We start from the raw sequence: 112,081 nt of genomic DNA, 5'->3' as shown, positions 1-112,081 counted from the left end.
TCGGCGAGGCTGGCGCGGACCCGCTGGTCGAGGCGGTCGTGCTCGCGTCGGCCGCGGGCCGTGAGGTAGGCGCGGATCCGCCGGCGGTCGATCGGATCGATCCGGCGGAAGACGAGGTTACGGTCGACAAGCTGGTCGACAAGCTTGGTGAGGGTGCCGGGAGGCAGTGACGCCTCGGCGGAAACCTCTGTCATCGGGTGGCCCTGGCCGTCGGCGAGCAGGCAGAGCACCCGCCACGCCTCGATGGTCAGCGCGTCGTCGGCCAGGACGGCGCCCAGTCGGCGGGAGAGCAGCCGCTCGGCGCGGGTGAGCGAGCGCAGCAGGTCCGCTGGCGCCCCGGGCACGTCTGACATGAAACTCCCTGGTCCGGTGGCCCTGTCATGCTACCGAGTCGTCCCGGTCCGTGGTGAGCTCTGGCCTTCCGTCGTGGACCGGGCAATCATGTGCACATGTCCGCGCCGGCACCGCCGTGGCTGACCGTCGACCGTGCCGTGGTCAGCATCGCCCTGGTCTATCCGATGCGCGGGCCGGCCGGCATGTTCGGCCCCACCTGCGAGCTGTGTGCGCAACTCGCGGTCGAGGAGATCAACAGGTGTGGCGGGGTGCTGGGTCGGGAAGTGCGGCTGGTGTTCGTCGACGGTGGCGCACCGCCGGCCGAGGTGGCTGCCGAGGTCGAGGCGTTGGTGTCGGTGGGGGCCGTGCAGGGGGTGACGGGGTGGCACATCTCCTCGGTGCGCCAGGCGTTGGCACCGCGCGTCGCGCACCGGGTGCCGTACGTCTACACCGCACTCTACGAGGGCGGTGAGCGTACCGAAGGGGTCTTCCTGACCAGCGAGACGCCGGACGCCCAGCTGTGGCCCGCGATGCGGCTGCTCGCCGGCGAGCAGGGGGCGCGTCGCTGGTTCGTGGTCGGCAACGACTACGTGTGGCCGCGGCGTACCGCGCGCGCCGCCCAGTCGTACGCGCTGCGCAGCGGTGGACAGGTGGTGGGCCAGCACTTCCTGCCGTTGGACGCGCACCGGTTCGACGAGGTGCTGCGCCGCATCGAGCACAGCGACGCCGACGCGGTGCTGATGCTGCTCGTGGGTGCGGACGCGGTGCGGTTCAACCGGGCGTTCGCCCGCTCCGGGCTGGACCAGCGCTGTCTGCGGCTGAGCACCCTGATGGACGAGAACATGCTGCTGGCCAGCGGTGCCGGCGCGACCCGCCGGCTGTACAGCACCGCGGGTTTCTTCGCCGGGCTGGTGACCCAGGAGAACCTCGACTTCCACGGCGAGTTCGCCCGTCGGTTCGGGATCGAGGCGCCGCCGCTGGGCAGCCTGGGGGAGTCCTGTTACGAGGGTGTGATGCTGCTGGCCGCGCTGATCGGCCAGGCCCGCACCCTCGACGTGCGCGCCATCGAGACGGCCGCCGACACCGTCGCGTACCACGGGCCGCGCGGGCGGTTGCGGTTGCGCCGGCGGCACGTGCGTCAGCGCATCTACCTCGCCGAGGCCGACGGGCTCGACTTCACGGTGCTCGCCCAGCTCTGACCGGCGGCCGGGTCGACGCAACCCTTGACAGCCGTACCCGACGCGGCCCTAAGATACTTCCTGCGTGAAGGATCTGCCCTCTGCGGGCAGCTGCCACCAATGTGTGTCCACGATCGGCGACATCATTCGCCGACCATTGTGCTGGCAATTTTCCCGAGCATTCCAGCGGCCGACACCGTCTTTCCCCGACGGTGTCGGCCATCTTTTTGGCGACCGTGCCGCGCGGTTGGCGGGAAACACTCAATTAAGGGCCGGGAAACACGATCGCAATGATGCCGGTCGACGCTTTCCCTGCCCGCATCCGCTGCGGTGCCCCGGTGACGTCCACCCGTCGACCCCGGCATCGCCCACCTGAGATCCACCGGACCGCACCGACCGTCCATTCGCCACGTGAGTGCACCGCAGGGGAGAATTGATGTCATTATTCCGGGGCCGCCGCATCCTGGCGGGTGCCATGACCCTGGTCGCCGCGGCAGCGTTGACCGCGTGCGGCAGCAAGACCACCGACAAGACAAGTGCGGCAGGCGTCGCCGCCGACGTCTCCGGCGACACCGTCAAGGTCGGCCTGCTCAACTCGCTCTCCGGCACCATGGCGATCAGCGAGGTCACCGTCCGCGACTCCATCATGCTCGCCGTCGAGGAGATCAACGCGGCCGGCGGCGTCCTCGGTAAGAAGATCCAGCCCGTCGGCGAGGACGGCGCCTCGGACTGGCCCACCTTCGCCGAGAAGGCGGAGAAGCTCATCTCCGAGGACCGGGTCGCGGCCGTCTTCGGCTGCTGGACGTCGGCCAGCCGCAAGGCGGTCAAGCCGGTGTTCGAGAAGAACAAGGCGCTGCTGTTCTATCCCGTGCAGTACGAGGGTCTGGAACAGTCGCCCTACATCTTCTACACCGGTGCGACGACAAACCAGCAGATCGTTCCCGGGCTCGACTATCTCAAGGCGCAGGGCGCGAAATCGGTCTATCTGGTCGGCAGTGACTACGTCTTTCCCCGTACCGCCAACAAAATCATCAAGGCCTACGCGGCCGCCAACGGGATGACCGTGTCCGGCGAGGACTACGCGCCGCTCGGGTCCACCGAGTTCGGCACGATCGTCAACAAGGTCAAGTCGGCCGGGGCCGACGCCGTGTTCAACACCCTCAACGGTGACAGCAATGTGGCCTTCTTCAAGGAGTACAAGTCGGCCGGGCTGACCGCCGCGGCGATGCCCGTGGTGTCGGTGTCGATCGCCGAGGAGGAGGTCAAGGGGATCGGCACCCAGTACCTGGAGGGCCAGCTGACCGCCTGGAACTACTACCAGACCACCCCGGGGGCGGCGAACTCGAAGTTCGTGGCCGCGTACAAGGCCAAGTTCGGGGCGGACAAGCCGACGAGCGACCCGATGGAGGCCGCGTACGTGGCGGTGCACCTGTGGAAGGCGATGGTCGAGAAGGCCGGCGCCTTCGACGTGGAGAAGGTCCGCACCGCATCCGGGGGGATCACCCTCGACGCGCCGGAGGGCATGGTCACTGTCGACGGCCCGACCCAGCACATCGCCAAGACCGCCCGAATCGGCAAGATCGGCGCGGACGGCCTGATCAGCGAGGTGTGGAACTCCGGCAAGCCGGTGCAGCCGGACCCGTACCTCAAGACCTACCCCTGGGCGAGTGGCCTGAGCTGACGATGCCGGCCCGGGCGGAGCGCGTTGCCGCGCGGTCTGCCCGGGCCCCCCGACCAGCAGTACGGAGTACCCACCGTGACAGTCCTCTTCGGTCAACTCTTCACCGGCATCAGCATCGGCGCGGTGCTGCTGCTCATCGCTCTCGGCCTCGCGCTGACCTTCGGCCAGATGAACGTGATCAACATGGCGCACGGTGAGTTCATCATGGCCGGCGCGTACACCACATACGTCCTGCAACAGAGCATCACCGGGGCCGGCCTGTCACTTGTGGTCGCGCTGCCGGTGGCGTTCGTGGTCGCCGGCACGATGGGCGTCCTGCTGGAGATGCTGCTCATCCGCCGGCTCTACGCCCGACCGTTGGACACCCTGCTGGTCACCTGGGGGGTGTCGCTGATGCTGCAACAGTTGGCCCGCGACGTGTTCGGCAGCCCGAACGTGCAGACCCGCGCCCCGGAACTGTTGACCGGCAACGTGGCGCTGCCCGGCGGGCTGACCATCGCCAACAACCGGCTGTTCATCCTGGCCCTGGCGTTGGCCGCCGTCGCGGCGCTCACCCTGGCGCTGCGGCTCACCCCGCTGGGGCGCCGGATCCGCGCGGTGGTGCAGAACCGCGACCTCGCCGCGGTGTCCGGCATCCCGACCGCCCGGGTCGACCGGACCACCTTCTTCGTCGGCTCCGGCCTGGCCGGGTTGGCCGGGGTGGCGCTGACCCTGCTCGGCCCGATCGGCCCGACCATGGGCACCAACCTGATCATCGACGCCTTCCTGGTCGTCGTGGTCGGCGGGATCGGCCAGCTCAAGGGCAGCGTGATCGTCGCCTTCGCCCTCGGCGTGCTCCAGGCCACCGGGGAGTACCTGACCACCCTCAGCGTCGCCAAGGTGATCGTGTTCGTGGCGATCGTCGCGTTCCTTCAGTGGCGGCCACAGGGCCTGTTCACCCTGCGGACCAGGAGCCTCGCATGACCGCCGTCACCCCCGCGCCCCCCGGCGCCGCCACCGGACCGGCGCCCACCAGCCCCGCACCTCCGGCCCGCACCGGCGGTCGTACCCGGCTCCGGACCGCCGCCGGCTTCGCGTTCGGCGCGGCACTGCTGTTCGCCGTGGCGCCGCTGGCGCTGTCGGACTTCCGGCTGGCGCTGCTCGCCAAGTATCTCTGCGTCGCCATGGTGGCGGTCGGCATCGGGATCGCCTGGGGCCGGGGCGGGATGCTGACCCTCGGCCAGGGCGTCTTCTTCGGCCTCGGCGGCTACGCGATGGCCATGCACCTCAAGCTCGCCGACGCGGGTCCCGGTGGGATGCCCGACTTCATGCAGCTGTACGGGCAGCTCGACGAACTGCCACTGTGGTGGCGGCCGTTCGCCAGCCCGTGGTTCGCGCTGCCCGCGACGGTGCTGCTGCCGATGGCTGTCGCCTTCGGGCTCGGCTCGCTGGTGTTCCGTCGCCGCGTCCGGGGCGCGTACTTCGCCATCCTCAGCCAGGCGCTCGCGGCGGCCATGGTGATCCTGCTGATCGGGCAGCAGGGCACCACCGGAGGCACCAACGGGCTGACCGACATCAAGGGCTTCTTCGGCTACGACCTGGACGACCCGGTCAACCAGCGGATGGTCTACTTCATCATCGCCGCCACGCTGCTGGCGTTGCTCGCGCTGACCCGCCAACTCATCCAGAGCCGCTACGGGGAGCTGCTGGTGGCGGTCCGCGACGGCGAGGAGCGGGTCCGCTTCCTCGGCTACGACCCGGCATCGGTCAAGCTCGTCGCGTACGTCGTGGCGGCGGGCATGGCGGGGCTGGCCGGGGCGCTGTTCGTGCCGGCGGTGGGCATCATCTCGCCCGCGTTGATCGGCATCGTCCCGTCGATCGAGTTCGTCATCGGGGTCGCGGTGGGCGGCCGGGCCACCCTGCTCGGTCCGGTGCTCGGCGCGGTGGCGGTGGCCTGGGCGCGTACCGCCCTGTCGGAGCGTTTTCCCGGCACCTGGACGTACCTGCAGGGTCTGCTCTTCGTGGTGGTGGTGGCGTTCCTTCCCGGTGGCCTGGCGTCGCTGTGGGCGCTGGCCCGCCGCCGGGAGGACGGCGTGGCAGCGCGTCGACGTCTGTGGTTACCAACGACTCGGCGACGCGCCGAGCGGGCGGAGGTGCCGGCGGCATGAGCGAGGAGCGGCTGGACGGGTTGTCCGTCCGTGACGTGCGGGTCAGCTTCGACGGGTTCACCGCCGTCGACGGTGTCTCGTTGGAGGTGCCCGCCGGTGACATCCGGTTCCTGATCGGGCCGAACGGTGCCGGCAAGACCACACTCGTCGACGCGATCACCGGCCTGGTCCGGGCCACCGGTTCGGTCCGCTTCGGCGAGCACGAGCTGCTGGGCCGCCCGGTGCACCGGATCAGCCGGTTGGGCATCGGGCGCACGTTCCAGACCTCGACGGTCTTCGAGGAGCTGTCGGTGTTGCAGAACCTCGACATCGCGGCGGGCGCCCGCCGCGGCTGGGCGACCCTGGCCCGTCGTCGGCGCTTCATTCCCGACGAGGTGGCCGCGGCCCTGGAGACCATCGGGCTGACCGGGCGCGCCGGGCACCTCGCCGGGACGCTCGCGCACGGCCAGAAACAGTGGCTGGAGATCGGCATGCTGCTGGTGCAGGACGTCCGGCTGCTGCTGCTCGACGAGCCGGTCGCCGGGATGAGCCACGAGGAACGCGACGCCACCGGCGCCCTGCTGGAGACGGTGAGCCGGGACCGCACGGTGGTGGTGATCGAGCACGACATGGACTTCCTGCGCCGGTTCGCGCGCACCGTCACCGTGTTGCACGCCGGTCGGGTGCTCAGCGAGGGCACCGTGGCGCAGGTCCAGGCGGACCCGCGCGTCCAGGAGGTCTACCTTGGCCACCCGGTCGACGCCGGGGCAGGCTCCACAGTTCGGGAGGCATGATGCTGACGCTGCGTGGGGTGCACGCCGGGTACGGGCGCTCGCGGGTGCTGCACGGGGTGGACCTCGCCGTCCCGCCCGACGGGGTGGCCGCCGTGCTCGGGCACAACGGCGCCGGCAAGAGCACCCTGCTGCGGGTCGCGGCCGGGCTGCTGCGCCCGAGCGCCGGCACCGTCGAGTTGGACGGCGAGAACGTCACCCGTCTCGGGCCGCACGAGCGGGTGGCGCGGGGCATGGCGTACGTCCCACAGGGCCAGCAGAGCTTTCCGCACCTGACCGCCGCGGAGAATCTGCGGCTCGTCGCCGACGGCCGCCGCGACGGCGCGGTGGCCACCGCCGAGGTGCTGGACCTCTTCCCGGCGTTGCGCCCGTTGCTGCGGCGGTGCGCCGGGTTGCTCTCCGGCGGTCAGCGCCAGCAACTGGCCATCGCCCGGGCGTTGATCACCCGGCCGCGGTTGCTGATGCTCGACGAGCCGACCGAGGGCATCCAGCCGTCGGTGGTCGCCGAGATCCAGGAACGGATCGTCGAGTTGACCCGGCAGTCCGGGTTCAGCGTGCTGCTCGTCGAGCAGCACCTGGGCTTCGCGTTGCGGGTGGCGAATCGCTATCACGTGCTGGAGTCCGGCCGGGTCACCTCGCACGGCGACGGGGGTGTCACGGCGGAACGGGAGGTCCGGGCGGCCCTGGCGGTCTGAGCCTCGCGCGCGCTCCGCCGACCTGGCCCGGCGAGTGCCCTCCGGTTCGTAGAATCCGTGCCATGCCGGAGATCATCGAGTTGCTGGCCTCGCCCGTGCACCGCTTCCTGGGCCGGCCCGCCGACGGCCCGGCGCCGGCCCCACCCGGTGAGCTTGTCGACGCCGTCCGGATCCGGGCCCACCTCGGCATCGTCGGCGACCGCTACTTCGGCCAGCAGGCGCACCGCGACGCCAGCGTCACGGTCATCGCCCAGGAGTCACTGCCGGTCGGCATCGGCCTGGCCGAGGTGCGGCGCAACATCCTCACCACCGGGATCGCGGTGGACGAGCTGATCGGCAGGGTGCTGGTCCTGGATTCCGGCGACGGCCCGGTCAGCCTGCGGGTCAACCGGGCGGCCCGGCCGTGTGCCTGGATGGACGTCACCGTCGGCCCGGGGGCCTGGAAGGCGTTACGCACCACCGGCGGCATCCGCTGCACGCCACTCACCGACGGGACCCTGCGCGTCGGGCCGATCGACGCCGTGGTGAGCTGACGGCACGGCTCGACCAGGCGCAGTCGCCCGCGCCAACTGCCGGGGCGGCTGCGCTCAACGACCTCGTGGTGGCGGCCAGGCTTGCCGATTCGGCGAGGTGACGTCGCCGTACGCCGATGCGTGGTAGAACCAACACGCGCACCGGTTCGCGGAGCTGAGGGCAGATCCGGGCCGACCGGACGGACCTGAGGCGAACAGAGGTGGTGGATTGATCCCCGAGCTGCGGCAGCTCATCGAGGAGCTGCGGGTGGACCTGGCCGACCAGCCGGCGAGCGTGGCGTTCGCCGAGTTCGGCGAGGGCGCCGCCATCGACGCCGTCCCGGTGGGTGTGCCGGACGACCTGCGGGACCTGCTGCTGGTCGCCGACGGGCTGCGCGCCGGTCGGGTCGAGCTGGCGTCCACGGCGACCCTCACGGGGATCCAGTACCACCTCGACTACGCGCCGGACTTCTCGTCGATCCCCGAGGACCGGGCGGGCTGGCTGGTGATCGGCACCCGCAGCGACGAGCCGATCTTCATGGACCGCGGCACGGGCGCCATCTGGTATTTCCCACCCAACGGCACCGAGTGGTTCATGGCCGACGCGTTCGAGGAACTCGCCCCCGACCTCGGCTCCTTCGTGGACTACTACCTGCTCGGCCCGGGTTACGCCGAGCTGACCCCCGGCGACGACAGGTGGTTCGCGTTCCTCGACGAGCAGGGCCTGCTCGACACCGACGACGACATTTGAGCCGGGTCAGACGGGGCTGATGTGTGCGGCGAGGACCCGCCAGCCGTGCGGGTCGTCGTGGACCCAGGTCCGGGTGTAGCGCAGGCGCGCCGCGAACGCCGCCCCCTCGTACACCCCGGCCACCCGGCCCAGGAAGAACGTCACCCCGGTCTTGCCGACGACGAGCAGGTCCAACTCCTCCTCGACCAACTCCTCCACCACCGAACGGCGGTCCCGGTGGGCGGCCAGGTCATCCTGCTTGGTGTGCGTCCGGCCGTCCGGGCCGATGGCGATGAGCTGGTCGACGAGCAGTTGGTCGAGGGCGGTCACGTCGCCGGCCCGCTGGGCGGCCTGCAGGGTCCGCTCGGCATCGAGCAGCTCTGCCTCGCGTGCGCTGTCCGGCATCGTGGCGTCCTCCCGATCGGTGTCGGCCCGGTGTCACCGTCGGCCCGGGCTGTCCGCATTGTGGCAGCCGGCGGGGCCCGCGGCGGGTGGATCGCCAGTGGCGGTCACAGGCTCAGGCGAATCCGTACGACTGTCTCGCCGGGGCTGGTGAGCACGGCGACCTCGTCGCAGATCTGCTCCACGATCGCCAGCCCTCGACCCCGTATCGCGTCGGCGGCCGGCATGCGCCGGCCCAACGCCCGGGTCGGCCCCCGGTCGACGACGTCGCAGAACAGCTGACCCGACTCGGCCCAGAGCCGGACCCAGCCGCCGCCGGTGGTGTGCTGCAACGTGTTGGTGGCCAGCTCGCTGACCGCGAGGGTCAGCAGCTCCACCCGATCGGGCGGCAGGCCCCGGGTCAGCGCCCCGACGCTGACGAACGCGCGCAGCGCTCGTACGTCCGTCGCGACCCGGTACGACATGGTGTCCGCGAGATGGGCGGGGACGCTCTGGTCGGCCACGGCCTCCGGTCGCTCGGCCGGCATCAGCCCGCCATCCGCGGGTTGCCGGCGAGCGTCACCACGACAGGCCCGGGTGTGGGGAACGTGCGAGCCGCGAAGTGCGCCATCGGGCAGCAGCAACCCTTCTCCTAGCGACAGCTGGTTGTCGCCACATCATGTCACCTGTTGGCCCGGTGGCTGTGCCACCCGTTCGGAGGCCGATCCGGCGACGCGCGGTCATGCCGGCCACACCTCCGTCCGGTGGCCGCGTCGGCCGGGGCCGGGTCGGTCAGGGAGGCCGCCTCGGTCGGTCGGGGGAGCCGGGTCGTTCAGGGGGCCGGGTCGAAGGCGATGGACTCGCTCAGCTCGCGCCAGCGCGCGTCGGACGCGGCCAGGGCCTCGGCGGCGGCCGAGGCGCCCGCCACGGCATCGGCGCCGAGCAGCAGCCGCAGGGGCGGGTCGTCGACCCGGGTGATCTGGATGATCGCCTGGGCGGCGCGGGCCGGGTCGCCCGGCTGGTTGCCGCTGGCCTGGCGCAGCCGCTGCACGGCCGGATCGATGACCAACCGGTACGGGTCGCTGATCGGCAGCATGCTCATCGACGAGCCGGCCCAGTCGGTCCGCAACGCGCCCGGCTCGACGCTTGTGACCCGGATCCCGAAACCCTCGACCTCCTTGGCGAGCACCCCGGAGAAGCCGCTGACCGCCCACTTGGCGGACTGGTACGCGCCCAGCCCGGTGCTGGCGACCCGGCTGCCGACGCTGGAGATCTGGAGGATGTGCCCGCGCCCCTGGGCGCGCATCGCCGGCAGGGCCGCGCGGGAGAGATTGACCACCCCGTAGAAGTTGGCCTCGATCTGGGCCCGGAGGTTGTCCTCCGGCATGTCCTCGATCGCGGCGACGTCGGCGTACCCGGCGTTGTTGACGAGGATGTCGAGGCTGCCGAACGTGTCCACGGTGGTGCGGGCGACGGTGTGCGCGGCGGCGGGGTCGGTGACGTCGAGAGCCACCGTCCGGACCCGCTCGCCGTACCTGTCGCTCAGGGCGTCGAGCTGGGCCGGGTTGCGGGCGGTGGCGACCAGGTGGTCGCCGTCGGCCAGCACGGCCTCGGCGAGCGCCCGACCGAGACCCCGGGAACAACCGGTGATGAGCCAGACTCGCGGCACGTGGTCTCCTCCGGGCGGGTGGGCGGCTGCTAGGGGCGGATGTCCAGCGCGCCGACCAGGTCGTCGCGCAGGGTGAACCGGTAGCGCAGGTCGATCGGACTGCCGGGGAAGTCGCCGGACACCCGGGTGCGGACCAGGTACGAATCGCCGGCCTGCGGGGTGACACCGACCGGCTCGGCCGTGTACGAGTAGGCATCCATCGTCTTCTGCCGCCAGGCGCGGATCGAGGCCCGACCGTCGTAGAGCCGGTCCTCGTCGGCGACGCTCGCGGTGTCCGCGAAGCAGGCGACGAAGGCATCGAGGTCCCGGTCGTTGACGGCCCGGAAGTACCTGTCGATCACGTCGGGCAGGTCCACCGCCATCTGCTCCTCCTGCGACACGGGCCGCCGTCGGGCAGCCGTCGGGTTCCCGGTCCGACCTCACCGTACGAGAAGCGGGCGGCGCCGCGCGGAGCAACGAACAGAACGGCCGGGCGCGCGACCGGAGCGTGCCCGTGGTGGCCGTCCGGGCCGGTGGGCGGGTTTGCTACCGGTGGGCCCGGGTAGGCACGCCTTTCCGGAGCGAAGGGCGGGGGCATGGCCGAGCTGAGGTTCGTCGACAAGGTCGCGGCGCGGGCGGGCATTCCGCCGGAGCAGGCGTACGCGCTGACCGAGGCTGTCCTGCGGACCCTCACCGAGCGCCTCAGCGGCGGTGAGGCGGGCGCGTTGGCCCCGCACCTGGCCGAGGAGTTGAGCCCGCTGCTGGTCAAGGCCGCGGAGCCGCCCGAGGCGTTCGGCTCCGACGAGTTCCTGCGCCGGGTGGCCGACCGCGCGGGGATCGACAGGCCCGCCGCCGAGCGGGGTACCCGCGCCGTCCTGCAGACGATGCACCGGGTGGTCGGGCACCGGGAGTTCGAGGATGCCCTGGCCCAACTCCCGTCGGAGCTGCGGGCGTTGGCGCAGCCACTGCCGCACGGCCCCTGACCGACGCGGGGGTACCGCCGGACGCCCAGGTATCGATGACCGTTCGGTCCCTGGCGTGCCGGGGGCGACGCCAGCTCTACTGTGCGTGACCAATCGAACGCGCAGTGGTGTTGCCCGGCCGCTTCCCACGCCGGTCATGCGCTGCTCCGATGCGAGGAGCGTCCCCTTGACGTCCGTGGTGTCCCCGCGTTCCCTGTTGACCATCGCGACGACGACAGTCGTCGCCCTGACCACCGTCGCCCCCGCTCCCGCCGCCGCCTCCCCGCGCACCTACCGGGTCGTCGACCTCGGCACCCTGAGCGGAGGCGACGGCGCCGCGACGGCGATGAACGACCGCGGCGACATCGTCGGCTGGAGCACCGTCGCGAGCGGCGCCCGGCACGCCGTGCTGTGGCGGCACGGCGTCATCACCGACCTCGGCGTCCTGCCGGGCGACACGGATTCCGAGGCCGTGGACGTCAACGAGTTCGGCGACGTGGCGATCACCTCGTTCGGCGCCGACTACCTGACCCGCGCCGTGCTCTGGCGCAACGGTCACCTCGTCGACCTGGGCACCCTGGGCGGGGAGAACAGCGTGGCGATCGGCGTCAACGACCGGGGACAGGTGCTCGGCACCAGTGATCCCGCAGCCGAGATGTCGCACCGGGTCCTGTGGCGGAACGGCTCCGTCACCGACCTGGGTCTGCAGTACTTCTACGAGTACACCGCCGACGTCAACAACGCCGGTGACGTGGTGGGCGGGTGGAACGTGCCGCCGCGGGACTCTCCGTGCACCTGCGTCGGCGGCTTGTTGCACAGGGGTGTGCTCACCCAGATCGGCAGCGAGGCGATCGGGATCAACAACCGGGGCCAGGTGGTGGGCGCGGCCAACGGGCGGGCCTTCCGCTGGCAGAACGGGACGCTCACCGACCTGGGTACGCTCGGCGGCGGTTGGAGCCGGGCCACCGCGATCAACGACCGGGGCGACGTGGTGGGCGAGAGCACCACCACCGCGCAGTGGCGGCCGTTCCTCTGGCGCGACGGGGTGCTGATCGACCTGACCACGCGGGGCGTGCTGGAGACCGACGTGATCGAGGACATCAACGTCCGGGGTCGGCTGGTCGGCGCCCGGGTGAACCGGCCGGTCCTGTTCCGCTGAGCGTCGGTCCGGTTCCGGGCGGGGGCGTCCGGGGCGTGACCCGACCCGTCGGTCGGGCCACGCCCTCGCCGAGGTCAGCCGGTTACCCCGCTACCGACGACCCACTTCTGGTGTGCGCCGCCCGAGTACGTGCCGAGCTGGATCTGGGTGCCGTTGGCGGTGCTGCCGCCGGCGGCCTCCAGGATCTTGCCCGACTGCGGATTGCGGATCGACCCGTCGGACTGCGGCTGCCAGACCTGCGCGCCGGTGCCGTTGCAGGTCCAGAGCTGGACCTTCGTTCCGTTCGCGGTGCCGGCGTTGTCCACGTCCAGGCACTTGCCGAGCACCCGGTACGTGTCGTCGACACGTGTCCAGGACTGCGCCGCGGTGCCGTTGCAGGTGTAGAGCTGGATCTTGGTGCCGTCGGCCAGGCCGGAGTTGTCGACGTCCAGGCACTTGCCGCCGGCGCCGGTGATGGTGCCGCCGGTCGGCGGCGGAGGACTACCCGGGATGGAGTTCAGCGTGTACCACGCCTCGGTGCTCCACAGTGACTGACCGCTGGTGGAGGTGAACGGGCGCGGCGAGCGCAGGTGCACCACCCGGCCGGCCTTGCGACCGGGCACCGTGAGGCTCACCTTCTTCCCGTCCGAGGAGAGGGTGGCCGAGGTGACGGTGAGCGTCTCCTCGTCGATCTTCGGCCCGCCGTAGTTCGACGTCGCCACGTACCGCCACTGCTTGATCTTGTAACGTGCGGCCAGCTCGGCGGCGGTCTCCGTCGAGACGGGCTGGGTGTACTCCACCTCGAAACCGGTGGTGGTGGCCCGCATGGCGAGCATCTCGAACGTGGTGGTGCTGGTCGGGGTGAGCTTCTGCAGGCCGTACGACAGCTTGCCGGTCTGCCCCCAGTTGCCGCCCGCGCCGAGCCCGCCGACGTAGATCGCGCCGTCCGGGCCGACGTTGACCTCCGAGACGCCCGCCTCCAGGCCCTGGGTGAGCCGGAACAGCGCGCCCTGGTACTCGCCGTTGACCTTCTCCACATTGGCCCGCTGAAGGCCGCCGTACGTCACGTCGCCGATGACGAACTGGCCCGCGTAGCGGCCGCTGGTCAGGTAGAACGGCGTGCTGGGCGAGTTGGCGATCTCGTTCTGCGGCATCCAGAGCACCGGAGACGTCACCTGGGCGGTGTCGAAGGGGCCGGCCGGGTTCGTGTAGTGGTTGAAGAATCGGCCCTGCTTGACGTGCAGCAGCTTCGACGAGGGCAGCCAGCCGCCCTGGTTGTCGGTGACGAAGATGCCGCCCTCCGGGCCCCACCCGATGCCGTGCGGCGTACGCAGGCCGCCGGCGACGTAGCTGACCGCGCCGGTGTCCTTGTTGACCTTGAGGGTGGTGCCCCGGTTGGCGGCGGGCTGCGGGTTCGTGGTGGCGCCGCCGGAGTTGATCGACACCGACAGGTTCAGGTAGAAGAACCCGTCCTGGTAGAGCAGCCCGAACGCGAACTCGTGGAAGTTGCCGCCGTACGGCCAGGTGGCGACGGTGTCCAGCCGCTCGGCCACCTCGTCGCCGCCGGTGTTGACCAGCCGGGTCAGCCGCTGCTTCTCCGAGACGTAGACCACCCCGTCGACGACCTTGAGCCCCTGCGGCTCCTTCAGCCCACTGGCGATCTTCTTGGTGGTGACGGCGCCCGGAGTGGTCGCGCCGCCGGTGTTGCCGAGGATCCAGACCTCACCGTCCTGGGAGGTGCCGGACTGGTCGGTGCCGCCCCAGGTCGAGATGACCAGCCGGCCGTCGGCCAGCCAGTCCATCCCGGTGACCTTCGGCTGGAAGCCGCTGGGCCGCAGGTTGGTGAGCGTGTAGCCGGGGTGCACGCCGGTCAGCGGCAGGCCGTCGCCGGGGGTGTCGGCGATGCCCTCGCACTCCTTGCGGCCCGGCGCGGTCACCCGGACCACGCCGGCGTCGGTGCTCAGGGCCGAGTTGGGTACGACCACGAAGGACGACGAGCCGGGTGTCTTCCATTCCAGGGTGATCTGCTGCCCGCCCCCACGCTCGAAGTGGTCGATGCGCAGCGGGTGCAGGCCGGCGGTGAGGGCGACGGTGCCCTCCTTCGGCGGGGTCGCGCCGTGCAGGCCGTCATGGTTGATCACGACCGTGTTGTCGATGGCCAGCTTGGATCCGTCGTCGCTGCTGAGCCGGAACGTGTAGCTGCCGGCCTGGGTGGTGGTGATGTTGCCGAGCACCTGCGAGACGAAGTTGTCCTCGAAGCCGAAGTCGGACGCCGAGGTCCAGTTGATCGTGGACATGAGCTTGTCCACGTTGGGGGTCTGCGCCGGCTTGAGGGTGCAGAGTTCGGAGAGCGGCACCTGCACGTCGAAGACGCGCAGCGTGACACCCGGTTCCTGTGCGGGGGCGGCGCTGGCCGGAGCGGCCCAGAGACCGGTGGTGAGGACGAGTGCGAGCGCACCCAGGACGGGATGGGGGAGTCGGCGTTGCGGGCGTGGGCCCATCGTTCCTCCAGGAGGCAGTGGAGTGTCCGACGGCCGGTGCGAGGCAGCGGTGAGGATGGCCGTCGGGCCCGGCTCCGTAACGTCCTCGACGCCGACGAGTGACAGTGCGGAAACACCGGGTTGATGGGTCGAGACATTAAGGTGCTTCGATAGAACTGTCCATGGCTTCGCGTCGATACATCAAAAGTTCCTCATGTCCGTGCGAAAGTTCGCGCTGCTACGCGACGAATGTCGGATCCGCCCGGGTGCCTGGGGCGGCGCCGGCGGGCGGGCCACCGGCCTTCGACAAGGCGGGCCGCCGGCCCACAGCCGGCCTGCCCCGCGCCCCAGACCGCCCGCCACTGGCCGGCTGGCCTATCGCCGTCCGCGTCGGGCCCGGCCGCCGGACCGATTGCCGGGTCCGCGGGTCGGGGTGGCGGGCTTGCGGGTCGGGGTGCCGCCCTTGCCGGCGGGCCGACGCCTCGGCGTGGTGGCACCGCGTGTGGCGGGTCGACGGCGGGCCGCCACCAGCACGAGCACGGCGACCGTGACGACGATCAGTGCGGGGACCAGCCAGGACGGGAACCCGCCGTCCCGTTGCTCGTCGGCGGCGCCGGCCGGATCGCTCGCCGGGGCGCCGGTCGCGTCCGCCGGGCCGCCGGTCGCCCCGGGGCTCGCCGACCCCTCGCCCTCGGCCTGGGCGAGCAGTGCCGCGTCCGGCCCCGCCGTGGGCGCCACCCAACCGGCCGGCGCCGGCGTACTGGGACCTTGGTAGTCGAAGGTGACGGTGCCGCGCACCGCCTCACCGTCCGAGGCGACGGACAGGTAGCTCGCGGTGTAGCGACCCTTCGCCGGCCAGTGCGCGACGCTCACCATGGCCGGGAAACCCTCGTGGTAGAGCCGGGGCTCGAACACACCGTTGACCATGAAGTATTCGGTGACCGGCTTGTCCAGTCGCTTGGGCTCGCCTAAGGACCAGCCATTGTCCACGCGCGAGCCGTTCGGCCCGCTGACGGCGAAGTGCGCGTTGGCGGCCGGCTTCTCGGTGAAGTACAGGGCCAACCGGGTAAGCGGCTCGCGCACGACGGTGCCGGTCAACGGGGTGGAGGTCGCCAACTGCCCGTGCGCGGACGCCGGAGCGGCGGGCAGCAGCAGCGACACCACAAGCACCGCGGCCAACGCCGCCGCCGTACGGCTCAGGGCGTTACGCGCAGTGACCAACCTCGATCGCATCCGTTCATCATGGTCATTTCCCCTCCGCCGAACAAGACGTAGAGTTCTCCTCCCCGACGATCACTCGACACCCGTCCCCTCGCGTCGTTCGGAGTCCGCCCGTGTTCCTCCGTACCCCCGCCACCCGCACCTCTGTCGCCCTCGCCGCAAGCGTCCTCACCGCCCTGCTCGCCGCTGGTTGTGGGCACGACGACGACCCCTCCGTGGCCACCCCCTCCGCGCCGGCCACGTCCGCCGCCCCGCCGAGCGCCGCCACCACCGCGCCGAGCCCGACGGCCAGCCCCACCCCCAGCGCACCGGCGGCGGACCGCGAGATCGTCGTGACGATCGCGAAGCGGCGGATCAGTCCGCCGACCGGACGGGTCACCGTGGCCAAGGGACAGCTGGTCCGGATCACCGTCACCTCGGACGTGTCGGACGAGCTACACGTGCACGGCTACGACCGGGGCGCTCGACTGCCGGCCGGCACGCCCGGATCGGTGGAGTTCCGGGCCGACAAGACCGGTCTGTTCGAGGTGGAGACGCACGAGACCGAGCTGGTGCTGTTCCAACTCGTCGTCCGCTGAACGAGATGACCACCCCCGCAACGGTGCTGGCGCACGGCGTCGGCGGCCGCCAGGACCTGCCGATCACACTGCCGCAGCTCGTCGTCGCCGCCGCCCTGACCCTCGTCGTCACGTTCCTCGCGCTGGGCCTGCTCTGGCGTGAACCCCGACTCGACCGGGACGCGGCAGGTGGACGCCCGCTGGCCCGCTGGCTCGCCCGGCTCGTCGACGCGCCCACGTTCCGGTGGACGCTGCGCGGGCTCGGCCTGCTCGCCGCCGCCTGGTTCTGCCTGGGTCTGCTGGGCGGGCCGGACACCCCGGACAACCCGACGGCCGGCGCGCTCTACGTGCTGCTCTGGGTGGGGCTGGCGCCCCTGTCACTGCTGCTCGGCCCGGTCTGGCGGGCGCTCAACCCGCTGCGTACCGTGCACCTCCTCGCCGCGCTGGCGTTGCGCCGCGACCCGGAGCGTGGGGTTCGTGAGCTGCCGTCGGGTGTGGGCCTGTGGCCGGCCGCCGCCACACTGTTCGGGTTCGTCTGGCTGGAGCTTGTCGCACCCGACCGGGCCACCCTGCCGGTCATCACCGCCTGGCTCGCCACGTACGCGGTGGTCATGCTGGTCGGGGCGGCGCTGTTCGGGGCCGGCTGGTTCGACCGCGCCGACCCGTTCGAGGCGTACAGCGCCCTGGTCGGTCAGCTCGCCCCGATCGGCCGTGCCGCGGACGGCGTGCTGGTCTGGCGCAACCCGCTCGACGGGATCGCCGGGCTGCGGCCCCGCCCCGGACTTGTCGCCGTGGTGGTCGTGCTGCTCGGCTCGACAATGTACGACAGCCTCTCCAACGCGCCGGGCTGGCTGCGCTTCGGCCAGGAGAACGGCCTGCACCCGGCGATCACCGGCACCGGTGGACTGGTCCTGGTCAGCGCCGCCGTCGCGGTGGCGTACCTGCTCGCCACCGCGGCCGCGGCCCGCGTCGGCCGGGCCGACCCGGCCGACGCCCGAGCGGTGCCGGGCGAGATCGCCCACTCGATCGTGCCGATCGCGGTGGGCTACGTGGTGGCGCACTACTACTCGCTGCTGATCCTGGAAGGCCAACGCACCGTCGCGCTGCTCTCCGATCCGCTGGGCACCGGCGCCAACTGGCTCGGCACCGCCGACTGGGAGCCGCACACCGGGCTGGTCACGCCCTCCGGGGTGGCCACCCTCCAGATCACCGTCATCATCCTGGGACACCTGGTCGGCACGCTGCTCGCCCACGACCGGGCCCTGTACCTGTTCCCCCGGGCTCGGGCGGTGGCCGGTCAACTCCCGCTGCTGGCGCTGATGGTCGCGTACACCATCGCCGGTCTGCTGCTGCTCTACGCGGGGTAGCCAGGCCCGGCGCCGACCCGTGCGTCATGATGGCCCGTGGACTCCGCTCTTCGGCACTACCTCGACGACCTGGTCGCCGCCGCCCGCGACGTGCTCGGGGCCGACCTGGTCGGCGCGTACGCGGCCGGCTCGGTGGGGCTCGGCGCGTACCAGGCCGGCCGCAGCGACGTGGACGTGGCGCTGGTCAGCGCCGGGCCGCTCACCGACGCCGCCAAACGGGCGCTTGTGGCCCGGCTGCGGCACGAGGCCCTGCCCTGCCCGGCGCGCGGGCTGGAACTGGTCGCCTACCGGCGTGCGGTGGCCGCCTCCGGGAACCCCGAGCCGGGCTTCGAGGTCGAGCTGAACACCGGCTCCGGCATGCCGTTCCGGTGCACCCTCGACCCCGCTGACCGGCCGGCCGCCGACGGCCGCTTCTGGTACGGGCTGGACCGCAGCATCCTGCACCAGAGCGGGCTGCCGCTGCTCGGCCCGCCGGCGCACGAGGTCTTCGCCGACCTCGCCCCCGCCGACCTGCGCCGCCTGCTCATCGACGCGCTGTCCTGGTGGCTGTCCCTGCCGACACCGCCGGACGACACGCCCGCACCCGGCACGGAGGACGCGGTCCTCGGTGCGTGCCGGTCTCTGGTGCGCCACCGCGACGGCGTCTGGCTGGCCAAGGTCGCGGCCGGCCAGCGGCTGATCGACGCCGACGACCCGGCCGAGGTGATCCGGCAGGCGATCACCGCCCGGCACGGCGGACCGCCACCCACCGGCGCGCAGGCCCGCGCCTTCCAACAACGGGTACGCGACGAGATCGCCGCCACGTAGGCACGGGCCGGCAGCGGTCAGCGGATCGGCTCCAGGCCGAGATCGAGGACCAGCAGGTCCATGGGCGGCCCCCACGGCAGGACCGACGTACCGACCTGCCGCCACCCGTTGCGCGCGTAGATCTCCCGTGCCCGGGAGCGGGAGTCGGAGGCGAGGGTGGCGTACCGCTCCGGTCGCCCGGTGAGAAGCCGGCGCATCAGCTCCGCGCCGACTCCCTCGCCACGGCGCAGCGGGTGGACGATCCACTCCATGACCGCCAGCTTCGACGCCGCACGGATCCGCGCGGGCGGTTCGGCGTCGGCTCGCGACCACCAGTTCCCGGCCGACATGGTCCATCCGTAGGTCGCGCCGACCAGGGAGGAGCCCTCGGTGACGGTGACGAGGGTGAAACCGGGCCGGACGGCCTCACCGGGCAGCCCGTCGCGGAAACGGGACACCTGGTCGGGGCCCTCCTCGTACGGCGGCTCGGCGTAGACGCACTCGTACAGGTCGACAAGCGGCCCGAAGAATCGGGTCGCGTCGTGGCCGTGGCTTGTCGCGTAGGTCGGGGCCATGCCCGGATGCTAGACGCGTACCCGCTCCATCAGTTCGCCGTACACCGGGCGGTGCCGCTCGGTGTCGGGGACGGCATCGGCAACCTGTCGTGCGACTGCCCGGACGATTTCGTTGTGCTGTTCGGCGGGTAGGTGGTCGAGCAGGTCCGCCGCGAGGCGCAGCCCGTCGGGGATGGACCCGCTGCGGCACAACGCCGCCGCCTGGTGCAGTTGCACCTGCGTGCGTAGCCGACGCTGCGACGGCGGGTACAGCTCCAGGGCGCGCTGCTGTGCGGCCGCAGCCGCTCGCTGCTCGCCGGCGTGGGTGTACACCCACGACTCGGTATGCCGCAGCCGGTGCTCCGGCCACCCCCACAGCGACTCCACCTCGGCGGTGACGGCGGCGGGCAGAGCGTCCACCTGCTCGGCGAGGGACCGCACGGAGGCCACCGCGTCCGCATGTCGACCAGCCAGCGAGAGTGCCTGCGCCCGGCCGGCGAGCAGCCCGCAGATGGCTGCCGAAGACCTGCCGTCGATCAGTGGTAGGACCTGATCGGCCAGCGCCACCACGCTGGCCGGCGTCCGACCGTCGTAACAACCGTTCACCACGTCCCAGGCCCGAGTGAGGACCCGGGTCTCCACGTCGCCGGACGCGTCGGCGAAGCGGTGCGCGCTCGTCCGCCACCTGCCGGCGAGCACGGCCTGCCCCGACGCGTTCAGGCGGAGCGCCACGATGACCGCCAGGCGGGCAGCGGCGCGGAGCAGCAGTGGCCGGCGGTGTCCACGATCGGCGGCGATCTGGTGCCGCAACACGGTCAGATCCCGGCCAAGTTGGGTCACAAGCTCGTCGTGCGGACGACGGTAGTAGCCGTGGCCGTAGTCTGCGACGATCTCAGTCCACTCATCGAAGTCGAGACCAGCGGCGGCGCCAAGCCCCTGCCGCAGTCTTTCCCAGTCGACGAGCCGATCCACGGCGGGCGCCGCAGCGAGCGCGCCCATCGCCTGGAGGATCGTCCTTCTGCCCATGTCCCGGTCGGCTGGCGGCCTCGTCGCGTATTCCTCTTCCAGCGCACCGCCAGCCGACAACGCGCGGTCGTAGGCGGCCACCACCACGGCGTTGGCGGGTCGGTCGCCGCGTTCGATCTGGCCAAGGTAGCCGAAGTCGTACGCCGTCAGCCCGGCGAACTTCCGTAGCGACCAGCCGGCAGCCTTGCGGCGCTGCCTGAGGGTGTCGCCGAAACCGTCCATGTCGCCCTCCGGCGTGTGTGCTGCAGTGTGGGCCCACTGCTCACGGCTGCCGCAACGCTCAGCGTAGCGGCCACGCTACCCAAGTCGGCCGATCTTCGGTCGGCACGAATGGGCGCGGCGGATCGCTGCCGGACGGGGCGTGATCTGTCGTAGCCGCTGGTTGTGGTGGCCGGCGGGGTGCTGTTCTTGTCGGCCACCGCGCAACCCTTGGGGTGGACGCATGTGCCGATCAAGCGAGGTTCCCGCCGGAACGAAGCTGTTCTTGCTGGCCGGAGAGTGGTTCCCCGAGCCCACCGCGCCCGCAAGGCGGGACGAGATGGTGACCGTCGTGGCCACTTGTCCGGACGAGATCAGCGGCCGGGTGTGGGTCCAGGGCCACGCGTGCGTGCGGCACGACCCACCTGACTGCGGCACCGGATCCTGCTTCGAGCACCAGGTGCTCGCCTCGGCCATCCGGGCGAACCTCGCCGGTCAACGGTGAGCGCTCGACCCGTACCCCCGTCCGGTCGGCAGGCCGATGGTCCGGCGGCGGACGGCGAAACGCCGCACACCCCGCTGCGCCCCCTGTGGTCTTGCCGGACAGACGGACAAAATTGGCCCTGCCGCGAGGCGCGGCTGCGGCTCACGACCGAGTTCGACGGCAACCCCTCGGGGTTGACTATCTATCTGGCCAGCATGTTCTGCGAGGCCGCCCAGGACATCCACCATCTGGGCCCGTCGAACGGACCCAGCCCGCGCGAGTTGTTCGACCGTTTCGTGGGCTGGGCGCGAAGGGGCGAGCCGCCGGATAGGTGAGCTGTGTGAGCCTTCGACGACGGGCGCGGCGCTCAGCGGACCGGGCGGGACTTGAGCGAGGCGAAGAGCAGGTTGAGACCCTCGGTCATGGTCGGGTGGGTGATGATCGCGTCGCGCAGGGCGGTCCACGGCATTCCGGCGAGCATGGCCAACTGCACCGAGGTGATCACCTCACCGGACTCGGCCCCGAGCAGCGCCGCGCCGAGGATCCGGTCGGTGGTGGTGTCGATGACCGCCTTCCACATGCCCTCGGTCTGGCGCAGGGTGCGTGCCCGGGGGATCGCGGCGACCGGCAGGCGGGCGACCTGGATGTCGTACCCGGCGCGGCGCGCCTCGGTCTCGGTGAGTCCGACCCGGGCCAGCTCCGGGGTGGTGAAGACGGTGTACGGGATCAGCCGGTCGGTGGTGCTGCGTTGCCCGCCCGCGAGGTTGGCGCGGATGATCCGGAAGTCGTCCAGCGAGACGTGGGTGAACTGCGGGCTGCCGGCGACGTCGCCGGCCGCCCAGGTCCGCTCGGCGCTGGTGAGCAGGTGCTCGTCGACACGCACGAAGCCCCGCTCGTTGAGGCGTACGCCGGCCACGTCCAGACCGAGCCCGTCGGTGACGGGTTCTCGGCCGGCCGCCACCAGCACGTCATCCCCGGTCACCAGGCTGCCGTCGTCGAGCGTCACCCGGAGCGTGCCGTCGACGTCCCGGTCGACCCGGGCGACGGCGATGCCGACGCGTACGTCGATGCCGTCGTCGAGGAACACGCGCAGCACCGCGTCGCTCATATCGGGATCCTCCCGGGGGAGCAGCCGCGGGCCGCCCTCGACGAGCGTCACCGCGCTGCCGAACGACGCGAACATCTGCGCGAACTCCACCCCGACGGTGCCGCCGCCGAGCACCACCAGCCGGGCCGGCAGCCGATCCAGGCGCAGCAGCTCGTCGCTTGTCAGCACCCCGGCCTCGGCCATCCCGGGCACCGAGGGCAGATGCGGACGCGTACCCGTGTTGATCACCACGTCGTCGCCGCGCAGCAGCCGCTCACCGCCGTCGGCGAGGGACACCCGTACGGTCCGGGGGCCGACGAAACGGGCCTCGCCGATCACCAGGTGCAGACCGGAGTCGAGGAACTGCTGGCGGTTGGCCGCCACCATCCCCTCGACGACGTCCTGCTTGTGCGCCCGCAACAGGTCCACGTCGACCCGGCCGCCCTCGACCGCCAGGCCGAGCGCGGACGCGTCCCGCAGGTGACGTGCCGCCCGTGCGCTTGTCACCAGGGCCTTCGTCGGGATGCACGCGACGTTAATGCAACTGCCGCCGATCATGCCGCGTTCGACCATGGCGACCCGTTGCCCGGAGCGGGCGACGTCCATGCTCAACGTCTTCCCGGCCTTGCCACCGCCCACGACGAGCAGGTCGAACTCCTCCGGTTGGTCGGTCACCGGGCGCTCCTCTCGGTCGCCGGGCGGGCCGGCGGCCACCGCTGGTGCGCGGCGGCCAGCCCAGCCTGCCAGTTCCGGGGAGGTCGGCGGCCCCGTTCCGCGCAGAACCGTCCCAGGTCAGCCCGTGCCGATGGGCAGGTCGACCCGACTTCGGGAAAGCGGAAGCCACGCCGGCCGCCATAGGGTGTCGCCCATGGGCCTGGTCGTGCGCACCGACGACAACTGCCGCCTGTGGGCCGAGCAGTCCGGCACCGGGCCGCCGCTTGTGCTCTGTCACGGTGGTCCGGGCCTGTGGGACTACCTCGGCCCGGTCGCCGGGCTGCTCGACGACCGTGCCCGCACCGTTCGATGGGACCAGCGCGGGTGTGGACGCTCGCAGCGACGCGGGCCCTACCGCGTCGGCCGCTTCGTGGCCGACCTCGACGCGGTACGCGACCAACTTGTCGGACCACGAATGGCCCTGCTCGGCCACTCGTGGGGAGCGCACCTGGCGCTGCGGTACGCCATCGCACATCCCGAACGGGTCAGCCATCTGATCTACGTGTCCGGGACCGGCATCGACCCCGATCGCGGCTGGCACCCGCACTACGAGCGGAACCTGAGGCTGCGGATCGGGCAGCATCTGGGCCGGTGGGAAACGCTCGGCGCCCGCAGCCGCACGCCTGCGGAGGAGCGCGAACGGGCGGTCCTGCAATGGTCGGCCGACTTCGCCGACCACGCCGACGCGCTGCGGCACGCCGAACGGATGGCCACCCCGTGGCTGGGCATCAACGACGACTGCAACCAGTCCATCAACGCGGAGGTCAAGCAGGAACTCCGCCACGACGGTCTGGTGGCGCGGTGCCGTGCGCTCGACCTGCCCGTGCTGATCATCGACGGCACCGAGGACATCCGTCCCCGCTGGGCAGTCGACTCGCTGCACCAGGCGTTTACCGACAGCCAACGCGTGAGCCTCGCCGGATCCGGTCACCTGCCCTGGGTCGAGAACCCTGACGGTTTCCGCGAGGCGGTGACCGCCTTCCTGGCGTACCGCGGTCGCCCGATCCCTGACGCCCCGGTGCGGTTCCGGGCACGGGTCCGCCACGAGCCGGACCGCTCCTACGCGGTGCTTGTCGAAGGACCCGAAGCAGAGGTGTACGTCGGCACCACGCGCAGCACGAGGGAGGTGCGCACGGTGGCCCGCGAGGGCGCGGCGCACCTGTTCGGCGTGCCGACGGATCGGATCGCCGAGCAGCACCTGGACGTGGAGATCCCGCAGCCGCCGTACGGGCGCGACGGGCAGTGGGTGCGGGTCGTCTCGACCGGTGGATCCATCGCCGCGGAGGACGTCGCCGATCTCGGCGCGGCCGGGCAGGCGCACTGGTTCGGCCGCGAGGGCGCCTGGTTCGTCACGGTGGCCGGCTCCGGCACCGCCGTCCACCCCAGCGAGCACCTCGACTTCACCCCCGTCCTCACCGCCGTGGAGGTCGCCGAGCTGCGGAGCTATCTGGCGCGGTCCGCCCAACCTCCCTCCTGAGGCGCGCGTCGGGGGTGCGGCTCAGCGGAGCACCAGCAGGTCCAGCGCATCGACGACCGGGCCGGACGGCGTCCGTGCGGCATCGTTCAACCGGGCGACGCCTGCCGCGTACGCCTCGTCGCTGATCAGTTGCAGAGGGGTGTGCGCTTCGCGGCGAAGTCCGGCGGCGGCGTCGGCGATCGAGGGGGCGGTCACCTGCGGAACCGGTTCGCAGCCCGTGACCGTGAACCCGGCGGTGGCGAACGCGGCCTCGACGTCGGCGATGCTCGGGTACCGGTCCAGCACGGCGACGGCCTCCGGGAACCAGTGGAACAGGCTGATCGCCTCGTGCCGACCGGCGAACGCGGACCGGATCAGCACCGGCGCGCCCGGTTTCAGCACCCGCCGGATCTCGCGGGCGGCCGCAGCGAGGTCGGCAACATGGTGAATCACCGTGGAGAGCCAGACCCCGTCGAGGCTCCCGTCCCGCAGCGGCATGTCGTCGGCGGCTCCCGGCACGACCGGCTGGAACACCGCACGCTCGCGCATGGCCGCCGAGGGGTCCACCGCCACGACACCGATCTCCGGCCACCAGGTGCGGAACGCGTGCGCCCAACTGCCGGTGCCGCAGCCGAGGTCGAGCAGGCGCATCCCGGGCCGGGCCTCGAAGTGCCGGCTGATCGCCGTACGCCAGGTCGCGAGATCGTCGTCCCGCAGGTGTCGGGTCGCGTGGAAGGCGGCCGCGTCCACGCTGTCGTAGGCGATCAGAGCCATGCGCCCATCCAACCCGGCAAACCGTGCGGTGGCCAAGAGGGCGAGGGCCGATTCACACGGGCGGTGACGTCCGGGTACGCGATCTGATCCGGTCGTCCCCGTCGTCCCGGGCCCGTGCGGGTGCGCCCCGGGCCCGGGACGACGGTGGTCGAGGTCAGTGCCGGGCGGCGCCGTTCTCGCTGACCGGCTGCCCGAAGGCGAGGAACGGCACGGGCGTCGGGGCGTCCGGCCGGGTGAAGATCCGCTCGGGCTCCTGGATGTGCCCGTCGGGGCCGGCCGCACGGTCGGCGGACGCGGCCACCGGCTCGTCCACTGTGGTCGGTCTGTCGGAGCGCTCACCCTCGGTCGGGTCGGCACCGGGCCGGTCGGCCGTCGACTGATCAGTAACGGACTGGTCGTCTGCGGGTTGGTCGCCCTCGGCCCGCCCGGCGCCGGCCCGCTCGACGTAGGGCCGGTCGACGCTCGGCCGGTCGAGGTGGGACCGGCTGCCCACCATCGGGTACTCGGCGGTCTCCGGACCACCGGCTGCCGCCGCCATGACCGCGGCGGCGGCGAGGTCGGCGACCCGCTTCGCCTCGCGCTGCACCCGGGCGCGTACCTCCTTGGCGTGCCGCTCGGCGGAGTCTCCGGCCCGCCGGGCCTCCTCCAGTCGGGCGTTCTCGGCGGTGAGGTCCCGGCGGACCTCGCCGAGCCGCTGCTGCATGCGCGACAGCTCGTTCTCCAGCGTCTCGCCCTCCTGCTGGATCTCGGCGAGCTGCTGGCGGGCGGTGTCCAGCTCGGTGTGCAGCTCCTCGGCCTCCTGCCGGCGCTCCGCGATCTCCTGCTGGAGGGCGGTGAGTTGCTCCTGGTGACTGGCCGCCTGCTCGTCGGCCCGGTTACGCAGCTCGGTCACGTGCTGCTGGGCCTCGGCCAGCAGGGCGGCGATCTGCTGCTCGGTCGCGTCGCGCTGCTCGGCGAGCTCCTGCTCGGCCGTGGCCTGCTGCTCGGCGATGTCCTGCTCGGCGGCGGTACGCCGCTCGTTGACCTCTCGCTCCACGTTGGCCTGCCACTGGGCCATCTCCTGCTGGTTCTTGGCGCGGGCCGACTGGAGTTCCTGCTGGATCTGGGTGCGGGCCGACTTCATCAGCGCGTCGGCGGCGACGCGGGTCTGGTTGAGCTGCTGGGCGCTCTGCTCGGTGATTCGCTTCGCCTCGTGCTGGGCGCGCTCGTGGGCGGCCTCCCCGTCGGCGCGTAACTGCTCGGCGTGCTCGCGGATCGCGGTCAACTCGGCCTCGGCCAGGGTGCGCCGCTCCTCGTGCGCCTGCTCCTGTTCGGAACGCCGGGTCGCCAACTCCTCGGACAGGTCCTGCCGTGCCTGCGCGGCCCGCTCCCGGGTGTCGGTGAGGATCCGCTCCGACTCGCTGCGCAGCTCGTTGGCCCGGTCGGTGGCCGACTCGATGATCATCGCGGCCTGCTTGTCGGCGAGGGTCATGATCTCGGCGACCATCGGGCCCAGGTCGTGGATCGAGGCGCGGTCCACCTGCACCGGTTGCTCCCGCATCTCGGCCAGTTCGGTGCGCAACCGCTGCACCTCGGCGGTCAGCTCCCGGACCCGGACCGCGGAGCGGCCGTGCTCGCCGCTGAGCATCGTGATCTGACCGTCGAGCTGCTCCAGGTGCCGGTCCACCTGGCGTTTGTCGTAGCCGCGCAGGGCGAGCTCGAAGCTCGGCCGTGAGGCCGCATCGTCGCGTGTTGCGTGCGGCTCAGCGCCGATGGACATGCGCCATCCTCCGTACGATCGGGGGCGTGAGGGTCGGCGGTCGCCTGCCCCGCGGGCCGTCAGTGTGGCGCAACGCTACCGCCGAGCCGACCGCATGCGAAGTCCCGCCCCACCACGTCTCACCCCGCCGCCCCGCCCCCGCCCCACTCCCGCGCCCCTCCCGCCCTCCTTCCGCGTCGACCATGGAGTTGTGGCGGCCGACATAGGTCGTGGACCACCATCATTCCGGCACCACAACTGCACGATCGACGGGGTTAGCGGCGGCGGGCCAGGAGGACCGCGTCGTGCAGGGTCAGGGGCTGGCCGTCCGGGTCGGTGGCGGGGCGGGGGCGGGCCTCGGCGGTCAGTAGCTCCCACTGGGACTGGTCCAGGGTGGCGGCCACGTCCTCCGCGGTGAACATCATGTCCGGCATGTGCATGCGGCGCGCCGACGTCCACAGATCCGACGGGTGGTGCCCGACGATCAGCAGGACGCCGCCGGGCGCCACCGCCTCGGCCAGCCGGGCGAACAACTCCCGCCGCTGCACCGGAGGCAGGTGCATGAACTGCGCGGACACCAGGTCGTACGCCTGCTCGGCGGGCGGCTTGTCGCGCAGGTCGGCGTGGGTGAACTCGATCCGGTCGCCGACGCCGACGGTGTCGGCGTGCGCGGCGGCCCGACTCAACGCGGTGGTGGAGATGTCCACAGCCGTCACCCGCCAGCCCCGCTCGGCCAGCCACACCGCGTCGGCGCCCTCACCGCTGCCCACGTCCAGCGCGCGCCCCGGGGCCAGGTCCGCGGCCTCGGCGACCAGTTGCGGGTTCGGTCGGCCGCTCCACACCGAGGGCCGGGACCGGTAGCGCTCCTCCCACGCCGGCTCCTCGAACGCCGTGGCCACCACCTGCCGGTACTCGGCCACCGCCACGCGGGTGTCCTCGTCGATGAGGTCGGCGTTGATGGCGGCTGCGGCGGTGAGGCCGGCCGCGGCGGACGTGATGACCTGACCACGGATGTCGGCCACGTTGCCGGCCACCCAGACGCCCGGGACGCTCGTCGCGCCGGTGGGGTCGGCCGGGACCTGGGCGCCGATCACGTGCTCACCCATCGTCACCTCTTCCGGGGCGAGGCCCAGCCCCACCAACAGGCCGGCACGGGGAGTCAGCCGCGTCGCGACCACCACCGCGTCCAGTGCCACCACCCGGCCGTCGGCCAGCCGTACGCCGGTCAGCGCGTCGTCGGTCACCTCCAGCTCGGCGACCGGACCCGGCACCACGGCGATGCTCCGGGCGGCGAGCCGCTCGGCGGCCTCCGCGTCCGGCGCCGGGACGTCGTGCAGCAGGAGCAGGACGCTGGGGCTCCACTGTCGCCACATCTCGGCCTGGTGCACGGCCAGCGGCCCGGTCGCCAGCACGCCGATGCGCCGGTCCCGGACCTCCCAGCCGTGGCAGTACGGGCAGTGCAGCACGTCGCGCCCCCACCGCTGGGCCAGGCCGGGCACGTCGGGCAGCTCGTCGGTCAGCCCGGTGGTCACCAGCAGCCGACGGGCCCGCACTGCGCTCCCGTCGTCGAGGTCGAGCCGGAACCCGTCGTCCTCGCGGATCGCGGCCTCCACCCGTCCGGCGCGGAACTGCCCGCCGTACCCGGAGACCTCGGCCCGCCCGACCGCGAGCAGCTCGCCCGGCGGCGTCCCCTCCCGTCCCAGGTAGTTGTGCACATGGCCGGCCGGCGCGTTGCGCGGCTCGCCGGCGTCGACCACCAGCACCGACCGTCGCGCCCGGCTCAGCGCCAGGGCTCCGCTGAGCCCCGCGGCGCCGCCGCCCACCACCACCACGTCGTATGTCTCGTCCACCGGTTCTCCCTCTTCCCTCGTCGGCTGAGCCCACCATCCGTCGTCACCGGAAGACCGGCAACTATTCTTGCCGTTATGGCAAACGAGGACACTGCCGCGCTGGCGGCCGTCGGCCCACGGCTGCGTGCCCTGCGCCACCAGCGCGGGACCACGCTGACCCAGCTCGCCGACCTGACCGGCATCTCCGTGAGCACCCTGTCCCGGCTGGAGTCCGGCAGTCGCCGGCCCACCCTGGAGCTGCTGCTCCCGCTGGCCCGTGCCTACCAGGTGGCGTTGGACGAGCTGGTGGACGCGCCGGCCACCGGCGACCCCCGGGTACGTCCCAAGCCGATCGTCATCCACGGCATCACGTTCCTGCCGCTGACCCGCCGGCCGGGTGGCCTGCGGGCGTTCAAACAGATCTTCCCTCCGGATCCGACGGCCGGGGAGCGGACCCCGCAGACCCACGAGGGGTACGAGTGGCTCTACGTGCTCTCCGGCCGGCTGCGCCTGCTGCTCGGCGACCGCGATCTGACCCTGCTCCCGGGCGAGGTGGCCGAGTTCGACACGCGGATCCCGCACCTCGTCCTCAACCCCGGGCCGGGCACCGCCGAGGCCCTCAGTCTCTTCGGGCCGCAGGGGGAGCGGCTGCACGTCCGGGCCCGACCCGCCTGATCAAGCGATGGTGGTGGTGACATGGCGCGAGGGCCGGACCGGTTCCCCTCCGGTCCGACCCTCGCGATCATTCCGCGCTAGGCGCGGGCCCTACGCTGCCGTACGACAAGCAGCAGAGTGGCGCCGAGGAGCACCGCCAGCACGCCGGCAGCCATCCAACCGCCCATCGGGAACGACGCGCCGGTCACCGGGAGCTTTCCCTTCACCGGGATGGTGATGGTGGACTCGGGGGAGAGCGGCGCCGGACCGTCCGGCGGGGTGCCGGTGGCCGTCGCGGTGTTGCGCAGCGAGCCGTGGTGGTAGTCGGCCTTGCTGACCGTGTACGTCGCCGTGCAGGTCACGGCAGCGCCGGCGGCCAGCGTTACGGAACCGTTCGGGGTCCGTTCCGGACCGCAGGTGATCGGCCCCAGGTTGGCCGCAGCGGCCGGGGCGGTCAGCGTGTCGGTGACCGTCACACCGGTCAGCGCCACCTGGCCGGTGTTCGTCACCACGAACCGGAACGGCACGTGCTGGCCCGGTCGGCTGATCTTGTCGGTGCTGCTCGACTTCACCACCGTGATCGCCGCACCCCGAGTGGCCGTCACCTCGGCGGTGGCCGGTCCGGAGCGTACCGGGGTCGGCGGTTGCTGACCGGGAATGGTCGGCGGCGTGCCGGCGGCGACGGCGGTGTTGGTGACCCTGCCGGCCTCGATGTCCGCCGCAGTCACGGTGTAGGTCGACGTGCAGGTGGTGCTTCCCCCGGCCGGCAGGGTGACGTCGCCGTTGGCCACCGGCGGCGTGCCGCAGGTGATCGTCCCGGGTGTGCCGGTGCCGGAGAACGCGGTCTCGTCGACCGTCACCGCGCTGAGCGAGGTGTTGCCGGTGTTGGTCACCACGAACTGGTACGTGACCGTGTCACCGGCCGCGGAGACCACCGTGGGCGTGACCGCCTTGGTGATGGCGATCTCCGGGTGCGGGATCGGAATGTCCAGCGACGACGGCGGGGAGACCGGCGGCGGTCCGGTCGGTGGTGTGCCGGTGGCCGTGGCGACGTTGACAAGCGCCGTGCCGGCGAAGTCCTCCGCGGTCACCGTGTAGGTCGCCCGGCACTGGATGTCGGCGCCCGGCGCCAGGGTCACCTCGCCGTTCGGGATGTTCTGCGGACCGCAGGTGATCGGCCCGAGCCCGTTGCCCACCGACGGCGGCAGCACGGTGTCGGTGACGCTCACGCCGGTGAGCGTGAGGCCACCGGTGTTGACCACCAGGAAGGTGAACGGCACCTGCTGCCCCGCCGCGGTGATCGCCGCAGTCGTCGACGACTTGATCACGTCGATGGCGGCGACGAGCCCCGCCTCGGGGATGGTCAGCGTCGAGGGCGGCGAGTTCACCGGCGTCCCGCCGGGCGGCGTCCCGTGTGCGGTGGCGGTGTCGGTGACGCCGCCGTTGTCGAGGTCGGCCTGCGTGACGGTGTACGTCGCGGTGCAGCCGGTGGCCTCACCCGGCGCGAGCGTGGTCGTCGCGCAGGTGATCGGCCCGAGGTTGGCGTTCGACGACGGTGGTGTCTGGACGTCGGTCACGTTGACGGTGGTCAGGGTGAGACCGCCGGTGTTGACCACGTGGAACCGGTAGGGCACCTGCTGCCCGACGGTGGTGATCGCGGTGGTTTCGGAGACCTTGATGACCGAGATCGCGGCGACCAGTCCGGTCTCCGGGATGGTCAGCGTGGACGGCGGCGAGTCGATGGGAGTGTCACTGCCCGGCGGGTTGCCGTGCGCGGTGGCGACGTCGACGACCGCGTTGTTGTCCAGGTCGGCCTGGGTGACGGTGTAGGTGGCGGTGCAGGCGGTCACCGCACCGGGCGCGAGCGTGGTCTGCGGGCAGGTGATCGGCCCGAGGTTCGCGTTCGACGAGGGTGGGGTCTGCGCGTCGGTGACGGTGACGTTCGTCAGCGTGACGCCGCCGTTGTTGATCGCGAGGAACTGGTAGGGCACCTGCTGCCCGACCGTCGTGATCGACGTGGTGGTGGACGACTTGACCACCGCGATCGACGGGGTGACGTCGGCCGCCGGAATGGTCAGCACCGACTGGTCCGAGTCGACCGGCTCCTCCGTGCCCGTCGGAGTGCCGTGCGCGGTGGCGATGTCGGTCACCTCGTCGTGGTCCAGGTCGGCCTGGGTCACGGTGTAGGTGGCGGTGCACGTCGTGGTCTGGCCGGGCCCGAGCGTGGTCTGCGGGCAGGTGATCGGCCCGAGGTTCGCGTTCGACGACGGGGGATCCTGCACGTCCGTGACGTTGACGCCGTTCAGGGTCAGGCCGCCGCTGTTCGCCACGAGGAACTGGTAGAGCACCTGTTGACCCACCGAGCTGATCGCCGCGGTGGTGGAGAACTTCACAAGCGCGATGGCCGGGGCCACCTCACCGTTCGGGATGATCAGCGTCGACGGCGGCGACTGCACGGGTGGGCCGCTGGGCGGGGTGCCGTGCGCGGTGGCGGTGTCGCGTACCGCGCCGAAGTCCAGGTCGGCCTGGGTGACCAGGTACGTGGCGGTGCACGCGGTCCGCGCGCCGGGGGCGAGGGTGGTGGCGGCGCAGGTGATCGGGCCGAGGTTCGCGTTGGACGACGGCGGCGTCTGCACGTCGGTGACGCCGACGTTGGTCAGGGTGAACCCGCCGGTGTTGACCACGTGGAACGAGTACGGCACCTGCTGCCCGATGGTGGTGATCGTGGTGGTGGTGGACGTCTTCAGCACCGCGATCGAGGCGACCAGGCCGGTCTCCGGCAGGGTGAGCGTCGAGGGCGGCGAGTCCACCGGCGTGCCGCCGCCGGGCGGGGTGCCATGGGCGGTGGCGGTGTTGGTGACCTGGTCGTTGTCGAGGTCGGCCTGCGTGACGGTGTAGGTGGCGGTGCACCCGGTCCGTGCGCCGGGCGCGAGGGTGGTGACGGGACAGGTGATCGGGCCGAGGTTGGCGTTCGACGACGGCGGCGCCTGTACGTCCGTGACGTTGATGTTGGTCAGGGTGAGACCGCCGGTGTTGACCACGTGGAACGAGTACGGCACCTGCTGTCCGACGGTGGTGATCGACGCGGTGGTGGAGGTCTTCGTCACCGTGATCGACGGGATGAGCCCCGACTGGGGAATGGTGAGTGTCGAGGGTGGTGAGGTGGCCGTCGGGCCGCTGGGCGGCGTACCCCGGGCGGTGGCGGTGTCGGTGACCCCGCCGTGGTCGAGGTCGGCCTGGGTGACCGTGTAGGTCGCGGTGCAGGTGGTGGTCTGGCCGGGAGTCAGGGTGGTGAGCGGGCAGGTGATCGGGCCGAGGTTGGCGTTCGACGACGGCGGTGCCTGCACGTCGGTGATGCCGACGTTGGTGAGGGTCACGCCGCCGGTGTTGAGGACCAGGTACCGGTAGGGCACCTGCTGCCCGACCGTGGTGATCGACGTGGTGGTGGACGACTTCACCACGGCGATGGAGACGGTGGCCGGCGCGGGCGCCGGGATGGTCAGGGTGTCCGGTTCGGAGACCACCGGGGGCCCACTGGGTGGGGTGCCCTGGGCGGTGGCGACGTTCGTGACACCGCCGTTGTCCAGGTCGGCCTGGGTGACGGTGTAGGTGGCGGTGCACGCGGTCCGCGCGCCGGGGGCGAGTGTGGTGGCGAGGCAGGTGATCGGCCCGAGGTTGGCGTTCGACGACGGCGGGGTCTGCGTGTCGGTGACCGAGATGGTGGTGAGCGGGACGCCGCCGGTGTTGACCACGTGGAACGAGTACGGGACCTGCTGACCGACGCTCGTGATCACCGTGGTGGTCGACGACTTGATCAGGTCGATGCCCGCCGGCGTGCCGCCCGCGCAGGAGAGCGTGGTGCTGAACGGGAAGTAGTGGATCTCGCCGCCGCGGTGCTCCAGCGTACGGGTGATGACGCTGCCCTCGGTGTTGCTGGCCGAGAGGTCGGTGAGGCTGGCGTTGGGGGCGTAGATGGTGCCCTCGACCGTGGCCGCACCCGGGGTGAGGGTGAGCGCGGTGGCGGTCGGGAAGTTGAACAGGATGTAGCGCGCCTGCGGGCCGCCGATGCCGGCGAAGTTCGGGGCGGTCCAGGCGAAGTCGTTGCCGACGCCGCTGGTGTCCACGTTAACCAGCAGCGGGGTGTCCGCGGTGGGCTGGCTGGCGAAGGTAAGCGTCTGGATGTTGTTCAGGTCGTTCGCGCTGAGGTTGAGCACGTTCGTCACGCCGGGGGTCAGGGTGACCACGGCGTTGCTGCCCGCCGGGATCGGCCGGGGCAGCACGTCACCGTTCGGTGTGCGCAGCACCACCGTGTTGTCGCAGGTGGCCAGCCCGGCGGTGGTGTCGCGGAAACTCGCGAAGGCGCCGACGAAGTTGATCGGGGAGGCGGGTCCGACGCTGGCGACCGGCTGCCGGGTGACCAACTCGACCCGCGGCGCGGCGTCGTAGTTGTCCGACGGCAGGATCCGGGTGTTGACCTGGGCGCCGTTGTTGTCGGTGTCGCGGACGAACGTGCCGGTCAGGTCGCCGACCTTCGCGTATCCGCTGCTGAGCACCTGGAGGCGGCTGCCGCCGACGCTGCCGGCGAAGTTCACCCGTCCACCCACGACGAGAGCGGTCGGGTTGGCGTCACCGGGTACGACGAACGACCCCGCGGTCGCGCCGGCCACCTGGTAGGTGCCGAAGGTGAGGTCGCCGCCGACGGCGAGGGTGCCCTCGTTCTCGTTGTCGAACACACCTGCGTTGCCCTCGGTCATCACCCCGAAGCTCAGCGCCTCGGCGACCGGGTTGACCGGCCCGATGGCCTCGGCCGCGACAAGTCGTTGGTTCGGCGGGGGTTCGGCCGGCGTCGGGGCCAGCAAACCGTTGACCGCGAGCACGCCCGCCACGGCGACCATGGCCGCCGCCTGTGACCTGCGGCTACCCCACCACGAAATCCTCATCACGCCCCCGTTGGTTCGAATGTGCCAGGGGAGCGTATAGGGGCAAAAGAGCATTTGATGGGCTTTTGTCCGCTTTGCGGGTCGAGCGGCCGCAGACGAGATCGGGCCGCGCGGGCCGGACCGGTTTCACCTCCGGTCCGGCCCGCACGCGTTTCACACCAGCCCAGGTGTCAGCCCTTGTGCTTCTCCTGGCACGGCACGCAGAAGCGGACATGCGGGAGGACTTCGAGGCGTTCGGCCGGGATGCCCTTGCGGCACCTCTCGCAGGCGCCGTAGGTACCATCCGCGATCCGGCCCAGCGCGCCGGTGATCTGCTCGAGGTGGCGGCGGGTGGCCACCAGCAGAGCGGCCTGGTTGTGGGCCTCGCCCGGGTCGCCGGTGTCCGCGTTGAGTTCGGTCAGTTCCCGTAGCCGAGCCGTCTGCGTCGCGAACTCGTCCGCCAGGGACGCTCGTAGATCAGCCAACCAGCCGTGCTCGACAGCGCGTTGATCGATGCTCATGGTCTGCCCTTCAGAAGAACGAGGAAAAAGAAAAAGGGCCGAAGCTTGAGTAGCTTCGCCCTGCGGTCGTTTCGGGATGCAACGATTCCGCGGGAGGGCCTCGGCCGGTGCGCGCCAGGCTCGACGCCCCGCGCGTGGGCACGATGTACAGGGCGCCGACGACCGGCACTCCCATGCAGGCCTTGCCGCGCGGAACTGTCACGACGCGGGCAGCACTGCCAGCCGTCACGTCAGTGACGGCTGGCGAGCGGAAGGTCACCCACGGCATGCCCCCACCATAGGGCGGCGGATGCCCTAAAGCCAACGTCCCTTGATCCATGATCGACGCATCGGGACAGGCGATGGCACCCCGGGCGGGATCGGACTTCTGAGCACGGTCGAGGCACGACACCGGTGACGCGTCACCAGCACGGCGAGCAGCGTCCTCGGCCGATCACCGGAGAACGTCGAACTGTGGACGCGGTACCTCCGTGTTTATGATCGACGACCCCGACCGGGGACGGCCGCGCTGTTCGGCCGGGAGTAAGAGGTGAGGTGCGCGACGGTGATCCGCGAGGCGTACGCCTGCTGGGTGCGCGAGCCCGGCACGGCGGAGATCCGGCCGGTGTCGCTCCCGACGCCAGGCCCCGACGAGGTGCTGGTCCGGGCCCGCTACTCCGGGGTCAGCCGGGGCACCGAGACGCTTGTCTTCGCCGGCCGGGTGCCCACCGACCAGTACGCGGCGATGCGCGCGCCCTTTCAGGAGGGTGACTTCCCCGGCCCGGTGAAGTACGGCTACCTCAGCGTCGGCGAGGTCGAGCACGGCCCGCCGGAACTGCTCGGCCGCACGGTGTTCTGCCTGCACCCGCACCAGAGCGCGTACGTCGTGCCGGCCACCGCGGTGGTGCCCGTACCGGACGGGGTGCCACCCGCCCGCGCGGTGCTCGCCGGCACGGTGGAGACCGCGATCAACGCGCTCTGGGACGCCGCGCCCCTGGTCGGCGACCGGGTCACCGTGATCGGCGCGGGCATGGTGGGCTGCTGCGTCGCCGCCCTGCTCGCCCGGTTTCCCGGTGTGCAGGTCGAACTCGTCGACACCGATGCCCGCCGGGCCGGGGTGGCCGGCGCGCTCGGCGTCGAGTTCGCCCAACCGGCCGACGCGAGCGGCGACCGGGACCTCGTCGTGCACGCCAGCGCCACCGGCGCCGGCCTGCAACAGGCCCTGGACCTGCTCGCGCCGGAGGGCACTGTCATCGAGCTGAGCTGGTACGGCGACCGCCCGGTGCAGGTGTCGCTGGGCGGGTCGTTCCACTCCGGTCGGCTCACCGTACGCAGCAGTCAGGTCGGCATGGTCGCTCCCGCCCGGCGGGGACGGCGCAGTTACGCCGACCGGCTGGCGCTCGCCCTGGACCTGCTCGACGATCCGGCCTTCGACGCGCTGATCACCGGCGCGTCCCGGTTCGCGGAGCTGCCCGACGTGCTCGCCAGCCTGAGCGCGGGCGACCTGCCCGCGCTCTGCCACCTCATCACCTACGACGACGGGGAGTGACCGTGTTCAGCGTGACCGTTCGGGATCACATGATGATCGCCCACAGTTTCCAGGGCGAGGTGTTCGGTCCCGCCCAACGCCTGCACGGGGCGACGTTCGTGGTGGACGCGACGTTCCGCCGCACCGACCTGGACGCCGACGGCATCGTGGTCGACATCGGCCTGGCCACCGAGCAGCTGCGGGCCGTACTCGGCGAGCTGACCTACCGCAACCTCGACGACGAGCCCGCCTTCGCGGGGGTGAACACCACCACCGAGGTGCTGGCCCGTACGGTCGCGGATCGGCTGGCCGAGCGGGTGCACGCCGGCCAACTGGGCGCCGGCGCCCGCGAGCTGGCGGGCATCACCGTCACCCTGCACGAGTCGCACGTCGCCTGGGCCAGCTACGAGCGGTCACTGTGACAGACGCGGGCCGGACGACGCCCGCCACCGGCTCGGGTAGCACCGGCCGTACGGTGCACGTCGTCCTGCCCGGCGACATCGACGACCCGGCCACACCCAGTGGCGGCAACACCTACGACAGGCGCGTCTGCGCGGGGCTCACCGACCGAGGCTGGGCGGTGCACGAGCACGCGGTGCCCGGGGCCTGGCCGAGCCCCGGGCCGGCCGACCGGGCGGCACTGGCCGCGGTGCTCACCGCCGCCCCGGACGACGCCGTGGTGCTGCTCGACGGTCTGGTCGCCTCGACCGTGCCGGACCTGCTCGCCCCGCACGCCGACCGGTTGCGCCTGGTCGTCCTCGTGCACATGCCGTTCGACGACGAGGCGGAGGGCCGGGCGCTGGCCGCCGCGCGGGCCGTCGTCACCACCAGCGAGTGGACCCGCCGCCGCCTGCTGCTGCGCCACCCGCTGCGCCGCGACCGGATCCGGGTCGTGCCACCGGGCGTCACGGCCGCTCCGCTGGCGCCCCCCGGCTCGACCGCCGGGGACCGGTTGCTCTGCGTGGCCCCGGTTACCCGGCACAAGGGCCACGACGTGCTTGTCGACGCGTTGACGGTGCTGGCCGAGGTGCCCTGGACGCTCGTCTGCGCCGGCGCGCTGACCCGGGAGCCCGATCTGGTGCGCCGGCTGCGCGACCAGCTCGCCGACGTGGGCCTCGCCGACCGGGTGCGGTTGGCCGGGCCGCTGACCGGGGCGGCACTCGACGCCGCGTACGCCGCGGCCGACCTGCTGGTGCTGCCCTCGCGGGGCGAGACGTACGGCATGGTCGTCACCGAGGCGCTGGCCCGGGGCCTGCCCGTGCTGACCACCCGCGTGGGTGGCCTGCCCGAGGCGCTCGGCCGGACCGCAGACGGTGACCTGCCGGGACTGCTGGTGCCCCCTGACGATCCGGCCGCCCTGGCCGGCGCGCTGAGCTGGTGGTTGGGCGACGACCTGCTGCGGGCCAAGCTGCGGTCGGCGGCTGTCGGCCGGCGGCACACCCTGACCGACTGGTCGGTGACGACCGCGTCGCTGGCCGCCGTGCTGGAGGAGGTGGCGGGATGACCGTCGAGGAGACCCTGCCGTTCGCCGACTGGTTGCGCCTGCGGGAACCGGCCGACGCGGCGGCGCGCGCCGAGGACCTGCTGGACGTCGTACGCCCCCGGCTGACGGGTGCCACGCCGACGGTGATCCACGACCTGGGCAGCGGCACCGGTTCGATGAGTCGCTGGCTGGCCACCCGGCTGCCCGGCCCGCAGCACTGGGTGCTGCACGACCGCGACGCCGACCTGCTGGCCCGCGCCGCCGAGGGCATGACCGGCGTGGTCGCCGCCGACGGCGCGCCGGTCACCGTACGCACCCGGTGCGGCGACCTCACCCGGCTCGGCGCCGCCGATCTGGCCGACGGTTCCCTGGTCACCGCGTCCGCACTGCTGGACATGCTGACCGCCGAGGAGATCGAACGCGTGGTGGCCGCCTGCGTCGGCCGACCCACCCTGTTCGCCGTCTCGGTGACCGGGCGGGTTCGACTCACCCCGGCCGACCCGCTGGACGCGGCGGTCGAGGCCGCGTTCAACGACCACCAACGACGTACCGTCGACGGCCGACGACTGCTCGGCCCGGACGCCGCCGCCGCCACCGCCGCCGCGTTCGCCCGACGCGGCGTCGACGTGCGGGAACGGCCCAGCCCGTGGCGGCTCGGCCCGGAGCAGGCCGACCTGGCCGCCGAGTGGTTCCGGGGTTGGCTGGCCGCGGCCCGCGCGCAGCGTCCCGACCTGGCCGGCCCGACCGAGGAGTACGCCCGGCGTCGGCTGGCCGACGCGGCGGCCGGCCGGCTCACCGTCCAGGTCGAACACACCGACCTCCTCGCGGGCGGATGAACCGTTCACACCCTGGGTACGTGGACTGGTACAGGTGAACGATCTTCAAGGGGAGGGCCGGCGTCGATGTTCTGGGCCTGGGCACGAGTGGTCGGCGGGGTGGGTCTGCTCGCCGTCCTGCTGTGGCAGGTGGGCAGCGGCCCGTTCCTCGCCGGGGTGCGGCTGATCGACGTGCCGGCGTTGGCCGCCGCGCTTGTCATCGGGGTGCTCACCACGGTCTGCGCGGCGTGGCGGTGGAGCCTGGTCGCCGGCGGATTGGGCGTACGGCTGCCGCTGGCGACCGCGGTGGCGCACTGCTACCGGGCGGTCTTCCTCAACGCCACCCTGCCCGGCGGGGTGCTCGGCGACGTGCACCGGGCGGTCCGCCACGGCCGGGACGCCGGTGACGTCAGCCGGGGCATCCGCGCGGTGGTCTGGGAACGTACCGCCGGGCAGGTGGTGCTCGTCGGCGTCGCGCTCGTGGTGCTCGCCGCCTTCCCGTCCCCGGTGCGGTCGTATCTGCCGGTCGCCGCCGCGCTGCTGGTCGCGGCCGGGCTGGTCGCCGTGCTGCTGGCTCGGACCGTGCCGAACGCCGGCCCCTCGCGCTGGGCGCGGGCGCTGCGCACCGCGGGGGCGGACGTGCGATCCGGGCTGCTGTCCCGGCGCACCTGGCTCGGCGTGCTGATCGCCTCCGCGGTGATGGTCGCCGGTCACCTGGCCACCTTCCTGGTGGCGGCCCGCACCGCCGGCTCCGACGCCCCGCTGTCGCGGCTGCTGCCGCTGACGCTGCTCGCCCTGCTCGCCATGGGCCTACCGCTGAACGTCGCCGGCTTCGGCCCCCGGGAGGGGGTGGCCGCCTGGGTGTTCGGCGCGGCCGGCCTCAGCGCGGCCGAGGGCGTCGCCACCGCCACCGTCTACGGTGCCCTGATCCTCGTCGCCAGCCTGCCCGGAGCAGCGGTGCTGCTGGTGCGACGGAACCGACACCCGGTCGCCGCCCGGGAAGCCGCCCCCGTCGGCGGCTGTTGAGTCGGTGGTGAGGAACACGCGTCGCCGCGCGTCGGTGGCGCCGGACAGAGGAGTCCCATGCCCGAATCATTGCCGGTCGCCACGATCCGTACGCAGGTCACGGTGCCGTTGACGTTTCCCGACGGCTACGCCACGACGGTCCGGGTGTTCTCGTTCAAGGGCCTGGTCGACGGCCGGGAGCACCTCGCGCTCGGCCTGGGTGACTGGGCGGGCGCGCTGGACCGGCTCGCCGCCGGGGGAGAGCCGCCGCTGGTCCGCCCGCACAGCGAGTGCCTGACCGGCGACGTGTTCGGCAGCCAACGCTGCGACTGCGGGCCGCAACTGCGCGAGGCGGTGCAGCGGATCGCCGAGGCCGGTGGTTTCCTGCTCTACCTGCGGCAGGAGGGGCGGGGCATCGGCCTGTACGCCAAGCTCGACGCGTACGCGTTGCAGGACGCCGGGCTGGACACCTACCAGGCGAACGTCGCGCTGGGCCGTGGTGAGGACGAGCGGGACTACAGCGCCGCCGCGCAGATGCTCACCGCGTTGGGGGTGCCGCGGATCCGACTGCTGAGCAGCAACCCGGACAAGGCCGTGCAGCTGACCCGCCTCGGCGTGGACGTCGTCGAACAGGTGCCCACGAGCGTCTTCCTCTCGCCGGCCAACGCCGACTACCTGGCGGCGAAGGCCGCCAAGGCGGCGGAGATCGTCTCGGCCGCGCCCGACCTGCCTGTCGACAAGTGAGCGGCACACCGGCGCCGACGCGGCCGTACGTGCTGCTCAGCTGCGCCACCTCGATCGACGGGTACATCGACGACGCGTCCGACAAGCGGTTGCTGCTGTCCAACGACGACGACCTGGACCGGGTCGACGCGGTCCGGGCCAGCTGCGACGCGATACTTGTCGGCGCCGGCACCGTCCGCCGCGACGATCCCCGGCTGCTGGTGCGTTCGGCGAGCCGTCGGGCCGAACGGGTGGCGTGCGGGCGGCCCGCCTCGCCCACGAAGGTCACCCTGACCGCCCATGGTGACCTCGACCCGACCGCCCGGTTCTTCACCGCCGGTGACCCCACCCGGCTCGTCTACTGCGCCACGAGCGTGCGGGAGAAGACCGAGGAACGCATCGGTCGACTGGCCACGGTGGTGGACGCGGGGGAGCCGGTCGACCCGGCCTGGCTGCTGACCGACCTGTACGCGCGGGGCGTACGGCGGCTGATGGTGGAGGGCGGCGGGACGGTGCACGCCCAGTTCCTCGCCGCCGGTCTCGCCGACGAGCTGCACCTGGTGGTCGCCCCGCTCTTCGTCGGCGATGGCCGGGCGCCCCGGTTCGTCGGCGAGGGGCGCTTCCCCTGGCACCCGGGCCGGCGCGCCCGGCTGGCCGAGGCCCGCCAGATCGGCGACGTGGTGCTGCTGCGCTACGCCCTGTCCGACCGCTGCACCGAGGGCTGACACCGTCTGCCCGTGCCGGAGGCGCGTCACCGCGGCGTCGGCAGGCGGCGGGCGCCGGGGCCCTCGCGGCCCAACACGTCGCGGGGGTTTGTCAGGTGGCAGGCCCGCAGGGACAGGCAGCCGCACCCGATGCACGCGCTGAGGTCGTCCCGAAGTGCCCGCAGGTGCGCGATCCGCTCGTCGAGGACGCCGCGCCAGTCGGCGGACAGGCGAGCCCAGTCGTCGCGGGTCGGGGTGCGCTCGCTCGGCAGCCGGTCGAGGGCCTCCCGGATCACCGTGAGCGAGATGCCGACGTGTTGGGAGGCCCGGATGAACGCCACCCGGCGCAACGTGTCGCGGCTGTACCTGCGCTGGTTGCTCGCCGTCCGGCTGCTGCGGATCAGGCCCTTGCGCTCGTAGAAGTGCAGCGCGGAGATCGCGACGCCGCTGCGGTCGGCGACCTGGCCGACGGTGAGTTCGTGAAACGTGGTGCGAGCCCTGGGCATGGGACCAAGCCTAGGGCTTGACCTCAATCGAGGTTGAGGCCAGAGAATCGGCGGCGTCCAGAACCGCGAATCAGGGGAGCACCCTCATGGCACACGTTCTCGTCATCGGCGCCACCGGCAAACAGGGCGGTGCCGTCGCCGACCTGCTGCTCGAGCACGGCCACGACGTCGTCGCCTACGTGCGGTCGCCCGAGTCGCCCGCCGCGGTGACGCTGTCCACCGCCGGAGTCCGGCTGGTCACCGGCGACCTGGCCCACCCCGAGGGCCTGGCCGACGCCGCCAAGGGCGTCGACGCGATCTTCGGTCTGTCCGTGCCGTTCGGGGCCGGCGGTAGGGACGAGGAGGTCGCCCAGGGCCGCCACCTGGTCGACGTCGCGGCCCGCGCCGACGCGCACCTCGTCTACTCGTCCGTCCGCGGCGCCGGCCGGTCGACGCCTACCGACCTCGACCACGCCGACAGCAAGCAGCTCGTCGAGGCGTACCTGCGGGACCAGCGGGTCCGGGCGACGGTCCTCGGGCCGGTGTACTTCATGGAGAACGCGCTCAACGTCGGGTTCAGCCGCCTGACCGACGGTGTCCTGGCCAACCCACTCACCGCCGGCAAGCCCCTGGACCAGGTGACCGTCCGCGACATCGCCGGCCTCGCGGTGCACGCCGTCGAGCACCCGGACCTGTTCGTCGGCGAACGGATCGACGTCGCCTCCGACCGGGTCACCGGCGACGAGGCCGCCCGCATCCTCGGCGACGTGCTCGGCCGCGAGATCCCGTACCAGCAGATGCCGTTGGACCAGGTCCGGCAGTGGGCCGGCGACGAGATCGCCGACATGTTCCAGCGGTTCGAGGAGAACACCGACTTCGTCGACATCGACGGGCTGCGCGCCAGGTACCCGGAGGTGACCTGGCACCGCTACGCCGAGTGGGCCCGGACCGTCGACTGGGACCGCGTCCTGGCCGCCCGGCCGAGCTGGCAGTAGTCCGCCCGGCCGAGCTGGCAGTAGTCCGCCCGGCCCGGCCACGACCGATAGGGTGGCCGGCGTGCCGCGACTCGTGCAGATCACCCCGGACAACGTGGAATCCGCCTGCCGCGTGAGCGTGCGACCGGACCAGGAGAAGTTCTCGTCCCCGGTCGCCTGGTCCCTTGCCGAGGCGTACGCGCAGCCCGACGTCGCGTGGCCACGGCTGATCGTCGAGGGTGACGACATCGTCGGCTTCCTGATGGGTTTCTTCGACATCGTGTGGAACCCGGACAGCCCGGACGACAGGCGCTCGGGCCTGTGGCGGCTGAACATCGCCGCCGAGCACCAGGGTCGCGGGTACGGCCGCTTCGCGGTGCGGGCCGTCTGCGCCGAGGCGCGCGAACGCGGGCACGACCGCGTGTTCACGACGTGGGAACCGGGGGCGGACGGCCCGGAGCGGTTCTACCTCAAGCTCGGCTTCCGCCCCACCGGGGAGACCAGCGGCGGGGAGGTCGTCGGGGTACGGCACCTGACCGACTGATCAGCGGTGCGGCGTTGCCTGCGTACGATGCGGGGTCGAGTTCCCCTCGTCACGGCGGAGGTATCGGGCAGATGGCAGGCCAGCACGAGGGTTTCGCCCTCGGCGTCGACCTCGGTACGTCCAACACGGTCGCGGTGCTGCGCTGGCCCGACGGGCGGACCCGACCGCTGCTGATGGACGGTCAACCGCTCAGCCCCTCCGCCGTGTACGCCGACCCGGACGGCACCCTGCACACCGGGTGGGACGCCCGGCGGTTGGCGCAGACGGACCCGGCCCGGTTCGAGGCGAACCCGAAGCGTCGGGTGGACGAGCCGACGGTGGTGCTCGGCGACCGCTCGTACCCGCCGGCCGACCTGCTCGCCGCGGTGCTGGCGGCGGTCGCGCGGGCCGCGGTGGGCGCCGTGGGGTTTCTGCCTCCGGCCGTGCTGACCTGCCCGGCCGCCTGGGACGAGACGCGGCGGCAGGTGCTCGCCGACGCCCTGCTGCTGGCGGGCTGGCCGCAGGTGGCCGAGCACACCCTGGCCGGGCCGACGCCGCCGGGCACCCGGCTGCTGCGCGAACCGGTGGCCGCCGCCCGTTACTACACGCAGGTGCTGCATCGTCCGGTGCCGGTCGGCGACGCGATAGCGGTGTTCGACTTCGGCGGCGGGACGCTCGACGTGGCGGTGCTGCGCAACGAGGGCGCGGACCCGTGGGGTGACTCCGGCTTCAGCGTGGTCGCCGACGGTGGCCTGCCGGACCTGGGCGGCCTGGACCTCGACGCCGCGTTGGTGCAGCGGGTCGGCGAGCTGCTCGGGGAACGGCACGCCGCGCAGTGGGCCCGGCTGATCCGGCCGGAGGACCCGGCGCAGCGCCGTGACCAGGTGCGGCTCTGGGACGAGGTACGAGGTGCGAAGGAGACGCTGTCCCGCTCGACGGTGGCGCCCGTCGCGGTGCCGGGGGTGGCCGAAGCCGTCCAGCTCACCCGGGCCGACGTCGAGCGGGTGGCCACTCCGCTGCTGCGCCGCGCCGTGGAGCGGGCCCGGGAGGTGATCGCCGCGGCCGGGCTCAGCCCCGACCAACTCGCCGGGCTGTTCCTCGTCGGTGGCTCGTCGCGGATCCCGCTGGTGGCCCGGATGCTGCACACCGAACTGGGGGTCGCGCCGACGGTGCTCGACCAGCCCGAGCTGCCGGTGGCCGAGGGCGCGCTGACCGACCTGCCGCTGCGCCGACCGCTGCCGGCGTACGCCGGGCCGCAGCTCGCCCCGCCCGCACCGGCTCCGGTGAGTCCGCCCGCGCCGTCGCCCGGGCCGGCCGTACCGTCGCAGCCCTGGCCAGGCTCGGCCGCGCCGGCGGGTCCGGGTTGGGCCGGTCCCCCCGCGCCGCCGGCGGGTCCGCCCGCACCGGGAGGGGCGGGTGCCGCGCCGGCGGGTTCGCCCGGCGCGGCGCGCTGGCGGCGGGCGCGCTGGGTGGTGCTGGGCGCGGTGCTGGCCCTGCTCGGGGTGGGCGCCGCCGTCACGCTGTACCTGACCCGGGACCGCTACCCCGATCTGGAGTTCGCGGCGCTGCGCGAACTGTCCCGGCCGAAGGCCGGCGGCGAGCGACCGGCCGACATGTGGACGGCCGTGCTCGACGACCAGGCCTACCTCGGGTTCCCCCTGCCGGACGACCGGCTGGAGGTGGTGGCCGTCGACACCGGCACCGGCGACGAGCTGTGGCGCAGGGCGACCGACGTGCGGGCCGACGACTGGGAGGCGATCATCGCCGTCCCCGGGGCGGTCATGGTCCTCGCCGACGCACCCGGGGACAGCACGCCGCGCCCACTGGCCGTCCTGGACGGTCGTTCGGGCGCCCAGCGCTGGCAGCGCACGGTCCGCGGTGACGACGACATCTACGTCGCCGACGACACGGCGGTGCTCGTGGATCGTGGCGCGGCCCAACTGGTCGGCCTGCGCCTGAGCGACGGCACCCAGAAGTGGACCAAGCCGAACCCCCGCGACCAGTACGACGGCAGCCGCACAGTGGTCCGGCCGGTGGGCAGCGACGAGGCGGCGGGCGGACCGGCCTTCCTCGACGGCGCGCCCCGCAACCCGTGGACGGGCAAGGGGCGGCGACTCATCCAGGTGGGTGCGGACCGGTCCGTGCGGCTGCTCGACCTGGCATCCGGCGCCGTGCTGCGCCAGTGGGGCAACGTCGCCGACCTCGACGATCTGGTGGTCGCCCACGAGGACCGCCTGTTCGTGGCCGCCAGCGAGGGCGGGTACCAGCTGCTGGCGTACGACCTGGGGTCCGACGCGGAACCTGTGGTGCTCTACCGCTCCGGGAACGACGAGCAGCGCGCGAAGGCACTCGTGGCGTGCGGTGAGCGGCGGGCCTGCCTGTTGCAGGTGCCGAACAACGACGCCCAGCGCACCGAGGTGGTGGCGGCCACCGAGGGCGAACAGGCGGCGCACTGGCCCGCGCCGGGCGTGACCGACCTGGTGCCGGTGGGGGAGCAGGTGCTCGCCCAGCGGGAGTACCCGGAGCCGGCGGTCACCCTCTTCGACGCCGCCGGCGAGCCGGTGTTGCGGAACCGGGGCGGTGTGGGGGTCCGGCTGGACGAGGGCAACCTGCTGGTCTTCGCCAAGGCGCCCAGCACGTTCGCCGACAACCGCGTGCTCGCCGGGGTGTGGACCGAATCCGGTGAGGTCGACGAGTTGGGCGAGCTGAAGGACGTCCGCAGCGCGTCCTGCTCGTGGAACACCCACGTGATCGCCTGCGGGGCGGAGAAGGACTTCGTCCTCTACCGCTTCACCAAGGACTGAACCCACCCCTGCGGAGCTGACCTCGTACGATGCTCCGGTGAATCTTCGGGGTACGGTCCGCGCCGATCGTCCGCTCGTGGTGCTCGCCGTCGGGGAGGAGGCCCGTTACCTCCCTCCCGAGCTGCCGGTGCTGCTGACCGGCATGGGCAAGGTGAACGCCGCCAGCGCGGTGGCCGCGGTGCTGGCCGCCGGGCCGCGCCCCGCCCTGCTGCTCAACCTGGGTACGGCGGGCGCGTTGCGCCCCGGGTGGGCCGGCATCCACGAGGTCGCCACCGTGCTCCAGCACGACCTGGACACCGACCTGCTGCGCACGCTCACCGGCGAGACCTACGGGGCGCCGCTGACCCTGGCCGCCGAGGGCGCGGTGCTGGCCACCGGTGACACGTTCGTGGCCGACGACGCGGCGCGGGACCGGTTGGCGCGGCGCGCCGACCTGGTCGACATGGAGGGGTACGCGGTGGCGTGGGCCGCCGCGCAGGCGGGTGTGCCCTGCCGACTCGTCAAGCAGGTGAGCGACGAGGCGGGAGACGGCGCGGCGCGCACGTGGCGGGAGTCGGTGGACGCGTGTGCCCGGGACCTCGCCGAGTGGGCCGGCCAGCGCTTCGGCTGACCGTCAGTCGTCGGGTTGCCGCACCCGCAGACCGGGCGTCGTCTCCCGGGCCGCTCCCGGTATCAGGATGTGCGCCGCCAGCCCGAGCGCCACGAACGTGGTGACGAGCAGCGGCGGCCACTGGCCGGCCCAGGGCAGGGTCAGCAGCGGCACCGGCAGGCAGAGCATTCGCCGCCACGGCACGATCATCGACACCAGCAGGGTGAACAGGACGCGACCAATCACGAACAGCGCCGGGCCACCCAGGATCAGGAGGAGCCACCCCACCGGTGTCCGGCCGGTCGGCCGGGTGACGACCAGGTCGAACGAGGCCGCAGTGGCGACCACGCCGGCCAGCATCACCAGATGGGTGTACGGAGCCGCCCGCGCCGGACGGCCCGCCCGCGCCCCGGCCTCCAGCAACTCGCCGGCCCGGAACACGTAGACCTGCCACAGCAGCAGCATGATGGCGAACGCGCAGAACAGCGCGGCGACCCGGAGTCCGGCGAACTCGCCCCGGCTGACCTGCAGGGTGGGCACCAGGATGATGTCGCCGAGGGCCAGGATGACGAACTGTTGATACCGCTCGCCCAGGTGCGCCGTGGTCCGCTCGTACTGGTCGAAGGGCACCCGGCCCAGCCCGGGCGTGGGATAGCGGGCCGCCGCGGAGACCAGGTCGATCGTGACGGCGACGACCCAGAGGGTCCAGTTCACCTCGCCGGACAGCGCACCGGTGATCCAGAAGACGCCGGACACCAGGAACCAGAACAGGAACCGGGTCGCGCGGATCATGGCCGACCGGTGTCGCTGCTGGTACAACCTCGTGATCAGGATGATGCCGCGAATCACGTGCGTGCCGACGTACGCCATGGCGAAGACCAGCGCGTGCCCACTGGTGATCTTCGGCAGCGACGCGCCCATCCCCACCGCCCCGACCATGGCGACCATCAGGATGACCTGGATCGGGCGCTGCTGCGGGTCGTAGAACTCGGTGGTGGTGGAGGTGACCGACCAGGTCCACCAGATCGCCGTCAGCATCAGCAGCACCGTCGCCGCGCCGGACCAGGTGTGGCGTCCCGCGAGCAGCGTCGAGGTCAGCGCGAGGGAAGCCACGAAGACCACGTCGAACAGCAATTCCAGCAGCGTGGCCCGGGTCGACCCGTCCGGCCGGCGTACCAGTGCCGCGGTGCCTCCGGTGGTCATGCCCGGCCTCCCGCCGTGTCTTCGGAGAATTATCGGTGGCCCCGGCGCGGACGTCCCCGGATCGGCGATTCCCGCCGGTCGGGGGAGGAGGGCGGCCTGGTGGGCTCGCGCACCTCGCCCGAGGTCAGGCGTCCTCGGCCCGCCGGACGTTCAACCCGGGCGCGGTCTCCCGGTCTCCGGCGGGGACGAAGATGTGACCGGCCAGCGCGAGCGCCACGACGGCGGCGACCAGCAGCGGCGGCCAACCGCCGGCCCACGGCAGCACGAGCAGTGGCGTGAGCTGCCAGGCCACTCGCCGCCACGGCACGCTCCAGCCCACCAGCAGGGCGAGCAGGACGCGGCCGAGCACGAACAGCGTCGGACCGCCGAGGATCAACACGAGCCACCGCACAGGTGTCGTCCCGGTCGGATGGTGAACGACCATCTCGAACGAGGCCGCCGTGGCGACCACACCGCCCAGCAGCACCAGATGGGTGTACGGAGCCAGCCGCACCGGTCGGTGCGCCCTGGCCTCGGCCGCCACCATCAACTCGCTGGCGCGGAAGACGTAGATCTGCCAGAGCAGCAGCATGGTGGCGAACGCGCAGAGCAGGGCGAGGACCCGGAAGAACTCGAGGTCGCCCCGGCTGACCTGCAGGGTCGGCAACAGCACGATGTCGCCGAGGGCCAGGATGACGAACTGCTGGTACCTCTCGCCCAGGTGCCCGGTGATCCGCTTGTACTGGTCGATGGGCACCATGCCCAGCCGGGGCGTGGGGTAGCGGGCCGCCGAGGCGACCAGGTCGATCGTGATGGCGATGGTCCAGAGCCCCCAGTTCGGACTGTGCGACAGCGCGCCGGTGACCCAGAAGACACCGGACACCGTGAACCAGAAGAGAAACCGGGTGGCCCGCTCCCTGGCCGTCTGGTGTCCCTGCCGGTGCAGGGCGACGACCAGGATGACGCAGCGACTCACGTGCGTGCCGACGTACGAGATCACGAAGAGCAGCAGGTGCGCGACGCTGACCATCGGCAGCGCCACCGCCATCCCCACCGAACCGACCATGGCGATCATCAGGACGGCCTGGATCGGGCGCTGCCGCGGGTTGTAGAACTCGGTGGTGGTCGCGGTGAGCGACCAGGTCCACCAGATGGCCGTCAGCATCAGCAGCACCTTGGCGCTGCCGGACCAGGTGTGCTCCTCGGTCAACAGTGTCGACAGCAGCGCGAGGGCGGCCACGAAGACCACGTCGAAGAGCAACTCCAGCAGCGTGGCCCGGGTCGACCCCTCCATCCGGCGTACCAGCGCCGCATCTTCTCCGGTGGTCATGCCCGGCCTCCCGCCGTGTTCCCGAGGATTATCGGCGGCGTCGGCGGGGCCCGTCCGCGGATCGGCGATTCCGCACCGGCCGGTGCGGGGACGGCCCGAGGTTGCCACGGCGTCGGACCCGGGGCGATGCTTGAGGACATCCATCATGCTCGATCCTCGCGGAGGTTCGGATGCGCCGCTCCCCGCTCGTCGCCCTCGTCCTGACCACCCTCCTGCTCGTCGCGCCCAGCACGGCGCGCGCCGCCGCCCCCGACCGGGCCGCCGACGCGGCGGCCACACTCGCCGGGGTACGCACCGCGGGCACCGCCTGGGGCCTCGACCCCGCCACCGGCCGGATGACCCTCACCGTCGACGACACCGTGGCCCCCGCCGAGCTGGCGACGCTGCGGGCGACCGCCGACCGGGCCGGCGTGCTGCTGCGCCGCGAACCCGGAACGTTGCGCCCGCTGATCGCCGCCGGCCAGGGCATCTACGGCGGTGGGGCGCGCTGCTCGCTCGGCGCGAACGCGCGCAGCGGCAGCACCTACTACGTGATCACCGCCGGGCACTGCACCACCGCCGCCGCCACCTGGTACGCCGACAGTGCCCAGACCACGGTGCTCGGCACCCGGACCGCCACCAGCTATCCCACGAACGACTACGGGCTGATCCGCTACACCGGCCGGATCGCCCATCCCAGCGCGGTCTACACCTACCCCGGTCTGCTGACCATCCAACGGCCCGGCACCGCGTACGTCGGTCAGGCGGTCTGTCGCAGTGGCGTCACCACAGGCGTGCGGTGCGGCACCGTCACCGGCCTCAACCAGACGGTCAACTACGCCACCGGCGTGATCTACGGCCTGATCCGCACCAACATCTGCGCCGAGCCGGGCGACAGCGGCGGACCGCTCTACGTGGCATCGACAGGCACCATTCTCGGCATCCTCTCCGGTGGCAGCGGCAACTGCACCGCCGGCGGCACCACCTACTACCAGCCGATCGGGGAGGTGCTGGCCGCGTACGGGTTGACGGTGCCCTGATCATCGAGGTGTGACGTATGACGGGTTGCCCGTCTCGCGCCGGAACACCTAGGCTCGGCGGCGCCCAGGATCCCCGCCGCGAGGACGTGTGCCCCGATGCCGACCGACTCCCCACCCGACGACGCGACCGTCCCGGCGGGCCCCGCGCCGATCGAGGTGGCCGCGGTCGGGGAGACGATGGTGGTGCTCTGCCCCGCGCCCGGCGAGCCGTTGGAACACGCCGGACAGGTCGCCGTCTCGGTCGGCGGCGCCGAGTCCAACGTGGCCGGCTACCTGGCCCGGCTGGGGCACCGGGCGGCCTGGGTGAGCCGGGTCGGCGACGACCCCTTCGGTCGGGCCGTCGTCCGGCACGTCGCCGCGACAGGCGTCCGCGTCGACCACGTCAGCGTGGACCCGACCGCCCCCACCGGCCTCTACGTCAAGGACCCCGGCCCCGAGGGCACCGCCGTGCACTACTACCGGGCGGGTTCGGCGGCCTCCCGGATGGACCCCGGCACGCTGGCCGCGCCGGGTCTGGCCGGCGCCCGTGTGCTGCACCTGTCCGGGATCACGCCGGTGCTCTCCGCCTCCTGCCGGGAGCTTGTCGAGCACGCCGTGGCGGACCGGCCACTGGCCGGTGCGCTTGTCAGCTTCGACGTCAACCACCGGGGTCGGTTGTGGCCCGCCGAGCAGGCCGCCGAGGTGCTGCGCGACCTGGCCGACCGCAGCGACCTGGTCTTCGTCGGTCAGGACGAGGCGGAGACGCTGTGGGGCACCGCCGACCCGGCGGCCGTACGCCGGCTGTTGCCCGGCCCGGAGACGGTGGTGGTCAAGGACGGCGCGGTGGGTGCCACCGCGCTGCGCCGGGACGCCGAGCCGGTCTTCGTCCGCGCGCCCCTGGTGGCGGTTGTGGAACCGGTCGGCGCCGGAGACGCGTTCGCGGCCGGCTACCTGGCGGGGCTGCTGCGCGGCCTCGACCCCGTGCGCCGCCTGCGCCTCGGTCACCTCGTCGCCGCGCAGGCGTTGACCAGCAGCGGCGACAACGCCCCGGTCCCGCCGTGGGCCTGGTTCGAGCGGCTGATCGACGCCCCCGTCGAGGCCTGGTCGCCACTCGACCTGACCGGCGCGCTGGCGGCGGCCTGAGGAGCGCCCTCGGCTCCCGACCGGGCCAGGTCGGCGTTCGACCGGGCCAGGTCGGCGTTCGACCGGGCCAGCAGGCAACAGATTCACCGCGATCTCGGATGGAGTGCACCATGACCACAGCGGATTTCGAGCACATCTTCGGCGGCGCCCGGGTGATGGCGATCCTGCGCGGCCTGCCGGTCGCCGAGACCGTTCGGCTCGCCGAGCGCGCCTGGGACCTCGGCATCGACGTGGTGGAGGTCCCGGTGGCCACCCCGGACGCCGTACCGTCGCTGCGCGCCGCCGTCGAGGCGGGCGCCGAGCGGGGCCGGATCGTCGGCGCGGGCACCGTGCTCGACGCCGAGCAGGTCGCCGCGGCCGCCGACGCGGGCGCCAGGTTCACCGTGGCGCCCGGCCTCGACCTCACGATCGCCGACGCGGCCGCCGCGCGTGGCCTGCCGCACCTGCCCGGCGTGGCCACTCCCACCGAGGCCCAGCAGGCGCTGCGGCACGGCCTCACCTGGCTCAAGGCGTTTCCCGCGATCACGCTCGGGCCGGCCTGGTTCAAGGCGATGGCCGGCCCGCTGCCGCAGTTGCGCTTCGTCGCGACCGGCGGCCTGGACGCCAGCAACGCCGGCGCGTTCCTCCAGGCCGGCGTACGGGTGGCAGCCGTCGGTTCGGCCCTCTCCGACCCCACCCAACTCGACGCCCTCGCCAAGCTGACCAGCCCCTCCCTCTAACCCTCCCGCCCACCCCCGCCCCCCGCCCCCGCCGTCCCGCCCCCGCCCCGCCGCCCCGCCGCTGGGCGGCGGGGCGGTTGATCATGAGGTTGTTGTCACGACACGCCGCGACGGTCGGCTATAACTCCATGATCAACGGTGCGCTGAGGGCGGGGAGGGCGGGACGCGGGCGGGGGAGTGGGGGCGGGGGGGAGTGGGTGGGTTGGTGGCGGGGTTGTGACATGGCGTATGTGCGTCGGGGTGTGGGGCGCGGTGGGGGTGGGTGATGCGTCGATGCTGTGCTGCGTACCACTTCTCGACGCAAAGAGGTCATCTTGGCTCTGTCTCGCCGGCGTCGCCGATCCGGGCTGATCGCCCTCGGCACCGCCCTCACCCTGGCGGCCGGGTTTACCCCACCCGCCGCGGGGGCGTCCGCCGCCCCGCCGACCATCCCCGACCACCCGACCGGCCTTCCCCCGGCCGCTGCCGGACGGGCGTCCACCGTCACGTTGATCACCGGTGACACGGTCACGGTGACGACCGCCGCGGACGGCAGCACCGTGTCGACAGTGCGCCGCCCGGACGGCAGCACGCCGACCTTCCACCGCACCGTGCTCGACGGCGACACGTACGTCTACCCGGACGCCGCGCTGCCGTACGTCACAAGCGGCGTGCTGGACCGCCAACTGTTCAACGTCACCGAGCTGATCGCCGACGGCTACGACGACGCGCACACGGACAAGCTGCCGCTGATCGTCACCATGACCGACGCGGCGGCCCGCGCCCGCACCCGCCCCACAGTGGACGGTGGCGAGCTGGTCCGTCCGCTCGACAGCGTTCGGGGCGCCGCGCTGACTCGCCAGCGCGCCACCGCCGACCGGTTCTGGACCGCCCTCACCGCCGGCGCGGCCCGGCGTACGGGTGCCGCGCCGACCCTCGCCAACGGCATCGCCAAGGTCTGGCTGGACGGACGGGTGCGCGCCGACCTGGCCGACTCCACCGCGCAGATCGGCGCCCCGGACGTCTGGGCCGGGGGCAACACCGCCGCCGGTGTCGACGTCGCGGTCCTCGACTCCGGTGCCGACGCCGAGCACCCGGACCTCGCCGGTCAGATCGCCGAGTCCAGCAGCTTCGTGCCCACGGAGCCGGACATCCTCGACTACAAGGGCCACGGGACGCACGTCGCCTCGACGATCGCCGGCAGCGGCGCCGCGTCCGGCGGAGTCGAACGGGGTGTTGCCCCCGGCGCCCGCCTGCACATCGGCAAGGTGCTCAACAGCGAGGGCAGCGGGCAGGACTCCTGGATCATCGCCGGCATGGAGTGGGCGGCCCGCGAGCAGAAGGCCCGGGTCGTCAGCATGAGCCTGGGCGGTGAGGCCACCGACGGCAGTGACCCGATGAGCCAGGCCGTCGAGCGGCTCAGCGCCGAGACCGGCGCCCTGTTCGTGATCGCCGCCGGCAACGGCGGGCCGAACAGCATCGGCAGCCCCGGTGCGGCGAACTCCGCGCTCACGGTGGGCGCCGTCGACTCGACCGACCACCTCGCCGAGTTCTCCAGTCAGGGGCCCCGGGCCGGCGACGGTGGGCTCAAGCCCGAGATCACCGCGCCGGGCGTGGACATCCTCGCGGCCCGCTCCCACTACGTACGCGGTGGGTCGGGGGACTACACGCTGATGAGCGGCACCTCGATGGCCACCCCGCACGTGGCCGGCACGGCGGCGCTTGTCGCCGCCGCGCACCCGGACTGGACCGGTCAGCGCATCAAGGAGGCGCTTGTCAGCACGGTCAAGGCCACCCCCGGGTACACCCCGTACCAGGCGGGTGCCGGCCGGGTCGACGCGGTTGCCGCCACCCGGGCCACCGTCTTCGCCACCCCGAGCGCCTACTCCGGCTTCCAGGCCTGGCCGCAAGAGCCGGGGATGACCGTCGACCGGACGGTCACCTACACGAACCTCGGCAGCGCCCCGATCACGTTGAAGCTGGCTCTCGACGCGGCCGCCGCGCCGGCCGGCCTCTTCGCCCTCTCCGCCGACACGGTCACCGTGCCCGCCGGCGGCACCGCCACGGTGAAGCTGACCGCGGCGTACGACAAGCTGCCGGTGGAGAAGCAGGTCAGCGGCATGATCGTCGCCACCGACGACGCTGGCACGGTCCGTGGTCGGACGCTGATCGGCGCCGGCAAGGAGGGCCAGCGGCAGAACCTGACGCTCGTCGCCAAGGACCGGGACGGCAAACCGCTCGTCGGCAAGGTCATCCTCACCACCGACGGGCTGTTCACCGCCGTGGACCTGCCCGAGAGCGGCACCGCCACGCTGCGGCTGCCGGTGGCGAGTTGGACCGGCTGGATCACGGCGGACGTGCGCGGCGTGAACGGCCCGCGCTCCCGGGGCATGGCGATGCTCAGCTTCACCGACGTCAACCTGGACCGCGACCGCACCGTCACCCTGGACGCGCGGGCCGCCCGGCAGGTACGGGCCATGGTGCCGCAGCAGGTCACCGCCACCTCGCTGCGGATGGACATCCACCGGTCCACCGCGAACGGTCTCACCGAGAGTCAGGTGCTGCCCAACGACTCGTACGACAGCATGTGGGCGTTGCCGACGAGCCGCAAGGTCACCGACGGCGAGTTCGAGTTCGGCGCCCGGTGGCGGCTCGAACAGCCGGCGTTGACGATCTCCGCCGCCGGCCGCTCGTACGACGATCTGCTGGTGAAGCGGGCGACCCCCGCGCTGCCGGCCGGTCGTCGCCAGGTGGACGCGGTCTACGTCGCCGACGCGACGGCGGCCGGGCTGGCCAAGCGTCCGGTCCGGGACCGGGCGGTGGTGGTGCGGCGCAGTGACACCGTGGACATCGCCACCCAGGCGCGGCTCGTCGCGGCGGCCGGCGCGACGCTGCTGCTGGTGGTCAACGACGGCGTCGGTCGGCTCGACCCGTGGGACGAGACGCCGTGGAGTCCGCAGAGCCCGGCCCCGGTGACCGTGGCGACGCTGACCGCCGACGAGGGTGACCAGCTCATCGCGGCGCTGGGCCACGGCCCGGTGCGGCTGGCCGCCGAGTCGCACCCGGAGACCACCTACCTGTACGACGTGGCGCACCACTGGACGGGCACCGTGCCGGCCGACCCGACCTACCGGCCCGCCAAGCGGGAGTTGGCCCGGGTCGACGTGGAGTTCCGCAACTACCGGCCGGGCAAGGCGCTGGAGTTCCGCACCGACGTCTGGAAGGGCCTGGCCTCGGGCAACCAGGAGACCGTCCCGGCCCAGGGCCGGCGCACCGACTGGGTGACCGCCGGCGAGCGGTGGATCGACGACGCGTACATCGTCGGCGAGACCGGACAGCACCTGATGGAGGTGGCCACCTACCCGGCCGGTCGGCCGAGCGCCGTCGAGTGGTTCGGGCCGATCCAGCGACCCCGGATGGGTGGGGGTTACGTGCCGGTGCGCTACCTGGACACCGTCTACCTGCCCGCGCCCGGCTGGGGCGACGGGGGTGGGCACATCGGTGAGGCGCGGGCCAACTACGACATGGTCAACCGGACCACCCTGTACCAGGGGGACCGGGAGCTGAACTGGGGCAACGCCGAGTATCTCCAGGTCTCCGGTCTGGCCGCGCAGCGTCTGCCGTACCGGCTGGTGGTGGAGAACGACAGGGCCGCCTGGACCAACCCGTACTCCCGGCAGACCCGCACCGAGTGGGGCTTCACCTCGGCCGCCACCGGGGAGGAGTCGTCGTCGGTGCTGCCGATGATCCAGCTGGACTACCGGGTGGCCCTCGACTCCGCCGGGACGGCGTCGCGGCGCGCGCCGCTGACGGTGGTCGCCGGCCACCTGCCCGGCGTCTCGGGCACGGTCGGCGCGGTGACCGTCGAGGTGTCCTACGACGACGGGGCGACCTGGCGCAAGCAGCGCCTGAGCCGGCACGGGGACGCCTGGCGTACCTCGTTGGCGGCGCCGGCCGGCGCCGGTTTCGTGAGCCTGCGCACCACCGCGCGGGACGCTGCCGGCAACACCGTGAGCCAGCGCATCACGCGGGCGTTCGGCCTGCGCTGACGGTGCGGTCGGCCGTCGGTCGGGGTGCCTCGCGCAGCCCGACCGGCGGCCGGTCCGCGCGGGTCGCGGTTTCTCGGCGTACCGGTCGAGTCGGTGCCGGGGCCCGCGTCTGGTCAGGACGCGCGCCAGCGGGTGCAATGGGGCGCATGGGATTCCTGAGTACCGCGAGTCTGTTCGTCGCCACGGTGACCACCGGTCTGACCGCCGGGCTGTTCGCCGCCTTCGCGTACGCGGTCATGCCGGGCCTGGGCCGCACCGACGACCGGACGCTCGTGCTCGCCATGCGACGGATCAACGAGTCCATCCTCAACGTGTGGTTCGCCGCCTGTTTCGGCGGCGCGCTCGTGTGCACGGTGCTGGCGGCGGCGCTGCACCTGGACGCGGGGCGCCGGGCGGTGCTGCCGTGGATCGTGGCCGGGCTGCTGCTCTACCTGGTGGTGCTCGGTGTGACGGCCGCGGTGAACGTGCCGCTCAACAACGTGCTGGCCCGGGCCGGTGACACCGACACCGACCTCGCGGCTCTGCGGCACCGCTTCGAGGCGAGTTGGGTACGCGCCAACGTGGTCCGCGCGGTCGCGTCGACAGGCGCGTTCGGGCTGCTGGCGTGGGCGCTTGTCGAGGCGGGGCGGCTGCCCGGTTGAGTCGCCGGTAACCGACCGCGGCGGTTCCGGGCTCAGTCGGTCGTCTCGGCGTTCTCGGCGGTGCCGGCCCGCTGGAAGGCGCGGGCCAACTCGGCGAGGTCGTAGCCCTCGAAGTGCTGCAGGAAGCGGCGGCGTACGGCGGCCAGGTGGCTGGGCCAGGACTCCGTCAGGCGGGCGAATCCCGCGTCGGTGAGGACGGCGTTCCAGCCGCGCGCGTCCTCCTCGCAGCGCTCCCGCGTGACCAGGCCCTGCGTCTCCAGCCGGATGATGGTGCGGGTCATGCCGCTCAGCGAGAGGTAGCAGGCCGAGGCGAGCTCGTTCATCCGCATCCGCCGGCCCGGTGCCTCGGATAGGTTCATCAGGGCGGTGTATTCCGTGAGCGGTAGCTGACGGTCACCGACCATGTCGGCGTCGATCGCGCGGGGCAGCACGTGCATCACCTGGCCCAGGGCACGGACCAGGGCCTCCTCGTCGGGGTTGAGGGGTTGCCGAGGTTCTGCGGCGGGGTTGGACATTCTCACAGCGTACTTGCTTGATTGAGCAATTGCTTACTCAGCGTGTGATCGCGACCATAGGGGCAACATTTGCTTGACCAAGCAATCACCGGCTAGCGTCGGGCCGTCAGCGCAAGTACCGAGGAAAGGCGCCACCATGACCAGGATCGGGATCATTCTCGGCAGTACCCGCCCGGGGCGTAACGGTGAAGCCGTTGCCCGCTGGGTGCTCGAGATCGCCAAGCAGCGCACCGACGCGGAGTACGAGCTGGTCGACCTGCTCGACTACCAGCTGCCGCACCTCGACGAGGCGTACCCGCCGTCGATGGGCCAGTACTCCCAGCCGCACACGCTGCGGTGGGCCGAGACGATCGCCTCCTACGACGGGTTCATCATCGTCACCCCCGAGTACAACCACTCGACCTCCGGTGCCCTGAAGAACGCGATCGACTTCCTGTACGCCGAGTGGAACAACAAGGCCGTGGGCTTCGTCAGCTACGGCTCGGTCGGCGGCGCGCGGGCCGTGGAGCACCTGCGGTTGATCTCCGGTGAGCTGCAGATGGCCGACGTGCGGTCGCAGGTCGCGCTGTCGCTCTTCACCGACTTCGAGAACTTCAGCGTCTTCAAGCCCAACGAGTTCCAGCGGGACGCGCTGACCACCACCCTCGACCAGGTGGTCGCCTGGAGCACCGCGCTCGCGCCGCTGCGCCAGGCCTGATCGTTTCGCGCACGTCCGCAGACGGCCGCGGGGGATCCTCCCGCGGCCGTCCGCGTCTGTCCGTCTCCCGGGCGGTCAGGCCCGCCGGCCGTCGGCGAGCAGGTCGAGCGAGACCTGCCACAGCCGCTCCGCCGCCGCGGGATCGGTCGCATGGTCGGCGACGCCCTGCAGCGGCGTCTCCGGGCGGTGGCGCGCGGCCTGGTCGCAGTCCTCGAAGTAGCGGCCGCCGACGCCGTCGAGCTGCGGCCAGGCGGCGAGCAGCACCGACGTCGCCGCCCCCTGCTCCGGAGTCTTGAAGTCGTACGCCGGCAGCCCCGCGTAGTCCTCCTCGGTGAGGTGCCGTCCCAGGTTCGTGGCGACCGCGCCCGGGTTGGCCGCGTTGACAGTGATGCCGTCGTCGGCCCAGCGCCGGTCCGCCTCGACCGCGAACAGCGCGGTGGCGGTCTTCGACTCGCCGTAGGCGAGCAACCGGTCATAGGGGCGGGCGCGGAAGGTGACGTCCTCGAAGACCATCGGCGCCTGCACGTGGGCGATCGAGCTGAGCGACACCACGCGGGCCCGACCGGCCGCCGCGAGCGCCCGGTGCAGCCCGGTGGTGAGCGTGAAGTGGCCGAGGTGGTTCGTGGCGAACTGCAACTCCCAGCCCTCCGGCGTGCGCGTCTCGGGGGTCGCCGACACCCCGGCGTTGTTGACCAGGATGTGCAGGGGACCCGCCCAGGCCGCGACGAAGGCCGCGACCGACGTCTGGTCGGAAAGATCCAACGGTACGACCCGAATCGACGGGTTTGCCGTGCTGTCCCGGATGTCCCGCGCTGTCCGCTCCCCGGCACGTACGTCCCGTACCGCCAGGGTCACCTCGGCGCCTGCGGTGGCGAGGGCCCGGGCCGTCTCCACGCCGATGCCCGACGAGGCGCCGGTGACGATGGCGCGCTGCCCGCCGAGGTCGACACCGGCCACCACCTCACTGGCGGTGGACCGGCCGTCGAACGGCGTGGTGACACGTGTTGCAGTCATGATCGGCTTCCTTCGGTGGGTGTCGTCGGGAGGCCGCTACCGCCTCCCGGACGATCGTGCGCGGAGGTCCGGCGAGACGGCCAACACACGCTTCCTGACCTGGCTACAGTCTGTCTCTGTGGCCACCCCTGAGCTGCGGCAACTGCGCTACTTCCGGGTCCTCGCGGAGGAGCTGAGCTACACCCGTGCCGCCGCCCGGCTGATGATCGCCCAGCAGTCGCTGTCCCAACAGATCACCGCACTCGAACGCACCCTCGGGGCGAAGCTCTTCGACCGCGACTCCCGCGGCACCACCCTGACCGACATCGGCGTCCTGTTCCTGCCCGAGGCGCGCGCCGTGATCGACCGCGCCGACGAGGCCGTGGCCGTCGTGGGGCGGGCCCTGCGGGGCGAGGTCGGCAGCCTTCGACTCGCCTTCCTGACCACCGTCGCCAACCACCTCCTGCCCCCGGTGGTCCGGGCCGTGCACCAGCAACTTCCCGATCTCCACCTGGCCACCGAGTCCACCGGCATCACGCCGCTGGTGCGGGGCGTGCTCGACGGTCACTACGACGTCGCCTTCACCCGGACCCCGCTGGTCCCCGGCCTGGCGTCCAGGAGGCTGACGACCGAACCGGTGTGCGCGGTGCTGCCCGAGGGCCACCCGCTCGCCGACCGCGCCGAGTTGACGCTCGCCGACCTGGCGGACGAACCGTGGGTGACGACGCCGCGCAGTTCCTGGGAACCCTGGCACCGCACCTTCGACGAGCAGTTCCGGGAGGCGGGGTTCGTGCCGCACGTCGTCCAGGAGGAGGCCAGCGTGCAGAGTCTCCTCGGCCTGGTCGCCGCCGGAGTCGGCGTCACCAGGCTCGCCAGCTCGGCGGCCAGCCTTCGCCGCACCGGCGTGGTGTTCGTCCCGCTGACCGGCGCCTACACCCACACCGAGATGGTCTGGCTGCCGGGCAGCACCGCGCCCGCCCTGCGCCGGCTCCTGGACGTGGTAGCCGACCTCGCGGCCACGACCGACCTCACCAGGACCGGCTGACGCCCCGCCCGCCGGCGGGGTCGACTCAGCTCGTCCGAAGGTGGTGGGTGGCGCCGTCGGCGACCGCGCCGAGCTTGTCGGGGTTGGCCACGTTGTGGATCGCGGCGACGCGTCCGCCGGCATCGAGGTCGAGACAGATGGTGGCGACCACCCGGCCCCCACCGCTGAACACCAGGCCCGGACCTCCGTTGATCTCGACCAGGGCGGCGTGCATGTCGTGCGGCTCGACGCCCTGGTAGGTGACGGTGCCGATGGCCGCGAACCAGGCGGCGACCGACGCCGCGCCTCGGACCGGACGCCGGGCCTGGCGGACCTTACCGCCACCGTCGGTCCACAGCGTGACGTCCGGGGACAACAGCTCCAGCAGGGTGTTGATGTCACCGCCGGTCGCGGCGGCGAGGAACCGCTCGGTCACACCGCGCTGCTGCGAGCGGTCCACAGTGAAGCGTGGTCGCTGGGCCCGCACGTGCTCGCGAGCCCGGTGCGCGGTCTGGCGGACCGCGGCCTCGGAGCGTTCCACCGCGACCGCGATCTCCGCGTGACTGAACTCGAACACCTCCCGCAGGACGAACACCGCACGTTCCAGCGGGCTGAGCGTCTCCAGCACCACGAGCATCGCCATCGACACCGACTCGGCGTCGGTGACGGCGTCGGCGGTGTCCCCACCGGTCAGGACTGGTTCGGGCAGCCACGGTCCCGGATAGGTCTCGCGTTGCCATCGGGACGAGCGCAGACGGTGCATCGCGAGGTTCGCCACGATGCGGGCCAGGTACGCCTTGGGGTCGGCGACCTGGGCGCGGTCGGCCGAGGACCACCTGATCCAGGCGTCCTGCACCGCGTCCTCGGCGTCGGCCGCGGTGCCGAGGATGCGGTAGGCCACCGAGAACAACAGGTTGCGATGACGATGGAAGACCTGCTCGTCCGGGTCGGGCGGGTGCGTCACCGCGCGTCGTCCCGCCGACGGGTGCGGCGGCCGCCGCGCGGCCAGAAGACGCCGGAGGAGGGCATCGTCGTCATGCGGCGGTACGTCGGCCAGGGTGAGGCGCTCACGGTCTCCTTGTACCAGACCGCCGGACGCCCGGTCAGGCAGCCACGGCGAGGGCTGTCGTCGGGACGGGTGAACTGCACGACCGCATCGTTTCGGCCCAGGCTCACGGGCGTGTGGTAGTAACCGAAGCGGAACCGCCTGGGTTGCCTGCCCCGCAACGTCCGGGCGATCGACACCGCCGCGTGCACTCCGGTCGGCATGCCGCTCTGGCAGGTCCCGTGCAGCACGCCGTAGCCCTGCCGGATCGCCGCCGCGTCGCCGATCGCGTACACGTCGGGGTGCGACACCGACCGCAACGTGGCATCGGTGACGACGCGCCCGCGCTCGTCCACCGTCAGCCCCGCGGCGGCGGCCAGCGGCGACACCCGCGTACCGGCCGTCCAGAGGACGACGTCGGCCGCCACCGTCCGCGCGCCGGCCAGTTCGACCCCGTCGGGCTGCACCTTCGTGACCGTGGTCCCGCTGATCACCTGGACACCGAGGCGGGCGAGCGCGGCCCGCAGGTGTGACCGGGCCCTCGCGGACATCCTCGCCCCGGGATCCTGCCGACCCACAAGCACGACGTCGAGATCCGGGCGCTGTTCGGCGATCTCCGCGGCCGTCTCGACGCCGGTCAGCCCGCTGCCGACCACGACGACGGTGCCGCCGCCGAGCCGCGCCAGCCGGTCCGCAAGCGCCGTCGCCTCGCCCGCACCGTCCAGGGTGTACGCGTGCTCCTCGACACCCGGCACCGCCGCCGTGTCGGTCACGCTGCCCAACCCGTACACCAGGGTGTCGTAGCGCAGCACCCGACTGTCGTCGATCCGGACGGTCTTCGCGTCGGCGTCGACCGCCGTCACCCAGCCGCGGACGAAGTGCGCGCCGGTGTTCGCCAGCAGCGTCGGGATGTCCAACTCGGCGACGCGTTGCCCGGTCGCCGTCAGGTGCAGCCGGAGGCGCTCGGTGAACCGCTCCTGCGCGTTCACCACCGTCACCCGCACGTCGGCCTTCCTGGTCCGGGCCGCGAGCTGGGTCGCCGCGGCCATGCCGGCGTAGCCCGCGCCGAGGATCAGGACGTGGTGCGGGCCCGCCGGGCCGGTGGAATGCGCTGTGCTCATCGTGTGCCTCCGTGCTCGGATTGACGCCCACGAGATGCGCGGCGCCCGCCGCTTCGTGACATCGGGCCGCTGTGACGCCCGCCACGGTCAGCCCCGGGTGGCCGCGCCCACTACCCTCGTCGCGATGAGCCGATCTGCCGCCGCCACCCGGCCTCCGCTGTGGCGGGACCGCACCTTCGGCACCTACTGGGTCGCCCAGTCGCTCTCCGCGGCCGGTGACTCGTTCGCCTACCTGGCGGTGCCGCTGTTGGTGCTCCAGGCGACCGGGTCGGTGGCGCGGATGGGCCTGCTCACCGCCGTCGCGGGGGCGGCGTCCGTCGGCGCCGGGATCTTCGGCGGGGTGCTTGTCGACAGGTACGATCGCCGCACCCTGATGATCGTGGCGGACCTGGCCCGGTTGGTGCTCTACGGCCTGGTGCCACTGGCCTGGCTCGCCGGCCCACAGGTCTGGCTGCTCTTCGTCGTGCTGCCGATCTGCGAGGCGGCCGGCATGGTGTTCCAGGTCGCCGCGGTGACCGCGGTCCGCAACCTCGTCGACGCCGACCGGATCACCGAGGCCAACGGCCGGTTGCAGGCGACGTACGCGGCGGCGGCCGTCCTGGGGCCGCTGCTCGCCGGTGTGGTGTCGGCCCGCTTCGGCCCGGCGCTCGCCATCGCCGTCAACGCGGCGAGCTTCGCCCTCTCGGCAACCGGTCTGTGGCTGATCCGGCTGCGACCCGCGCGGGCCGACGCCACCGCACCGGCGACCCGGGAGCGGCCGGTTGCCGAGTTCCTGGCCGGTGCGCGGTTCCTGTGGCGGCAGCCCGTGCTGCGCGCGCTGACCGTGCTGCTGTCGGTGTTCATCTTCCTGACCTACGGCTTCACCGACGTGCTCATCTACCACATCACCCACGACCTCGGCGGCTCCGAGGGCACCGTCGGCACGGTGCTCGGCCTGGCCGCGCTGGGCACGGTCGCCGGCGCGTTGCTGGTGGCCCCGCTGCGCCGCCGCCGTGGCTTCGGCGCGACCTGGATCGGCGCGCACTCGGTCTGCGGTTTCGCCGTGGCGGGCGTCGGCCTCGCGACGAGCGTGCCGGCGGTCACCGCGCTGACCGCCGTGTACCTGTGCTGCCTGAGCGTCGGCGGGATCTGCTCGATGTCGCTGCGTCAGGAGATCACCCCCGATCGCCTGCTCGGCCGGGTCACCTCGGCGTTCTGGAGCACGCACTACGCCCTCGGGCCGATCGGCGCCGCCACGCTGACCTGGGCCGCCGGCCGGTACGGCGTCCAGGCGGTCACGCTCGCTGCCGGAGCGGGATGCCTGCTGGTCGCGATCGGCGGCCTCTTCACCCCGGTCCGCCGCGCCGGCTCCGAAGAGCGTCGTCCGCCGGCCACAGTCGTGCCGGGCACGGCCGGTCAGCCACCGGCGGACCAGCACTCGACGGCGTGAGCTGGAGGGGCACGGTGGCTTGTCGCGTGCCGTGCTCGGTCAGCCGCGGTGCGGGCGTCGGCGAGACGCCGCCGGTCAGAACTCCTGGTACATGACGTGCAGACCGACCCGGCCGAGGGTGGGGTGGCGGAACGCGCCGGGCACCGTGCCGACCACCGCGAAGCCCTCCCGCCGGTACAGCCCGACCGCCGAGCTGTTGCTCTCCACCACGGCGTTGAACTGCATGCCGTCGTACCCCCGCTGGCGGGCCCACCGCAGGGCGTCGCGGCACAGCGCGGTGCCCACACCCCGGCCCCGCGCCTCGGCGGCGACCATGAAGCTCGCGGTGGACACGTGCGCGCCCGGTCCGGGCCGATTCGTGCCCATCTTCGCGGTGCCGAGCACCCGCCCGCCGTCGACCGCGACGACGGTCCGGCCCGGCGGCGCCTCCGCCCACATGCCGTACGCCTGCTCGGCGGTCATCGCCGGATCGTAGGGGAACGTCTCCCGGGCCCGGATCACCTCCTCGACGATCGGCCACACCTGGGACCAGTCCTCCGCCACGAACTCCCGAATCCGCACGCCGAGCAGGGTACGAGCGGCGAACCGTCCGGACAACGGGAAATCGGGTCAGGCCGCGAGCGCGTCGAGTTCCGCGGCCAGCAGTGCCGCGAGCCGGGCGTGCCGCTGCGGGTGGCTGCGCGGAGTCATGCCACGGCTGGGCATCTCCACGGTCATCAGCAGGTACAGGTGCAGTCGGTAGAGACCGAGTCGGCGGCGCGCCGAGCCGTCCAGCACCAGGGGAGCGCCGACGGCGCTGCGATAGCCGCGCAGCAGCGGATGCTCCGGCTCGTCCTCGACGCGCCGGAAGAGCAGCGGCGAGACCAGGTCCAGCAGCGGGTCGCCGTAGAGGAACCGTTCGCCGTCGACCAGGCCGCGCAGCCGAAGCCGACCCTCCGGATCGGGCGCGGCCAGCACGTTGCCGTCCCAGCAGTCGAAGTGCAGCAGCGCCGGCCGGCGTACCTCGTCCAGCGTGTCGGCGTGCCGTTCCACGAGCGTGTGCAGGCGATCCGGGGTCACCGGCAGCGGCACGTGCCAGTCGGTCGCGTCGGCGAGCAGCGCGTCGAGCATCGCCGTGAACGCCACCCGCCAGGTCGGCCCGCCGGCCCGGTCGCCGTCGTACCCGAACCGGTCGCCGGTGACCCGGTGCAACGCGGCGAGGGCGACGCCGAGGTCGTGGCGCGCCGGGCCGTCGTCGACCGCGACGCCGGCCCCGGCCAGCTCGGACAGGGACCGGCCGGGCAGCATCGTGGTGACCAACCACTCGCCGTACGCGGGGTCGGTGCCGTGTCGCAACACCTGGGGTACGGGCACCTGCGGGGCGTGTGCGGCGACGAGGCGGAAGTATCGCGCCTCGGCGGCGCAGATTCCGCGTTCGTAGCGCAGCAGCGGCGTCCCGGCCGGCGGGGCGAGTTTCAGCACCACCCGGCGGTCGTCGTCGAGGCGTGCCCACCAGACCGTCGCGTATCCGCCGCCGGCCAGCGGCCCGGCGTCCCGGACCCGGGTGTGCGGGCCGAACGACGCGCGGACCAGGTACGCGACGTCGTCGCCGGTGAGCGGACGCTGCGTCGGGCTGACGCCGGTCACGAGGCCGCGTCGCCCCGTCGGGCGCGCGGCGCGGAGCCGGCGGTCACGGGGTCGGCGCTCGGAACGGGACCGGCGGTGTCCCTGCGGACCAGCTCGGCGGGGATCACCTCGACCCGCGTGACGGGGACCTCCGCGCCGAGCACCAGGGACATCGCCCGGACTCCCAGGTGGACGAGCGGCAGCCGCACCGTGGTCAGCGCCGGGGTCACGTCCCGGGCGATCGGCATGTCGTCGAACCCCACCACGGAGATCCGCTGCGGCACGGCCATCCCACGGGCCCGCAGGGTGGCGAGCGCCCCGATGGCCATCGAGTCGTTGAGGGCCACGATCGCGGTCAGCTCCGGGTCGGTGTCGAGCAGTCGCCCGGCCGCCTCGGCACCGCCGTCGCGGTCGAACTCGGCGTAGCGGATGAGCCGTTCCGGCAGGTCCCGGCCCTGCTCGGTGAGGGCCTGCCGCAGGCCGGCCAGGCGGTCGGTCGTGGTGGTCAGGATGCGCGGGCCGGCGATCACACCGATCACCCGGTGTCCCAGCCCGCACAGCTCCCGTCCGGCGAGGTAGCCGCCGGCCCGGTTGTCCGGCATCACCGCGTCGCCGGAGTGTTCGTGGCGACCGATCACCGCCACCCGCCCGCCGGTGGCCTCGTACGCGGCGAGCTTCTCGTTGAGCTGCCGGGTGAACGCCTGGTCGTGGTAACCGGACCCGGCCAGGATCAGCGCCGCCACCTGGTGGCCGCGCAGCAGCTCCACGTACTCCAACTCGCGGTCCGGGTCCCGATAGCTGTTGCAGATCATCAGCAGCCGGCCCTGGTCCGAGGCGACGCGTTGCAGGCCCCGGGTGATCTCGGCGAAGTACGGGTCGGAGACGTCGTGCACGATCACGCCCACCGCGCTGCGGTGCGAGCGGGCCAACAGTTGGGCGTGGGCGTTCGGCACGTACTGCAACTCGGCGACGGCGGCGCGGACCCGCTCACGTAGCTCGTCGGTCACCGGCTTGCTGCTGCCGTTGATCACTCGGGAGGCGGTGGCGGGTGAGACGCCCGCTCGGCGGGCCACATCGGACAGGGTCGCCATGGCCCGCCCTCTCGGTCTGTTGACGGCGTTTCACCGTGCCGGCTAGCGTCACGGTACCGCAGAGAAAGCCCTTTCCCGCAGGGAGGCCCGGCCAGCACGACGGAAGGAACTCCATGACCCACAGGTCGATCGGCATCATCGTCAACGGCGTCACCGGCCGGATGGGCTACCGACAACACCTCGTCCGCTCGCTGCTGGCCATCCGCGAGGCCGGTGGTGTGACGGTGGCCGACGGCACGACCATCTGGCCGGAACCGATCCTGGTCGGGCGTACCGAGACGAAGCTCCGGGACCTCGCCGCACGGCACGGGCTGACCGACTGGACGACCGACCTGGCCTCGGCGCTGGCCCGCGACGACGTCGAGATCTACTTCGACGCCCAGGTCACCCAGCAGCGGGAGAAGGCGATCCGGCAGGCCATCGAGGCCGGCAAGCACATCTACACGGAGAAGCCCCTCGCCGAGGACACCGCCGCCGCACTCGACCTGGCGCGGGCCGCGGACGCCGCCGGCGTCCGCACCGGGGTCGTACAGGACAAGCTCTTCCTGCCCGGTCTGCGCAAGCTCAAGCGCCTGGTCGACGGCGGCTTCTTCGGCCGGATCCTCTCGGTGCGTGGCGAGTTCGGCTACTGGGTCTTCGAGGGTGACTGGCAGCCCGCCCAGCGTCCGTCGTGGAACTACCGGGCCGAGGACGGCGGGGGCATCACCTCCGACATGTTCCCGCACTGGCACTACGTGTTGGAGGAGCTGTTCGGTCGGATCGCCGCCGTGACCTGCGTGACCGCCACCCACGTTCCCGAGCGCGTCGACGAGGCCGGCCGCCCGTACCAGGCCACCGCCGACGACGCCGCCTACGCCGTCTTCGAACTCGACGGCGGGATCATCGCGCAGATCAACTCGTCCTGGGGCGTGCGGGTGTACCGCGACGAGCTGGTGGAGTTCCAGGTCGACGGCACCGAGGGCAGCGCGGTGGCCGGGTTGCGCACCTGCCGGGTGCAGCACCGGGCGGTCACGCCGAAGCCGGTGTGGAACCCGGACCTGCCGGCCACCGAGGACTTCCGGGCCCAGTGGGCCGAGGTGCCCGACAACGAGGAGTTCGACAACGGGTTCAAGGCGCAGTGGGAGGCGTACCTGCGGCACGTCGTGGCCGGTGAGCCGTTCCGGTGGGACTTCCTGGCCGGCGCGCGCGGCGTCCAACTCGCCGAGCTGGGGCTGCGCTCGGCCCGCGAGGGCCGCCGCGTCGAGGTCCCGGAGCTGGTGGCTCGGTGAGTGTCGAGGTGGAGCTGCCGGGCGGGCGACGGCACCGGCTGGCCGGGGGGAGTGGCTTCGCCCGGCCGGCCGCGCCGGCGAACACCCGGATCGCGTACGCCGCCGCCCACGTGGTCGCCGACCCGAACGCGGAGAACGTGCCGGGCGCCCCGGCCGCTGTGGACTGGCACACCACGCTCGCGTTCCGGCGGCACCTCTGGTCGTACGGGCTGGGGGTCGCCGAGGCGATGGACACCGCCCAGCGGGGGATGGGGCTGGACTATCCGGCCACCCGGGAGCTGATCCGTCGCAGCGCCGCCGAGGCCCGCGCGGTGGGCGGGCGGATCGTCGCCGGCGTCGGCACGGATCAGCTGCCACCCGGGCCGGCCACCCTGGCGGCGGTCACCGCCGCGTACATCGAACAGCTCGGCGACGTCCGCGCGGCCGGCGCCCGGCCGGTGTTGATGTGCAGCCGGCACCTGGCCGCCGCCGCCCGCGGCCCGCAGGACTACCTCCGGGTGTACGACGAGCTGCTGACCGTCGCCGACGGGCCGGTGGTGCTGCACTGGCTGGGCCCGATGTTCGACCCGGCGTTGACCGGCTACTGGGGTGCGGTCGACCTGGACGTGGCCGCCGACACGGTCACCGAGCTGATCAAAGCACACGCGTCCAAGGTGGACGGCATCAAGGTGTCACTGCTGGACGCCGGCCGGGAGATCGCGCTGCGCCGCAGGTTGCCGGCCGGGGTGCGCCTCTACACAGGTGACGACTTCCACTATCCGGAGCTGATCCGGGGTGACGAGCAGGGCCACTCCGACGCGCTGCTCGGGGTGTTCGCGGCCATCGCGCCGGCCGCCGCCGCCGCGTTGGCCGCACTGGACCGGGGGGACCTGGCGGCGTACGCCGAGATCTTCGCGCCGACGGTGCCGCTGGCCCGGCACCTGTTCGCGGCGCCGACCTGGCACTACAAGACCGGGATCGTGTTCCTGGCCTGGCTGGCCGGGCACCAGGACCACTTCACGATGGTCGGTGGCGCGCAGTCCGGCCGGTCCGCCGCGCACCTGGCGACCCTGCTCGTCCTGGCCGACCGGGCCGGGTTGCTGCCGGACGCCGACCTGGCCGCCGCCCGGGCGCGCGCGTTCTTCACGGTGGCGGGCGTGGTGCGGTGAGCCTCGCGCGGTTCTCGTTCAACCAGGCCACCGCCCAGCGCTGGCCGCTGCCCGACGTCGTGGCCGGCTGCGTCACCGCCGGGGTTCCGGGCATCGGGCTGTGGCGGGAGCCGGTGGCGGAGTACGGGCTGGCCCGCTCGGCGAAGCTGGTCCGCGGCGCCGGTCTGGCCGTCACGTCGCTGTGCCGGGGCGGCTTCTTCGCCTCCGACGACTGGCGGACGGACAACCTGCGGGCCATCGAGGAGGCGGCCACCCTCGGCGCCCCCGAGTTGGTGCTGGTCTCCGGCGGGTTGCCGGCCGGCGGCCGGGACCTCGACGGCGCGCGTCGTCGGGTCGCCGACGCGATCGGGGAGCTGGCCCCACACGCGGCGGCGGCCGGGGTGCGGCTGGCGATCGAGCCGCTGCACCCGATGTTCGCCGCCGACCGCTGCGTGGTCACCACCCTCGGCCAGGCGCTGGACATCGCCGAGCGGTTCGCGCCGACGGTGGTCGGCGTGGTCGTCGACGCGTACCACGTCTGGTGGGACGACACGGTGTACGCGCAGATCGAGCGGGCCGGAGCACGGATCGCCGCGTTCCAGGTCTGCGACTGGGTGACACCGCTGCCGGCGGGGGTGCTGCTCGGTCGGGCGCTGCCCGGCGACGGCTGCATCGAGTTGCGGCGGCTGCGCGAGGCGGTGGACGCGGCCGGTTACACCGGCCCGATCGAGGTGGAGGTCTTCTCCGCGGAGGTGTGGGCGCGACCGGGCGCGGAGGTGCTGGACGCGGCGATCACCGGCTACCTGGGTCATGTCGTCTGAACCGCTCGAACGGCGGTGGACGCCACCGCGCCACTCGACGACGGGTCGGGGCGGACCGGCGACCTAGGCGGCGGGCGGGATGCTGGCGTCGATGAGGTGGGGGCCGGTCCGGGTCAGGGCCTGGGAGAACTGCTCCGCGAGCTGCTCGGCGGTGGTGGCGCGGGTGGCGGGCATCCCGAACGCGTTCGCCAGCCCGACGAAGTCGATCTGAGGATTGGTCAGGTCGAACATCGGGTTGGTGTCAGGATCGGCGCGGCCCGGACGGTCGCTGAAGTATCCCCACTCCTGGCGCAGGATGGCGTACGCCTGGTTGTTGAGGATCACGTTCGTGATGTTCAACTGCTCGCGGACCTGGGTCCAGAGCGCCGTGGCGGTGTACATGACGCAGCCGTCGGCCACAAGCGCCACCACCGGCCGGTCGGGCGCGGCCACGGCGGCGCCGACGGCCAGGGGCAGGCCGTCGCCCATGGCGCCCCCGGTCTGCATGAGCACGTCGTGGCGGGGAGCGCCGGCGGTGGCGGCGGCGAGGGCGATGCCCGAGCTGACCGACTCGTCGATGACGATGGCCCGCTCGGGCAGCAGCGCCGCGATGACCTCGACCCAGTTCTGCAGGGTGAGCGCGCCCGTGGGCAGCGCCGGTCGGTGCGGGTCGGTGACCTGGGCGGCGGTGTCCGGGGCCACCAGGTCGGCGAGTCGGACCAGCGCGGCGACGGCGTCCTGACCGACCTCGGCCAGCACGTGCGTCTGGGCGCCCTCGGGCACGAGGAGACTCGGCTGGTCGGGATAGGCGAAGAACGACACCGGGGCCTTGGTGCCCGCGACGACGAGGTGCCGCGCCCCGTGCAGTTGGTCGAGCACCTGGTCGGGATAGAAGCCGAGCCGGGGGAACGCGGGTAGGCCCGCTCCGCGTTCGACCCGGTTGGAGTAGAGCTCCGAGAAGACCCGGGCACCGGTCGCGGCGGCGATGCGCCCGGCGGCCAGCAGGCCCGCCTCTCGCAGCGCGGCTCCACCGATCACCAGCGCGGTCGGTTCGCCGCCGCGAAGAGCCGCCGCGACCTGCGTGATCACCTCCTGGTCGACGGTCGGTGCCGGCCGAGCCCGCACGGGCGCACCGGCCGCCCCTCCGTCGGACCAGGACACGTCCGCCGGCATGATCACGGTGGCGATCTGCCCCGGTGGCTCCAGGACGGCGGCAAGGGCGGCCGCGGCGTCTGGGCCGGCGCCGGCCGCGTCCTCGGGGCGGCGGACGGGACCGCGTAACCATCCCGCCAACGCGGCGATGTCCGAGTTCAACGGTGGGTCGAAGGCGGTGTGGAACGTCGCGTGGTCGCCGACGATGTTCACCACCGGCGAGTTGGCGCGTCGGCTGTTGTGCAGGTTCGTCAGGCCGTACGCGAGCCCGGGCCCGAGATGCAGCAGCGTCGCGGCGGGCTTGCCCGCGATCCGGGCGTAACCGTCGGCCGCACCGCTGACCACACCCTCGAAGAGAGCGAGGACGCCGCGCAGCTCGGGGACGGATTCCAGCGCTCCGACCAGGTGCAGTTCGGTGGTGCCGGGATTCGTGAAGAGCACCTCGACCCCGCCGTCGACAAGCGTCCGCAGCAGTGCTTCTGCGCCGTTCACACGTCACCCCAACGCCGGTCGGATCATCAGTGCTCAGATACTAAGCTCGCATTTCGGACTATTACTGCTAGGTTCCAGTAGATAGCCCAGGAGGTGAAGGGGGTCCGATGGGGCAGGGATGGACCGAACGTGGCTACCAGGCCCGGTGCCTGGATATCACCATCGATGCGTCCTTCGAGGACTTCCGGCGGACGTACGAGCAGGCCGTCCCGCCCTACGACGCGGCAGCGTTCAACGCGCTGGTGACCCGCGACGCGCCCTGGGGCGATGTGCTCGCCCTCATGCGTGACCGGGCGCCACACGACTTCCTCATCTACTGGAGCAGCGGCGACCTGCGACCGATGATGAATCTCGCGGGCGACCCCAGGCACTGCGTCGAATACCTGATGGGCAACCACACCACGGCTGAGCGGATGTTCCGCCACGACCCGGCGGCCATGCTGTACGCGCCACTGCGCACGTTGATCAGCGACAGACCCGACGGCGGAGCGCGGTTCGTCATCGAGCAACCCAGTCGCGCGTTCGGCTCGTTGGGAGTGGACGCGATCCACGAGGTGGGCCGGGAACTCGACAGTGAGGTCGCCGCCCTCCTGACGCACCTCAAGGTGCCCGTGCCGGCGGGCCTGTCCGACTAGCTGTCCTGTCCGGCGCGTCCCCTGGCGGGACGCGACCTCGGTTGTCCTACTCGGCTCGCCGATCCGGGGCGCGCGAGCCGTACGCCGGGCCGAACACCACGAGCAGCGCCAGGTCCTCGGTCACCTCGTCGAAGCGGTGCTCCTCGCCGGCCGGCACGAAGATCACCGAACCCGGGCCCACCTCGGCCGCGCCGTCCGGCGTCACGATCCGGGCCCGCCCCGTCGTGACCACGTAGATCTCGTCCTCGGTGTGTGGGCTCTGGTCGTCGCGACCGCCGACCGGGATGCAGTACGTCCCCACCGACAGGTCCGGCACTCTCAGCTGTTCGACCCAGTCGTTACCAGCCCCGGCGGGTGCGGTCCACCGGCCCGCGCCTTCGATGATCAGCATGGCGGAAGCCTAGTAGCTGCCGCCGAATTCGAGGGGTCCTGGACTCACTGGATCGGCTCGACGAGCTAATAGCGGACTGATCCGGGTGTCGATGTCACGTCAACGACGATGACGGTGACGTTGTCGTGCCCACCCTGCTCGATCGCCAAGGCCACGAGTTGGTCGGCGATGTCCCCTGGGCTTGCGTCGGAGTCGAGCGTGGTTCGTATCTGCTCGTGTGCCACGTACGAACTCAGCCCGTCAGAGCACAACAGGAATCGGTCGCCGGGACGGAGGTGGAGAGGCGTCAGGTCGGCCGACCGGCCGTCGTCACGTCCGTCGAGGAACCGGGCCAGCCTCTCGGGGAGGTTCGGCACCTCCTGCGCGCCGGCCACGAGGTGTTCGTAGGTGTGATCCTCACTGACCTGGACCATGGCGTTGTCGTGGGACCCGCCGCGTCGAATCAGGTAGGCGCGGGAGTCCCCGACGTTCGCCACGACCGCATGACTGCCGGACCGCAGCAACGCGACGAACGTGGTTCCCATCCCCGCCAGCTTCGGGTCCTCGCGGACTTTGCGGCGTAACGCCTCGCTCGCTTCGTTGACGGCCCGTCCCAGGACGTCAGCAAGATCCTCCGGATCCACCGGGCGGTCGTACGGCTGCACGGCAGCGATGGCTGTGCTGCTCGCGATGTCACCGGCGACGTGGCCGCCGAGACCGTCGGCAACGACGTAGAGCCATTGCCCTTGGCTGTGGGAGTCCTCGTTACGTTTGCGGACGAGGCCCTGGTGGGTCCGGCCGGCGGCTTCGATGGTGAAGGCCACGGTCATCACCCCTGCCTCGGTCCGGCGTCCGGCCACGGCTCCTTGGCGTTCGCGTCGCGGTGCAGGACGTGGACCGTCTCGACACGGTCGCTCGCCACGACGTACTCGGTCACCTCGACCGGTTTCTGGTCGCCTCCCGAGGTGCCGACCCGCACGATCTCCAGCACGGGCAGGTTGGTGGGAATCTCCAGGAGGGCTGCTTCGTCTTTGCTGGGCATCCGGGCGCGGTGAATCTCCATCCAACTGATGGGCCAGTGTCCGGCGTTCTCGATGTGGTGCAGCCACTCGCCCGCTGCCGGGTTCGCGTCCAGGTCGGCGACGACGTCGGCGACGCGTGGGTGAATCCACGAGATGTTGATCTGGAATGGGGCTTCGGACGTTGGTCCGGTAACCCGAAACCGGCGAAGCACTTCGGTGCCGGGCTCCACACGAAGAAGCTTGGCGATGCGGGGATCGTCAAGTGGGGCTGGCGCGCTGACGGCCTTGCCGTGACGAACCCATAGCTCCTGGCTGCTCGCTGACGGGAACGAGTAGCCGGTTGCTTGCTCGTTGCGCTTGACCAAATCGCCGCGGGGTCGACGTGGGCGCATCGTGCCGTAGCGAACGGCAATGCCGCGTCCCTGGACAGCCCACACGTAGCCCTCCGTCTCCAGCAGGGCGATGGCCCGCCCGATGGTGTCGCGGTTGGCGTCGTACTCGGCGGCGAGATCGTTGAGGGTCGGAAGGCGCGCACCCGGCTCCCACTCTCCGGCTTCGATCCGCTCTCGGATCCTGGACGCGATGTTCAGGTAACGCGAGTGCACCGGCACGTCCACACCTCCCCGCTTGTCCCGTGACGATCCTTGACTCTGGGCCAGATTGTCCCCAGACTATCTCGTATCAATTGTCCCAAGACAATCCGATGTCGAAGGGTCGCCCCACGGGGCCGGCGCACCGGGGTGCCTCAGGAGGCGGGTGGACGTGACTGAGAAACGTGGCGAGCCTGAAGAGCTGCGGCCCGCGAGCAAGCCGCCGATGCCCGAGATCCCGACGGTTGTCGTGGCGGAAGTGCCGCAGGTCTTCCTCCTCATCAGGGAGGAGGAGGTTGTCGGCTACCTCTTCGACCTTCCATCCGGAGTAGTTGCCATCCTCGATGGCGCGCGGGAGATCTTCCGATCGGACTGTCTGGAGGACTTCACGAGGTTCTTCGGCCCCCGACTGGATCTGGACATCGCGAAGGTTCGACAGGATCCCTGAACGCGTGTCTCCGGCCCTCGGGCGGGCCGAGCTGTCCACTGCGTACCGTCGGATCCCGTTTCCGGTGTTGCCCCTCGCCCCTCGGCCCCTCGCACCACCGCGCCGACGAGAGCTTGCCGGGGTGTTCACCCTGCTCCGACGGCATCGGGAAAACTTGATCTAGGCGCGGCCGGCGGAACGTGATCTTATACGCACCGGCGATCCGTAACACCGCGCAAACCGACGATTAACCGTCGGCGGCTTAGGTGGGGGAGCGCTCCCATGAGCGGATCGTGATCGAGGAACAGCTCCACAAGGGAGCCATCGAAAGGAGCCTCGTGGCTACAGGCACGAGCGGAAACAGGCTGCGACGACTAGCGATACCGACGCTTGTCGTCGCCCTGATCACCGGCACCACCGGGGTTGCGGGATCGGCGTCGGCGGCCCCCGGAGGGGCCTCGGGCAGCGGCACCACCAGCTACTTCACCGCCGGGCAGGACAAGAAGGTCACCCTGACCGACGGGGCCGACCGTCGACCCGACGGCCGCATCGAGGCCACCCGGCGTGCCGCGACGGACGCCGGTTCGGGCAGGTACGTCGTCGAGTTGGCCGAGGACCCGCTGACCGCGTACGCCGGAGGTGTGTCCGGGCTGGCGCGGACCCGTCCGGAGGCGGGCAGCCGACTGGACGTGACGTCGGCACCGTCGCGGGCGTACCGGGGACACCTCGACGCGCAGCGTAGCGCCATCGTCGCCGCCGCCGGGGTCACCGTCGACGCGGCCTACACCGCCGCCTTCAACGGGTTCTCCGCCAAGCTGACCGCCCAGCAGGTGACCACTTTGCGGGCGGACAAGCGCGTCCGCGCGGTGACCGCCTCGCGGGCCCTCGGCACCCCGACGCCGCCGCCCACCGCGCCGTCACCGGCGACCCCGGCCCCCGGCGCTCCGCCGGTCACGGCCCCGGCCACGCCGGCGCAACCCCCGGCGGGAGGCCCCGCCGGCAAGCCGGTCAAGCCCGGCCCCGGCACGGGCGCTGGCATGGTCATCGGCGTTCTGGACACCGGTATCTGGCCGGAGAGCGCGTCGTTCGCCAAGAAGATGACGGCCCCCTCGACCTGGCACGGCACCTGCCAAACCGGTGTGGCCTTCGTGGCCGAGCACTGCAATGGCAAGATCGTCGGCGCCCGGTACTTCGCCGACTCGTGGCTCGCGGACGGCGGCTCGTTGCCCGAGGGCGAGGTGCTGTCTCCCCGCGACATGAACGGGCACGGCACGCACACCGCGTCCACGGCGGCCGGTCTGCCGATCCCCGACGTCACCATCGACGGTCGGCACTTCGGTCCCGTCTCCGGGGTGGCGCCGGACGCCCAGATCGCCGTTTACAAGGTGCTCTGGAACGGCATGGGCTACGACGCCGACATCATCGCCGGCATCGACGCCGCCGTCGCCGACGGCGTGCAGGTCCTGAACTTCTCCATCGGCAGCGACCTCGGCGACTGGGAGGCCAACACCCCCATCGGCACCGCCTTCCTCAACGCCACGCTGGCCGGAGTCTTCGTGGCGGCCTCGGCCGGCAACACCGGCATCGTGAGCGGGGCGATCAGCAACGCGGCACCGTGGGTGACCACTGTCGGCGCGGCGGTGACGAAACTCGACGAGGCGACCGTCAGGCTGGGCGACGGCACGAAGCTCGTGGGCGGCTCGCTGGACGCGCTGCCCGCCGGCGACGCGCCGATGGTCTTCGGCGACCAGGCCGGTACGCCCGATCTCGGTGCGGTCTACTGCGAACCGGGCAGCCTCGACCCCGCCAAGATCAAGGGCAAGGTGGTCGCCTGCGCGCTGTCCAACATGTTCGCCTCGGCTGCCGAGATCAAGGCCAAGGGCGGCGCGGCGATGGTGGTGTTCGACCCGGTCGGCAACTACCGGATCAACTCGATCTTCAACTTCCCGGTCGTCTACCTGCCGACCGAGAAGCAGGCCGGCACGCTGTTCAACTACCTGATGCGCCACCCGACCGACGCGAAGGCGTTCCTGCGCAGCGGCGGTGACGGCTCCAGCGTCCCCGGCCTGCCCAGCGTCGCGGACTTCTCCTCCACCGGCCCGTCCAGTGTGGCCGTCGGCGTCCTCAAGCCGGACCTGGTCGCGCCGGGTTCGGACATCATCGCCGCGGTCTCGCCGGCGGGCAACTTCGGGCGCGCGTACGACGCGTACTCGGGCACCTCGATGGCCTCGCCGTACGTGGCCGGCGCGGCCGCGGTGTTGCGTGCCGCGCATCCGACCTGGTCACCGGGCCGGGTCGCCTCCGCGCTGCGGACCACCGCCACCGACACGGTCGGCACCAGCAGTCCCCTCGACCAGGGCAGTGGCTTCGTCAACCTGGCCGGGGCCACCGACCCCGGACTGGTCATCGAGCCCACCGCGGCGGACCTGATCGCCTTCAGCGAGACGGCCGCGCCGGACGGCAAGGAACTCAACCTGCCGGCCATCTCGTTGCGCGAGTACGACGGGACCCGTCCGGTGACACTCACCCGCACCCTGACCAACGTGGGCAAGGCGCGGGAGACCTACCGCTCGTCGGTGTCCGGGTTGGCCGGCATGAAGGTCACCGTGACGCCGTCGTCGGTGACGCTGGCGCCGGGCAAGTCCGCGACGGTGACCATCACGCTGCGCCGGGGCAGCGCGCCCTGGGACCGGTACGTGACCGGGTCGATCGGCTGGCGCGGCAAGGCCCACAGCGCCCGGATCCCGGTCACCGCCCGTCCGTGGGGCATCATGCCCCGTCCGTACGCTGACGACGGCGAGGAATTCGGCCGGATGACCAGCGGCTCGTTCGGCTTCGTCCAGCCCGGCTTCACCGGACCGCTCGCCGGTCGCAGCACCGGCTACACGCCGATGCAGCGTGCGTCGTACTCGATCCCGGCGGGTGTCTACGGCGGCGTGTTCGACCCGAAGGCCGCCGGCGTGAAGAAGTTCGACTTCACCGTGCCGGCGAACACCGCGGGCATCATGGTCGAGACCAACACCGACGACCCGAACACGAACCTGGACCTCTACCTGTACAAGGGCGACGAACTGATCTACAGCAGTGACAGGTACTGGACCAGCACCGAGCAGGCGTACAAGTTCCTGCCCGAGCCGGGGCGCTACACGGCGTACGTGTTCGCACAGTTCCCCGGCAACCCGGTCGTCGACTTCCAGTTCGGCCACGCCATCATCGGCCGCAACGCGAAGTACACGGGCGCCACGCTGACGCTTCCCCGGACGGTGGAGCGCGGTTCGTCGCAGCAGTTCACGCTGAAGCCGAACAAGCCGCTGCCCGCTGGCGACTTCTGGGCGTACACCGAGTACAGCACCAACGGCACCACCATCCCCGGCAACCTCGTCTACACCCAGCAGAGTGCCTGGGAGCAGTAGCCGGTAGTAGACGGTGGGGCGGTGCCGATGTGCGCCGCCCCACCGTCGCTCCGCCAGCTGCGGCTATCTGTCGTACCTGCCACCGTCCATCCGGAGGGTGGCGCCGGTCAGGTAGCCGGAGACCGGGCTTGCGAGGTACGCGACGAGATCGGCGTACTCGCGGGGATTTCCGATGCGGCCGACGTCGGTGCCAGCGCGAATCGGGGCGGCGTTGCGCTCGACCTCCTCCCACGTCTCACCCCACCCGTTCTCGCGGCCGAGTTCCATGAGGTACTTGCGGGTGGCGGGGACCAGGATGGCCCCGGCCGCGATGGCGTTGGAGGTCACTCCGGTGTGCTTGAGGTCACGGGACAACGACCGGGCGAGGTTGAGCCGGGCGGCGTTGCTGGCCGCGTAGTGCGGCTGCCCCGCCGACGGCGTCTCACCTGTCACACTGCCGATCTGGATGACACGGCCCCATCCCTTGGCCCGCATCGCGGGGACCAGGTGTCGGATGAGACGGACCGAGCTGAGCACGTTGAGGTTGTACATGTCGGCCCACGCGTCCGCGTCCAGGTCGGACCACAGTGATTCGGGGTCGTAGCTGCCGGCGTTGTTGACCAGGATGTCCACCTCTCCGGCCTGGGTAGCCACGGCCTCGGCGCCGACATCAGTGGCGAGGTCTCCGATCACGGCCTGACCGCCTACCTTCTGGGCGATCTGCTCGGTACGGGTCCGGTCTCGGCCGTGAACGACCACGGCAACGCCCTCGGCGGCCAGGACCGCCGCGATCTCCGCGCCGAGGCCGCTGCTCGCGCCGGTCACCAGAGCGCGCTTGCCGGCTAGCTGCAAATCCATCGTCTTCCCCCGTTGCCTCCGAAACGGCCGGGCCAGTGCTCGGCGCCGTATCGGACTGTGACTCGCAGATAATGGACCCGCAAGTCCAGAATCGGGATCGACAATCCACGCGACCGAGGGCCCCGCCGGTCTGCACCCCTCGGCCGAGCCTGGTCGAACGGTGGGGCGATTCGTGGCGATATCGACCGATTGGGGCGGGCGGAAGTTGTCCCGATCGTCCAGGGCAGCGTTGCAGCTCGTGGTCCCGCCTTCAGCGCAGCGGGTACGCGGTGAGGCGGTCGGCGAGTTGCTTCGGGTGGCTGAGCGGCACGCAGTGGCCGCCGTCGATTTCATCCGGGACGACGCCGAGTCGGTCGGCGGCCACCCGGCGCTGGAAGTCCGCCGGGAAAAACTGGTCCTCGCGTGCGAGGAGCACAGTCGTCGGCACATCAGGCCAGGAGTCCAGGGGCCACGGCTCGTTCCCCTCCGCGCTGACCTGGTCCCGGCCGTGTGCCGCTGCCTCCGCGATGACCTCGGCCGGGACACCGTTGTAGAACTGCTCCTCCGCACTGAGCCCTTCGGCGCTGCGGTAACCGGTGTTGGCCCACCAGTCACCGGGTTTCTCACCGGGCTTGGGGATCATCGGTGTGAGCAGGACGAGCAGCCGCACCGGCAGCTTGTCGGCGATGAGCGGCGCGGTGAACGCACCGTACGAGTGCCCGACGACCACGAGGTCGCTCCGGTCGCCGACCGCGTCGACGACCGTCTGGCCGAACTCGGCGAACCCGGCGGACCTGTCCTCGATCGGCAGCTCTGGTGTCACCACGTCGTGGCCGCGGCTGGTCAGCTCGGGAACAAGGAGATGCCAGTCCCAGGCGCTGCCCCCGCCGCCGTGGATCAGAACGAAAGTCGCCATGCCCCGAAGCCTCACACGCGTGTGTGACAGCCACCGCTTGAACCACCCGCGCGTCTGGTCGAGAATCGGCGCGGTGGATGACGGGGACTTCTCTCAGGACTGGGTCCGGTTGCTGGGCCACCTCGACCGGCAGGTGTCGTCCGGGCTGCTGTCGCCGGACACGGCGACGTTGCCCGACCTGATGAGCAGCTACCAGGTGCCGGGGGTCGGCATCGCCGTCGGGCACCTGGGCGGGCAGGTGTGGGCGGCGGGGTACGGCGTCACGGGTGGCGAGACGTCGACGCCGGTGACCGAGCGCACGACGTTCGCGGCCTGTTCGATAAGCAAGCACGTGGCCGCGTTCGGCGCACTGCGACTGGTCCAGGACGGTGTCCTGGACCTGGACACCGACATCCGTGAGTACCTCACCTCGTGGCAACTGCTCGACCGCGCCGGCCGGCAACCGACGGTCACCGTACGACAGCTCCTGGCGCACACGGCGGGCCTGTCCGACACCTGGTACCGGGGCTATCCCGCGGACCGCGTCCCCTCGCTGTCGCAGGTCCTGGACGGTAGCGGCCCGACGACCACCGCGCCGGTACGGGCGACCCTGTTGCCGGGCAGCCGTTTCCGATACTCGGGCAGCCACTACTGCGTGCTCCAGCAGTTGCTCGTGGATGCGACAGGTACGCCGTTCGAGGAGCTGATGCGCGCATCGGTGCTGGACCCGGTGGCGATGGTCGACAGCAGCTTCGACGAGCGGTTTCCGCACCAGCGGTCGCATCTGGTGGCGCGGGGCCACCACCTGGGCGGCACCGCGATCCCCGGCGGGTGGCGTACGCAACCGGAGCTGGCCGCGGCTGGACTGTGGAGCACCCCGACCGACCTGCTCCGGCTCGACCTGGAGATCGCCCGAGCGGCCTCGGGGCATTCGGAGCTGCTCGGCCGCGACCTGGCCACCGAGATGTGGACGCCGCAGATTCCGGGCGGCTCCTACGGGCTCGGCACCGAGATCGGCGACCGCGCCGGGTGTCGACGTTTCGGGCACACCGGGTTGAACGTCGGCTATACCTGCTTCTCGTACGTGTGGCCCGACAGCGGCTTCGCCGTCGCGGCGATGACCAACTCCGAGGACGGCTGGGAGCTGCTGGCCAGCCTCCGCGCCGCGGCGGACCGCCGGTACGCCACACGTGTCACCACCGCACCGCTTGGCGACGTGTCGGGCCGCTACGTTCTGCGCGACGACTATCCGATCGACATCGCGGTCACCGACGGTCACCTGACCTTCTCCGCTGGCGGCCAGCAACCGGTGGTGCTGCGGGCAGACCAGGACGGTCGCTACCTCCACCCGGGACTCGATCTGGAGATCCGGTTCCTACCGGCCAACGGCCGGCCCGACATCGTGGAACTGCGGCAGGAAGGAGTGACCCAGACCGCGAGACGGTCGTGATGGCGACGGGCACCGAAAGGATCTTGGTTGTACTAGTCTTCCCGCCATGGCTTTGCGACCCGACCAGTTCTACGACCACGCGATGGCCGTCGCCGACGGCGAGCGGCGGCTACCGCTGGCAGACATGACCGGATGGGACATCAGCCCGTTCGACCAGGATGGGCTACGCGTCGCGCCGCTGCGCCCTCCGGTGGTGCCCGACCCCCCTCGACACGGCGAGGACCCGGCCGAGTGCCGCAACTGCCAGGAGCGCGACGAGGGAATCTGGTTCAACGATCACTGGCGGCTGGCCCGGGTCACGGGTGTGGGCGTGCCGTTGGCGCTGATGCTGTACCCGCGCGACCACTACGACATGGCCGACCTCCCCGACGATCTCGCCGCGGAGTTGGGGTTGCTGACCACGCGAGTCGTCCGCCACGTGCAGGCCCTGCCGCACATCTCGCGCGCCCACGTCTACCGCATCGGTGACGGTGCCGCCCACCTGCACGTCTGGTTCTTCGCGCGGCCCGAGGGCCAGGCGCAGCTCTTCGGATCGTGGCTGGTCGTCTGGGACGACCTCCTGCCGGAGTACCCCGCCGACATCGCCGAGGCCGACGCCGCGATCGTGGCCGACGCCCTGGTCGCCTCGCACGGGGGCCGCCGAACGGCCGCCTCCTGATCGGCTGGTCGGACCGGAGAGGCACCGCAGGGTCCTTACTGCCGATCAGGCACGTCCGCGGCGGCGACGTGCGGGCCGACGAGCAGACCTGCGGCGAGCTGCACCGGCAGCGGGTAGACCTGCTCGGTCGGAAGGTGGGCCGCGGCGGCCGCTTCGTCGCCGTCACGCAGCAGGTCTTTGACGCGGTGAACGGTGGGGGTGATGTCCGTGACGGCAACCGTCCATTCGTCGACGTACCTGTCGACAGCCTCGTGGGACAACCCGACCTGCAGCGACCGGTACGGCAGCGCCTTCAGGTGCAGTGACCGTTCCGGATCCCACTGCACACGTACCGGGCTGGTCTTCAGTTGCCGGGCCCAGGTCGCCCTGTCACCGTGCACGTCTCGGTCATAGTGGCTCAGGCAGGCTCGTGCCAGCGCCCACTCGAACCCCTCCCTCGTGATGTCGATGGACAACACACGTTCCTGCCCTGGCTTGGTGGCCCAGCCGCAGCGGTACATCATCCACAGGAACGAGGGCTTGATCCACGTCATCCGGTCTCGGGCGAAGGGGGTCACGAGGCGGCCGGCTGCCACCGCCGGCAGCGCGATCTGCGGAGGGTACGCCTGGTACACGGTGATGGTGTCGGCCGAGTAGCGTGCGCGAATCTGCCGGGCGGGAACTGACACGGCCCGATCGTCACCGACCGAGAGTCGACCGCGCAACCGAGATGGCTACCCGCGCCGTCAGGTGGCCGGCGCCCAGGATGGGCGCCAGGTCGGCGTGGGGAGCGGCGCCAGGCTTGCGACGTGGTCGAGGACCGCCCGCAGGCCCGGGTGCGGGTTCGCCCGGGGGAGCAGGAGCGACAGCGGGTACGCGAGCGTCGGCCGCACGATCGGGATGCGGCGTAGGTCGTGGTTCGCCGGCCAGAGGTACCTGTCGCGCGAGCCGACCACTGTTGCCACGTCGGCGGAGTCCGCGAGGATGTCCAGGAGGACCTCGTCGCCGAAGTGCGGGCCCGCCGCGTCGATGCGCAGGTCGAAGTCGGTCGCGAGCTGGTCGTAGAAGTCCGCCCACTCGCTGCGTGGCGCGATGCCCGGCACCCAGATCCGGTGACCGCGCAGCCGCGCCGGGGTCAGTGTTCGGGCGGCGGCGAGCGGGTGCCTCGGGCCGACGAGGAGTTCCAGCGGGGAGTCGAACGCGTGGATCATCCGCACGTCGCGCGGCAGCGTGGTCGGGTCGGTGACCGAGCGGAACGAGGCGTCGACGTCGCCGGCCTGGACGGCGGCGACCGCCGCACGCGGATCGTCGACCCGCAGGGTCACCACGTCGAGGGTGATCTCCGGATGCGACCGCCAGTAGTCGTGCAGGACCACGGCCTGCGCGGAGCGCAGGCCGAGCACGTCGATCCGCAGGGCCCGCGAGCCCGGCCTGATCGCGGCGACGGCACGGTCGACACCGGCCACGACGTCCCGGGCGTGCGGGAGGAAGGCCTGGCCGTCGAGCGTCAGCTCGACCCCTCGGGCGGTACGGGTGAACAACCGCACGTCGAGGTCACGTTCGAGAGCCGCGATCCGCTTCGACACGGCCTGTTGCGTCACGCCGAGCTCGTCGGCCGCCTGTTGCAGTTGGCCGAGCTCCGCCGCTCGGACGAACGATCGCACCGCCTCGGTATCCACTGACGAATTATGCCTGCCCACAACCAGTGGTTGTGGCTCGCCCGGAAGGTGGTTGTTTGATTCCGCAGCGCCCTGTGCGGTGGGATGCCCGGACCGGAACGTCTGGTGTCACGGGGGTCGCATGCGTACGCGGTTGGGGCCGAACGTCGGTTGGCTGTGGTCGGCCTACGGGGTCAGCACGTACGGCACGTGGCTCGCCTTCGGCGCGTTTCCGCTGCTCGCGGTGCGGGTGCTGGACTCGTCGGCATTCGCCGTGTCGCTGCTGGAGGCGGCGGGGCTCGCCGTCGCGGCGATCGTCGCCCTCGCGCTCGGGCCGTGGGTCGAGCACCGGGCCAAGCGTCCCGTGATGATCGCGATGGACCTGGTCCGGTTCGCCGCGATGGCAAGTGTCCCGGTCGCGTACCTTCTCGGCGTTCTGTCGTACGGCCAACTGTTGGTTGTCTCGGTGGTCAGCGGGACCGCGAGCATCGCGTTCACCGCCGCCTCCGGCGCGTACCTGAAATATCTGGTCCGTGGTGAGCACCTCCTGGTGGCGAACGGGCGGTTCGAGGGCACGACCTGGACGGCGGTCGCGGTGGGCCCGCCCCTCGGTGGTGCGCTCGTCGGGTTGCTCGGCCCGGTCGTCACGATCCTGGCCGACGCTCTCAGCTACCTGCTGTCCGCGTTCGCGGTCCTGCGCATCCGGGGCGGCGACGTCGCGGCGCGCCGCGACAGGGCCACCCGGCTGCGTCCGGCCGACCTGCCGCACGGCTGGCGACTCATCCTCGGCGACCGCGTCCTGCGGGCTCTGTTCCTCAACTCGGTGCTGGTCGGCGGCCTCATCATGGCCACCGCCCCGCTGCTGGCCGTTCTCCTGCTGGGCGAGTACCACATGCCGGCCTGGCAGTACGGTCTCGCGTTCGGCATCCCGGCGCTCGGCGGGTTCGTGGGCGCCCGCCTGTCCGCGCGTCTCGTGCACCGCCACGGCCGGTACCGGGTCATGGTCGTCTCCGGGTGGCTGCGGTCGGTGTTCCCACTCGGTCTCGCGTTCGTCCAGCCCGGCATCCCCGGGCTGGTCACCGTGATCGTGGTCGAGGGCCTGCTGATCACCTGCATGGGCGTCTTCAACCCGATCTACGCGACCGAACGCCTGCGACGGACTCCGGTGTCGCACACCGCCCGGGTGCTCAGCACCTGGACCGCCAGCAGCAGACTCCTCCAGGCCGTCCTGATGGTGATCTGGGGTGTGCTCGCCACTCTCACCAGCCCGCTCGCCGCGATCGCCGTCTCCGGCGTCCTCCTGCTCGCCACCCCGCTGCTGCTGCCCCAGCGGGAAGACCTCTCGGCCCCGGAGCCGGTCCGGCCGGCCGAAGACGTCCGGGTGGCGTGACCACTGCGCGCTTCGACCCAGGATCACCGGTCCTTGCGGAGCAGGACTGTCACCGCCTGTCCGTCGGCCGTGCCAAAGGTGCCGTCGGTGGGATGGCCCAGCGTGGCGCCGAGGGTGCGTACGTGCAGATCGACAACCGACTCCACCAGGTCGGCCAGCACGGACACCGTGGCGCGGCCGTGTCGCCACCCCGCCACGCACAGCCCGAGGCCGATGAGCGCCGCGGGCCACCACAGCAGGCCGAGCGCCAGATACAGCAGCCCCCAGCCCACCCGCCGGGCGGCGGCGGTGAAGTCGGCCTGCGCGAGGGCGAGCGGAGTCCGGCTCTCCTCGGGTAGCAGCAACCACAGTCGGGGCCAGGCCGCGGCCAGGTCCAGGCCGTAGCAGTCCCGCACCCGTACCGCCGTGGCGAGCATGCGGTCACCGATCCAGGTCGGCCGGTCCGGCTCGGTCACCGCGATCCGGTCACAGGCGCGGGCGAGCGCCTGGGTGTCCGGCAGCGGTCCGGTGGCACCGTCGCGAGACCGCAACCGGCGTGCCTTGTCCCGCAGCGCGTTCTCGTAGCTGTCCACGGCGGCGTGCCACCGGCGTCGCCGCCGACGGGTCAAGGCCTCGCCGGCCCGGCCCCAGCCCTGCGTCCACAGGGCCACGACCAGGCGTTCCAGACTCTGGGCGACAGTCGCGGCGACGACGCTGGCCAGCACGACACCGAGGACGATCAGCAGCGCGGAGCCGGTGCTCCGGGCCGGTGACCCGAGGGCGAGCCGGTCCACCTCCTGCCGCAGCAACCCCAGGTCCCACCAGTGGGCGTGGCCGAGCCGCACCGCCGCGGCGCACACCGCCACGAACACCACACCGGGCAGCGCCAGACCGGCGAGCCACCGCTCGGCCAGCTTCCCGCCGAGCGAGGCGATGACCGCGTTCACCGGTCCATCCGAAACGCCGGCAGCGGGCAGTCCCACACGGCGCAGCGCGGCGGCGGGTCGGCGTACGGCCGGGGGATCTCCACCCGGTCGCACAGGTCACCGGGGCACACCTGGACGACCTCCGGGCGGCGGCCGTGGATGCCGGCCAGGGGCAGATAGCGCTCTCCCCGGACCGTCGTGTCACCACCGACCAACCCGCCGCGACGCATCAACTCGGTCACCTCGGCCAACACCGCGTCCCTGCCCTCGTCGGACAGTGACAGGTCCCGCAGCCGTGCCAGGGCCTGGGCCGGTGCCGGCCCGAGCAGGTCGCCCACCTGCGCGATGTCGGCGCAGATCCGGGCCAGCCGGGCCGCCCGGTCGTCGTCGAGTCGCCTGTCCGGCGCCGATTGACTCATCGGCTGATTATCTCCTGTCGATGTCGGCGCGCGGCTGGCAGGCTGGGGGGCAACCGCGACGGGGAGGTGCGCCGGTGGGTAACTACGCGAGGGACGTCGTCGACCACTGGCGTCGTGCCGCCGCCAGGCAGCCGCGCGGCGACCGGCGGTGGACCCAGGCCCAGGTGGAGCTGGGGGCCGCGCTGCTCGACAGGTACGCCGAGGACCACGCGCGGGAGGACCTGATCGAGGCCACCGTCGTGCTGGAGGCCGCGATCCGCACGATGGCCGACTCCTTTCTGGCCGAGGAGTTGGGGACCGCGCACGGTGTCCGCGCGTTGGCCACGTACACCGATGTGCTGCTTGCCAGAGCCCAGGTCGAGAGTGATCCGCAGCTACTGGACATCGCCGAGCAATATCTGCAGTTCGCCGAGGACTCCTCCGCGGACCTTGGCAACAGCGCGGTGCTGATGCTCAAGACCTGTCAGGTCTATCGGGCCCGGCACACCTTCGACGGCTCGGTCGACACGCTCTACCGGGTGACGTTCCAGGCCAAGATGGCCGAGCGGTGGATCAGCGAGGAGCATCGGCCCACGCTGCGGGGCATCCACGCCGAGGCGCTGCTGCGCGCCTACCAGCTCACCGGGGTGGAAGACTACGTCGACGAGGCGTTGGAGCTGGTGTCCTCGGTGGACACGACCGGGCCCAACCAGGACCAGATCGTCATGCTGCGAGCCCGGTGCCTGCTGGCCAGGGCCGCCGGGACCACCCACACCGCCGATGCCGAACGGGCCGTCGCGTTGCTGCGGGCACACACCCCGCAGAGCAACGCCCCGCGTTTCCTGGCCGGGCAGACGTTGCTCACCCTGGTCGACCGCACCGGCCGCGTCGAGTTGCTCGGCCAGGCGTGGGAGGAGTTCCTGGCCGCGCTGAACACCGTTTCCGAGCGGCATCCGGACCACCGGACGGCGCTCGCCAGCCTCTCCGGCGTCGGCATGAAGACGCACCAGCTGACCGGCGACATCTCCCCGCTGGAGACGGCGATCGGCCTGCTGCGCCGGGCGCTCGCGCTCTCCGTACGAGGCGAGGCCAACCACGCGTCGTACCTGGACCAGTTGGGCTACAGCCTCCGGTTGCTCTACGACGCCACCGGGGAGCCCGCCTACCTGGAGGAGGCGCTCGTCCTGCTGCGGAAGGCGCTGGACGCCCTACCCGCGCGTGATCCGCAGCGTGTCGAAACCGGGCTGTCCATCGCCCAGGCGTTGCGGGCGACCTACCTGCGTACCGGTGAGGCGGCCCTGCTCACCGAGGCCGCCGAGCGGGCCCGCGTCGCCGGCCGCATCGACTCCGGCGCCGTGCCGGTGCGGATCCAGGCCTTCGACAAGGCGGCCTACACGCTTACCGCGCTGGGCCGGTGGGAGGAGGCGACGGAGGCCTTCGACGAGGCCATCACGCTGCTGCCACGGCTGGCCTCCCGGGGACGTACCCGACATGACCAGTACGCCGACCTCGGCTCGACGGCCGGGTTGGCGGCGACGGCCGCCTCCTGCGCGATCGGCGCCGGGCAGCCCGAGCGGGCCCTGGAACTGCTGGAGCGTGGCCGGGGCCTGTTGCTGCACCAGCGGTTGACCGCCGACGGCGAGTGGGCGGCGCTCCAACGCGCCGACGGGCGCCTGGCCGCCGACTTCCAGCGGATGCGCCGGGACTTCGAAGCGCCCGTCCCCGAAGCGTCCCGACCCACCACCTTCGGGCGGGACCGGGAAACCGAGTGGAACGTGCTGCTGGCAACGATCCGGGAGCTGCCCGGCCTGGGCGACTTCCTGCGCCCGCCCAGCGCCGGGCAGGTGCTCGACCAGGTCGACGGGACCGTGATCGTGCCGATCGCGAGCGAGTTGCGCTGCGACGCGCTCATCCTGCGGCAGCACCGCGTGACGGTGCTGCCACTGCCGGATCTGTCGCTGACCGACGCCATGACGCAGCTGCGGCTGCTGCAGGAGGCCACCACCACGGCGTACGACCCGGCGGCGGACGCGCGGAGCCGGCTGCGTGCCCAGTCGGTGCTCACCGGCGTACTGCAATGGTTGTGGTCTGCCCTCGTCGGGCCGGTGCTGGACCGGATCGACGCGACCGGGGCGCCCGGCGAGCTGCCGCGCGTCTGGTGGTGCCCGGTCGGCCCGCTGGCGTTCTTTCCCCTGCACGCCGCCCAGGACGGCGCCGGCCGGTCCGCCCTCGACCGGGTGGTCTCCTCCTACACCCCGACCGTGACCGCGCTCGCCCGCAAGCGCACCGGCCCCCGCACGTCCCGGCCCGACGCCCGGTCCTGCGTCGTGGCGATGCGCGCCACCCCCGGCGGCCCGGGAGCGCTGCCCAGCGCCGAACGCGAGGCCGCGTCGGCGGCGCGGGCGCTGCCCGGAGCGTGGCTCGGGCTGGACGCGAGGGCCACCCGGGAACAGGTCCTAAAGCGGTTGGCCGACTCGGCCTACGCGCACTTCGCGTGCCACGCGGTGGCCGATCCGCACGACCCGGCGCAGGGCCGGCTGCTCGTGCACGACCACCAGGACAGCCCGCTCACCGTGGCCGACGTGTCCCGGCTCGACCTGGACGCGGAGTTCGCCTTCCTGTCGGCCTGTGCGACCGCCCAGGCCCCGCCGACCCTCGTCGACGAGGCGCTGCACATCACCGGCGCCTTCCAGCTCGCCGGGTTCCGGCACGTCATCGGCACCCTGTGGGAGGTCGACGACGCGGTCTCCCTCGCCCTGACCACCGCCTTCTACGAGCACACCGACGCGACCGGGGCGGCGGCGTACGCGCTGCACGCGGCCGTGCGGGGGCTGCGGGACCGCTACCCGCTGGCGCCGACGCTGTGGGCGGCGCACATCCACACCGGCGGCTGACCGCCGCCCGCCGGCCGACGCCGGTCGGTGTCAGCGGGTGACCCGGACCAGCGCCCGGGCCCTCTCCGTGTCGGGGTGACCCGGGCCGTGCACGCGTTCGCACCCGGCCAGCGCGGCCCGCGCCTCCGGGCCGGCCCGCCGGTCACCGGCCTCCACCAGCAGTTGGGCGAAGAGCGTCCGCATCTCCAGGGTCGCGGGATGGTCGACGCCTCGGCCCCGTTCACTGTCCGGCAGCGTGTCGGCCAGCAACCCGATCGCCTCGGCCCGCCGGTCCACTCCGGCCAGCGCTCTGGCCAGGGAGTGCCGGGCGTGCAGACGTACACCGTCGGTGTTGCTCAGGGCTCGCCCGGCGTCGTCCGCCAGCGACCGGGCCGCGTCGACCGCCTCGGCCGCCCGGCCGTTGTCGAGCAGGACGACGAGCAGGTTGCTGCGGGCCTGGAGCGTCACCGGGTTGGTGGGGCCCACCGTCCGGCTCAGCCGCGTGACCACGTCCCGAAGGGCCCGCTCGGCCTGCTGGCTGCGGCCCTGCAGGTGCTGGAGCCCGGCCAGCTTCATCTGGCAGGTCAGGGTGTCCGCGTCGTCGCGGCCCAGCGTCCGGGCCATGCCGTCGGCAACCTGCCGCAGCAGCGGCTCGGCCTCGTCCATCCGACGCAGCTCGATCAGCAACCAGCCCAGGTTGTTGCCGCTGCGCAACGTCTCGGCGTCGGAGTCGCCCAGCACCCGACGCCGCGCCTGGTAGACGTCCCGTTGCACCCGTTCCGCCTCGGCGTGGGCGCCGCGCTGCCAGAGCGCGAAGGCCAGGCTGTGCTTGCTGCGCAGGGTGTCCGGATGCTCCGGCCCCAGCGCGGAGCTGCGCAACCCGACGATCTCCTGATAGACGGCCACGGCTTCGTCGATGTCGTGGCCGCGCACCAACTCCTGCGCGTAACGGGACCCCGCCTCCAACGTCCGCGCGTCGGTCGCGCCGTACTGCTCGTGGTAGGCGTGGTACTGCAGCCCGAAGGCCACCGCACCACCGACGGTCTTGGTGGTCGAGCGGCCGCCCTGGGTCACGGTGATCTCGACGATCGGCCCGGATGAGGTCGACTCGCGCGGTGGCTCGTCGTCGCCCTTACGGTTGCGGTTGAACCATCTGCCCACCGCCCGCACCTCCCGCAGTGTCGACAACCACACGATCCGTCATCGACAGCAGCCTACGTGTCGACGTCAATCCATATCGGCGGCGGCGAGGGAGTATCGACGCTCGCACGTCGGGAGGTCGAGAGTGCACGTCAGTCTGGTGACCAGCGCCGGTAGGGCCGACCGGCGCAACGAGGACTTCGTCGGTGCGGTGCCCGGTGCTGTCGTCCTGCTGGACGGCGCTGGCATCCCGGGAGCGGAGTCGCTGTGCCGCCACGGGGTCGCCTGGTACACCCACCGTCTCGGCGGTGCGCTGCTCGGCCACCTGTCGGCCGACGACGGCCGCGACCTCCCGGCCGTCCTCGCCACCGCCATCGACGAGATCGCCGCCGCGCACCGCGACACCTGCGACATCGCGGACCCCAGCAGCCCGCAGGCGACAGTCGCGCTGGCCCGCGCCCACCGGGGCCGCCTGGACTATCTACTGCTCGCGGACTCCTTCCTCGTCCTCGACCAAGCCCACGGTGGCCCGCAGGTGATCACCGACGAGCGCGAGGTGACCGCCCGGCGCGACTGCTCCGCTCCGCTTGCCGGTATCGCCCGGGGCACACCCGAGTACGACCGTGTTCGCGCCTCCTGCGCCCGGGTGCTGCGGGCCCGGCGGAACCGGCCGGGCGGTTACTGGATCGCCAAGGACGATCCGCGCGCGGCGTGGGAGGCGGTGACCGGCAGCCGGTCCCTCGCCGACCTGAACGGCGTCGCGCTGCTCAGCAACGGTGCCAGTCGCATCGTCAGTCCGTACGGTCTGATCGACTGGCCCGGCGTGCGGGACGTGCTCGCCAGCCACGGCCCGTCCGAGGTCGTCCGCCGCGTCCGGCAGGCCGAGGCCGGCGGCGGCCCCGACGCGCAGTCCCCGGACGACGCCACGGTGGCGTACTGCAGGCACCTGTCGCGCTGAGCGTCAGCCGCGCGCAGCGGACCCGTCTACCCGTGGGGCGCGGGTGCGTTCAGCGGGCACTCGGGTTTGGTCTGGCTGACGTACGAACTGGTGGCCACCAACAGGCCCAGGCCCCACAGGGTGTAGGCCGGCAGCACGACGGCCAGGAACCATCCCGCCCCGTCCACGTTGTTGCCGGTGGCCCAGGCGGTCATGCCGCCGATGCCGAAGTAGGTGGTGAGGCCGGCGCCGAGGAAGAAGCCGGGGCCGGCCACCAGCCAGCGGGGGACACCCCGCCGAGGGCGGCCAGCGCCCATCGGCCCCGGCTGCTCCGGTCGCGTTCGGCACCCGACGCAACCAGCAGGATCGCCGCCGCCGACAGCACCGCGGGCACCACCGGAAGCCACCCTCCGGGAAAGAACGACTCACCCGGCTCCGCGAACCGTGGCGCGCTCCGGACGGCCCACCAGGCGTGCACGACCGCGTACGCCGTGACCCACGCAGCGGTGACCGCGGGAACCCACCTCCGCCCGTCGGCGGTCGTGCGCAGCTGTCGTTCTGTCCAGCGGATCATGGACCGATCATCGCTGGCGCCGGCCGGCCGCTCCTCACCGCCGAAGGGGAACGCCCTGCCCCCGTCGGGGGAACCGGGAAGGACGGGAACCGGGCAGGACCGGCACGGGGCCGACTCGTCGCGGAGCGCGCGCCGGGTGCGGTGCCCACCCACGTAAGCTCGGCAGGTTCTGGCGCGTCGTGGCTGGCCGCACGGCGTGCCGAACAGCGAACGGGCAGACGCGATGGAGGCGGGGTTGGTGGCGGTCCTACGGGTGACGACTCGCAATGCACGGTTCCAACAGTGGGAGGCGCTGCTGGGCAATCGCACGAAGCGCCAGCGCAGCGGCGAGTTCCTCGTTCAGGGCGTCCGACCCATCACGCTGGCGATCCAACTGGGGTGGCAGGTCCGCCAGCTTCTGTACAACGCGGACGCCCACCTGTCGACCTGGGCGCGCGAAACCCTCGACGCGGCCGGCGTGACCAGGGTCGCCGTCGCCGGCGAGTTGATGGTCGAGCTGGGCGGCAAGGTGGAGGGCGCACCGGAACTGCTCGCCGTGGTGGCGTTGCCCGACGACGACCTCGGTCGGATTCCGACGGGCCCCGGCCTGCTCCCGGTCGTCTTCGACCGGCCGACCAGCCCCGGCAACATCGGGACGCTGATCCGGTCGGCGGACGCCTTCGGCGCGAGCGGCGTCGTCATCACCGGCCATGCCGCCGACGTCTACGACCCCAAAGCGGTACGCGCCAGTACGGGTTCGCTGTTCTCCGTGCCCGTCGTGCGCGTGCCCGGACACCGGCCGGTCCTCGACTGGGTCGCGGCCATCCGCGCCGACGGCGTCGAGGTGCAGGTGGTGGGCACCGACGAGAGCGGGGCGGCCGAGGCGACCGAGTACGACTTCACCCGGCCGACCCTGCTGGTGGTCGGAAACGAGACCTCCGGGCTCAGCTCGGCGTGGCGCGATGCCTGCGACCACCTGATCCGGATCCCCATGGTGGGCATGGCCAGCTCCCTGAACGCCGCCACCGCCGGATCCGTCGTCCTGTACGAGGCGGCACGCCAACGGGCCGGCGGGGGGCGCGTCAGGCGATGAGTCGGTCGAGCAGGTCGAACTGCTCGTAGGGCTGGTCGTAGTCGCCGAAGTGCCCGTCGTCGCGCACGATCTGGGTGCCGCCGAGCCGCTCGAACATGGCACGTCCCTGGCTGTCGTCGCAGCCGTACGGATCCTTGCGCGAGTTGATGAAGGAGATGTCGTGCACGTGCGACCGGATCGCGGCCCAGTCGTAGCTCTGCTGCAGGACCGGCTCCTCGCTGGTGTTGGGCGGGGTGGAGTAGCCGGCGACCAGGATCGCCTGGGCAACTGTCACCTCGACGTGTTCGAGGAGCGCCAGGAGGAACGCCGCGCCGCCGGAATGGCCCACCAGGACCGTGTTCTCGTCGAAGCGGTGCGCGTCCAGCACCTTGGGCAGGAACGTGGCGATCGGCTCGACGTTGAGGTCGGGGAGGTGCGGCACCTCGACGGTGTAGCCCCGGGCCTCCAACCGCCCGGCCAGCCAGCGATACCAACAGACGTCCGGGTTGCCGCCGGTCCCGTGAAAGATGATTGCTCTGCGCCCCACTGTGCCCCCCTCGGATCGAGGGTCTGATCACACCACGCCCCGGTGACAGTCAGCCCAGCGGCACCTGTTCGGCCCGGTCGCCGTCGCCCCCGGAGTGGACTCCGACGGGCGCGGCGATCGGGGCGGCGACGATCCGGCTGGGCAGCACCGGCGCGTCCCGGCCCGTGCCGCGCCGGTCACCGCCGGCAGACTGCTCGTGGTAGTCCTGCTCGACGTTCACCGTCCAGACGTCATGCGTACTGCCGGTGGCGATGTTCTCGACGGTGAGCATCGCGGTCAGCATCGAGTGGTCCTGGTTGTTGTAGCGGTGCATGCCGTTGCGGCCCACCGGGTGCACGTTCGGCACCGCCTCGGCCAGCCACGCCCGGATCACGTCCACGTTGTGCTGGTAGCGCTCGTCGTACACCGGGTAGGCCTTCGGCATCCGCACGACGTGGCCGGCCTCCACCACACCGGGCCGCGCCAACCCCAGCCGCTCCAGCTCCGCCGTGGCCAGGGCCACGAGGTCGGCATCCGGGGTACGCCACATCTCGTCGTCCTCGAAGACGAAGTACTCCAGGCCCAGGCAGGTGCGGCCGTCCTTGACGAGGTACGGCGACCAGGAGCCGAAGTTCTGGATCCGGCCCACCCGTACCCCCGGATCGTGCACGTAGATCCAGTTGTCCGGGAACGAGAACTCCGCGGGCACCACGAGCGCCACCGTCAGGAAGTCGCGGTAGCGCAGGTCGGCGGCGCAGGCCAGCACCTCCGGTGGCGCCGCCGGACGCAGGACGGACACCAGCTCCGAGATCGGCATCGACGAGATCACGTGGTCGGCCGGTTCGGTACGCTGCCCGCCCGCCCCGTTGACAGTCACGCTTATCGCCCGCCGTCGCGTCGGGTCGCGGTGCACCGCGGTGACCCAGGCGCCCGTCGACACCTGCCCGCCCCGGTGGCACACCTGCTCGGCGCAGCGCTCCCACATCATCCCCGGCCCGTACTTCGGGTACTGGAACTGCTCGATCAGGCTTGTCACGTCCGTGCGGTACCGCTTGGGCAGCAGCGCGTTGCGGATCGCCGTGGCCAGGGACAGGTTCTTGATCCGCTGCGCGGCCCAGTCCGCCTGCAGCCGGTCCGCGGGCATCCCCCAGACCTTCTCGGTGTACGTCTTGAAGAAGATCGAATACAGCCGCCAGCCGAAGCGGGCCGACACCCATCCCTCGAAGTGCGTCTGGTCCCGGGGCGGCCGCAACCGGGCGTGGGCGTACGAGCCGAGGCAGCGGGCCGCCTCCGACAGCCCCAGGTTGCGCAGCGCGTTGACGGGGCTGAGCGGGTAGTTGAACAGCGCTCCCCGGTAGAAGATCCGGCTCATCCGGGGCCGCGTCAGGAAGTCCTCGTCCGGCAGGATCTCGTGCCAGAACGCCTCCACGCGAGGCACCTTCGTGAAGAACCGGTGCCCGCCGATGTCGAACCGCCACCCGTCGCGCTCCACGGTCCGGCTGATCCCGCCGACCACCTCGTCGGCCTCGAAGACCCGGACGGTCCGGCCGTGTCGGAGCAGTTCGTACGCCGCCGTGAGCCCCGCGGGCCCCGCGCCGATGACCACCGTGCCGTGCTGCTCGCCCATGCTGCCGCACTCCCTGCTCTGCGCCATCGTCCTGCTCTTCGCCATCGTCGGGGGCGCCGGTTCTACCCGAACCGCGCCGAATGTCACTCCCGGTCAACGATCGATTCCGCTCCGGAGTGGCGTCTGGCGGCGTACAACGGGTTGGACCACACTCCTGTGCGGCGGGTGGGCCGACGAACCGGGGGGCGGGGGCGGATGCACCGGTGGCGAAGCGGCGCGGTGGCGCTTGCCGTCCGACTGGACGCGGTCGGCCGTGCCGGAGCGCGCGTGGCCCGTCGGGTGCCGGCGCCCTGGGCGTACGTCATCGGCCTGTTCCTCGGCGCGAAGCTGCTGCTGACCCTGCTCGGGCTGCTGGTCCTGCACGCCTGGGACGGGGTGCCCGGGGCGCCGCCGCCCGACGAGGCACTGATGTGGGCGCAGCAGCGTGAGATCTCCGGCCACCGGTGGATCTCCTTCTGGTTCGCCTGGGACGGGCTGCTCTATCTGCGGCTGAGCGAGCTGCCCCTGACCGGGCCGTGGCGGGACTTCGGCTTCCCGCTGCTCTACCCGTTCCTGGCCCGGCCGGTCGGCGCGCTGCTCGGCGGGGACAACGCGCTGGCCCTGCTCGTGATCAGCAACGTCGCGTTCCTGCTCGCGCTCTGGTACGGCTACCGGCTGGCCGAGGTGCTGCTCGGCGACGCGCCCGCGGCCCGCCGCTTCACCAGGTACCTCGTGCTGCTGCCCACCGCGTTCCTGTTCCAGGCCGCGTTGACCGAGTCGCTCTTCGTCTGTCTCGCGTTGGCCGCGTTCTACCACGCCGAGCGACGCCAGTGGCTGCTCGTCGGTGTGCTCGGCTACTTCCTGGCGATGAGCCGCTCCGTTGGCCTGCTCGTCGCGCTGCCGCTGGCCCTGGTCCTGCTGCGCCAGCACGACTGGCGGCTCGGCCCCCGCGCCCTGCTCGGCTACCTGCGGATCGGCTGGCCGTTGCTGCTGCTGCCCGCCGGCTGGTTCACCTTCATGGCGTTCTGCCGGTGGCGGGGCGGGGACTGGTTCGCCTACCAGCACGCCCAGCAGGTCGGGTGGGGCATCGAGGTGCAGAACCCGGTGCCGGTGCTGTTCGCCGGGGAGCCCCGCGACGCCGGCCGGGTCCTCTTCGCCGTGGCCGTGCTGGCCGTGCTGGTCGCCGGGTTCCGCCGCCGGGAGCTGGCCTACCTGGTGTACGGCGTACTCATGGTGGTGGTGCCGCTGTCGATGGGCCCGGCGGTGTACCGGAGCCTGCTGCGGTATCTGCTGGCCGCGTTCCCGGTGGCCCTCGTGCTGGCCCGGTGGGCGCGCCACGCCGGCGTCGACGTGTGGTTGACCGCGACGCTCGCCGTCGTGCAGGGCACGCTGTTCGTGCTCTGGCTCACCTACTGGACCCACATGATCATCTGATGGGGCCGTTGCCCGGTGCGGGCGCACACGACAGGCCTGTGCGAGGCTGTTTCCCCGCACCCGACTGGAGGCCCGGTGTTCGCCCTGCCACTGACCGAGGAGGTCGAGCTGCGTCCGCTGGACCCGTGGCGGGCCGAGGAGTTCCTCGCCCACCTGGATCGGGCGCGGGAGCACATCCAGCCCTGGGTGTCGCCGTCGTTCGTCGCCACCGACCTGCCGTCGGCCCGCGCGGTGTTGCAGCGCTACGCCGACCGGTGGGCCAGCGACACCGGCGGCATCTGGGGGCTGTGGTGGCGCGGCACGCTCGTCGGCGGCGTCATGTTCGTGTCGTTCGACGTGACCCGGGGCGTCTGCGAGGCGGGTTGCTGGGTGGAGCCGGCCGCGCAGGGCAGGGGATTCGTCGCCCCGGCGATCCGCCGGATCGTCGACTGGGCCGTCCGCGAGCGCGGCATCCACCGGGTCGAGTGGCGTACCACCGCCGACAACACCCGCAGCAGGGCCCTCGCCCGACGGCTCGGCCTGCGCCTCGACGGCACCCTCCGCCAGGTCAGCCCGGGTCCGCACGGCCGCATCGACCTGGAGGTCTGGTCGGTCCTGGCCGACGAGTGGCTGGCCGGACCGGGTACGACGCCGACCACCGTCCACTGACGACAGCGTGTTTTGTCGTACCCCGGCGGCACCATGCATTCATGGCCGTCCCCGCGCTCACCCCCCACCCCGACCCGCCGCGTTCCGTGCCGCTGCGTGAGGCGCGCACCCGGTTCAGTCAGCTTGTCGCGCTCGCCGAGCTGACCGACACGGTCACCGTCGTCACCCGCGACGGCGATCCCCGCCCGGTCGCCGCGATCGTCCCCGCCGCGGCCGCCCGCAGCGGCGCCCAGGCCCGCGCCGACGCCGACCGGCTCTCCAGCGTCACCGCCGGCTGGGCCCGCCGCCTCGACGAGCAACACCGGCGCAGCACCCAGCGGCACGCCGCCGAGCTGGCCGCGATCCGCGCCGCGCTGGCCGAGGCGTGGGCCGAGCTGGACCGCCGGGTCGTCCCGGGCAGCGACCCCACGGTGGCCCGGCTGCGCGCGGCGCACAACGACCTGCTCGCCGGCTGACCGCCTGCGCGCAGCCGGTGCCGACCGGGTTGCCAGCGGTCAGCCGGTGGCCGGGTAGGCGTGCGTCTCGGCCGCCTTGACCGCCACCCAGACCCGCTGACCGGGAACCAGTCGCAGTTGGGCGGCGGCGGCCGGCGTGACGTCGGCGGCCACCCCGATCGGCCCGTCCACCTGCACCCGGAGGTTGTCGCCGTGCCGCTGGACGCCGGCCACCGTCCCCGCCCAGGTGTTGCGCGGGCTGCCCTCCGGCCGGGCCGGGTGCAGGGCCACCGCCGCCGGACGGAACGCCACGAAGGCCTCGCCGTCCAACCGGTCGGCGACGGTGAGGGTCAGTTCCGGCGCGACGCGTACCCCATGCCCTTCGGCCCTGCCCCGATAGAGGTTGAGCCCGACCAGCCGGGCGACGTAGTCGGTGCGCGGGCGGGCGGTGACGCTCGGCCCGTCGCCCTCCTGCACCACCCGGCCACCCTCGACGATGACAAGCCGGTCGGCGAGCGCGAGGGCGTCCAGCGGGTCGTGGGTGACCAGGACCGTCGCGCCCGGGTGCGCGGACAGGTGGCGGTGCAGCTCCGCGCGGGTGTTGAGTCGGGTGCGGGCGTCCAGCGCGGCGAGCGGCTCGTCCAGCAGCAGCAGCGACGGCGCGACGGCCAGCGCGCGAGCCAACGCCACCCGCTGCGCCTGACCACCGGAGAGCTGCCGGGGGCGGCGGTGCGCCTGGGCGTCCAGCCCCACCCGGTCGAGCCACTCCCGGGCCGTGGCACGGGCCGTCCTCCGGTCCACGCCGTGCCGGCGCGGCCCGAAGGCCACGTTGTCCAGGGCGTTGAGGTGCGGAAAGAGCAGGTAGTCCTGGAAGACCACACCTATCGGCCGACGCTCGGTGGGCACCCAGCCGCGCGTCGCCGGGCGGTCCAGGTCGACGTCGTCGAGCGTCACGTGGCCGGCGGTGAGCGGGTGCAGACCGGCCAGCGCGCGCAGCGCGGTGGTCTTGCCGGCGCCGTTCGGCCCGAGCAGCGCGACCACCTCGCCGGGCGCCACCCGCAGCGGCACGTCGAGCCGGAAGGCGCCCCGGTCGACGACGAGCCGGGCGTCCAGCAGCGCGTCGCTCACGCGCTTGTCATCCAGCGGTCCCGCAACGCCACCAGAATGCCCACCGACACGACGAGCAGCACGAGGCTGAGCACGATCGCGGACTCCAGGTCGGTCTCCAGGGCCAGGTAGACGGCGAGCGGCATGGTCTGTGTCCGACCGGGATAGTTGCCGGCGAAGGTGATGGTGGCACCGAACTCGCCCAACGCCCGCGCCCAGCAGAGCACCGCCCCGGCGGCCAGCCCGGGCGCCACAAGCGGCACCGTGACGTGGGTGAAGGTGGTCCACCGGCCGGCGCCCAGCGTGGCGGCGGCCTCCTCGTAGCGATGGTCCGCGGCGCGCAGCGCCCCCTCCACGGCGATGACCAGGAACGGCATGGCCACGAACGACTCGGCCAACACGACACCCGCCGTGGTGAACGGCAGGGTGACGCCGAACGTGGCGTCCAACCAGCCGCCGAGCAGCCCACGTCGGCCGAAGACCAGCAACAGCGCCACCCCGCCGACCACCGGCGGCAGCACCAGCGGCACGGTGACCAGCGCGCGCACCAGTCGGCGGCCGGGAAACTCGACCCGGGCCAGCACCCAGGCGAGCGGCACCCCGAGCAGCAGGCAGAGCACGGTGGCCAGGGTCGCGGTCTGTACCGACAGCCGCAGCGCGGTCAGCGCGCCCGGCTCGGTGAGCCGCTGCGGCAGCGTGGTCCACGGCGCCCGGATCACCAGCCCGGCCAACGGCAGGACGAGGAAGAGCAGCCCCAACCCGGCGGGGATCAACAGCGCCGCCGGCACCCGCCCCCGCCGTCGGGGCGCGGCGTGCTCGAGGACCCGGCTCATGGGGCCTGGAAACCGGCCTCGGCGAGGACCGCCTGCGCCGGCGCCGAGCGGACGTACGCGACGAAGGCCCGTGCTTCGGCTGGATTCGGCGCGTCCTTCAGCGCGACGATCGGGTAGTCGTTGACCGCCCGCGCCGACTCGGGAAACTCCACAGCGGTCACGTCGCCGCTCGCCGCTCGCACATCGGTGCGGTAGACCAGGGCCGCGTCGACCTCACCGAGCTTCACCTTTGCGAGCGCGCTCTTGACGTCCTGCTCCAGGGTGACAGGCGTCAGCGCGACGCCGGCCGCGTCCAGGGCGGTGCGGGCCGCCGCGCCGCACGGCACCTGAGTGGCGCAGAGCGCCACCTTCACGCCGGACCGGCTCAGGTCGGCCAGGCCGGTCACGCCTGCCGGGTTACCTCGGGGCACCGCGACGACCAACTGGTTGCGGGCGAAGACGGTCGGTGTGCCGTCGGCGTTGCCCGCCTCGGTGACAGTGGCCATGTTCGCGGGGGCGGCGGAGGCGAACACGTCCGCCGGCGCACCCTGGTTGATCTGGTTGGCCAGGGCCGAGCTGCCCGCGACGTTGAGGGTCACGGTGCTGCCGGGGTTGGCGGCCTCGAAGTCCTTGCCGATCCGGCGGAACGACTCGGTAAGCGAGGCGGCCGCGAACACCGTCACCGCGCCGGTGCCCCGGCCGTCCGAGGCCCGGCCGTCCGAGGCCCGGTCGTCGCCCGCGCCGCAGCCGGCGACCGTCAGCGCCAGGACCACGGCCATCGCCATACGCGTCGCGCGCGCGCTCATCCGCCCGACCTTCCCCGGCTCGGGGCGGGCGCGGCCCGCTCCACCACCACCGTGGTCGACTTGATCACCGCGACGGCCACCGACCCGACCCGCAGATCGAGCTCGTCGACCGCCTCCCGGCTCATCAGCGACACGACGCGGAACGGGCCGGCCTGGATGTCGACCTGGGCCATCACCGTGTCCTTGCGGACGTCCACGACGATGCCGCGCAGCCGGTTGCGGGCCGAGGAGAACTCCGCGCCCGCGTCCGGGTCGGCGGCCTGGGCGCGGGCGAAGGCGGCCAGATCGACCCCGTCGATCACCCGCTGGCCGTGCTCGTCGCGCCCGGCCGTCAGCCGCCCGGCATCGACCCAGCGGCGAATCGTGTCGCTGCTGACACCGAGCAGGTCGGCCGCCGCACCGATCCGGAACATCGTCACCGGCTCACCTTAACTGCCGCATCTGCGGGCAGGGAAGGCCGGATCGGGCCGTGTCTGCGTACTCCCGGGGGGTCTTCTGGCGGTATTTGCGCCACCGGGTGGTGCGTGGTGCCGTCGGGGGGAGGCCTCAGGCGACGTGGCTGTCGTACGTCGAGCGGTTGGCGAGCACGTCGTCCATGTGCGTCTCGGCCCAGCCCTTCAGGCCGCGAATCACCTCGTGCAGCGAGACGCCGAGGTCGGTCAGCTCGTAGGTGACGGTGACGGGCACGGTCGGCACCACGGTGCGGGTGATCAGGCCGTCGCGTTCCAGGGAGCGCAGCGTCTGGGTCAGCATCTTCTGACTGACCCCGGCCAGGAGGCGCGACAACTGCGAGTACCGCATCGGCCGGGGCTCGCCGGCGCAGTCGGCGCCGAACTGGTGCGAGCCGTCGCTGCGCAGCGCGGCCAGCACCAGTGTGACCCACTTGTCCGCGATGCGGTCGAGCAGTTTGCGGCTCGGACACTGCGCCAGGAAGGCGTCGTACTCCACCTTGGCCTGCGCCCTCTTCCCCGCCGCCGCCGTCGTCGTCATCGAACCGCTCCTCCCGCCGCTGGGGGCGTTACGCACCTTCAGGTGCCTACTTCCCATAGTGAAGTTACACCCCGATAGTGGAGCGGGTAGGCGGTGCACGGGCACGGCTCGGTACGACACGAAAGTCAGAGGTAAGAACATGGCCTCCACCTCCCTTCCCGGCGGCACCTGGACACTGGGAGACCTGACGGTCACCCGGTTCGGTTACGGCGCCATGCAGTTGGCCGGCCCCTGGGTCATGGGACCGCCGGCCGACCACGACGGCGCACTCGCCGTCCTCCGCGCGGCCGTCGAGCGTGGCATCACCCACATCGACACCTCCGCGGCCTACGGGCCGCATCTCACCAACCAGCTGATCCGGGAGGCGCTGCACCCGTACGCCGACTCGCTGCACATCGTCACAAAGGTCGGCGCGAACCGCGACCAGCAGGGCGGCTGGCCCCCGGCCCGCGACCCGGAAAGCCTGCGGCGGTCCGTGCACGAGAATCTCGAGACCCTCGATCTCGACGTGCTCGACCTTGTCAACCTCCGGCTCGGCGATGCCGCGGGTCCGCAGCCCGGTCCGATCGCCGAGGCGTTCGAGACACTCGTCGACCTTCAGCACGAAGGCCTCATCCGGCACCTCGGAGTGAGCAACGCGACGCCGGAACAGGTCGCCGAGGCGCAGGCCATCGCGCCGATCGTGTGCGTGCAGAACATGTACAACCTCGCGCACCGCCAGGACGACGAGCTGGTCGACGCGCTTGCCGAGCAGGGCATCGCCTACGTGCCGTTCTTTCCTCTCGGCGGCTTCAGCCCCCTGCAGTCCTCGGTGCTCGCCACCGTGGCCGCCCGGTTGGAGGCGGCACCGATGTCGGTCGCCCTGGCCTGGCTGCTGCGGCGTTCGCCGAACATCCTGCTGATCCCGGGGACCTCGTCGACGACACACCTGCGCGAGAACATCGCGGGCGCCGCCCTGCCCCTCTCCGACGACGACCTCGCCGAACTGGACAAGATCGGCGGCTAGGGAGAGATGGTGTCGGGGCAAGATCGTGCGCGAATCAGGAAGTAGTGGCATCGGTGCGGTGGTGACGCCACTACTTCCCGGATCGAGCGTGACCGTGCGGCTGGCGGCCCGAACCCCTGCTCCCGGCCGGCCGAGCGTGGTGCCCGTCGTCAAGATCCGCGCAACATCGGTGCTGGTGCTGTCTCCGGCGCGTCGGAGGCAGCACCATCGGGGATGTTGTGGCGCTGCGTGCGTGCGGGGTGCGGGGGTGCGCCTACGTGCGGGTCGGCGGCAGGGCCCCCAGGGGGAAGGCGGGCCGCAGGGGCCCGCCTTCCCCGAGCCCACCCTCAGCAGTTGCGCAGATCCGGTGACTGGTTGAGCAGTTGGCCGCGTGTCGACACGATGCGGCGACAGCGCTCCCCGTCGACGGGCGAACGAAGGCAGGTCAGGGCCTGCGGGGGTGCCCCTTGAGGTGCCGGCCCAGTTCGCGGGCGATCTCCCGGTTGGCGTCCCGCTCGGCCATCGTCTGCCGCTTGTCGTAGGAACGCTTGCCCTTGGCCAGCGCCAACTCGACCTTGGCGTAGCCGTTCTCGAAGTACATCGACAGCGGGACCAGGGTCACCCCGCCCTCGCGGACCTTGTCCAGGATCCGGTCGATCTCGGCCCGGTGCAGCAGCAGCTTGCGGTTGCGGCGCGGGGCGTGGTTGGTCCACGTGCCGTAGGCGTACTCGGCGATGTGCAGCCCGTACAGCACGATCTCACCGTCGCGTTCGTGGGCGAACGCGTCCACCAGCGAGGCCCGCCCCTCGCGCAGCGACTTCACCTCGGTGCCGACCAGCACGATGCCCGCCTCGTACGTGCGCAGCACGGTGTACTCGTGCCGAGCCTTCTTGTTCGAGGCGATCAACCGGCGTTCGGGCTGCTTGGACGGGCTCACCCCGCGACGATATCCGGCCGCTGCCTCAGCCGGGCCGGCCGGCTCCGCCGGTCGCCCGCCGCTCCGGGCTCAGCCGCCCGGTCAGTTCCCGCACCGCGTCGGCGAACTCGTCCTGCGACTCACACGGCCAGTGCCCGAGGATCGGTGGGGGGACGCTGTCGCTGGGCGCCGGCACCACATCATGCGGATCGACCAACCGGCGGTCCACCGTCGCCGCCGGCCCGGTCAGCGTCTCGGGCTCCCCGGGCCGCCGGGAGGAGAAGATCCAACCGCCGATCGGGTCGGTGTCGCGCCACAGGTTGATCCAGCGCCAGCCGACCCGCTCGCCGATCTCCCGCAGCGCGGGCTCGTCGGCGTAGGCCGGGAACAGCCGCGCGTACAACCGGCCCAGGGGCGATCCGTAGGTCAGCAGGGCGACCCGCTCGGTGATCCGGGTGGGTAGTTGCAGCACCGTGGCGGCGAGCAGCACCGAGCCGTGACTGTGCCCGGCCAGCAGCACGCCCTGTCCCTGTTCCACCAGGTAGGTGATCCGCTTGGCCAACTCCGGCACGGCCCGCTCCGCGTAGCAGGGCGGCGCGAACGGGTGTGCCGCCCGGGGCCAGAACGTGCCCAGGTCCCACAGCACGCCCACGTAGCGACGGAACTGTGCCGTCCGGTACGCGAAGATGCCGCCCACCACCAGGCCGAGCAGGATCACGGCGATCGCGTAGCTGCCCGACCCGATCAGGAAGTTGACCATGCTGTCCGGCACCCCGACGTAGCGCTGCGCCAGCTCGCCGGGCAGGAGTTGGAGCAGGCCGAGCACGCTTGTGGAGAGGCCGAGCGCCGCCAGCCCGGCGTACACCACGGACAGCGGTTCCAGCCGCTCGGTGAACCGGGCGCGGGCGATCGCCTGCTCGACCCGGCGCAGCCGGTCCGCCGCCGCCGGTGGCGCGTGCGGGAAGTCGGCGGCCACGATCGCCCGGGCGGCCCGCCGCCGCCCGCGCCGGGTCAGCCTGGTGACCACGGCGGCCACCAGCAGGGCGGTCACCACCGCCAGGAAAAACCCGAAGATCGCCCACTTGTACGCCAGCGGAGGGCTGGTCTCCAGGCCGTCCGCGGTCGTCCCCTGGCGATCGAGCAGGTCCGCCACCCGGTAGACCAACTCGGCGGAGAACGCCACGGCGAGGCCGGCCGCGATCGTGACGAAGACAGGCGCCCCCAACGCCCGCAGCGGCCCCCCGCGGTGCCGGCCGCCCCGCCGCCAGAGCACCAGCGCGGCGAGGGCGGTCACCAGCATCATCTGGCTGACGAACAGCCAGGCCACGATCGCTCCGTAGCCCGGCAACGCCCCGCCCCGGGGCCACGGGGCCGGGCTGATGACGACGTGCACGATCACCAGGATCGTCACGCCGCAGGCGATCGTGCGCAGCCCTCGGAAGAGGGCGTCCACCCGGGGCGCCGGGTCGGTCCGGTCGATGCTCGGCACCACGGTGAGCAGGACCAGGCAGGCCAGCAGCAGCGCCCCGGTGGCCGCCAGCAGGATCACCATCACCCCCGAGCGGTGTTGGCTGGCCCGGGCGGCCAGCAGGCTGCCGTCGAGGGTGGCGAATCCCGCCGCGACGTGGACCGAGCGCAGCCGACCCACGAGTGGCTCGCCGTCCCACTGGCCGACCGCGCTCAACTGGTGCTTCGAGGTCGGGGTCGACGGAGTCCGGAACGCGTCGAACGAGTGGCCCGGGCGGGCGCCCAGCCACCAGACCAGCCCGATGGCGGCGACCGGCACCAACGCCAGCACGCCCAGGCGCAGCCCGGGCGGGCGTCCGCCGAGCCAGGACAGCCAGCTCCGCCCGGCCAGGCAGGACGGGGTGTCCATGCAGCGCCAGGCGACCAGGTCCAACGCCACCCCGACGATGGAGAGCACGTAGAGGATGGTGAGGGTGAGGGCGAGCACCCGGCACAGCGCCATGAAGCCCAGCTTCGAAGCGGTGTTCGACGGGCGCATCCAGAGCGCCACGTTGCAGAGCATGAACGGCAACAGGAACACCAACGACAGCGTCCGGACCGCCGTGCCGGACGGCAGGTCACTCCACCGGTACGCCTCCAGCGTCACCCCGTCCGTCCCGGTCGAGTCCGGGTAGCCGGGGCGCGGTCGGTAGAACCCGCCGCTGCGGTCCCCGGCGACCTGCTGCACGTGCGGCCGGTCCAGCACCTGGTCCGCTCCTGCGCCGGAGACACCGTGCACCCGCAGTTCCACGATCCCGCCCGACGTGGTCGGTCCGGTCGGCGACACGTCCGCCATGGGCCCCCCGAGGTGTGCGCGGCAGCCGGGCGCGTCGTCGACGTACGACCACCCACGCGGCTCCCCGGCTTACCCATCCCGAACCCGGTCAACCATGCCGGCCACCCGGGCCATGGTGCGGCCGACCGCCAACAGGTGGTTTCATGGCGCCATGGCGAACCCGGTGATCCTGACCGTCGACGACGACCCCGTGGTGTCCCGTGCGGTGGCCCGGGACATCCGCCGCCGCTACGGCGACCGCTACCGGGTGCTGCGGGCCTCCTCCGGACCGGAGGCGCTGGACGCCCTGCGGGAGGTCAAACTGCGCGGCGAACAGGTGGCGCTGCTGCTGGCCGACCACCGGATGCCGGAGATGACGGGCGTGGAGTTCCTGGAATCGGCGATGGACATCTTCCCGGCCGCCCGCCGGGTGCTGCTCACCGCGTACGCGGACACCGACGCCGCGATCGAGGCGATAAACGTCGTCGACCTGGACCACTACCTGCTCAAGCCCTGGCATCCGCCGGAGGAGAAGCTGTACCCGGTGGTCGACGGGCTGCTGGAGGCGTGGTCGGTCACCCCGGACGCGGCGAGCGCGGAGATCCGCGTCGTCGGGCACCGCTGGTCGGCGCCGTCGTTCAAGGTCCGTGACTTCCTGGCGCGCAACCTGGTGCCGTACCGGTGGATGCTCTCCGACGACCCGGAGGGCGCCCGCCTGCTCGACGCGGCCGGGGCCACCGAGGCGGACGTACCGCTTGTGGTGACGGCCGACGGCAAGGCGCTGGTCGCCCCGAGCGAGGCCGAGTTGGCCGCGCTCGCCGGGCTGACGGTCGTGCCGGCGTGTGACTTCTACGACCTGGTGGTGATCGGCGGGGGTCCGGCCGGCCTCGGCTCGGCGGTGTACGGCGCGTCGGAGGGGCTGCGCACCGTGCTCGTGGAGCGGCGGGCGACCGGCGGGCAGGCCGGGCAGAGCAGCCGGATCGAGAACTACCTGGGCTTTCCCGACGGCGTCTCCGGCGCGCAGTTGACCGATCGGGCCCGCCGGCAGGCGGTCAAGTTCGGCGCCGAGCTGCTCAGCGCCCGGGAGGTGGTCGGTCTCAGTGAGGCCGGCGGCGCCCGGCTGTTGCGCTTCGGCGACGGTTCCGAGATCGCCGCGCACACGGTGGTGCTGGCCACCGGAGTGTCGTACCGGGTGCTCGACGCTCCCGGGCTGGCCGACTTCACCGGTCGGGGGGTTTTCTACGGCGCCGCCGCCACCGAGGCGCCGAGCTGCGTCGAGCAGGACGTCTACATCGTCGGCGGGGCCAACTCCGCCGGCCAGGCGGCGGTGCACTTCTCCCGGTACGCGTCGAGGGTGCACCTGCTGATCCGGGGCGCGGACCTGACCGCCTCGATGTCGCGTTACCTGATCGACCAGTTGGAGCGGATCGACCGGATCATTGTGCATCCGCACACGGCGGTGGTCGGCGGGGCGGGCGACGACCACCTGCAACGGCTCACCCTCTGCGACACCCGCACCGGGGAGGCCCGCTCGGTCGACACGTCCTGGTTGTTCATCTTCATCGGCGCGGAGCCCCGCACCGACTGGCTGGACGGTGTGCTGGTCCGGGACGGGCGCGGCTTCATCGTCACCGGCCCGGACCTGCTGGCCGGCGGGCGTCGGCCGGCGGGCTGGTCGCTGTCCCGCGACCCGTACCACCTGGAGACGAGCGTGCCGGGGGTGTTCGCGGCCGGTGACGTGCGGGCCGAGTCGGTCAAACGGGTCGCCTCGGCCGTCGGCGAGGGCGCGATGGCCGTCTCGCTCGTGCACCGCTACCTGGAGGCCCAATGACCACCGAGTCTGACCGACTGACACCTGCGGAGTTGCGCACCCTGTTCCTGTTCGAGTCCCTCGACGAGGGGCAACTCGAGTGGCTGGCCGAACGCGGCCGGGTCGAGCAGCGTGCCGGGGGCACCCTCGTGTACGCCGAGGGGGAGCCCGGGACCTGCTTCTTCGTGCTGGTGCGCGGCGCGGTGGCGCTGAGCCGCCAGGTGCGCGGCGACGACATCGAGGTCAGCCGCACCGACCAGCGCGGCGTGTACGGCGGGGCGGTCCAGGCTTACCTGGGTGACCAGGTCGACCAGATCTACCGCAACAGCATGCGGGCGGTGGTCGACTCGGACTTCTTCGTGCTGCCGGCGGAGGACTTCGCGTACGCCCTGCGGTCCTGGTTCCCGATGCCCATGCACCTGTTGGAGGGGCTGTTCCTCGGTCTGCGGAACAGTCAGGTCATCGTCGGCGAACGGGAGCGGTTGTTGGCGCTCGGTTCGCTCTCGGCGGGGCTGACCCACGAGCTGAACAATCCGGCCGCGGCGGCGGTGCGCGCGACCTCGGTGCTGCGGGACCGGGTCGCCGGGATGCGGCACAAGCTCGCGATGGTCGCCGACGGCCGGCTCGACGGCAGGGCGCTGCACGGCCTCGTCTCGTTGCAGGAGGACGCCGTCGCCCGGGTCGCCACCGCGCCGAAGCTGACCCCGATGGCCACGGCCGACGCCGAGGACACCCTCACCGACTGGCTGGAGGAGCACGGGGTCGGCGGCGCCTGGGACCTGGCGCCGATCCTGGTGGGTGGCGGTCTCGACGCGGCCTGGTTGGCGCAGGTGAAGACCGCGGTCGGTGCGGCGGACCTGGAGGCGGCGGTGCGCTGGCTCACCTACACGGTGGACACCGAGCTGCTGATGCGCGAGATCGGCGACGCGGTCACCCGGATCTCCGGTCTGGTGGATGCCGCCAAGCAGTACTCGCAGCTGGACCGCGCGCCGCACCGGGTGGTGGACGTGCACGACCTGCTCGACGCCACGCTCGTGATGTTCAAGGGCAAGATCCCCGCCGAGGTGAAGCTGGTTCGCGAGTACGACCGCGGCATCCCGCCCGTCCCGGCGTACGCGGCCGAGCTGAACCAGGTGTGGACCAACCTGATCGACAACGCGTTGGGCGCGATGGGGGAGAAGGGGGTGCTGACCATCCACACCGGACGGATCGGTGACCTGCTGGCGGTGGAGGTCACCGACACCGGCCCGGGTATCCCGCCCGAGGTGCGTCCGCGCATCTTCGAGCCGTTCTTCACCACCAAGCCGGTCGGCGCGGGCACCGGTCTGGGGCTGGACATCTCGTACCGGATTGTGGTGCACAAGCACCACGGCGACATCCGGGTGGAGACCGAGCCCGGACGGACCACGTTCCGGGTGCTGCTGCCGATCACCGAGGGCGCACCGGAGGTGCCCGTCAACGAGATTCAGTGAACGCGCGTCCGCCGCGCCGATCTTGCACTTTCGGTTGTCGATATGCGCCGTATGCACCTTTTATCGGGACAGAAAGTGCAAGATCGCGGGGGCGGGGCGGGGGCGGGGCGGGGCGGGTTCAGGTCAGGTCAGAGGGTGAGGAAGTCGGCCAGGACTTGGGTGTGGGTGGAGAACGCCAGCTCGACCGGGTCGGTGAGCACCAACCACTCGGTCGCCTCCTCCGTCGGCGCGGATGGTGGCAGGTCCTCGGCGGCGCGCTCGGGCAGCACCCCGAAGACCATCATCGTGCCGCCCGCCGGTGCGCCGTGCACCGCGAACAGGCTGACGTCCTCGGCGGCCGCGACCAGGCCGGTCTCCTCCCGCAGCTCACGGACGAGCGCTTCGGACCACTCCTCGCCGTACTCGACGAAGCCGCCGGGCAGCGCGAGCAGCCCGCGGGCCGGCTCGATGTCCCGGCGGACCACCACGACGCCCAGGCCATCGGCCGTGCGGACCGGCAGCACCGCGACCGCCACCGGCAGCGGATTGCGCCAGACGGTCTCACCGCAGGCCGCGCAGACCCGCGGCCACCCGGCGCCCGCCGGGTAAACGGCGCCGCAGAAAGAGCAGTGCGAGTACGGCGTACCTGTCATGCCGCAGCACGTTACCCCGTCGATCTAGGGAGAATCGTCGCGATCGTAGATCAACTAGCGGCGATACCCCCCCAGATCGACGAGGGCGAGGCGAGGGCGAGGGGGTCAGGCTTCGGGGGCACCGGTGTAGAAGGCGGTGGTACGCGCGGCGGCGGCGTTCGCCTCGTCGGGGTCGGTGCCGGCGGCGATGCTCGCCGCACCCCACAGGTGGCTGCTCAACTCCATGGCCCGTCGGCCCTCGGGTGAGGCGGTCCACTCGGCGCTCTGCTCCGGGGTGACCCCGCTGCCGTCGCCGGCCAGGTGGGTGGCGAGACCGAGCAGCCCGAGGTCCCAGCCGACGCCGACGGCGCCCGGCCCGAACTGGGCCCACCGGTCCTGGTCGACGTGGGCGATGTGGTCCAGGTCGAGGCGGGCACGCTCGTCGTCGACCGGGGTGACCCGCACCTCGATCCAGCTCACCTCGCCGCCCATCTCCCAGGTGGCGGTGAAGCGGTGCGGCGGCTCGCAGCTCTCGACGACACCGTGGGCGTTGCCCTGGAGCTCGTACTTGCCGTGCAGCCGCAGGTCGCCGGAGATCGGCAGGAACCAGCGGGGGATGCGCTCGGCGTTGGTGCAGGCGTCCCAGAGATCCTCGGCCGTCGCCTGGTAGGTCTGGCTGATCGTGGTCACCCGGGCCTCGCCGGCCTCCAGGGTGCGGCTGCCGACCGTGCGCCGTACGGCGTTGATCTGCTCGGTGGCGTCGAACATCAGGTGGTCCTCTCGTCGGGTGGGTCGGCCGGCTCGCGCAGCCGACGTTCGCGTCGGCCCCGAGCCAGCTCGGTGGCGAGTGCCGCCAGGGGTGGAGTCCAGAACCGGCGGAAGTGCTCCAGCCAGCCGTCGACCTCACGCAGTGGCCGGGGGTCGACCGCGTACAGCCGCCGGGCGCCCTCCGGCCGTACGGTGGCGAAACCGTTGTCCCGTAACACCTTGAGGTGCTGGGACACGGCGGGCTGGGAGATGCCGAACTCGTCGCGGATCACCGCGCTGACCGCGCCGGCGGTCTGCTCGCCGGTGGCGAGCAGCTCCAGGATGCGGCGCCGGACCGGATCGCCCAGCACGTCGAAGGCGTGCACGACCACAGTTATATCAGCAGTGGCTTATTTAAGCCAAGCGTGATGAACCGATCAGCTTGTCCAGCCGGATCGGCAGGTCCCGGACCCGTACGCCGGTGGCGTGGCGGACCGCGTTGGCGACCGCCGCCGCCGCGCCGACGATGCCGATCTCGCCCATGCCCTTGACCCCGGCCGGGTTCAGCTCGTCGTCCCGCTCGTCCAGCCAGTACGCCTCGATGGACTCCACGTCCGCGCAGCCGGTGATGTGGTAGGTGGCCAGGTCGTGGTTGACCCAGTCGCCGTACCGCTCGTCGAGCAGGCCCTCCTCGTGCAGGGCCATCGACAGTCCCATCGTCATGCCGCCGATGAGCTGGCTGCGGGCCGTCGTCGGGTTCACCACCCGTCCGGCCGCGAACACCCCGAGCATCCGGTTCAGCCGTACCTCGCCGGTGTCCGCGTCCACCCGCACCTCGACGAACTGCGCCCCGTACGCGTACCGGGGCAGGGCCGGCTGCCCGCCCACCTCGTCGGCGGTGTCGGCCTCGGCGGTCACGTCGGCGTCCGGCGGTACGCCCTCGCGGAGCTTCTCGCGCAGCGCCTGCGCGGCCCGGATCACCGCCCAGCTCCAACTGGCGGTGCCCATCGAGCCCCCGGCCAGCGGCGCGCTCGGCAGGGCGGTGTCACCGATGTGGATCTCCACCCGCTCCGGCGACACCCCGAGGGCGTCGGCGGCCACCTGCCAGATCGCCGTGCGGGCGCCGGTGCCGATGTCGGTGGCGTTGATCCGGACCACGAAGGTCCCGTCCGGTCGGGCGGTGGCCGTGGCCGACGACGGCCTGGCCCGAGCCGGGTAGCTCGACCCGGCCATCCCCGTGCCGATCAGCCAGCGCCCGTCGCGCCGGGCGCGGGGCGTCGGGTCCCGGTCGGTCCAGCCGAACCGCTGCGCGCCCTCGCGCAGGCAGGCCACCAGGTTGCGGCTGGTGAACGGCCGCCCCTGGTCCGGGTCGACCGCCGTGTCGTTGCGGATGCGCAGCTCCACCGGATCGACGCCGGCGGCGACGGCCAGCTCGTCCATCGCCGACTCCAGGGCGTACGCGCCGGGGCACTCGCCGGGCGCGCGCATCCAGAACGGCGTGGGCACGTCGAGGCGGACCAGCCGGTGCGTGGTGCGGCGGTGGGGCGCGGCGTACATGCTGCGGGTGTAGACGGCGGTCTGCTCGGCGAACTCCCGGATGGTCGAGGTCTGGCTGATCGCGTCGTGGCAGATCGCGGTGAGCCGCCCGTCGGCGTCCGCGGCGAGGCGGACCCGCTGGATGGTGGGCGTGCGGTAACCGACCGGCCCGAAGATCTGCTGACGGGTCAGCGCCAGCTTCACCGGTCGGTCCACGTGCCGGGCCGCGAGGGCGGCCAGCACCACCGACGCCTTGGCGTACCCCTTGCTGCCGAAGCCGCCGCCGACGTGCTCGGCGACCACCCGGATCGACTCCGGGGGCAGCCCGAACAGCTCGGCGAGGGTGGCCCGCACCGGTGACGCGCCCTGGGTGGAGTCGTGCACCAGCAGTTGGCCGTCGCGCCACTGTGCCGTCGTGGCGTGTGGCTCCATCGGGCTGTTGTGGTATGCCGGGGTGCGGTACGTGGCGTCCACCCGCACCGGTGCGGCCGCGTACCCGGCGTCGAAGTCACCCTCGGCGGTGTCGGTCGGATAGCTGGGGTTGACGTGGTCCGGCCGGTACAGGCCGGGGTGCTCGTCGGTGAGCACGGTGCTGTGCGGGCCGGCGTCGTAGTCGACGCGGACCAGCCGGGCGCCCTCCCGGGCCGCCTCCAGGCTGGTGGCCACCACCACGGCGACGTACTGCCCCCGGTAGTGCACCGCCGGCTCCTGCAACAGCCACAGCTCCGGCTCGGGGCCGGGCGCGAGGCGCGGCGCGTTGCCGTGGTGCAGGACGGCCAGCACGCCGGGCGACGCGAGCGCCTCGGTGGTGTCGACCCGGGTGATCCGGCCGCGCACCACGGCCGACGGCACCGCCCAGCCGTAGGTGACTCGGTCCACCTGGTACTCCACCGCGTACCGGGCCGTGCCGGTGACCTTCGCGCGGCCCTCCAACCGGGGGTACGCGCGGCCGACCGCGCCGGTGGTCACGACGACGCCAGCTCGCTGAGCGCCCGCACGGTGATGGCCCGGGTCAGCGGCACCTTGAAGCCGTTGTGCCGCAGCGGGCGGGCCTCGGCCAGCTCCGCGTCGGCGGCCCGCGCGGCCAGCTCCGGGCTGAACGGACGACCGCGCAGCTCCTCCTCGGCCCGGTACGCCCGCCACGGCCGGTGCGCCACCGCCCCGTACGCCAGCCGCACGTCACGGACCACGTCGCCGTCGAGGTCCAGCACCGCGGCCACCGAGCCGGCGGCGAAGGCGAACGACGCCCGGTCGCGCACCTTGAGGTACGTCGAGCGGCGCGCGGCCGGCAGCGGTGGCAACCGGACGGCGGTGATCAGCGCGCCCCGGGCCAGGGTGGTCTCCCGTTCCGGGTGCGTGCCGGGGGAGCGGTACAGGGCGGCGATCGGGATGTCGCGGGGGCCGTCGCTCTCGTGCACCTGCACCACCGTGTCGAGTGCGGTGAGCGCCACGGCCAGGTCGGACGGGTGGGTGGCCACGCACTGTTCGGACCAGTCCAGCACCGCCAGGTCGCGGTTCTGGCCGTGCAGCGCGGCGCAACCGCTGCCCGGCTCCCGCTTGTTGCACGCCTTGCCGGTGTCCTGGAAGTAGACGCAGCGGGTGCGCTGCAACAGGTTGCCGCCGGTAG

The 112,081-nt window shown here is 72.3% G+C and carries 106 protein-coding genes and 2 pseudogenes (2 of these 108 only partly in view); 54 read left to right on the top strand and 54 right to left on the bottom strand.

Annotated features, from left to right (window positions below; translation table 11 throughout):
- Positions 1 to 353, bottom strand: the 5' portion of a protein-coding gene (locus ACPXBU_RS20530) for a MarR family winged helix-turn-helix transcriptional regulator (RefSeq protein WP_425759216.1). Its footprint begins 151 nt before the window's first position; the window shows 353 of its 504 coding nt (coding positions 1-353); it begins with the start codon at positions 351 to 353; its stop codon lies beyond the left edge, outside the window.
- Between the two features lie 96 nt (positions 354 to 449).
- On the opposite strand from ACPXBU_RS20530, the gene ACPXBU_RS20525 reads away from it, so the two are divergent.
- The 8 genes from ACPXBU_RS20525 to ACPXBU_RS20490 all read left to right on the top strand — a co-directional run bounded on the left by ACPXBU_RS20525 (position 450) and on the right by ACPXBU_RS20490 (position 8,067).
- Positions 450 to 1,532 (top strand): substrate-binding domain-containing protein, encoded by a 1,083-nt coding sequence (locus ACPXBU_RS20525; RefSeq protein ID WP_393371289.1) that lies wholly within the window; start codon positions 450 to 452, stop codon positions 1,530 to 1,532.
- Between the two features lie 415 nt (positions 1,533 to 1,947).
- A complete protein-coding gene (gene urtA, locus ACPXBU_RS20520; protein ID WP_393371287.1) occupies positions 1,948 to 3,192 on the top strand; it encodes an urea ABC transporter substrate-binding protein in 1,245 nt (414 codons plus the stop codon).
- A 75-nt stretch (positions 3,193 to 3,267) separates the two neighbouring features.
- Complete coding sequence (gene urtB, locus ACPXBU_RS20515) at positions 3,268 to 4,155, top strand: urea ABC transporter permease subunit UrtB (RefSeq protein WP_357253273.1); 888 nt, start codon at positions 3,268 to 3,270, stop codon at positions 4,153 to 4,155.
- Positions 4,152 to 5,339 carry an urea ABC transporter permease subunit UrtC gene (urtC, locus tag ACPXBU_RS20510; protein WP_393371284.1) on the top strand — a complete coding sequence of 396 codons (1,188 nt, stop codon included), beginning with the start codon at positions 4,152 to 4,154 and terminating at the stop codon, positions 5,337 to 5,339. The genes urtB and urtC overlap by 4 nt, the downstream gene beginning before the upstream one ends.
- Complete coding sequence (gene urtD, locus ACPXBU_RS20505; RefSeq protein ID WP_425759215.1) at positions 5,336 to 6,112, top strand: urea ABC transporter ATP-binding protein UrtD; 777 nt, start codon at positions 5,336 to 5,338, stop codon at positions 6,110 to 6,112. Before urtC ends, urtD begins: the two co-directional genes overlap by 4 nt.
- Complete coding sequence (gene urtE, locus ACPXBU_RS20500) at positions 6,112 to 6,804, top strand: urea ABC transporter ATP-binding subunit UrtE (RefSeq protein WP_425759214.1); 693 nt, start codon at positions 6,112 to 6,114, stop codon at positions 6,802 to 6,804. Before urtD ends, urtE begins: the two co-directional genes overlap by 1 nt.
- Positions 6,805 to 6,866: 62 nt before the next feature.
- Positions 6,867 to 7,337: a molybdenum cofactor biosysynthesis protein gene (locus ACPXBU_RS20495; RefSeq protein ID WP_425759213.1), complete on the top strand. Its 471-nt coding sequence runs from the start codon at positions 6,867 to 6,869 to the stop codon at positions 7,335 to 7,337.
- A 208-nt stretch (positions 7,338 to 7,545) separates the two neighbouring features.
- A complete protein-coding gene (locus ACPXBU_RS20490) occupies positions 7,546 to 8,067 on the top strand; it encodes an SUKH-4 family immunity protein (RefSeq protein WP_393371273.1) in 522 nt (173 codons plus the stop codon).
- Positions 8,068 to 8,073: 6 nt separating this feature from the next.
- Here ACPXBU_RS20490 and ACPXBU_RS20485 read toward each other — a convergent pair whose 3' ends face one another.
- The 4 genes from ACPXBU_RS20485 to ACPXBU_RS20470 form a co-directional block, all read right to left on the bottom strand.
- Positions 8,074 to 8,451 (bottom strand): nuclear transport factor 2 family protein, encoded by a 378-nt coding sequence (locus ACPXBU_RS20485; RefSeq protein ID WP_425759212.1) that lies wholly within the window; start codon positions 8,449 to 8,451, stop codon positions 8,074 to 8,076.
- Between the two features lie 104 nt (positions 8,452 to 8,555).
- The gene (locus ACPXBU_RS20480) at positions 8,556 to 8,975 is read right to left on the bottom strand and encodes an ATP-binding protein (protein WP_425759211.1); all 420 of its coding nucleotides are present in this window, start codon (positions 8,973 to 8,975) and stop codon (positions 8,556 to 8,558) included.
- A gap of 284 nt (positions 8,976 to 9,259) precedes the next feature.
- A complete protein-coding gene (locus ACPXBU_RS20475; RefSeq protein ID WP_425759210.1) occupies positions 9,260 to 10,096 on the bottom strand; it encodes an oxidoreductase in 837 nt (278 codons plus the stop codon).
- A gap of 29 nt (positions 10,097 to 10,125) precedes the next feature.
- A complete protein-coding gene (locus ACPXBU_RS20470; RefSeq protein WP_425759209.1) occupies positions 10,126 to 10,458 on the bottom strand; it encodes a nuclear transport factor 2 family protein in 333 nt (110 codons plus the stop codon).
- A gap of 213 nt (positions 10,459 to 10,671) precedes the next feature.
- On the opposite strand from ACPXBU_RS20470, the gene ACPXBU_RS20465 reads away from it, so the two are divergent.
- Entirely contained in the window at positions 10,672 to 11,058 is a 387-nt protein-coding gene (locus ACPXBU_RS20465; RefSeq protein WP_425759208.1) for a DUF2267 domain-containing protein, read from the top strand.
- A 175-nt stretch (positions 11,059 to 11,233) separates the two neighbouring features.
- On the top strand, positions 11,234 to 12,196 hold the full coding sequence (locus ACPXBU_RS20460) for a hypothetical protein (RefSeq protein WP_425759264.1): 963 nt from the start codon (positions 11,234 to 11,236) through the stop codon (positions 12,194 to 12,196).
- Between the two features lie 74 nt (positions 12,197 to 12,270).
- On the opposite strand, the gene ACPXBU_RS20455 is transcribed toward ACPXBU_RS20460, so the two are convergent.
- Both ACPXBU_RS20455 and ACPXBU_RS20450 read right to left on the bottom strand, forming a co-directional pair.
- Positions 12,271 to 14,676 (bottom strand): ricin-type beta-trefoil lectin domain protein, encoded by a 2,406-nt coding sequence (locus ACPXBU_RS20455; RefSeq protein ID WP_393371260.1) that lies wholly within the window; start codon positions 14,674 to 14,676, stop codon positions 12,271 to 12,273.
- Between the two features lie 354 nt (positions 14,677 to 15,030).
- Positions 15,031 to 15,888 (bottom strand): copper resistance CopC family protein, encoded by an 858-nt coding sequence (locus ACPXBU_RS20450; RefSeq protein ID WP_425759207.1) that lies wholly within the window; start codon positions 15,886 to 15,888, stop codon positions 15,031 to 15,033.
- 101 nt (positions 15,889 to 15,989) lie between these two features.
- On the opposite strand from ACPXBU_RS20450, the gene ACPXBU_RS20445 reads away from it, so the two are divergent.
- From ACPXBU_RS20445 to ACPXBU_RS20435, 3 genes are read left to right on the top strand one after another with little or no spacing between them, the layout of a single operon-like run.
- Positions 15,990 to 16,454, top strand: coding sequence for a hypothetical protein (locus ACPXBU_RS20445; RefSeq protein WP_425759206.1), 465 nt, complete (start codon positions 15,990 to 15,992; stop codon positions 16,452 to 16,454).
- A gap of 5 nt (positions 16,455 to 16,459) precedes the next feature.
- Entirely contained in the window at positions 16,460 to 17,800 is a 1,341-nt protein-coding gene (locus tag ACPXBU_RS20440) for a hypothetical protein (RefSeq protein ID WP_425759205.1), read from the top strand.
- A 36-nt stretch (positions 17,801 to 17,836) separates the two neighbouring features.
- Positions 17,837 to 18,607, top strand: coding sequence for a nucleotidyltransferase domain-containing protein (locus ACPXBU_RS20435; RefSeq protein ID WP_425759204.1), 771 nt, complete (start codon positions 17,837 to 17,839; stop codon positions 18,605 to 18,607).
- Positions 18,608 to 18,624: 17 nt separating this feature from the next.
- On the opposite strand, the gene ACPXBU_RS20430 is transcribed toward ACPXBU_RS20435, so the two are convergent.
- Together ACPXBU_RS20430 and ACPXBU_RS20425 are read right to left on the bottom strand one after the other, a co-directional pair.
- Positions 18,625 to 19,161, bottom strand: a complete 537-nt coding sequence (locus ACPXBU_RS20430; protein ID WP_425759203.1) for a GNAT family N-acetyltransferase — start codon at positions 19,159 to 19,161, stop codon at positions 18,625 to 18,627.
- Positions 19,162 to 19,170: 9 nt separating this feature from the next.
- The gene (locus ACPXBU_RS20425) at positions 19,171 to 20,388 is read right to left on the bottom strand and encodes a helix-turn-helix domain-containing protein (protein WP_425759202.1); all 1,218 of its coding nucleotides are present in this window, start codon (positions 20,386 to 20,388) and stop codon (positions 19,171 to 19,173) included.
- 328 nt (positions 20,389 to 20,716) lie between these two features.
- Between ACPXBU_RS20425 and ACPXBU_RS20420 the strand changes: the two genes are divergently transcribed.
- Positions 20,717 to 20,869, top strand: a complete 153-nt coding sequence (locus ACPXBU_RS20420; protein WP_425759201.1) for a hypothetical protein — start codon at positions 20,717 to 20,719, stop codon at positions 20,867 to 20,869.
- Positions 20,866 to 21,183, top strand: a complete 318-nt coding sequence (locus ACPXBU_RS20415) for a hypothetical protein (protein ID WP_393371237.1) — start codon at positions 20,866 to 20,868, stop codon at positions 21,181 to 21,183. Before ACPXBU_RS20420 ends, ACPXBU_RS20415 begins: the two co-directional genes overlap by 4 nt.
- 32 nt (positions 21,184 to 21,215) lie before the next feature.
- Here the strand turns inward: ACPXBU_RS20415 and ACPXBU_RS20410 are convergent, their stop codons facing one another.
- Positions 21,216 to 22,610, bottom strand: a complete 1,395-nt coding sequence (locus tag ACPXBU_RS20410; RefSeq protein ID WP_425759200.1) for a dihydrolipoyl dehydrogenase family protein — start codon at positions 22,608 to 22,610, stop codon at positions 21,216 to 21,218.
- A 193-nt stretch (positions 22,611 to 22,803) separates the two neighbouring features.
- Between ACPXBU_RS20410 and ACPXBU_RS20405 the strand changes: the two genes are divergently transcribed.
- A complete protein-coding gene (locus ACPXBU_RS20405; protein WP_425759199.1) occupies positions 22,804 to 24,126 on the top strand; it encodes an alpha/beta fold hydrolase in 1,323 nt (440 codons plus the stop codon).
- A 21-nt stretch (positions 24,127 to 24,147) separates the two neighbouring features.
- On the opposite strand, the gene ACPXBU_RS20400 is transcribed toward ACPXBU_RS20405, so the two are convergent.
- The 3 genes from ACPXBU_RS20400 to ACPXBU_RS20390 all read right to left on the bottom strand — a co-directional run bounded on the left by ACPXBU_RS20400 (position 24,148) and on the right by ACPXBU_RS20390 (position 28,467).
- Positions 24,148 to 24,879: a class I SAM-dependent methyltransferase gene (locus tag ACPXBU_RS20400; RefSeq protein WP_425759198.1), complete on the bottom strand. Its 732-nt coding sequence runs from the start codon at positions 24,877 to 24,879 to the stop codon at positions 24,148 to 24,150.
- Positions 24,880 to 25,033: 154 nt separating this feature from the next.
- Positions 25,034 to 26,638 (bottom strand): DivIVA domain-containing protein, encoded by a 1,605-nt coding sequence (locus ACPXBU_RS20395; protein WP_425759197.1) that lies wholly within the window; start codon positions 26,636 to 26,638, stop codon positions 25,034 to 25,036.
- Between the two features lie 254 nt (positions 26,639 to 26,892).
- On the bottom strand, positions 26,893 to 28,467 hold the full coding sequence (locus ACPXBU_RS20390) for an FAD-dependent oxidoreductase (RefSeq protein ID WP_425759196.1): 1,575 nt from the start codon (positions 28,465 to 28,467) through the stop codon (positions 26,893 to 26,895).
- A gap of 75 nt (positions 28,468 to 28,542) precedes the next feature.
- Between ACPXBU_RS20390 and ACPXBU_RS20385 the strand changes: the two genes are divergently transcribed.
- On the top strand, positions 28,543 to 29,121 hold the full coding sequence (locus tag ACPXBU_RS20385) for a helix-turn-helix domain-containing protein (protein ID WP_425759195.1): 579 nt from the start codon (positions 28,543 to 28,545) through the stop codon (positions 29,119 to 29,121).
- A 77-nt stretch (positions 29,122 to 29,198) separates the two neighbouring features.
- Here ACPXBU_RS20385 and ACPXBU_RS20380 read toward each other — a convergent pair whose 3' ends face one another.
- The 4 genes and pseudogenes from ACPXBU_RS20380 to ACPXBU_RS20365 form a co-directional block, all read right to left on the bottom strand.
- Positions 29,199 to 32,558, bottom strand: a complete 3,360-nt coding sequence (locus ACPXBU_RS20380) for a DUF7507 domain-containing protein (RefSeq protein ID WP_425759263.1) — start codon at positions 32,556 to 32,558, stop codon at positions 29,199 to 29,201.
- A 117-nt stretch (positions 32,559 to 32,675) separates the two neighbouring features.
- Positions 32,676 to 34,040 (bottom strand): annotated as a pseudogene (locus ACPXBU_RS20375) (choice-of-anchor A family protein); the annotation flags it as partial.
- Between the two features lie 170 nt (positions 34,041 to 34,210).
- Complete coding sequence (locus tag ACPXBU_RS20370) at positions 34,211 to 34,540, bottom strand: TraR/DksA family transcriptional regulator (protein WP_425759194.1); 330 nt, start codon at positions 34,538 to 34,540, stop codon at positions 34,211 to 34,213.
- A 10-nt stretch (positions 34,541 to 34,550) separates the two neighbouring features.
- Positions 34,551 to 34,808, bottom strand: coding sequence for a hypothetical protein (locus ACPXBU_RS20365; protein ID WP_425759193.1), 258 nt, complete (start codon positions 34,806 to 34,808; stop codon positions 34,551 to 34,553).
- Between the two features lie 276 nt (positions 34,809 to 35,084).
- On the opposite strand from ACPXBU_RS20365, the gene ACPXBU_RS20360 reads away from it, so the two are divergent.
- From ACPXBU_RS20360 to ACPXBU_RS20330, 7 genes are all read left to right on the top strand, one after another.
- Positions 35,085 to 36,068 (top strand): dehydrogenase, encoded by a 984-nt coding sequence (locus tag ACPXBU_RS20360; protein WP_425759192.1) that lies wholly within the window; start codon positions 35,085 to 35,087, stop codon positions 36,066 to 36,068.
- Between the two features lie 2 nt (positions 36,069 to 36,070).
- On the top strand, positions 36,071 to 36,469 hold the full coding sequence (locus tag ACPXBU_RS20355) for a 6-pyruvoyl trahydropterin synthase family protein (protein WP_393371210.1): 399 nt from the start codon (positions 36,071 to 36,073) through the stop codon (positions 36,467 to 36,469).
- Positions 36,466 to 37,551, top strand: coding sequence for a glycosyltransferase family 4 protein (locus ACPXBU_RS20350; RefSeq protein ID WP_425759191.1), 1,086 nt, complete (start codon positions 36,466 to 36,468; stop codon positions 37,549 to 37,551). The genes ACPXBU_RS20355 and ACPXBU_RS20350 overlap by 4 nt, the downstream gene beginning before the upstream one ends.
- A complete protein-coding gene (locus tag ACPXBU_RS20345) occupies positions 37,548 to 38,366 on the top strand; it encodes a class I SAM-dependent methyltransferase (RefSeq protein WP_425759190.1) in 819 nt (272 codons plus the stop codon). The genes ACPXBU_RS20350 and ACPXBU_RS20345 overlap by 4 nt, the downstream gene beginning before the upstream one ends.
- A 66-nt stretch (positions 38,367 to 38,432) precedes the next feature.
- On the top strand, positions 38,433 to 39,371 hold the full coding sequence (locus ACPXBU_RS20340) for a lysylphosphatidylglycerol synthase transmembrane domain-containing protein (protein WP_425759189.1): 939 nt from the start codon (positions 38,433 to 38,435) through the stop codon (positions 39,369 to 39,371).
- 57 nt (positions 39,372 to 39,428) lie between these two features.
- Positions 39,429 to 40,094: a GTP cyclohydrolase II gene (locus ACPXBU_RS20335; protein ID WP_393371198.1), complete on the top strand. Its 666-nt coding sequence runs from the start codon at positions 39,429 to 39,431 to the stop codon at positions 40,092 to 40,094.
- A complete protein-coding gene (locus ACPXBU_RS20330; protein ID WP_425759188.1) occupies positions 40,091 to 40,798 on the top strand; it encodes a RibD family protein in 708 nt (235 codons plus the stop codon). Before ACPXBU_RS20335 ends, ACPXBU_RS20330 begins: the two co-directional genes overlap by 4 nt.
- A 26-nt stretch (positions 40,799 to 40,824) precedes the next feature.
- On the opposite strand, the gene soxR is transcribed toward ACPXBU_RS20330, so the two are convergent.
- Complete coding sequence (gene soxR, locus ACPXBU_RS20325) at positions 40,825 to 41,283, bottom strand: redox-sensitive transcriptional activator SoxR (RefSeq protein ID WP_425759187.1); 459 nt, start codon at positions 41,281 to 41,283, stop codon at positions 40,825 to 40,827.
- Between the two features lie 86 nt (positions 41,284 to 41,369).
- Here soxR and ACPXBU_RS20320 point away from each other — a divergent pair, with 86 nt between their 5' ends.
- The 4 genes from ACPXBU_RS20320 to ACPXBU_RS20305 all read left to right on the top strand — a co-directional run bounded on the left by ACPXBU_RS20320 (position 41,370) and on the right by ACPXBU_RS20305 (position 46,173).
- Entirely contained in the window at positions 41,370 to 42,257 is an 888-nt protein-coding gene (locus tag ACPXBU_RS20320) for an NmrA/HSCARG family protein (RefSeq protein WP_425759185.1), read from the top strand.
- 61 nt (positions 42,258 to 42,318) lie between these two features.
- Positions 42,319 to 42,780, top strand: coding sequence for a GNAT family N-acetyltransferase (locus ACPXBU_RS20315; RefSeq protein WP_425759184.1), 462 nt, complete (start codon positions 42,319 to 42,321; stop codon positions 42,778 to 42,780).
- 71 nt (positions 42,781 to 42,851) lie between these two features.
- Complete coding sequence (locus ACPXBU_RS20310) at positions 42,852 to 45,563, top strand: Hsp70 family protein (protein WP_425759183.1); 2,712 nt, start codon at positions 42,852 to 42,854, stop codon at positions 45,561 to 45,563.
- A gap of 37 nt (positions 45,564 to 45,600) precedes the next feature.
- The gene (locus ACPXBU_RS20305) at positions 45,601 to 46,173 is read left to right on the top strand and encodes a nucleosidase (RefSeq protein ID WP_393371184.1); all 573 of its coding nucleotides are present in this window, start codon (positions 45,601 to 45,603) and stop codon (positions 46,171 to 46,173) included.
- A 3-nt stretch (positions 46,174 to 46,176) separates the two neighbouring features.
- Here the strand turns inward: ACPXBU_RS20305 and ACPXBU_RS20300 are convergent, their stop codons facing one another.
- Together ACPXBU_RS20300 and ACPXBU_RS20295 are read right to left on the bottom strand one after the other, a co-directional pair.
- Positions 46,177 to 47,355: a low temperature requirement protein A gene (locus ACPXBU_RS20300; RefSeq protein ID WP_425759182.1), complete on the bottom strand. Its 1,179-nt coding sequence runs from the start codon at positions 47,353 to 47,355 to the stop codon at positions 46,177 to 46,179.
- Between the two features lie 124 nt (positions 47,356 to 47,479).
- Positions 47,480 to 48,664 carry a low temperature requirement protein A gene (locus ACPXBU_RS20295; protein WP_425759181.1) on the bottom strand — a complete coding sequence of 395 codons (1,185 nt, stop codon included), beginning with the start codon at positions 48,662 to 48,664 and terminating at the stop codon, positions 47,480 to 47,482.
- 170 nt (positions 48,665 to 48,834) lie between these two features.
- Here ACPXBU_RS20295 and ACPXBU_RS20290 point away from each other — a divergent pair, with 170 nt between their 5' ends.
- The 5 genes from ACPXBU_RS20290 to ACPXBU_RS20270 all read left to right on the top strand — a co-directional run bounded on the left by ACPXBU_RS20290 (position 48,835) and on the right by ACPXBU_RS20270 (position 56,193).
- The gene (locus ACPXBU_RS20290; RefSeq protein WP_393371176.1) at positions 48,835 to 49,683 is read left to right on the top strand and encodes a S1 family peptidase; all 849 of its coding nucleotides are present in this window, start codon (positions 48,835 to 48,837) and stop codon (positions 49,681 to 49,683) included.
- A 96-nt stretch (positions 49,684 to 49,779) separates the two neighbouring features.
- Positions 49,780 to 50,805, top strand: coding sequence for a sugar kinase (locus ACPXBU_RS20285; RefSeq protein WP_425759180.1), 1,026 nt, complete (start codon positions 49,780 to 49,782; stop codon positions 50,803 to 50,805).
- Positions 50,806 to 50,915: 110 nt separating this feature from the next.
- Positions 50,916 to 51,524, top strand: coding sequence for a bifunctional 4-hydroxy-2-oxoglutarate aldolase/2-dehydro-3-deoxy-phosphogluconate aldolase (locus ACPXBU_RS20280; protein WP_393371171.1), 609 nt, complete (start codon positions 50,916 to 50,918; stop codon positions 51,522 to 51,524).
- A 314-nt stretch (positions 51,525 to 51,838) separates the two neighbouring features.
- Entirely contained in the window at positions 51,839 to 55,552 is a 3,714-nt protein-coding gene (locus ACPXBU_RS20275; protein ID WP_425759179.1) for a S8 family serine peptidase, read from the top strand.
- 146 nt (positions 55,553 to 55,698) lie between these two features.
- Complete coding sequence (locus tag ACPXBU_RS20270; RefSeq protein ID WP_425759178.1) at positions 55,699 to 56,193, top strand: DUF1772 domain-containing protein; 495 nt, start codon at positions 55,699 to 55,701, stop codon at positions 56,191 to 56,193.
- A 32-nt stretch (positions 56,194 to 56,225) separates the two neighbouring features.
- Here ACPXBU_RS20270 and ACPXBU_RS20265 read toward each other — a convergent pair whose 3' ends face one another.
- On the bottom strand, positions 56,226 to 56,708 hold the full coding sequence (locus tag ACPXBU_RS20265) for a MarR family winged helix-turn-helix transcriptional regulator (protein WP_393371162.1): 483 nt from the start codon (positions 56,706 to 56,708) through the stop codon (positions 56,226 to 56,228).
- Between the two features lie 136 nt (positions 56,709 to 56,844).
- On the opposite strand from ACPXBU_RS20265, the gene ACPXBU_RS20260 reads away from it, so the two are divergent.
- The gene (locus tag ACPXBU_RS20260; protein ID WP_393371160.1) at positions 56,845 to 57,405 is read left to right on the top strand and encodes an NADPH-dependent FMN reductase; all 561 of its coding nucleotides are present in this window, start codon (positions 56,845 to 56,847) and stop codon (positions 57,403 to 57,405) included.
- Between the two features lie 75 nt (positions 57,406 to 57,480).
- Here ACPXBU_RS20260 and ACPXBU_RS20255 read toward each other — a convergent pair whose 3' ends face one another.
- A complete protein-coding gene (locus tag ACPXBU_RS20255) occupies positions 57,481 to 58,419 on the bottom strand; it encodes an SDR family NAD(P)-dependent oxidoreductase (protein WP_425759177.1) in 939 nt (312 codons plus the stop codon).
- 118 nt (positions 58,420 to 58,537) lie between these two features.
- Between ACPXBU_RS20255 and ACPXBU_RS20250 the strand changes: the two genes are divergently transcribed.
- Positions 58,538 to 59,443 (top strand): LysR family transcriptional regulator, encoded by a 906-nt coding sequence (locus ACPXBU_RS20250; RefSeq protein ID WP_393371154.1) that lies wholly within the window; start codon positions 58,538 to 58,540, stop codon positions 59,441 to 59,443.
- Between the two features lie 25 nt (positions 59,444 to 59,468).
- Here ACPXBU_RS20250 and ACPXBU_RS20245 read toward each other — a convergent pair whose 3' ends face one another.
- Both ACPXBU_RS20245 and ACPXBU_RS20240 read right to left on the bottom strand, forming a co-directional pair.
- Positions 59,469 to 60,386 (bottom strand): RNA polymerase sigma-70 factor, encoded by a 918-nt coding sequence (locus ACPXBU_RS20245; protein ID WP_393371153.1) that lies wholly within the window; start codon positions 60,384 to 60,386, stop codon positions 59,469 to 59,471.
- Positions 60,383 to 61,588, bottom strand: coding sequence for an NAD(P)/FAD-dependent oxidoreductase (locus ACPXBU_RS20240; protein ID WP_425759175.1), 1,206 nt, complete (start codon positions 61,586 to 61,588; stop codon positions 60,383 to 60,385). Before ACPXBU_RS20240 ends, ACPXBU_RS20245 begins: the two co-directional genes overlap by 4 nt.
- Before the next feature lie 124 nt (positions 61,589 to 61,712).
- Here ACPXBU_RS20240 and ACPXBU_RS20235 point away from each other — a divergent pair, with 124 nt between their 5' ends.
- Positions 61,713 to 63,017 (top strand): MFS transporter, encoded by a 1,305-nt coding sequence (locus ACPXBU_RS20235; protein ID WP_425759174.1) that lies wholly within the window; start codon positions 61,713 to 61,715, stop codon positions 63,015 to 63,017.
- A gap of 75 nt (positions 63,018 to 63,092) precedes the next feature.
- On the opposite strand, the gene ACPXBU_RS20230 is transcribed toward ACPXBU_RS20235, so the two are convergent.
- The 3 genes from ACPXBU_RS20230 to ACPXBU_RS20220 are packed head-to-tail and all read right to left on the bottom strand — an operon-like array spanning position 63,093 to position 65,713.
- Complete coding sequence (locus ACPXBU_RS20230) at positions 63,093 to 63,578, bottom strand: GNAT family N-acetyltransferase (RefSeq protein ID WP_425759173.1); 486 nt, start codon at positions 63,576 to 63,578, stop codon at positions 63,093 to 63,095.
- A 48-nt stretch (positions 63,579 to 63,626) separates the two neighbouring features.
- Positions 63,627 to 64,643: a phosphotransferase family protein gene (locus ACPXBU_RS20225; protein ID WP_425759172.1), complete on the bottom strand. Its 1,017-nt coding sequence runs from the start codon at positions 64,641 to 64,643 to the stop codon at positions 63,627 to 63,629.
- Positions 64,640 to 65,713 (bottom strand): LacI family DNA-binding transcriptional regulator, encoded by a 1,074-nt coding sequence (locus ACPXBU_RS20220; protein ID WP_425759171.1) that lies wholly within the window; start codon positions 65,711 to 65,713, stop codon positions 64,640 to 64,642. The genes ACPXBU_RS20225 and ACPXBU_RS20220 overlap by 4 nt, the downstream gene beginning before the upstream one ends.
- Before the next feature lie 113 nt (positions 65,714 to 65,826).
- Between ACPXBU_RS20220 and ACPXBU_RS20215 the strand changes: the two genes are divergently transcribed.
- Genes ACPXBU_RS20215 through ACPXBU_RS20205 form a run of 3 tightly spaced genes read left to right on the top strand, consistent with a single transcriptional unit; the run spans position 65,827 to position 68,929 of the window.
- Positions 65,827 to 66,981, top strand: coding sequence for a Gfo/Idh/MocA family protein (locus tag ACPXBU_RS20215; protein WP_425759169.1), 1,155 nt, complete (start codon positions 65,827 to 65,829; stop codon positions 66,979 to 66,981).
- Entirely contained in the window at positions 66,978 to 68,129 is a 1,152-nt protein-coding gene (locus ACPXBU_RS20210; RefSeq protein ID WP_425759168.1) for a dihydrodipicolinate synthase family protein, read from the top strand. Before ACPXBU_RS20215 ends, ACPXBU_RS20210 begins: the two co-directional genes overlap by 4 nt.
- Complete coding sequence (locus ACPXBU_RS20205; protein WP_425759167.1) at positions 68,126 to 68,929, top strand: sugar phosphate isomerase/epimerase family protein; 804 nt, start codon at positions 68,126 to 68,128, stop codon at positions 68,927 to 68,929. Before ACPXBU_RS20210 ends, ACPXBU_RS20205 begins: the two co-directional genes overlap by 4 nt.
- Before the next feature lie 63 nt (positions 68,930 to 68,992).
- On the opposite strand, the gene ACPXBU_RS20200 is transcribed toward ACPXBU_RS20205, so the two are convergent.
- Positions 68,993 to 70,552, bottom strand: a complete 1,560-nt coding sequence (locus ACPXBU_RS20200) for an acetolactate synthase large subunit (RefSeq protein WP_393371131.1) — start codon at positions 70,550 to 70,552, stop codon at positions 68,993 to 68,995.
- Positions 70,553 to 70,659: 107 nt separating this feature from the next.
- Here ACPXBU_RS20200 and ACPXBU_RS20195 point away from each other — a divergent pair, with 107 nt between their 5' ends.
- Complete coding sequence (locus ACPXBU_RS20195; RefSeq protein ID WP_425759166.1) at positions 70,660 to 71,187, top strand: hypothetical protein; 528 nt, start codon at positions 70,660 to 70,662, stop codon at positions 71,185 to 71,187.
- A 46-nt stretch (positions 71,188 to 71,233) separates the two neighbouring features.
- Here ACPXBU_RS20195 and ACPXBU_RS20190 read toward each other — a convergent pair whose 3' ends face one another.
- The 3 genes from ACPXBU_RS20190 to ACPXBU_RS20180 form a co-directional block, all read right to left on the bottom strand.
- Entirely contained in the window at positions 71,234 to 71,578 is a 345-nt protein-coding gene (locus tag ACPXBU_RS20190) for a cupin domain-containing protein (protein ID WP_425759165.1), read from the bottom strand.
- 65 nt (positions 71,579 to 71,643) lie between these two features.
- Positions 71,644 to 72,381 (bottom strand): PP2C family protein-serine/threonine phosphatase, encoded by a 738-nt coding sequence (locus ACPXBU_RS20185; RefSeq protein WP_425759262.1) that lies wholly within the window; start codon positions 72,379 to 72,381, stop codon positions 71,644 to 71,646.
- A 5-nt stretch (positions 72,382 to 72,386) separates the two neighbouring features.
- A complete protein-coding gene (locus ACPXBU_RS20180; protein ID WP_425759261.1) occupies positions 72,387 to 73,184 on the bottom strand; it encodes a GntR family transcriptional regulator in 798 nt (265 codons plus the stop codon).
- A gap of 151 nt (positions 73,185 to 73,335) precedes the next feature.
- Here ACPXBU_RS20180 and ACPXBU_RS20175 point away from each other — a divergent pair, with 151 nt between their 5' ends.
- Entirely contained in the window at positions 73,336 to 73,617 is a 282-nt protein-coding gene (locus ACPXBU_RS20175) for a hypothetical protein (protein WP_425759164.1), read from the top strand.
- Between the two features lie 317 nt (positions 73,618 to 73,934).
- Positions 73,935 to 77,009: a S8 family serine peptidase gene (locus tag ACPXBU_RS20170; protein WP_425759162.1), complete on the top strand. Its 3,075-nt coding sequence runs from the start codon at positions 73,935 to 73,937 to the stop codon at positions 77,007 to 77,009.
- 63 nt (positions 77,010 to 77,072) lie between these two features.
- Here ACPXBU_RS20170 and ACPXBU_RS20165 read toward each other — a convergent pair whose 3' ends face one another.
- A complete protein-coding gene (locus ACPXBU_RS20165) occupies positions 77,073 to 77,846 on the bottom strand; it encodes an SDR family NAD(P)-dependent oxidoreductase (protein ID WP_425759161.1) in 774 nt (257 codons plus the stop codon).
- A 250-nt stretch (positions 77,847 to 78,096) separates the two neighbouring features.
- On the bottom strand, positions 78,097 to 78,741 hold the full coding sequence (locus ACPXBU_RS20160; RefSeq protein ID WP_425759160.1) for an alpha/beta fold hydrolase: 645 nt from the start codon (positions 78,739 to 78,741) through the stop codon (positions 78,097 to 78,099).
- 73 nt (positions 78,742 to 78,814) lie between these two features.
- On the opposite strand from ACPXBU_RS20160, the gene ACPXBU_RS20155 reads away from it, so the two are divergent.
- Together ACPXBU_RS20155 and ACPXBU_RS20150 are read left to right on the top strand one after the other, a co-directional pair.
- Complete coding sequence (locus tag ACPXBU_RS20155; RefSeq protein WP_425759159.1) at positions 78,815 to 80,170, top strand: serine hydrolase domain-containing protein; 1,356 nt, start codon at positions 78,815 to 78,817, stop codon at positions 80,168 to 80,170.
- A 46-nt stretch (positions 80,171 to 80,216) separates the two neighbouring features.
- Positions 80,217 to 80,828, top strand: a complete 612-nt coding sequence (locus tag ACPXBU_RS20150; RefSeq protein ID WP_425759158.1) for a hypothetical protein — start codon at positions 80,217 to 80,219, stop codon at positions 80,826 to 80,828.
- A gap of 35 nt (positions 80,829 to 80,863) precedes the next feature.
- On the opposite strand, the gene ACPXBU_RS20145 is transcribed toward ACPXBU_RS20150, so the two are convergent.
- Together ACPXBU_RS20145 and ACPXBU_RS20140 are read right to left on the bottom strand one after the other, a co-directional pair.
- Positions 80,864 to 81,496: a DUF4291 domain-containing protein gene (locus ACPXBU_RS20145; protein ID WP_425759157.1), complete on the bottom strand. Its 633-nt coding sequence runs from the start codon at positions 81,494 to 81,496 to the stop codon at positions 80,864 to 80,866.
- A 57-nt stretch (positions 81,497 to 81,553) separates the two neighbouring features.
- Positions 81,554 to 82,486, bottom strand: a complete 933-nt coding sequence (locus ACPXBU_RS20140) for a LysR family transcriptional regulator (RefSeq protein WP_425759156.1) — start codon at positions 82,484 to 82,486, stop codon at positions 81,554 to 81,556.
- A gap of 121 nt (positions 82,487 to 82,607) precedes the next feature.
- On the opposite strand from ACPXBU_RS20140, the gene ACPXBU_RS20135 reads away from it, so the two are divergent.
- Positions 82,608 to 83,855 (top strand): MFS transporter, encoded by a 1,248-nt coding sequence (locus tag ACPXBU_RS20135; protein ID WP_425759155.1) that lies wholly within the window; start codon positions 82,608 to 82,610, stop codon positions 83,853 to 83,855.
- A 23-nt stretch (positions 83,856 to 83,878) separates the two neighbouring features.
- Here the strand turns inward: ACPXBU_RS20135 and ACPXBU_RS20130 are convergent, their stop codons facing one another.
- Positions 83,879 to 84,781, bottom strand: a complete 903-nt coding sequence (locus ACPXBU_RS20130) for a hypothetical protein (protein WP_425759154.1) — start codon at positions 84,779 to 84,781, stop codon at positions 83,879 to 83,881.
- The gene (locus tag ACPXBU_RS20125) at positions 84,778 to 85,179 is read right to left on the bottom strand and encodes a hypothetical protein (RefSeq protein ID WP_425759153.1); all 402 of its coding nucleotides are present in this window, start codon (positions 85,177 to 85,179) and stop codon (positions 84,778 to 84,780) included. The genes ACPXBU_RS20130 and ACPXBU_RS20125 overlap by 4 nt, the downstream gene beginning before the upstream one ends.
- Positions 85,180 to 85,253: 74 nt before the next feature.
- Here ACPXBU_RS20125 and ACPXBU_RS20120 point away from each other — a divergent pair, with 74 nt between their 5' ends.
- The gene (locus ACPXBU_RS20120; RefSeq protein WP_425759152.1) at positions 85,254 to 88,052 is read left to right on the top strand and encodes a CHAT domain-containing protein; all 2,799 of its coding nucleotides are present in this window, start codon (positions 85,254 to 85,256) and stop codon (positions 88,050 to 88,052) included.
- A 30-nt stretch (positions 88,053 to 88,082) separates the two neighbouring features.
- Here the strand turns inward: ACPXBU_RS20120 and ACPXBU_RS20115 are convergent, their stop codons facing one another.
- Positions 88,083 to 89,192 carry a tetratricopeptide repeat protein gene (locus ACPXBU_RS20115; RefSeq protein WP_425759151.1) on the bottom strand — a complete coding sequence of 370 codons (1,110 nt, stop codon included), beginning with the start codon at positions 89,190 to 89,192 and terminating at the stop codon, positions 88,083 to 88,085.
- 124 nt (positions 89,193 to 89,316) lie between these two features.
- On the opposite strand from ACPXBU_RS20115, the gene ACPXBU_RS20110 reads away from it, so the two are divergent.
- Positions 89,317 to 90,129: a hypothetical protein gene (locus tag ACPXBU_RS20110; protein ID WP_425759150.1), complete on the top strand. Its 813-nt coding sequence runs from the start codon at positions 89,317 to 89,319 to the stop codon at positions 90,127 to 90,129.
- 26 nt (positions 90,130 to 90,155) lie between these two features.
- Here ACPXBU_RS20110 and ACPXBU_RS20105 read toward each other — a convergent pair whose 3' ends face one another.
- Positions 90,156 to 90,425 (bottom strand): hypothetical protein, encoded by a 270-nt coding sequence (locus tag ACPXBU_RS20105; protein ID WP_425759149.1) that lies wholly within the window; start codon positions 90,423 to 90,425, stop codon positions 90,156 to 90,158.
- 492 nt (positions 90,426 to 90,917) lie between these two features.
- Here ACPXBU_RS20105 and ACPXBU_RS20100 point away from each other — a divergent pair, with 492 nt between their 5' ends.
- Positions 90,918 to 91,754, top strand: coding sequence for an RNA methyltransferase (locus tag ACPXBU_RS20100; RefSeq protein ID WP_425759260.1), 837 nt, complete (start codon positions 90,918 to 90,920; stop codon positions 91,752 to 91,754).
- Here ACPXBU_RS20100 and ACPXBU_RS20095 read toward each other — a convergent pair.
- Positions 91,744 to 92,280 (bottom strand): RBBP9/YdeN family alpha/beta hydrolase, encoded by a 537-nt coding sequence (locus ACPXBU_RS20095; RefSeq protein ID WP_425759148.1) that lies wholly within the window; start codon positions 92,278 to 92,280, stop codon positions 91,744 to 91,746. The genes ACPXBU_RS20100 and ACPXBU_RS20095 overlap by 11 nt on opposite strands.
- 49 nt (positions 92,281 to 92,329) lie before the next feature.
- Complete coding sequence (locus tag ACPXBU_RS20090) at positions 92,330 to 93,886, bottom strand: NAD(P)/FAD-dependent oxidoreductase (protein WP_425759259.1); 1,557 nt, start codon at positions 93,884 to 93,886, stop codon at positions 92,330 to 92,332.
- Positions 93,887 to 94,081: 195 nt separating this feature from the next.
- Here ACPXBU_RS20090 and ACPXBU_RS20085 point away from each other — a divergent pair, with 195 nt between their 5' ends.
- The 3 genes from ACPXBU_RS20085 to ACPXBU_RS20075 all read left to right on the top strand — a co-directional run bounded on the left by ACPXBU_RS20085 (position 94,082) and on the right by ACPXBU_RS20075 (position 96,402).
- Complete coding sequence (locus tag ACPXBU_RS20085) at positions 94,082 to 95,299, top strand: hypothetical protein (RefSeq protein ID WP_425759147.1); 1,218 nt, start codon at positions 94,082 to 94,084, stop codon at positions 95,297 to 95,299.
- A 75-nt stretch (positions 95,300 to 95,374) separates the two neighbouring features.
- Positions 95,375 to 95,947 (top strand): GNAT family N-acetyltransferase, encoded by a 573-nt coding sequence (locus ACPXBU_RS20080; protein ID WP_425759146.1) that lies wholly within the window; start codon positions 95,375 to 95,377, stop codon positions 95,945 to 95,947.
- Positions 95,948 to 95,988: 41 nt separating this feature from the next.
- Positions 95,989 to 96,402, top strand: coding sequence for a type II toxin-antitoxin system Phd/YefM family antitoxin (locus ACPXBU_RS20075; protein ID WP_425759145.1), 414 nt, complete (start codon positions 95,989 to 95,991; stop codon positions 96,400 to 96,402).
- A gap of 39 nt (positions 96,403 to 96,441) precedes the next feature.
- Here ACPXBU_RS20075 and ACPXBU_RS20070 read toward each other — a convergent pair whose 3' ends face one another.
- The 5 genes from ACPXBU_RS20070 to ACPXBU_RS20050 form a co-directional block, all read right to left on the bottom strand.
- Entirely contained in the window at positions 96,442 to 97,509 is a 1,068-nt protein-coding gene (locus tag ACPXBU_RS20070; protein WP_425759144.1) for an ABC transporter ATP-binding protein, read from the bottom strand.
- On the bottom strand, positions 97,506 to 98,321 hold the full coding sequence (locus tag ACPXBU_RS20065) for an ABC transporter permease (RefSeq protein WP_393371057.1): 816 nt from the start codon (positions 98,319 to 98,321) through the stop codon (positions 97,506 to 97,508). Before ACPXBU_RS20065 ends, ACPXBU_RS20070 begins: the two co-directional genes overlap by 4 nt.
- Positions 98,318 to 99,106 carry a molybdate ABC transporter substrate-binding protein gene (gene modA, locus ACPXBU_RS20060; protein WP_425759143.1) on the bottom strand — a complete coding sequence of 263 codons (789 nt, stop codon included), beginning with the start codon at positions 99,104 to 99,106 and terminating at the stop codon, positions 98,318 to 98,320. Before modA ends, ACPXBU_RS20065 begins: the two co-directional genes overlap by 4 nt.
- Positions 99,103 to 99,525: a TOBE domain-containing protein gene (locus ACPXBU_RS20055; RefSeq protein WP_393371053.1), complete on the bottom strand. Its 423-nt coding sequence runs from the start codon at positions 99,523 to 99,525 to the stop codon at positions 99,103 to 99,105. The genes modA and ACPXBU_RS20055 overlap by 4 nt, the downstream gene beginning before the upstream one ends.
- A 127-nt stretch (positions 99,526 to 99,652) precedes the next feature.
- Positions 99,653 to 100,096 carry a winged helix-turn-helix transcriptional regulator gene (locus tag ACPXBU_RS20050; protein WP_425759142.1) on the bottom strand — a complete coding sequence of 148 codons (444 nt, stop codon included), beginning with the start codon at positions 100,094 to 100,096 and terminating at the stop codon, positions 99,653 to 99,655.
- A gap of 139 nt (positions 100,097 to 100,235) precedes the next feature.
- On the opposite strand from ACPXBU_RS20050, the gene ACPXBU_RS20045 reads away from it, so the two are divergent.
- On the top strand, positions 100,236 to 101,102 hold the full coding sequence (locus tag ACPXBU_RS20045; RefSeq protein ID WP_425759141.1) for an aldo/keto reductase family oxidoreductase: 867 nt from the start codon (positions 100,236 to 100,238) through the stop codon (positions 101,100 to 101,102).
- Positions 101,103 to 101,428: 326 nt separating this feature from the next.
- On the opposite strand, the pseudogene ACPXBU_RS20040 reads toward ACPXBU_RS20045, so the two are convergent.
- From ACPXBU_RS20040 to ACPXBU_RS20030, 3 genes and pseudogenes are all read right to left on the bottom strand, one after another.
- Positions 101,429 to 101,515: pseudogene (locus tag ACPXBU_RS20040) on the bottom strand (SCO5389 family protein); the annotation flags it as partial.
- 11 nt (positions 101,516 to 101,526) lie between these two features.
- Positions 101,527 to 102,018, bottom strand: a complete 492-nt coding sequence (gene smpB, locus ACPXBU_RS20035) for an SsrA-binding protein SmpB (protein WP_393371047.1) — start codon at positions 102,016 to 102,018, stop codon at positions 101,527 to 101,529.
- 25 nt (positions 102,019 to 102,043) lie between these two features.
- Positions 102,044 to 104,299: a hypothetical protein gene (locus tag ACPXBU_RS20030; RefSeq protein ID WP_425759140.1), complete on the bottom strand. Its 2,256-nt coding sequence runs from the start codon at positions 104,297 to 104,299 to the stop codon at positions 102,044 to 102,046.
- Positions 104,300 to 104,450: 151 nt separating this feature from the next.
- Here ACPXBU_RS20030 and ACPXBU_RS20025 point away from each other — a divergent pair, with 151 nt between their 5' ends.
- Together ACPXBU_RS20025 and ACPXBU_RS20020 are read left to right on the top strand one after the other, a co-directional pair.
- On the top strand, positions 104,451 to 106,109 hold the full coding sequence (locus ACPXBU_RS20025) for an FAD-dependent oxidoreductase (RefSeq protein ID WP_425759139.1): 1,659 nt from the start codon (positions 104,451 to 104,453) through the stop codon (positions 106,107 to 106,109).
- Positions 106,106 to 107,560 carry an ATP-binding protein gene (locus ACPXBU_RS20020; protein ID WP_393371039.1) on the top strand — a complete coding sequence of 485 codons (1,455 nt, stop codon included), beginning with the start codon at positions 106,106 to 106,108 and terminating at the stop codon, positions 107,558 to 107,560. Before ACPXBU_RS20025 ends, ACPXBU_RS20020 begins: the two co-directional genes overlap by 4 nt.
- 128 nt (positions 107,561 to 107,688) lie before the next feature.
- Here the strand turns inward: ACPXBU_RS20020 and ACPXBU_RS20015 are convergent, their stop codons facing one another.
- The 5 genes from ACPXBU_RS20015 to ACPXBU_RS19995 all read right to left on the bottom strand — a co-directional run.
- Entirely contained in the window at positions 107,689 to 108,192 is a 504-nt protein-coding gene (locus ACPXBU_RS20015; protein ID WP_425759138.1) for an NUDIX domain-containing protein, read from the bottom strand.
- Between the two features lie 105 nt (positions 108,193 to 108,297).
- Positions 108,298 to 108,939, bottom strand: coding sequence for an SRPBCC family protein (locus ACPXBU_RS20010; protein WP_425759137.1), 642 nt, complete (start codon positions 108,937 to 108,939; stop codon positions 108,298 to 108,300).
- Positions 108,939 to 109,304, bottom strand: a complete 366-nt coding sequence (locus ACPXBU_RS20005) for an ArsR/SmtB family transcription factor (protein ID WP_425759136.1) — start codon at positions 109,302 to 109,304, stop codon at positions 108,939 to 108,941. The genes ACPXBU_RS20010 and ACPXBU_RS20005 overlap by 1 nt, the downstream gene beginning before the upstream one ends.
- 28 nt (positions 109,305 to 109,332) lie before the next feature.
- A complete protein-coding gene (locus ACPXBU_RS20000) occupies positions 109,333 to 111,423 on the bottom strand; it encodes a xanthine dehydrogenase family protein molybdopterin-binding subunit (RefSeq protein WP_425759135.1) in 2,091 nt (696 codons plus the stop codon).
- A protein-coding gene (locus ACPXBU_RS19995) for an FAD binding domain-containing protein (protein ID WP_393371025.1) crosses the window boundary here: on the bottom strand, positions 111,420 to 112,081 show its 3' portion. It continues 322 nt past the right edge of the window; the window shows 662 of its 984 coding nt (coding positions 323-984); its start codon lies beyond the right edge, outside the window — the gene reads right to left on this strand; it ends in the stop codon at positions 111,420 to 111,422. The genes ACPXBU_RS20000 and ACPXBU_RS19995 overlap by 4 nt, the downstream gene beginning before the upstream one ends.

The organism is Micromonospora sp. DT231 (genome assembly GCF_049847025.1).
Taxonomy (GTDB): Bacteria; Actinomycetota; Actinomycetes; order Mycobacteriales; family Micromonosporaceae; genus Micromonospora.
Note: the sequence above shows the minus strand (reverse complement) of the source record. Positions and strands in the feature narration are given on the sequence as shown.

Coding starts and splice junctions, on each gene's coding strand:
- soxR (WP_425759187.1), bottom strand. CDS start 41,283: ATGCCCAGGGCTCGCACCACGTTTCACGAACTCACCGTCGGCCAGGTC.
- ACPXBU_RS20525 (WP_393371289.1), top strand. CDS start 450: ATGTCCGCGCCGGCACCGCCGTGGCTGACCGTCGACCGTGCCGTGGTC.
- ACPXBU_RS20165 (WP_425759161.1), bottom strand. CDS start 77,846: ATGGATTTGCAGCTAGCCGGCAAGCGCGCTCTGGTGACCGGCGCGAGC.
- ACPXBU_RS20370 (WP_425759194.1), bottom strand. CDS start 34,540: ATGAGCATCGATCAACGCGCTGTCGAGCACGGCTGGTTGGCTGATCTA.
- ACPXBU_RS20485 (WP_425759212.1), bottom strand. CDS start 8,451: ATGCCGGACAGCGCACGCGAGGCAGAGCTGCTCGATGCCGAGCGGACC.
- ACPXBU_RS20310 (WP_425759183.1), top strand. CDS start 42,852: ATGGCAGGCCAGCACGAGGGTTTCGCCCTCGGCGTCGACCTCGGTACG.
- ACPXBU_RS20105 (WP_425759149.1), bottom strand. CDS start 90,425: ATGGGCGCTGGCCGCCCTCGGCGGGGTGTCCCCCGCTGGCTGGTGGCC.
- ACPXBU_RS20345 (WP_425759190.1), top strand. CDS start 37,548: ATGACCGTCGAGGAGACCCTGCCGTTCGCCGACTGGTTGCGCCTGCGG.
- ACPXBU_RS20340 (WP_425759189.1), top strand. CDS start 38,433: ATGTTCTGGGCCTGGGCACGAGTGGTCGGCGGGGTGGGTCTGCTCGCC.
- ACPXBU_RS20450 (WP_425759207.1), bottom strand. CDS start 15,888: ATGCGATCGAGGTTGGTCACTGCGCGTAACGCCCTGAGCCGTACGGCG.
- ACPXBU_RS20220 (WP_425759171.1), bottom strand. CDS start 65,713: ATGGCGACCCTGTCCGATGTGGCCCGCCGAGCGGGCGTCTCACCCGCC.
- ACPXBU_RS20215 (WP_425759169.1), top strand. CDS start 65,827: ATGACCCACAGGTCGATCGGCATCATCGTCAACGGCGTCACCGGCCGG.
- ACPXBU_RS20190 (WP_425759165.1), bottom strand. CDS start 71,578: ATGCTGATCATCGAAGGCGCGGGCCGGTGGACCGCACCCGCCGGGGCT.
- ACPXBU_RS20265 (WP_393371162.1), bottom strand. CDS start 56,708: ATGTCCAACCCCGCCGCAGAACCTCGGCAACCCCTCAACCCCGACGAG.
- ACPXBU_RS20050 (WP_425759142.1), bottom strand. CDS start 100,096: ATGACGACGACGGCGGCGGCGGGGAAGAGGGCGCAGGCCAAGGTGGAG.
- ACPXBU_RS20150 (WP_425759158.1), top strand. CDS start 80,217: ATGGCTTTGCGACCCGACCAGTTCTACGACCACGCGATGGCCGTCGCC.
- ACPXBU_RS20010 (WP_425759137.1), bottom strand. CDS start 108,939: ATGTTCGACGCCACCGAGCAGATCAACGCCGTACGGCGCACGGTCGGC.
- ACPXBU_RS20260 (WP_393371160.1), top strand. CDS start 56,845: ATGACCAGGATCGGGATCATTCTCGGCAGTACCCGCCCGGGGCGTAAC.
- ACPXBU_RS20455 (WP_393371260.1), bottom strand. CDS start 14,676: ATGGGCCCACGCCCGCAACGCCGACTCCCCCATCCCGTCCTGGGTGCG.
- ACPXBU_RS20270 (WP_425759178.1), top strand. CDS start 55,699: ATGGGATTCCTGAGTACCGCGAGTCTGTTCGTCGCCACGGTGACCACC.
- ACPXBU_RS20135 (WP_425759155.1), top strand. CDS start 82,608: ATGCGTACGCGGTTGGGGCCGAACGTCGGTTGGCTGTGGTCGGCCTAC.
- ACPXBU_RS20300 (WP_425759182.1), bottom strand. CDS start 47,355: ATGACCACCGGAGGCACCGCGGCACTGGTACGCCGGCCGGACGGGTCG.
- ACPXBU_RS20395 (WP_425759197.1), bottom strand. CDS start 26,638: ATGTCCATCGGCGCTGAGCCGCACGCAACACGCGACGATGCGGCCTCA.
- urtD (WP_425759215.1), top strand. CDS start 5,336: ATGAGCGAGGAGCGGCTGGACGGGTTGTCCGTCCGTGACGTGCGGGTC.
- ACPXBU_RS20090 (WP_425759259.1), bottom strand. CDS start 93,886: ATGGGCGAGCAGCACGGCACGGTGGTCATCGGCGCGGGGCCCGCGGGG.
- modA (WP_425759143.1), bottom strand. CDS start 99,106: ATGAGCGCGCGCGCGACGCGTATGGCGATGGCCGTGGTCCTGGCGCTG.
- ACPXBU_RS20480 (WP_425759211.1), bottom strand. CDS start 8,975: ATGCCGGCCGAGCGACCGGAGGCCGTGGCCGACCAGAGCGTCCCCGCC.
- ACPXBU_RS20290 (WP_393371176.1), top strand. CDS start 48,835: ATGCGCCGCTCCCCGCTCGTCGCCCTCGTCCTGACCACCCTCCTGCTC.
- ACPXBU_RS20495 (WP_425759213.1), top strand. CDS start 6,867: ATGCCGGAGATCATCGAGTTGCTGGCCTCGCCCGTGCACCGCTTCCTG.
- ACPXBU_RS20470 (WP_425759209.1), bottom strand. CDS start 10,458: ATGGCGGTGGACCTGCCCGACGTGATCGACAGGTACTTCCGGGCCGTC.
- ACPXBU_RS20030 (WP_425759140.1), bottom strand. CDS start 104,299: ATGGCGGACGTGTCGCCGACCGGACCGACCACGTCGGGCGGGATCGTG.
- ACPXBU_RS20465 (WP_425759208.1), top strand. CDS start 10,672: ATGGCCGAGCTGAGGTTCGTCGACAAGGTCGCGGCGCGGGCGGGCATT.
- ACPXBU_RS20405 (WP_425759199.1), top strand. CDS start 22,804: ATGGGCCTGGTCGTGCGCACCGACGACAACTGCCGCCTGTGGGCCGAG.
- ACPXBU_RS20240 (WP_425759175.1), bottom strand. CDS start 61,588: ATGAGCACAGCGCATTCCACCGGCCCGGCGGGCCCGCACCACGTCCTG.
- ACPXBU_RS20125 (WP_425759153.1), bottom strand. CDS start 85,179: ATGAGTCAATCGGCGCCGGACAGGCGACTCGACGACGACCGGGCGGCC.
- ACPXBU_RS20195 (WP_425759166.1), top strand. CDS start 70,660: ATGGGGCAGGGATGGACCGAACGTGGCTACCAGGCCCGGTGCCTGGAT.
- ACPXBU_RS20280 (WP_393371171.1), top strand. CDS start 50,916: ATGACCACAGCGGATTTCGAGCACATCTTCGGCGGCGCCCGGGTGATG.
- ACPXBU_RS20400 (WP_425759198.1), bottom strand. CDS start 24,879: ATGGCTCTGATCGCCTACGACAGCGTGGACGCGGCCGCCTTCCACGCG.
- ACPXBU_RS20285 (WP_425759180.1), top strand. CDS start 49,780: ATGCCGACCGACTCCCCACCCGACGACGCGACCGTCCCGGCGGGCCCC.
- ACPXBU_RS20295 (WP_425759181.1), bottom strand. CDS start 48,664: ATGACCACCGGAGAAGATGCGGCGCTGGTACGCCGGATGGAGGGGTCG.
- ACPXBU_RS20320 (WP_425759185.1), top strand. CDS start 41,370: ATGGCACACGTTCTCGTCATCGGCGCCACCGGCAAACAGGGCGGTGCC.
- ACPXBU_RS20440 (WP_425759205.1), top strand. CDS start 16,460: ATGACCACCCCCGCAACGGTGCTGGCGCACGGCGTCGGCGGCCGCCAG.
- ACPXBU_RS20160 (WP_425759160.1), bottom strand. CDS start 78,741: ATGGCGACTTTCGTTCTGATCCACGGCGGCGGGGGCAGCGCCTGGGAC.
- ACPXBU_RS20425 (WP_425759202.1), bottom strand. CDS start 20,388: ATGGACGGTTTCGGCGACACCCTCAGGCAGCGCCGCAAGGCTGCCGGC.
- ACPXBU_RS20385 (WP_425759195.1), top strand. CDS start 28,543: ATGGCAAACGAGGACACTGCCGCGCTGGCGGCCGTCGGCCCACGGCTG.
- ACPXBU_RS20045 (WP_425759141.1), top strand. CDS start 100,236: ATGGCCTCCACCTCCCTTCCCGGCGGCACCTGGACACTGGGAGACCTG.
- ACPXBU_RS20075 (WP_425759145.1), top strand. CDS start 95,989: ATGGCCGTCCCCGCGCTCACCCCCCACCCCGACCCGCCGCGTTCCGTG.
- urtA (WP_393371287.1), top strand. CDS start 1,948: ATGTCATTATTCCGGGGCCGCCGCATCCTGGCGGGTGCCATGACCCTG.
- ACPXBU_RS20085 (WP_425759147.1), top strand. CDS start 94,082: ATGCACCGGTGGCGAAGCGGCGCGGTGGCGCTTGCCGTCCGACTGGAC.
- ACPXBU_RS20365 (WP_425759193.1), bottom strand. CDS start 34,808: ATGCCGTGGGTGACCTTCCGCTCGCCAGCCGTCACTGACGTGACGGCT.
- ACPXBU_RS20025 (WP_425759139.1), top strand. CDS start 104,451: ATGGCGAACCCGGTGATCCTGACCGTCGACGACGACCCCGTGGTGTCC.
- ACPXBU_RS20065 (WP_393371057.1), bottom strand. CDS start 98,321: ATGAGCCGGGTCCTCGAGCACGCCGCGCCCCGACGGCGGGGGCGGGTG.
- ACPXBU_RS20235 (WP_425759174.1), top strand. CDS start 61,713: ATGAGCCGATCTGCCGCCGCCACCCGGCCTCCGCTGTGGCGGGACCGC.
- ACPXBU_RS20020 (WP_393371039.1), top strand. CDS start 106,106: ATGACCACCGAGTCTGACCGACTGACACCTGCGGAGTTGCGCACCCTG.
- urtC (WP_393371284.1), top strand. CDS start 4,152: ATGACCGCCGTCACCCCCGCGCCCCCCGGCGCCGCCACCGGACCGGCG.
- ACPXBU_RS20430 (WP_425759203.1), bottom strand. CDS start 19,161: ATGGCCCCGACCTACGCGACAAGCCACGGCCACGACGCGACCCGATTC.
- ACPXBU_RS20255 (WP_425759177.1), bottom strand. CDS start 58,419: ATGACTGCAACACGTGTCACCACGCCGTTCGACGGCCGGTCCACCGCC.
- ACPXBU_RS20335 (WP_393371198.1), top strand. CDS start 39,429: ATGCCCGAATCATTGCCGGTCGCCACGATCCGTACGCAGGTCACGGTG.
- ACPXBU_RS20015 (WP_425759138.1), bottom strand. CDS start 108,192: ATGACAGGTACGCCGTACTCGCACTGCTCTTTCTGCGGCGCCGTTTAC.
- urtE (WP_425759214.1), top strand. CDS start 6,112: ATGCTGACGCTGCGTGGGGTGCACGCCGGGTACGGGCGCTCGCGGGTG.